A 115,343-nucleotide genomic window follows, 5' to 3' on the forward strand; every position below is an offset into this window, starting at 1 on the left:
AGGGAAGACAGCGCCTGACCTGCTCATACAGCGGCATTTCCGCTCACTCTCCGGCGCGGACCCCCAGGGAACAAGGGACAGCGGTGCGTGTGACGGGTCCGGCTCCGTGACGAGCCGGGCAACCAGGTCGTCGAACGGCAACGCCGCATGCGCGAAGGCAGCGCGGTCGGCGTCCCGGATCCGCGCGAGGTGGCCGGAGAAGGAAGACGCTCCGTCCACGTGCGAGCGCAGGACGGCCTTGTTGAAGAACGTGCCACTTTCCGGGTCGTCGGAGTCGATCGGGTCCCGGCCGACGATAGGCGTCCCGATCACGACGTCGTCGGTGTCCCCGAGTCGTCCCACAAGTATCGCGAGCGCCGCGTGCACGGCGACGAAGGGTCCCGTGCCGGCGTCTCGTGCCAGTTCGTGCACCCGTCGCTGCACCTCGGCATCGACGGAGAAGTCGACCACGTCGCCGGCACCGTCCCGCTCCGCCGGTCGCGGCCGATCGAGCGGAAGTGCGGTCACCTCGGGCAGCGCCGCCAGTTCACGCGACCAGAAATCGAGCTGGGACTGCCGTTCCAGAACCCGCGCCGCCAGCCGGGCACTCTCGGCGTGAATGGCAGCCGTCCGGGTCTGCGGATCAGCGGTGATGAACTTCTCGATCAGCTCAGCGAACCGGCGATGATGCGCCCGCAATTCCTCGGGTCCGTACCGGTTGGGGTTGCCGCGGAAGTCGAGGAGGGTCTCCCCATCGCCGCCCTGATAGATGTTGACCAACAAATCGTCCACCGGGCCCGAGGTGACGATGTGATACTCCCCCACCACCGAGCCCAGTGTGAACGTCTGGTGGAACAGCATCACATTGACCATCGGGCCTGCCAAACCCTCGGCGGTCCCGGACAATCCCGCGTCCCGGCGGATGTCCTCGAGGCTGCACCGCTGATGGCGCAGCGCACCCATCAGTTCCAGCTGCACACGCTGCACGAGTTCCGCCACGGTGTCCTCGGGACGAACGGTGATGCGCAGCGGCGCGACGTTGACGAGCATGCCGCCGGACCGCTGGAGGGGGGCCGTGGTGCGCGCCGACACCGGCAGATTGATCAGGACGTCCCGTCGACCCGTCATCCGTGACAGATAGCAGGCGAACCCGGCGACCATCACGGCCGCCGAAGTCGCGCCCACCCGCTGATCCGAGACATCGAGGAATTCGAGGGCCGCCTCGGACAGCGTGGCGCTCTCGAGCCGGCTCTGCGCCGCGGCCGGTGCGTCGTGGGTTGCCAGGGTGCTGCCGTGCTCGATGCCGACGATTCGCTCGGCCCAGTACTTGCGGTCGTTCTCGAACCTGCTGGAGGAGCGGTACTTCTGATCGAGGTCGTAGAGTTCGCGCAGATCGAGCGCCCGATTCGGTTCGGGCTCGGTGCCCTCGACGAGGGATGTGTAGAGTGCCGCAACACGATTGGCCATGGTCATGCCGCTGTAGCCGTCGAGCGCGACGTGGTGAATCCTTGTGTACCACAAGTAGTGCTGTTCGCCGATCTGCAGCACCGTCATCTCGACGAGCCGATCGCGGGTCAGGCGCAGCGGAGTGGCGCAGTCCTCATCCATCCACGCCTTCGCGGTGGCCAGCGGGTCGGCCTCACCGCGGAAGTCGCGGAACCCGATCGACGGGTCGATGGTGGGATCCACCATCTGATACGGCTCACCGTCGACATCGAGCAACCGCAGGAACGGCGACTGGAATTCGTGGGCGGCGCGCACGGCGGCCTCACTCAGCAGGTCCAGGTCGATGTGGCCCCGCAGTTCGACGTACTGGGCGATGAACTTGGGAACCGTGGGGCTCAGCTGTTGCGCGAACCACATGCTCCTCTGCACCGAGGACAGTGGGAACGCCCCATCGGGCACGTTCCCCTCGGCGGCGCGCTCGTTCGGCTGCGGCGAAGTCAAACTCGTCATCTCGTTCCCCCAGCTGGTGTGAAACCTGTGGATGCGCAGACCCAGCGCGTGGGACGAACCGACCGTCGCCGGTCCGCCACGCTGTACTGATCGTGCTTCACGCGTGGGTCCGGTGTGCGTCGATTCGTGATGTTCGTGCCGGAATGGCCATCGATCTGCGACGGCGACCCGGATGGGGCCGGTCGAGCAGGATGCGCAGCACTTCTCGCTGCCCGTGGCCGGGTGTCAGCGGAAGCGTTCGGCCTCACGTGCAAGGTGCAGGAGGTCGGCGCACAACGACTCCAGCTCATGGGCCGCCGCGCCTTCGGCAACGGCTGTCGCCACGTCCTCGGCCGCACAACGAACCTGGAAGATCCGGTCGACCATGGCGGAGGCTTCCTCGGCGGTGAGCACCACGGCATCCGCGGGGATACTCGTGCCCTTGACCTGGGTACGCTGCTCGTACGCTCGCTGCCGGCACGATTGGCGGCAATACCGGCGGCGTCGCCCCATCCCGGACTCCGCGACTTCTCGGCCGCACCACACGCACGAGTCGGGTCTGCGGGATGCGCCGGTCATGGTCCACCACCTTACTGCGCGACCCCTCGATGCCCGCCCGGTAAGATGGCGAGGTTGCATCTGCGCGGCGTGCGGGAACCAATCGGGAAGCCGTGGCGTTGTAGATGAGTGTGAACGCTTGGCTGCTGTCCAGGCGTGCTCGCGCGGAGACGATCGAGGAGAGGACACAACCATGGCAGATCGCGTACTTCGAGGGAGTCGACTCGGAGCGGTGAGCTACGAGACCGACCGTGACCACGACCTCGCACCCCGCCGGATGGCCAAGTACCGGTGCGACAACGGTGAGGTGTTCGATATCCCGTTCGCGGACGACGCCGAGATCCCGGGCACGTGGCTCTGCCGCAACGGCCTGGAGGGCACCCTGGTCGAGGGCACCGCACCCGAGGCCAAGAAGGTCAAGCCGCCGCGTACCCACTGGGACATGCTGCTCGAGCGTCGTTCCAAGGAAGAACTGGAAGAGCTGCTCAAGGAGCGTCTCGACCTGCTCAAGGCCAAGCGACGCGGAGCCTGATACAGGCTGCCCCACGATACGAACGCCGTCCCGGCTCGACTGGGGCGGCGTTTGCTGTGCCTGTGCCGTCCTCGATGTGGGATCAGTGGCTGTTACCAGGGTGGGCATGGGTTGGCTGCTATAGGTCGTTGGCGTGGCGACAGTCGCGACAGGACTCATCCACGTACTCCGATCTGCTGGAACGCAGGCGCGTTACATTCCGGGCACACAAACCGAGAGTCACGCCCCGAACACGCAGTCGAAGAACACCACGTATGACCGGCCACCCGACTTGTGTCAGCTCGAGAGGTAGGTCACATGACCGCTCTCAATCTACTATTCGGTACGGCGGAGTCAAGGGTTTGGTTTCAATTTCAAGCAGGACGGGCCGGGCCGGATGGCCCCGGCGCCGCGCCGACAAAAGAATGAGGGTGCACCAGCCCGTTCCCGGCAACGCGCCGCCGCGTGTGGTATTCCCGTCGGCGCCTCGTTAAAACCTTTCGGTCTGTTCGGCGCATCGATCGATTCATCAGAGGTAGCCGGGCCCTTGCAGGCCTCAGCGGCTCACCGCGGTTTCCCGCTCGACGCGTGAGAGCTTCTCGGGATTGCGCACGATGTAGAGCCCGGTGATCATGCCGTCGTCCATCCGCACCGCCACGACGTCGTCGATCTCCCCGTCGAGCCGAACGATCAGAGCTGGGCAGCCATTGATCTGCACCGGCTCGACCGACACCTGGCCGTCGATCCGCGGCAGGCCGGCCGCCAGCAGGCGACCCACTTTGTCGGCCCCCACGATCGGTCGCGGCACAGCCTGCTTGACCCCGCCGCCGTCACCCAAGAGGACTACGTCGGGTGCGAGCAGGTCGAGCAGGCTCTGCAGATCACCCGTCTCGAGTGCCCGCTGGAACGCCTCGAGTGCGTCTCGGGATTCGGCCGGGGACACGACGCCGCGCGGTCGGCGCGCCGCGACATGGCCCCGCGCCCGGTGCGCGATCTGACGGACAGCATCCGGGCTCTTGCCGACGGCGGCTGCGATCTCGCCGTACTCCAGGTCGAACACCTCACGCAGCACGAACACCGCCCGCTCGGTCGGTGCGAGCGTCTCGAGCACCAGCAGCATCGCCATCGAGACGCTGTCGGCCAACTCGACATCCTCGGCCACATCGGGTGCGGTCAGCAGCGGCTCGGGCAACCATGGGCCGACGTAGGACTCCTTGCGCCGACTGAGCGTCCGCAGCCGGACGAGGGCCTGGCGGGTGGTGATCCGGACGAGATACGCACGCTGATTGCGCACCGTGGCGAGATCGACGCCTGACCAGCGCAGCCAGGTTTCCTGGAGGATGTCTTCCGCGTCGGTGGCCGAGCCGAGCATCTCGTAGGCGACGGTGAACAGCAAGTTGCGGTGGGCGACGAACGCGTCGGTAGCGGGGTCCGAACGATCGTCTCGGCTCCCGCCACTATCTGCGGGCGTGGTCTGCGACGTGCCGGCCATGGGTGGCTCCTCTTCTCTGTCGTTCTGGGTCACACACCAGACACCGGACGCCGCCGTTTTGTGACATCCGGAACTTGTGTCACAACGATCGGGTCGCCGGCATCTCATGTTCGTACAGATCAGCACGACACCACGAGTGAGGACGAAGCCATGGATGCCCGATTCGACCTGTTCGACAATGAGATTGCCATGAAGTTCGCCAAGCGGTTCGCGAACGCGGCCCTGGTGATCGATCAATCACCGCTGCCGAAGGCCACCCAGCACCTCGTCGAGATCCGGGCCAGCCAGATCAACGGCTGTGGATTCTGCACCGACATGCACACCAAGGATGCCGCGGCCGCGGGCGAGACCCCGATCCGGCTCAATCTGGTCGCCGCCTGGCGTGAGGCCACCGTGTTCACCGAGGCCGAGCGGGCCGCGCTGGCACTCGCAGAGGAAGGCACCCGGCTCGCCGACGCCCACCACGGCGTGTCCGACGAGACCTGGTCGCAGGTGCGCAAGTACTACGACGACGACCAGATCGCCGCGCTGGTGTCCCTGGTGGCCCTGATCAATGCCGCCAACCGGATCAACGTGATCGTGCGTAATCCCGCCGGGTCCTACGAACCCGGCATGTTCGCCAGTATGACGAGCTGACCGGCAGACCCAATGCCCGGTGAAGGATCGCCAGCCGCTCGGCGATCCTTCACCGGACCGGAAAAGCCAACTAGCGCGGTTCCTGGTAGCAGACGACCACATCCGAGTACCGTCGTGGCATGGGTGACGAGGCAATCGACCCCGAAGCGGCGTATGAAGCCCTTTCCGCCGGCGCGCGCCTCGCCCTGCTACGAAACCCGGAAGGCATAATGCCGCCACAGTTCATCGGTCAGGTGATGACCGTGTGCGGAAACTCGTGCGTCGCAGCTATCAGTGGTAAGGCTGATTCGGTACCGCAGATTGCGCTTCTGCAGGGACCACTCTCGGACTACCTCGCCCACTGCAGATGTGCACTCGACACGTGGTGGAACTCGTTGACGCCGCCACTGCGGGCCGGCATCCGGTGTCGCGAAGCGATACCCGAAACGCTGCCACTGCAACTACCCGACCACTCTCCCTGGGCCGACGTGTCCACACCCTGTTCTCCCCTGTTGGTGCGCGACTATCTGGAATTGCAGGCGACTGGCGGCGAACTGATGTAGTCCTAGGGGGCGGCCCCTGCCTATGGTCGGCAGGTGTCAGGAACTCGTGAGGATGACGAGTTGCCGGGTTGCCCGCGTCATGGCGACGTAGCGGTCGACGGCTCCTTCGATCCCCTCATCGAACGACGCCGGGTCGACCAGAATGACGAGGTCGAACTCGAGCCCCTTCGACAGCTCCGGTGTCAGCGACCGGATACGCGACGTCGACCGAAACGCGGGATCGCCTATGACGCATGCGATCCCGTCGGAGTTCGATTCGAGCCAGGCGTCGAGGATCGAGCCCAGCTCCGACCTCGATCGGTGTAAGACGGGGTTGCCGCTGCTGCGGATGGAGGTCGGCACGTTGGCGTCCGGGAGGAAGGTACGGATGACCGGTTCGGCTTCCGTCATGATCTCTTCCGGGGTCCGGTAGTTGATGCTCAGTGCGGCGAGGTCGATCCGATCGAACCCGATCCGCCCGAGCCGTTCGTGCCACGACTCGGTGAAGCCGTGCCGGGCCTGGGCCCGGTCCCCGACGATGGTGAAGCTGCGAGACGGGCAGCGCGGCAACAACATTTGCCACTCCGCATCCGTCAGTTCCTGAGCCTCGTCCACCACGATGTGCGCGAACGGGCCGGCGAGCAAGTCCGGGTCGGAGCTCGGCAGAGCGGTCTCGTCGACCAGGGACTGCTGCAGGTCCTGGCCACGCAGCATCGACATCACGAGCATTTCCGAGTCGTCGGCCGCGATCAGGTCGTCGACGACGTCACTCATGCGCGCGCGTTCGGCAGTTACGGAGGCGTCATACCGACGTCGGCGTCGTGACGCCTCCGGGTCCCCGAGTCGCTGCCGTGCCGCATCCAACAGTGGCAGGTCGGACACCGTCCAATTCTGGGCGTCCGCGCGTTGCAACTTCCGAATCTCGTCGTCGCTGAGCCAAGGTGCGCACTTGCGCAGGTAGGCGGGCACCGACCACAGGTCTGCGACGAGGTCGGCGGCTTCGACCAGGGTCCATGCGTTGTCGAGGGTTGCGCGCAATTCGTCGTTCAGCTGCAACGACTTCCGGAGTTGGGCTGCCGGAACGTCACCGTCGTACTTGTCGATCAGGATCGTGAGCAGCAGCTCCCAGATCTGCTCTCGCGCCTCGTTGTGCGGAGTGCCGGGTTCAGGCGCTTCGAATGCCTCGGCCCAGTCGTCGGCGCTCAGCCAGATGTCGGTCCAGTCGGTCGCGACCGTCATGCCCTCGGTGGGCGGGTCCTCGTAGAACTCGACGGCCGCGCCGATCGCCTTCACCAGATCCGCGGATGACTTCAGGCGCGCCACCTCCGGATCCTGCTCGACCCGGGCGGCGGCGCCCTCGGTGACGAGGTCGCGCAGGGTGCACAGCTGGACGCCCTCTTCGCCGAGGCTGGGCAAGACGTCGGCGACGTAGGCCAGGTAGGGCTCGTGTGGTCCGACGAACAGCACCCCGTGACGGAGTCGAGGGTCGGAGTAGAGCAGATACGCGGCGCGGTGCAGCGCGACGACGGTCTTACCTGTACCCGGCCCACCGTCGACGACGAGTGCGCCGCTCGATCCCGCGCGGATGATGGCGTCCTGGTCGGCCTGGATGGTGCCGAGCACGTCCCGCATCCGGGCAGTCCGGTTGCCGCCGAGGCTGGCGATGAACGCGGACTGGTCGTCGAGCGCCGCGTTCCCTTCGAACCCGTCCGGCGTGAACACCTCGTCCCAAAAATCGCTGATCCGCCCGCGGGTCCAGCGATACCTGCGACGGCGGGTCAGGCCCAGCGGGTTGGCGTGGGTGGCCCCGAAGAACGGCTCGGCCGCGGGCGAACGCCAGTCGACCAGCAGCTGATTGCCCGCGCTGTCCATGAGGCCGAGGCGTCCGACATACACGGGCTCGGGGTTGTCAGTTCTGACGATGTGTCCGAGGCACAGGTCCAAGCCGAAGCGGCGCAAGGCGCGCAGCTGAGCGTTCAGCTCGTGAACCATCATGTCCCGCTCCATCGCCTCCTGGCCCAGACGGCGGGGCGTCTTGCGTTCGGCATCGATGCGGCGGGACAGGTCGGCGATGGACTGTTCGAGGCTTGCTGCGATCGCGGCGAAGTGCCGCTCGTCCCCGGCGATCAGCGCCGGGTCGGCCTTCGCCGTGAGGTGGTCGGGAAGGTCGAATGCCGTGGTAGTCAAGGGGTTCACAGTCATCAGCTCCGATCCGTGGGCCGGTCGATCATGTCGAGCAGCAGCGTCGCGGCGACCGCTGCCCCGTCCGTGCGGATCGTGCCCGCCACGGTGGCCGCCCGTGCTCTGGTCTGAGGAGTCAGCGCCGCCGTGAGTGCTGCCGACAGCGACTCGAAGGTCGGAACCGGACCGTCGTGCGCTGCGCCGATACCCATAGCGGCCACTCGTCCGGCCCAGTACGGCTGGTCCACCACCTGCGGTACCACCACCTGTGGCGCGCCTGCCCGTGTGGCCGTCGTCGTCGTTCCCGCGCCGCCGTGGTGCACGACGGCGGCTACCCGGGTGAACAGTGCCTGCTGATTGACCTCGCCGACGGCGAAGCAGTCGTCGAGGTCGTCGATCAGGGCAAGGTCCGCCCAACCCCGCCCGACAAGTGCGCGGCGCCCCTGCGCGCGGATCGCCTCGATGGCCACCCTGGCGGCGTCCTTCGCCGCTCCCATGGGCATGCTGCCGAAGCCCACATACACCGGCGGTGTGCCGGCGTCCAGAAATACCACCAAGTCGGCAGGAAGTGGGCGGTCGTCGGGCGGGATCCACGCGCCGGTCTGGACGACGTCGAGGTCTGACGTCCCCCGCCACGGGTCCAGGATCGGGTCAGTCGCGAGCCACGGCCGGTCGCCGAAGACGTAGTCGCGAACGTGGCGTACCGGGGGCAGGCCGATCGACGCCCGGCTGGTGTCGAGCGCCTCACCGAAAAGCGCATCGATGCTCTGAGCGTCCAGGTCCCACAGTGTCCGGTTGTCCGTCACATCCGGCGGGAACGGCCGGCCCGGATACGCCAGCGGCGGGCGATGCGGTGACGGCAAGGTGAGCTGCTGAAAGGTCACGGACACCGACGGAATACCCAGTTTTTCGGCCACCGACAGCGCACCAGCCGCCGCAGGCATCACACCGGTCGCGACCAACCCGTCACATCCCTCGGCCGCAGCAGTGACCGCCTCGAACTGAGCGGTGATCAACTCAGCCGCGCGCCGGGGCAGGTCCGCCGAAGACGGTGCCGCGGTCGTCAGCGCACGCGCCGACTGCCCGACCGGCACCATCGATACGCCGACACCAGCCAGGCGCTGCGCGAAGTCCTCGTCCGGCGGCGCGCACACCCGCACCTCCGTGCCGAGGTCCTGCAACTGCACCACGAGTCCCACCAACGGTTCGACATCACCGCGCGACCCATACGTCGACAACAACACACGCACTTCATGTCCCCCATTTCCGCCGGTTCCGGCTCAGGCCGGTAAGTGTGCGGCACAACCCGGGCCTTGCCGCAAGACCCCGGGTGCGCTATACATTGAAAGTGGAAGAGAGTTCGTCTCCTTCCTTCGCGTCCGGTCGCGGACGCATTCCTCCCCCCAGAAATTGCTCGAACGCGACGCGTGCCAACGGGAACGGCCGGTGCAGACCACTCCAACGACCGTTGCAGCGAGGTCGGCGATCAACGTGTGGGCGCCACGCTGCTGCGGCTCCCCTGAGTCAACTTCGCAACTTTGGTCAGGCGAGAATGTCTGCCGCACAGGCGATTCGTTTGCCTCGCCCCCGAACCGTCAAGGCGGTAAGCATGAACCTCGGGCATACCCGATCCGTCCTGCAGCTATCGGACAGCAGATATCGCCCGCGGTGATGCGGACTCGCTGCTGGCCGCCAAGGCCGAGTGCCCGGCCGATGACTTGTTCAGCGAGCTCGTCGCCGCCCGACGAGCCGACCGGCTCTGGGAGTCCGAAGCGGTGGGCACCGCCTCACTGATGGTGGTCGCGGGGTACGAAACGACGGTCGGATTCCTCAGCACCAGCGCCGTCACCCTATTGATGGCTCCGCGGCTGCGACAGTTGCTGATGCAGCGACCGGAGTTGCTCCAGCCCAAACCCGGACTCGGCGCAATCGTTGCAACCGGACTTCCAACTTGCGACCAATCAGGACTCCGATTCAACCGACACATCGGCAGAACTCGACGAGGCCCTCGGGTGTGACCCACTCAACCTTTGACTTCAAGTACTTGAAGTTCTTAGCGTTTATGTCGTGAGTGCACGAACCACCCCACGCGACTACACGATCAAGGACGCGGCCGCACTGACCGGACTTCCGGCCAGCACGCTGCGTTACTACGAGTCGGTCGGTGTGATCGCGCCGATCAGCCGTGGGGAGAGCAGTAGACACAGGGTCTACGACGAGAACGACTTGGGACAGCTGTTGGCAATCGCGTGCCTGGCGGCAACCGGGATGTCGGTCAGCGACATGAAAGAGTACGTCGCCAACGCACAACTCGGGGCCGGGGCCGCCCCCGCGCAGATCGAATTGCTGACCCAACGCCGGCAACAACTTGCAGTCGAGGCCCGGCAGATGGCACTCCGTCAACGCTACGTCGACCTGAAGATCGACTACTGGCACGCGATCGACGCGGGCGACGAGGCCCGTGCCGCGCTCCTCGCGGCCGAGGCGAGCGCACTGGCTGACGACCTCAAGAACATCAAGAAGCGATAGTCCACACCCCGCACGCCCGGTGCTCGCCCGTCGACGGATGCGCCACCGGTGACGCCACCCTGCCTATCACTACCGAAGTGACCACCAGAGAAGAAGGAAGATTTGCCATGCGCGTCAACGCGTACGCCGCTCCCGCCGCGGGCCAGCCGTTGGTCCCCACCACCATCGAGCGCCGCGACGTCAGCTCCCACGACGTCCTCATCGAAATTCAGTACGCAGGCATCTGCCACTCCGACATCCACACCGTCAACGGCGACTGGGGTCCGCAACCCTTCCCGGTCGTGCCCGGGCACGAAATCGTCGGCATCGTCGCCGAGGTCGGCGCCGACGTCACACGCCACAAGGTCGGTGACCGTGTGGGCGTCGGCTGCATGGTCAACTCCTGCGGCCAGTGCATCAACTGCCGGGGCGGCGACGAGCAGTACTGCACCGACGGCATGGTCCCCACCTACGCCGGCGTCGACCGTGACGGCACCACCACCCAGGGTGGCTACTCCACCCACGTCGTCGTTGATGCCGACTACGTCCTGTCCGTCCCGGAAAGCTTGGACCCGGCTGCCGCAGCTCCCCTGCTGTGCGCCGGGATCACCACCTACGCCCCGCTGCGCCGCTGGGGCGCCGGTCCCGGCAAGAAGGTTGCCATCGTCGGCCTCGGCGGGCTCGGGCACATGGCCGTCAAGATCGCCCACGCCCTCGGCGCCGAGGTCACCGTCCTGTCCCAGTCGCTGAAGAAGCAGGAGGACGGACTGCGCCTCGGCGCAGACGCGTACTACGCCACCTCCGACCCCAGCACTTTCGAGCAGCTCGCCGGCCGGTTCGACCTCATCATCAACACGGTCAGCGCCGCAATCGACCTCAACGCCTACCTCGAACTCCTCGCCGTCGACGGTTCCCTGGTCAATGTCGGTGCTCCAGCCGAGCCGCTCGGCCTGAACGTGATGTCGCTGATCGGCGGCCGCCGCAACTTCGCCGGGTCGATGATCGGCGGCATCGCCCTGACCCAGGAGATGCTCGACTTCTGCGCCGACCATGGCATCGGATCCGAAATCGAAGTGATCTCCGCCGACCGGATCAACCAGGCATACGAGCGGGTCCTCACCTCCGACGTCCGATACCGATTTGTCGTCGACACCGCCACCCTCAACTGACCCACCGTGAACGCCCGCCGGACAAGGCGGGCGTTCACCCACACACAAACCCCCGTAGGTGTTGAGGCCCCGCCGACTATGCTTGTCCGCTATTGCTGCACCGCACTACCTTTGCCGTTGAGGACCTTTTCTCACATTCTTGGGCAGCGTTGCGCACGACAGTCGCCGAACGTCCGGACGAGGACTTCACATAGCCTTCCGGCTGCACCGACTGCCCGTGCGGGACTTGGTGTGCCACCTGGCCATTGACGCTCGGGGCGTCGTCCTGATCACTCTCGCGACCCCACCGACTCGGGACCAACCCGCAACTTCGATACCTACGGGTTCGGCGTTGCAGAAAGCGACTTCGGTATTCGAGCTGCGGCCGTTGGTGGACGGCGCCGAGCTGGCAGGCGACCCTCTGGGCTCGTTCTCGGTGCTCTATCACCCGATGTGGAAGCAGCTGCTGGTCGCGGATCCATCGGCGGTGCTCTCGCACCGCACCGTCGTGCGCTGCCCGCCAGGTGGCGGATTTGGTGGCGGGTGGTGGGGCATGATCCGGCCGAGCGCTGCGCGGGTCGAGGACCGGGTGACCTTCGCGCGTCCCACAACGACCTCGGTTCCGGCCGCAAAGCCCAGACGTTTTCGGATCCGGCGTCCTACGATGCGGACATGCTCACCCGCCGCATCTTCCTCGGGACCCTCGCCTTCAGCGCGGCGGTCGTCACCGGCTGCACCACCGACACCACTCCGGGAGAAACCGCGAACCTGCCGGACGCGGCCAGGCTGCTCGGTGAGTCGGCGTCCGCCGTCCGCGATGTCAGGAGCGCCCACTTCACGATGACCGTCAACGGCTCGATTCCCGGCATCAGCGTACAGACCGCCGAGGGCGACCTGACCAGGGAGGGCGGTCCGGCCGGTGGCGCGAAGGGCACCGTGAAGCTCACCCTGGCCGGCCAGCTGATCGAAGGTGAATTCGTGCTGGTCGACGACTCGCTGTATTTGAAGGGCCCGACCGGCACCTTTCAGCGGTATCCGTCCTCGCTCACCTCCGAGTACTACGACCCGTCCGCCATCCTCGACCCGGACCGGGGTTTCGCGAAGGTGCTGACCAGCATCACCGGCGCGACGACCGAGGCAAGGGAAAAGGTTGACGGGACATCGGCGTACAAGATCACCGGACGTGCGGGTAAGGACGCCGTGGGCAACATCGTTCCCGGGGTCGAGTCCGAGGTGGACATCACGGTCTGGCTTGACGAGGACGGCATGCACCTCCCGATCAGAACGCTGGTTACCTTCCCGAAGCCGGACGGCGAAGACGCCCCGACCGTCGACGTGGTGGTGTCCGACTTGGACAAGCCCGTGACGGTGACACCCCCGGCGTGAGTATCGAGCTGAGCCCGCGGCGGAGCCGGGCCGTCGCCATCGGCGCCGCGGCGCTCGCCGTGCTGCTCGGCGCGCTGGACACCTACGTGGTGGTGAGCATGTTCCGGCAGATCATGGACGACCTGCTGATCCCGGTGAACCGGCTGGAGCGGGTGACCCCGATCGTCACCGGGTACCTGCTCGGCTATATCGCCGCGATGCCGCTGCTCGGCCAGGCATCGGACCGGTTCGGTCGCAAGCTGTTGCTGCAGGGGTGTCTCGCCGGGTTCCTGATCGGCTCGGTGGTCACCGCGCTCGCCGACGACCTGCCCATGCTCGTTGCCGGGCGGGTGGTCCAGGGTGTCGCCAGTGGAGCGTTGCTGCCGGTGACCATGGCGCTTGCCGCTGATCTGTGGGCAACCCACACGCGGTCGAACGTGCTCGGAACGGTGGGTGCCGCGCAGGAGCTGGGCAGCGTGCTCGGCCCGCTGTACGGGGTGGCGATCGCAGGTCTTGCAGTGTGGCCAGGCGCGTTCGGCATCGCCGGCTGGCGCGGCGTGTTCTGGATGAACGTTCCGCTCGGCGCACTCGCCATGATCGCGGTGCAGGTTTCGGTGCCGCGCCGCGATCGCGCGCGTGCGCCCGTCCGGGTGGACGTGGCCGGGGGGCTGCTGCTCGCGGTCGCACTCGGCCTGGCCGTCGTCGCGCTGTACAACCCGGACCCACGTACGGCCGTGCTGCCACCGTGGGGCGGGCCGATGCTGGCTGGGGTCGGTGTCGCGACCATCGCCTTCGTCGGCTGGGAGCTGCACGCCAAGACCCGGCTGATCGACCCGGTTAACGTCCGGATGGGCGCATTCCTAGCCGCGCTCGGAGTGTCCTCAGCGGCAGGCGTCGCGCTGATGGTGACCCTGGTGGACGTCGACCTGTTCGCCCAGTCGCTACTCGACCGGGACGACCGAGGAGCGGTCATACTGCTGCTGCGGTTCCTTGTCGCGCTACCGGTCGGCGCGCTGCTCGGCGGGCTGCTCACAGCACGACTGGGCGACCGCGTGGTCGCGGCGGCCGGCATGCTGGCGGCCGCGGTGGGTTACCTCCAGATGGCCGGGTGGCCGATGGACGTACTGTCCGCGTCGTATCAGCTCGGGCCGATTGCCATGCCCCGGCTGGACACCGACCTTGCCATCGCGGGGCTAGGTCTCGGCCTGGTGATCGCGCCGCTCTCCGTTGCGGTGCTCCGCGCCGTGCCGTCGACCCAGCACGGGATCGCCTCGGCCGGTGTGGTGGTCGCGCGGATGACCGGGATGCTCGTCGGAGTCGCCGCGTTATCCGCGTGGGGGCTGCACCGATTCCACAGCCTGACCGCGAACCTCCAGGTGCCGTTCCCCGTCGGCAAACCTCCCGAGCAGGCGGCACGGGAGCTAGCCGAGTACACCGCGGCAGTCGACCAGGCTCTGCTTACCCAGTACACGGAGATATTTCTGATCACGTCGGCGGTGTGCGTAGCGGGAGCGCTGCTGGCCCTGTTCCTCGGCCGCCGCCCAGCCCAGGCTCCGGACTCCGGCGAGAACAGCATCACCAAGCGGACATAGCCCGTCGAACGGCGACCTGACCGAGTACACGTTTCTGCAGTATTCAACTCCTGGAGCCGGGGTTCCCGTAGTAATCGCCCGAAAACAACGGATATGGCGTTGCCCAGGGGGCGGGATGACCGGCGCCGGCGCCGCGACGTGCCTGCGCCCTCCTGCGGTGACCGGCCGCTAGTTCCCCGACCTCTGGATTCACCCCGGTAGCGCCGCGCCCGATCCCACCAGTCCCGTGTGGTGCACCATCGTGATCACCGCTCCCCGACCCGATGGGTGTCTATCGGCGAGTGTCGCAAGTGCCTGCACCCAAAGGAAGAACGCAAGTGCCTGCACCCAAAGGAAGAACTTGTCACTACCCCGGTTCGCCACCGTCCTGATGTTGAACGCGGCTTCGAGGTGTTCGGCGTCGGACTCGCTCCCCCACCCGGCGTGCACGATTTCGGGGACGGCGAGTCGCTTGCCACCATCCCGACCTCAGGGCGGCGGCCACCGACGAGGTCAGCAATCAACAGGCCGGCCGCACTGGCAGAGCCGTTTTCGGCTGAGGGGTAACCCGTCCGGATACGGGTATCCGATGGGTGTGCGGCCGCGTCATCTCGGACGGCAACCCCGCCGCGACAGCCAGACCCTCCGCCGCCAGACCCCTTTCGGCCGGGAGGGTCACCACCGTACCGGGCCTGGCACCCACAAGCGGGCTGAGCGATCCGAAACTGCACCATGCTGCTCATCATGCTGTGCGACGCGAACGCCCACCCCGCGACGGATAGCAGGGGTGCCCCTCCACTGGAGACGGTCAGCGCGCCTTGGTCGTGAGGATCTGCACGAGATCATCGAGGGCGGACAGGGCGGCGTCGCTGTCCCCGTCGACCAGCCAGCGCAGCACCAGCCCGTTCATGAATGCGAGCACGAACCGGGCCACCTGCTCGACCGGAGTGATCCAGGTGACCCCGGCTCGCTTCGCGCACAGATCGAGGAACGCGACGGTTTCCACGTCCAGGGTGCGGTATTGCTGCTCGGCGATCGCCCCGGCCGACACGTTGCCGGCGCTGCGTTGCCGCAGCGCGTGGGCGGTGATCTCGTAGGTCAGCAGCTGATGGTTGGGTGTTGCTTCGATGATCGGCCACAATCCGCGAATTCCGGCACGCAGAAGGTCCGCGAGCGCCGGGATCCCGGTCAGGCCGGGTTGAGTGTACTGCCCGAACACCACCCGCATCCCGTCGTTGACCTGCAGGATTTGGGTTTCCCCGAGATGTGTGAGGAGGGTGTCCTTGTCGTCGAAATGGTAATGCAACACCCCGAGCGAAACCCCGGCCGCCTCGGCGAGCGGGCGCATGGTCAGCGCGGCGACACCCTGCTCGGCCGCGATCGTCAACGCCGCCTCGAGGATCTGCGCGCGCCGCTTGTCCGCCGGGAGTCTATTCGCCATCGATCGAGCGTAGTTGCTCGACAGTTTGCCCGGGGGGAGGACGGGCCCGAATACCGATCGAGTTGTCGTGTGGAGCTGGGGCGCCCGTGCTCGAACGACCCTTGTGCGGCTCCGATCCGCCGGTCCCACGCCGTGCTGACAAAGTGGTGCCGGCGCAACCGATCCTCATCCCACGATGATCAGCACGCCGACGAACGCGACCGCGATCGCGGAGGTGGCAACCCAGATCGTCCACGCCCATATCGCGGCCTTGTGCCAATCCCGATCTCGGCGACTGGTCTCGACGGTGCGCATCCGCGACTCCCGTTCGGAGGCAGCGCGATCGGCCACTTCCAGCACCTGTATGCGAGATCGTCGACACACCGTGTCGGCGGTGACCGCCGCGGCGAACGACACGGCAACCACGACCAGCGTGGCGGCCAGCACCTCAACCATCCAGAACATGCTCATACCGGCACTCGAACTTCCTTGTCAGCTGGGGCGTCCGCCGCTGACGATGATCCGCAGCCCCACCGGTCCCATCCGTCCTGCATCGCCGCGAGGGCGCACCGTGGATGACACCCTGCTGCTGCCGCCCCAGCACCTGGACGCGGGCCCGAAATCTGCCCATTCCCCTACCCCGGAAGCATTCCGAAAAATTCCCCCATATTGGTCGACCGTCCATTCATCATTTGATCGGTAGTCCAATTCGTCGATCGGTCGTCCACAGGACATGGCCTTTCGTTCGGTTCGGGCCGGTCAGTATCTTCTTGTGCCTTTCGGGGGAAACTCCGGGTACTGCTGTGCGATATTCGATAAACGGGATCGGTGGTCTCAATCAGTGACAACCGCCAGGTGGACCACCGGTCGGCCGACAGCGAGCGCCGGTGACGTCGCGGTGCCGGGAAGAGCATCTAGGTTGGACACGCGCCCAGGTAAGCACCTCGTCGTCGATAGGAGAACAATATTGTCATGCACCGGTTTTCGCCGTTCGCGCTCTCCGCTCTCGGGTTACTATGCGCACTGACCGCACTGCTGACGATCGATACCGGGCAGCCGGCCGTCGGATTCGCGGTTTTCGCCGTCGGTGGTGTCCTGGCCAGTGCCGCCGCCGAATTCGCCCGGGTCCGCCTGACAACCAATCGGCAACGCAACGAAGCGGTCCAGTGCACCGACGGGACAAGCGGCCGTCGACATCACTCCGGCCGCCGCCAACCAGAAATGACCAGCAGGCGCTCCAGATCCTTCGAGGGGCCGTCGACACCGCGAGAGGTGGGTACCCAGGCAGGCTTACGCGACCACCGGAAACCGGTGTGCCCCAGCACCGGGGGGTGATGCTGGGGCACAGGTGTCCAGGTCGGGGGGTGACACTGGACATCGGGGGTGTTCACCAGAACACAATCTGGGGGGAGGATGTCTGGGAACGCCACCGATCGTATCCACCGTGACATCCGCGCTGCGCCCGGCCTCCCTCGAGGGCTCTGCTATCGGATCGACTCCGAAGAGTCCTACCACTTGCACGACGGAGAGTCGATCGACGACTCGAGCGTCGGCGACGAGTCACACGCCGTCTCAATCCACTCCGCACAGCTCCGGGAATCGGCCGGGCTGACAACTCAGTGTGAGCGGCGCTTCTGACGTAGCTTGGTAACCAGTTCCCGGGCTTTGCGCTGGTTCTCCGGCTTGGACGCCTCACGTTTGACGACCTGGACGGCCTTGATCGCGACGCCGCTCTTGAAGGCCTTGTCGAGCATTCCCATCGGGCACCTTCCGTTGTTGCTACTGCGCAATTCGATACTCGAAACAGTACGGGGCGATCGGCGAGTGGGCGACCGGTCGGAGCCGTCGTCGAATGACAGGGTTGTGTCGTGATGGCGCAAAGCTGGAAACCCTTGTCCCATTCCACACCGACGGCACGTAGCCAGCGCCACCACCGCAACAGACCGTACGCGTAACTTCGCACGAATTCAGCGCTGTTGTGCTGTGCGACAAGTCAGTGAGGTATCCCCGGATCGGCTCGATCGGAGTCCCGCCCTCGTCGACCACAAGCAAGGGCACCAGCCCCCCGCGCGATCGACACGGCCCCATCGTGGCGACCTGATCGATCCGATATCCCGCTCCGTGTCGTCGAGCAACCACAACCACCTCTCCGTTCGAGGTGATGTCTACCGGGCGCTCGCAGTTCATCGAGGTAATCGACTCGAAGGATTCCGACCAGGCGTCGCCGGGCGGCTCGCTGTCGGGGGCAATGTAGTCGATGTCGTGACCTGCGGTCGAAGCCAACGGTCCGTCTTGCCCCCATCCCGTCATCCGCCCGTACACGAGCTGCGGGTTACGTGCGAGACACACGTCCGGTCCGTACGCGACCGATCATCGTGGTCCCTGATCGGAAGGGCACCGCGGTCGGCGCCCTAGGGTCTATCGGTCGTTGCAACACCCGCCAGTTCAGGGGCGATGGATTCGCGATACGGAAACAACGTGGTCTTCAAACGGGGCGAGGCACAACATCGGGAACGGCGCGCCAATGCTGATCTCGCGAACAAGCGTGTGAGCAGTCAACAAGCCTGCAGGATCGGTGGCCGGTATACGGGCGGGTCGGAGGAAGGGCGGACCGAACGAAATCCGCGCCTGTCAACGGACACGAGAAAGCCCGTCCGCGATCGTTGTTCGCGTTGTAGCGAAGTGGGAGGATGGGTAGATACCGGCTCGATCCGGGGCTGTCGGCTGTGCGCTGAACGGATGGATTGCGGGGGCACCCACAAGGGCTGCGCATGATGACCTAGCGAAACGATTCAGCGACGAGGAGTGAGGGACATGGCCTGGCGAATCTCGGCAAACTACTACGAAGCCTGCAACTGCGACCTGGGGTGCCCGTGCAACATGAGCGGCTTCCCCACCCACGGAAACTGTGACGGTGTGGTCGGATTCGAGGTCACCGGAGGTGAACGCGACGGCGTCGACCTGACGGGGGCGAAGGTCGCCAGCGCGGTGAAATGGCCCGGCGCCATCCACGAAGGCAACGGAACGATGGCCCTGTTCATAGACGCGAACCCCGCCCAGCAGGAGGCCCTCATTCCGATTCTCACCGCCGAGGATCCCGGTCTGCCCTGGGAGATCCTCGCCGCGACCGTCAGCGAGATCCATGGTCCCTACTTCGAGACGATCGAGATCGACGACCGGGACACAGATTCCCGAGTCCAGGTCGGCGACAAATTGGTAGTTCAGATGCAGAGCTTCACAAACCCGGTGACCGGGGAGAAGCACGAACCGCACATGGTGCTCGAGGACGGGTTCATCTTCCAGGACGGACAGATCGGCACTACCTCGGTGCTGCGACTCGACGCCGACGGAGTGACATTCGAGCACCCGGGCAACAACGCGTACTACTCACGCGTCGAGTGGTCCAGCGAGAACCGGATGGCGCCCGCCGGAGCGGCCGGCAAGTTCTGACAGGCAGCAGTGCACCGCGATACGGCGGTGGTGGTGCGGCCCAGCCCGGCAGGGCGAGGCGGTGGGGCGTAACGGAGGAGTGCCGATGAGTCAGCCCCCGAGGATCGACACTCCCCGGACGGCCTACAGCGCCCTCGAACGCCGAGCGACGCTCGCCACGGTGGGGATTCTGCTCACCCTTGCCGGGGTGGCGTGGTGGCGCACCATCAGTACTGCGGGCGGCATGGAATCGATGGTTCACGGTTTCGCGTGGGTCGGCACGGCCATGCCCTTCGACATGGGGGCCGCCGTCTTTCTCGCCATGTGGACGACGATGATGGTGGCGATGATGTTTCCGACGATCGCCCCGATCGTCCTGCTGCACCGCCTGGTCATGCGCCGGCAGGCCCGCGGACTCACCCCGACGGTCACCTTTACTGCGGGCTACCTGGCGGTGTGGTCGGCTGCCGGGGTCGTTCCGCTGGCGGTGCTGCTCGGCTTCCGCCGGATCTCACACGGCTCGACATGGGTCGAGGTCGCGGCCGGTGGTGTGCTGGTCATCGCCGGCGGATACCAGTTCACCCGGTGGAAACAGGCGTGTCTGCGGGCCTGCCGCACCCCGCTGACCTTCCTCGCCACCCACGACTTCGGAACCGGTCTGTGGGGCACCTTCCGCGCAGGAAGCGCGCACGGACTCTACTGCCTGGGCTGCTGCTGGGCGTTGATGGCGGTCCTGCTCGTCGTCGGGCTGATGAACCTGACCTGGATGGCGGCGATCGCCGTAATCTTTTTGGCCGAGAAGAACTCCCGCCATGGAGTCGCGCTTACCCGGGTGGTCGGGACCGCCGTGGTCCTGCTCGGGGTCGCCGTCCTCGTCCACCCGGCGCTGCTGCAGTCGCTGTCCCCCATGCCGGAGATGTCCTCGCCGATGTCGGGCATGTGACCAATGCACCGATCCCCGGCGCGATCACACCGGATGACTACGCCACCCGCATCAGCAACGAAGGCATCTACCTCCACGAACTCGAGGACACCATCTGGGCGCAGGGCAACACCCACGTCTCCCACGGCTGCCTGAACCTCAGCCGCACCCACGCCCAAAGGTTCTACGACTTCTCCGTCCCCGGCGACATCGTCGAAGTCCGCAACACCGGCGGCGCGGCGTTGATCCGAACCGACGAGCGGATCACCCCCAGCGACGGCTGCGCAGCACTGCTCAGATATGTGTGAGCGGCACTCGCCCCGGCGGTGTGTACCGTTCGGCCGAGCTCTTACTCCGGTGGGTCGGGCTGCCAGCCGCGAATCTGTGGATCGTCGTCCGCTGGCGGTTCTGGATTGTGCCACTCCTCAGTGTGGGAGGGTCGGTTGCCGCGGACCATTCCCTCGATTTCTTCTCGAGCTCCTCATCCTCGACCGGGCCGTGCTTGCTGCTTCCACGTTCGGGTTCCATGCCGCCGCTCCTACTCGATCGTCTGGGCGATCCTGCTTCCGGGTTCCACGAATCCCGGACCGCGACTCCCGGACCGCGAAACTGCGAGCCCCATTCGCTGACCCATGTGCGACCACCGTCGGATCCGCTCGCGTCGACAGCGTCGGCGACCATGTCGAGATTGATGTCGGTCACCCGATCCGGTCCATTTGGCACCGGGCAGTATCGGTGTCTCATAGCTGGTGCCATCACCTCAGCAAGGGTGATTCTGGAACGCGGTCGGTACCGACCTCGGCAGTCGGTGCCAATCGAGGCCGGTACCGCTTAGCGAGTAGCCGTCTCAGCGAGCGCGTCCCGAAGCTCGCTGACAACACGGTCCTCAAAGGGACCGACCGCTGCTCCCCGGTTGCAAGGTCCTTTACACCGGCAACGCCATCGCGGTCGCCGAGCACCAGGGCAATTCGGGCGTCGGATCGGTCGGCGGTCTTCATCGCGCCTTTGATGCCTCGTCCGCCGTATGCCAGGGGATGCGCTCCTACCTTTTCGTTGCCATCATTGCCGCGTGCTCGGTCCCGACCGACGTGAGTGCGTCGGGTCACGTCGAGCGGGGCGGGAACGGGGAGCCGGGACGCCGCACTGCCGCGGAGGGTGTGGATTGTGGTCATTCCCATCGGTTTTGCACTTCTGCACATCCTCGTCGCACAACAGATCTCCGCGGCCTTCCCAGTAGTCGATCCCGCAGGGTATGCCGCTAACCAAACACGGCGGACGGAAGCGACAACTCTTGGCTTGCATGGCGTGCTTGCCACCGCGTTTCTAAATGCCACCCTTACAGAGGAGGTGTGCTTCCGCAGCCTGCCGCTGATCGTGCAACGGTGATCGACGACTACGGCGTCACTGCAACCGACTTCGTCCCGTCGATGCTCTCCGTGTTTGCGGGGTCGGTGGATCGACAGCAGATCGCGTCCCTGCGGCATGTGTTCGTGATCGGTGGGGCTATTCCCGCCGCCACGGTCCGCGACTTCGCCGAGATTTCGGCGGCCCGCGTCCACAACTGTATGGGCCGACCGAGGCCGCGGTGTCGATCACCTACGCCGACCGCACCCTGCTGCCGGACCTGACCGAGATCGGCCGGCACACCCGTGAGGCCCTTAACGAACTCGACTCCGCCACAACCACATATGAGGGATCCGCATTACCCTGACGGCATCGTCGCCGTGCGCCAGATGATTGCTCGTCTGCGAGACTCTCGTTTCGTTCGCGTGTTTCGGTACCTCAAATCGGGTGTTGCAGATGAGAGGCTAAGTCGAAGATCCGAATAGGCACCCTAGGGTGGGCATATTGTCATCTTGACGCAGATTTCAATCGATCGAATACTTCTCGTACAGGATCGATCCGGCGACCAGCGCCGGGCTTCGCCGGTGTGATCGGAACCATTCATGCCGTCGATTACTCGTGAAGGGACCTGCGTCTCGTGTTGACCCCCGGCGTCGGAAGCGCGGTTTCGATGAACGCGTGTGCACCGGCCATCCGCCCCGCCGACCCCGCCTGTCCTAGCGGCGAGCCGGCGCGCCTTCTCCGAGACGGTCCGCACGGTCGCCGATCACGTTCCACGACGTGGGGATCGGTCGAGGATCAGTACTCGCCCGTCATCTCGGCGGATAGTGGACGGAGCTGAGGCGCGCGATGGCCGACGTCAACCGAGACGCAGCCCGGACCGTGGGCGGGATCGTAGCCGAGCTGGACGCTGCCGGGTTCGCAGGTGCCGAGGAGGTCGGCCGGGGCGGATTCGGTGTCGTATATCGCTGCCTGCAGCGTTCGCTGGGTCGAACCGTCGCGATCAAGGTACTGACGTCGGACCTGGACCCCGAGAACCGCGAGCGCTTCCTGCGCGAGGGGTACGCGATGGGTGGGCTCTCCGGTCACCCAAACATCGTCAATATTCTGCAGGTCGGCGTGACCGACGCCGGTCGGCCGTACATCGTCATGCACTATCACCCGCGCGATTCACTGGCGGTCCAGATCCGCCGAGAAGGTCCGCTGCCCTGGCCGGAGGCGATCAGCATCGGGGTGAAGTTGGCGGGAGCCTTGGAGACGGCGCACCGGACCGGCACACTCCATCGCGACATCAAACCCGCGAACATCCTTCTCACCGACTACGGCGAGCCGCAGCTCACCGATTTCGGCATCGCGCACATCGCCGGCGGGTACGAAACGGCCACCGGCGGGTTCACCGGGTCATTGGCGTTCACCGCGCCGGAAGTGCTCAACGGGGAATCGCCAACCGCGAGATCCGACGTCTACGGACTGGGTGCGACCATTTTTTCGCTGATCGCAGGTAGGGCGGCGTTCGAGCGGAGGACCGGTGAGGAGCTCGTTGCGCAGTTCGTGAGGATCAGCAGCCAGCCGGTGCCGGACCTGCGCGCACAAGGAATCCCGGACGGCGTGTGCGCCGCGATCGAGAGGGCGATGGCGACGAATCCAGCTGCCCGACCGGCGTCCGCCGAGGAGTTCGGACACGAACTTCAAGCTGCTCAGCGGCACATCGGTTTGCGCTCGGACGCGATGGCGCTGGCACCCCTGGAGACCGCTCAGACGACCGAGGCACACCGGTCGGCGTCGGGTACCGATGGATACCGCCGAATCCGGTACGACGGTCCGGGAATCGGTCAGCGTCAGTGGGTCGAACCGACCCAGCAGCTCCAGCCGGATCCTCACCCGTCGGGACCGCCGTTCTGGCCGCCGACAGGCCCGCCGCCCTGGCAGCCGACCGGAGGTCCGGGCATCGACGAGTCCCGCAAGGGTCGGCGCGCGGTCATGACCGTCCTCGCACTGGTCGTCGCGCTGGTGCTGGCCGGCGGCGGGTACCTCGTGTTCAGAGAAACCACCGGCCCCGGCACCGCAGGACCGACCGTCGAGGACGCCGGCGCATCTCCTGCCGTCGAGCCGACTGCAGCGTGGCGACCGGTCAAGGATGCCCGCGTTGCCCGCCAGCAGACGGCAACGACAGTCGCGGACGGGACGATCTGGGTCTTCGGAGGGTTGGACGACAACGGCGTCTCCGCCCGGCAGGAGGGCTACGACCCGGCCATCAACACCTGGAAGGCCGGCCCCGACCTTCCGATCCCGCTCAATCATGCGATGGCCGTCACCTACAACGACGAACCTGTACTGATCGGCGGCTGGAAAGCGGAGGGGCAGAACCTGACCGCTGTCGAATCCGATCGGGTCATGGCCATGCGCGACGGCCGGTGGGTTGACCTGCCCCCGCTGAACGATCCGCGGGTGGCTGGCGCCGCAACCGTTGTCGGCGACAAGATCGTGGTCGCCGGGGGTCAGGCGGACGGCGAACTGGTGGCGACGACCGAGGTGTTCGACGGCACGAAGTGGACGACCGTCTCGCATATCCCCACACCCCGGGAGCATCTGGCCGGGGTGTCGGATGGCACGTACTTCTATGCGATCGGCGGGCGGGACCTGGCATCGGACCAGAACACCGCCGCGGTCGAACGCTACGACCCCGCCTCGGACACGTGGACGACGTTGCCTGCCATGCCCACTCCTCGCGGCGGACTCGGCGCGGCGTTCATCGACGGCCGCATCGTCACGGTCGGTGGCGAACAACCGACCAGCGTGCTGTCGACGGTCGAGGCCTACGACGTGAGTGCGGGGACCTGGTCGCAATTGCCGGCTCTGCGCACACCGCGACACGGGATGGCGGTCGGCGCGGTCGGCAACACGGTGTATGCCGTCGGCGGCGGTATCAAACCGACACACGCCGAATCGACTGCTGTTTCCGAGGCCTTGCAGCTCGCGCCACGCAAGACCCAATGGGCGCCGGCGTGGCGTCCGCTGAAGGATGCGCCGATCGCCCGTCAGCAGACGGCGACGGCGGTCGCGGACGGCACGATCTGGGTGCTCGGCGGCCTCGACAATGCGGGGTCGACCCCGCAGGTCGAAGGGAACGACCCCGCCATCGACACCTGGAAGGCGGGCCCCGACCTTCCGGTCCCCCTCAATCACGCGATGGCCGTCGAGTACGGGGGCGAGTTGGTGGTCCTCGGAGGCTGGGTGCCGAAAGGTCCGAACCTCACAGGGACGACGTCGGACCGGGTGCTCGCGCTTCGGAATGGCAAGTGGGTGGATTTGGCGCCGATGAACGAGACGCGGGCGGCTGGAGCCGCAGCCGTGGTCGGCGACAAGATCGTGGTCGCCGGGGGTCAGGCGGACGGCGAACTGGTGGCGACGACCGAGGTGTTCGACGGCACGAAGTGGACGACCGTCTCGCATATCCCCACACCCCGGGAGCATCTGGCCGGGGTGTCGGATGGCACGTACTTCTATGCGATCGGCGGGCGGGACCTGGCATCGGACCAGAACACCGCCGCGGTCGAACGCTACGACCCCGCCTCGGACACGTGGACGACGTTGCCTGCCATGCCCACTCCTCGCGGCGGACTCGGCGCGGCGTTCATCGACGGCCGCATCGTCACGGTCGGTGGCGAACAACCGACCAAGGTGCTGTCGACGGTCGAGGCCTACGACGTGAGTGCGGGGACCTGGTCACCATTGCCGCCCATGCCCACGGGGGCTCACGGGATGTCCGTCGCGACGGTCGGTCACACCGTCTACGCCATCGCCGGTGCACTACGGCCCACCCACGCGGAGTCCACCGCGACTGCACAGGCACTGGATTTCTGGTGATGACATACGGTGCCCATATAACACACGCAAAGAGCGTTCTGCGGCACTGAGGTATCGATTTGCGACTACGTGTTCCCAACCGGTGATCCTCCGATCCGGAACGCGAGAAACGGCGGGCCGCAACGGTGAACACGCCCCCACAGGCACTTTCCCGAAGGGCGGGGTTCGATGATGATGATCGTTGTTGCACAACCGGAATTGCGAAGTTTCGCAATGGCCTTGAACCGATTTCCGGTTTCACCGATCAGTCGACTCACGAGAGTGCTGGCTGTAACGCCAACCTGCCCGCCACGCGCGTCGTCAGATCCGTCCCGGCGCTCGGGGGCACGCTCGCACACCGGTCGGGCAGGCGATTGCCATCCACGCACTGGCCGGCCGACAGCGGCCGAGTCATGACCGGCGATATCACCTAGGGGTAAGAATATGCAGCCCTGATGATGAATGTTCCCTCGACACCGAGACCAAACTTTTTAAGAAGTCCCCTGAACTGGTAGCAACGACCTCGCAGGAGGACCACTCACTATTGATCGAATCCACCGGGAGGTGCGATGCTCCACCGCAACGAGAACGCTCGGCCCGATTCGGTCCCCGGCAAGCCGTCGTCGCGACGGGTAACTGCCGTCAGCGGCGCCGACACTCCCTGCCTGCTGTACACGAACGGCGGGCGCCGAAGGCGTCTGGCGCTTTCGGTCGGCGAGCCGCGCGTGGTTCTCGGGCGCAGCCCACAGGCCGACGTGGCGATAACTTCGGATCCGTCGGTGTCGCGGGTGCATGCCGTCATCGAATGGACTGGCGGACATTGGACGATCATCGACGGCGGGCTGTCCCTCAACGGCACCTACGTCAATGGCCGACTTCTCGTCGGCCGGCGCAGGCTGCGGCCGGGCGACCCCATCCGGATCGGCACGTCGCTAGTGACCTACCACGCCGCCGACGAAATCGCGGAGGTCGACACCGGCGGACCGGCCGACCCACCACTGCATGCGGTGACAGACGCGGAGCGGAGCGTCCTCGACACACTGTGCCGCCCATACAAACGCCCCACTCCTCTCGCCGTTCCGCCGTCCAACTCGCAGATCGCCGCGGAGTTGCACCTCTCCGACGCCACGGTCAAAACCCATCTGCGCGCATTGTTCGCCAAATTCGGGGTCGAGGACCTTCCGCAGAATCAGAAACGGGCACGGCTGGCCGAGCTAGTCCTCCGCAGCCGTCTTGTCACCAAACGCACGCGCTGATTCGTCCACGACCCGACGCCTACAAGTTTGACGCTGTCCCAGTGATCTTGCAGGGGCTCCCGGTACAGGCGGGCGAACCCTTCTCTTCGACAACGCGGGCGAAGGCCCTATAGCTGGGCTTCACCTCCCGGCCGCAGATTGCGGCTTGGGTCGTCGAACACCGACGACACTGATCACGGGGACAACCTCGACACCCAGCAAACTGCATCCCCTACGTCAACCACAGCATCGTCGCCGACGCTGGCCTGAGCCGAATTCGGGCCTTACCAGGTCCACAACCGACCAACGCCATTCCGCGGTCACCGCGGGGGCTGGTCCCGCCACACTCGTTCACTGCAGACCGTGCACCTCACTTTTGAACCGGCAGAGTCAGAAGCTGATTACACACGCTCGCACGCGTCAAATAGCGGTGTGTCGCTTGCCAGGCGATGGGACCACCTCGTTGGGTGGCACTCGGCGACCATCGCCAACGCGACATCGCGACGGCGGCGCATCGGATTCTCGCCGGTGACGAGTTCGGCGACGATCGCCCAGTCGTAGAAGCTCGATACCGCGGCCAGCACTCGCGATCATGCGTGAGGTCGACCCAGAAACCGGCACCATGCCCAATGCCACGGCGTGGCTGATCTTCGAACCAGAACTACTGGACGAAATTCGGGATCTTCGGCATCACCCCGGGCCCCTGGCGAGGATCATCCGACCCGTGCTGAAAAGCCCGAAGTCGAGCGTGCTGGGGCCGATCGACACCGCGCCGTATTATGCGCTCGATGTCCAGGCCAGCGCCCTCGGCACCGTGGGCGGCCCGCAGACCGACGCACTCGGGCGCGCGCTGGACACCGAAGGCAACATCATTCCGGGCCTGTACGCCGCCGGCAACGCAGCCGCGCACCCACTAAAGGGGTTCTACGGAGGCGCCGGAGGGACGATCTCCCTCGGGCTGGTCTTCGGCTACCTGTCGGAAGCATCGGCCGACCCGCTCGAGCCCATGTGCGTGCGACGACCGCCGAAATTCAATACTTCCAAAGCAGAAGCAATTGGCTGACGGGCGCCGCAACCGGACCCGCTACCTACTTCGACCTGAAAAACGAGCGCCCCGGTGAGCATGATTCGGCCGTTGTCGGCCGGTCGGGATTGGGTTGGCCACTGACTCCCCCGATCGGTGCCTCTCACGCTGCCAGGGTGCTGATCTTGACCAGGTTGTGCGCCAGGACCCCGTGGCCGACCCAGATCTTGGCGCCTTCGGTGCCGTCGATGCGGGTGCGGTCCCAGCCGTATCCGCGGTTGAGGGCGCTGATTCTGCCTTCGACTCCGGTGCGCCACTTGATTGTTCGTCGGAACGCTGGGCGGTGTTCCTCGGCTCGCCGGCCAGCCGAGGGTTTGCCCTTGCGGGGGATCACCACGTTGCGCACACCGAGGTCGCGGAGGTCGTCCTCGATGGCATTCTCGCCGTAGCCGCGGTCGACGGTGACCGTGCGTGGTGGCCGGCCGGCGCGTGTGCGGACCCGATCCACAGCTGGGGCCAGCTGGGGTGCGTCGGCCGGGTTGCCGCGTTCGACGTTGTGGTCCACGGTCACGCCGTCGTCGCCTTCGACGAGCTGGGCCTTGTGGCCGAACTCGCCCGGTTTGCCGAGCCGTCCCTTGGCGATGGGCCGGGCGTCGAGGTCGTGCAGGCTGACCCGCCGGGTAGCTCCGTCCGGGGTCTGCCCGGCCAGCCGCTGTCGGGTCTGCGCGGTAGACGTTTCCGAAAGAGCCGGTCGGGTATTCCGTCCGAAGGACGAGGAGGTCTGAAGAAATGCCTGTTTGGGGATGGATCCTGATCGCGGTCATCGTCGTGATCGCCGTACTGGCGGTCATCGTTGCACGCTCGGTCAGCAGTCGTCAGCGGACGGAACGGCTGAGGGGACGGTTTGGTCCCGAATACGAGCGAACTGTGGGAGAGGTCGGCAACCTAGACGCCGCGGAAGACGAGCTCGCCGCGCGCGAACGAAAGCGGAAGAAGCTCGATATCGTCGCGTTGACGCCCGAGGCGCACGCGAAGTACGCCGACTCGTGGCGGACGGTGCAGATCGAGTTCGTCGACAATCCGTCGAGCGCGGTGGGCGCTGCGGACAAGCTCGTCATCCAGGTCATGCGCGAGCGCGGCTACCCGATCGACGACTTCGATCAGCGGGCGGCCGACATTTCGGTCGACCATCCGGAGGTCGTCGAAAACTACCGAACTGCGCACGGCATCTACTTAGCGCAGGAGCAGGGCGGCGTCGGTACCGAGGAACAGCGCGAGGCTTTTGTGCACTACCGGGCGCTCTTCGAGAAATTGCTCGAGACGGATGAGAACAAAGACAAGTCAAAGGAGGCGCGCGCATGACCACCCAGGATCAGCAACCCGAGGGCATCGGCTCGACCAGGGGGGTCGAATCATCGACCGAGACCGCCGGTTCGGGCGAGACTGTGTCCTCGACCGAGACCGCCGGTTCGGGCGAGACTGTGTCCTCGACCGGGGCAACCGGTTCGTCGACTGTGGGGACTTCCCCGTCGGCTGAGGGGACCCATTCATCGACCGAGGCAACCGAATCATCGTCCCGGCAATCGCTTTTCGATGAGGACGAGCTATCGGTCCTCCGCTCGCGTTGGGACGAGGTTCAGGCGGGCTTCGTCGATGATCCCAGAGAGTGCGTTCAGAAGGCCGATGGTCTCGTGTCGGACGTCGTCGACCGACTCACGACCGGCTTCTCGGAGGCCCGTTCGCGGCTCGACGAGCAGTGGGCGCGGGGCGAAGAGGGCTCTACGGAGGATCTTCGTATCGCACTCAAGCGCTACCGCGAATTCTTTCAGCGGCTGCTCGCGCTCTGAGGAGCAAAGAGCCGGGACAACGAGCTGCGGAGTGACCTCGAGACCACTTCAACCTGCCGCGGTCTGTCCAACTGCGTTTACTTGTGCTGGTCGTGTCCACCGGCGTGCGGGGCCGGGGCGCCGGAAAGGCCCCGACCACCTCGCCGAAGAAACCGCCGATAACGGAGATATGTCAACCGAAACCTTGAAGCGATTGCGCACCAGCACTTTTGAATCACGCCAATGTGCTGACGACGCCGGGCGCAGAGCCCGATCCCCGGCAAGTGCGACCTGATACGGCAAGTACGACCTGATACACAGTGGAGGCTGACCATGCAGACATTTCGGACAGCATTCGCAGGTTCGTGTCGTAGGGTCACGCAGATCATCCGGGCCGGCTCTGTCCGGCCTCGCTCGCCACATCTGGTTCGGCAGAGAGAATCTACGATCAGCAATCCACACCGCGTTGGAACATCACCGAGAACCGATAATCTTCGCCACGCAGCTGCTGGCACGGCCTGGGTACTTTCGTTCGCCTACTTGTTCGCGGAGATGTTCACCGCGGCGGCGTGGAGCACGCCTTACAGCTTCGCGCAGGACTCGATCAGCTCCCTGGGCGTGACGACCTGCGAAGTCGGATCCTGCTCACCGATGCACGACGTCATGAATTCGGCGTTCTTCGCGCTCGGGGTGCTCACCCTCCTCGGTGCACTGTTTCTTCATCGGCACATACGAAGTGGCCGGGAGAAGAAGTGGATACTCTCGCTTGCCGTGATCATCGCGGTCAGCACCGCTGCCACCGGTCTGTTTCCGGCGAACGATGGAACGATCATCCACTGGTCGGCCGTGTTGCCGGGCTTCGTGGCGCGCCACGTGGTGCTCGTGCTCATCGCCTGGCATATGTGGCACGAGAAGCGGCTGGTCGCCCTGTGGTCCGCACTGTGCGCACTCGTGGGCCTGGTCGGCGCCGGCCTCATGCTGGGACAGGCGCTGCATTTCGGCCTGGGGGAGCGTCTCGCTCTCTACCCGTTACCGATGTGGATGGCCGTGACCGGCATGGCGGTACTGATGGGGCTGGCACGCCGCACGGTGTTCCGCAATGTCGAGTTCTCGCTGCGCAGTTTCCGCCCGCGCACCGCCACCTCACGGCCGAGAAGGTCCGCGGTTACGGCACCTCGGTGCTCGATCGAATGGCAGCCACGAACCATTGGCGTGGACTCGTCCGAGACACGCGCGTAGCCGATCAGCATGCGTCGAAATACCTTTGTAGAGGTTTTTCGACATAATTTCTCGGGTCTTGAACAGGTTGCCGATCAGGCCCTGCGGTGTCCAGTTGATCATCGCGATGGTGCCGCCGGGCCCGCAGACCAGCATCTCGTCGACGGTCTGCCGATGGTGCGGCGCGAACATTGCTCCGACGACCGAGATGACGACGTCGAAGCTGTCGTCCTGGAACAGGGGCGGCGATCGCTCGCCCGGCGACGAAAAGCCCGACCACGGGCATGTCCGCAACATCACCGACGTCCCCCGACATCAAGCACGGATCGTCGTCACCCTCCGCGAGGGCGCACACCACCTGGTGTGACCGTCGAGGCGGCGGTCGTCGTTCTCTGGACCGCGGCGTCGGCTGACGCGCACACTTGTCATGGTGAGAAGCAAACGGCGCCTCCCCTCTGCTCGCCTCTTGCTGTCGGAGGGGGAGCCCTCACCTCGAGTGTCCGGCGCGGCGTTGACCGGGCTGCGAATTCTGGTGGGACTGGAATGGTTGTACAACGTCGCGTGGAAGACACCGCCGGACTTCGGCCGCGACAGTGGCGGCGGCTTGTACGGATTCACCGGCGCGGCCGTCGAGCATCCGGTGTTTCCGCCGTTCAGCTGGCTGGTCGAGCACGTGGTGCTTCCGAATTTCCTGGTGTTCGCGTGGCTGACGCTGGTGGTCGAAACCGTGCTCGCGGTGCTGTTGCTCACCGGGACACTGGTCCGTATCGCCGCGCTGCTGGGGATCGGGCAGTCCCTGGCCATCTGTTTCTCGGTTGCCGAGGCACCGAACGAATGGCCATGGAGCTATTTCATGCTCATCGGCATCCATGTCGTCCTGCTGTGCACGTGGTCGACCCGATATTTCGCCGTCGACGAGGTACGTGCCCAGTCCCCTCGAGGGAGCGGTCCCCGCGCCGCGGCATCGCTGCTGCGGACCTGGGGCATCGTCTTGGCGGTCCTCGGCGTCGCCGCCGTGATCGCCTCCTTCCAGACCGACCGGTGGGCCTCAATCGGCGGTCTGGTGGGTTACGAAGACCTGGAAGTAGGACTGGGCACCTACAACCTTGCGGGCGCGCTGGCGGTACTCGTGGTGGCGGCCTGCGCGCTCGCCGGCGCGATCCTCGTCCGCCGCGAGCTCGCCCTCGCCGGCGCCGTTCTGGCGTTCCTGGCCGCCGCCAGCATCTACATCCAGTCCGGCCGCACGGACGTGTGGCTGGGCGGCACGAACACCAGTGCCGCGGTGTTCCTGTGCGCCGCACTCGTCGGTGCCGCGACGGGGCGCCTGCTCGGTCGAACAGGTCCGCTCGGCCGATCCGCCCCGAAACTCCTGCGCCGCGGCCGATACTGAAAATGCCGCATCCCGGTGACTACTGATCGCCGATCCGAGCCCACGTCCCGATGGAGGACCCGATGATTCCCCACGAAGCGGTCAACCAGGTCACCGAAATCGCCAGCCGGAACGCCGAACGGGTGGACACCGAGGGTGTCTTTCCCACCGAGACGGTGGCCGCACTCCGCGACAGCGGACTCCTGGGATTGGTGTTGCCCGAGGACGTCGGCGGCTCGGGCTGCGGGCCGGTGGAGTTCACCGAGGTCCTCAGTGCGCTGGCCTCGGCATGCGGATCGACCGCCATGATCTATTTGATGCACGCCGCCGCCGCGGTCACCCTCGCGCAGGCACCACCACCGGGAATGCCCGACCTGCTCACCGGCATGGCGAAAGGGTCGGTGCTGGGCACCCTGGCGTTCAGCGAGAAGGGCTCCCGGTCCCATTTCTGGGCGCCGGTCTCGTCCGCCTCCGCGAACGGTGACACCGTCTCCGTGCAGGCCGACAAGAGCTGGGTCACCTCCGCCGGCTACGCCGATGTCTATGTGGTCTCGGCGGGCTCTGCTTCCGGAACCGCGGGCGAGGTCGACCTGTATGCGATGGGCAAGGACGCGCCGGGTCTGACGGTGGCCGGCCCGTGGATCGGGATGGGGCTGCGGGGCAACGCATCGGCACCGATGACAATCGACGCATCGTTCCCGGTTGCTCAGCGCCTCGGGGACCAGGGCGCCGGTTTCGGCATGATGATGAATACGGTGCTTCCCTGGTTCAACCTCGGCAACGCCGCTGTCTCGCTCGGCCTGTCCGCAGCAGCCAACACCGCCGCACTCTCGCATGTCGGCAGCGCTCGCCTCGAGCACCAGAACGAAGCACTCTCGGCGCTACCGACCATCCGCGCCCAGATCGCGAAGATGGGCATCAGCCTCGCGGCCCAGCAAGCCTTCCTCGCGCATGCAGCGCGCAGCGTCAGCGCCCCGGACGAGACGACGATGCTCAATGTTCTCGCCGTCAAGGCGTCGGCCAACGACGCCGCCTTGACGATCACCGACACGGCCATGCGGGTCTGCGGCGGTGCCGCCTTCTCCAAACACCTTCCGATCGAACGCGCCTTCCGCGACGCCCGCGCCGGGTCGGTGATGGCCCCCACCGCGGACGTGCTCTACGACTTCTACGGCAAGGCCGTCGCCGGCCTGCCGCTCTTCTGAGAGGGAGCGCAATGACCAGACCACTGATCGTCGGTGCCGTCGCCTACACCCCCAACGTGGTTCCCATCTGGGAGGGAATCCGCGACTACTTCCGCGACACCGACGCCGAAACGGATTTCGTGCTCTACTCCAACTACGGCCGCCAAGTCGAAGCACTGATCGCCGGCCACGTCGACATCGCCTGGAACACCAACCTCGCCTACGTGCGCACCATCATGCAGACCGACGGCCACGCCACACCGCTGGCGCAACGCGACACCGACACCACCTTCAGCACCGTGTTCGTGGCCCCACCCGGCAGTTCCATCACCGGACCCGGCGAGTTCGCCGGGACACGCCTGGCCCTGGGATCGGCCGACTCCGCACACGCGGCGATCCTGCCGCTGCACTACCTCGCCCAGGCTGGGGTCCCACCCACCGAGCTGTCGATCACCCGATTCGACAGCGACATCGGCAAACACGGCGATACCGGCCGCAGCGAACTCGACGCGGTCGCTGCGGTACTGGCCGGCGAAGCAGACGTCGCCGCGATCGGAATCGGCACCTGGAACGCGATGGGCACCGGCGATCTGATGCCCGGCGCCCTCGAGGCGGTCTGGCAGACACCCGAGTACTGCCACTGCATGTTCACCGCCATGGACACCCTGCCCGCCGACCGCTACACACCGTGGGTCGAGACACTCCTCGACATGGATTGGGACATCCCCGAACACCGCAAGATCCTCGAACTAGAGGGACTACACCACTGGGTGCGGCCACACCTGGACGGATACGAGACCCTGTTCGCGGCAGTGGAGGAACAAGGCGTCGATCCACGATGGTGATCCTGGACCTGATGCGACTGATGACCGGACTCCCCGACGGGGGCACCGGTGAGGTCGCGATCGGGTCCGCCGAGGATCTCGTCCTCGCCAGGCGATGGTGCGCACACAGTGGCAACACCATCGTCCGGGAGGACGTCGACGCCGCCGACACCGGGACGCTTCTCGTGCGGCGCGGGCACGCCCCCGACCCGCGCGAGGCGCTCGGTTCCGACCGAATGCCGGGCGCACGGCTGTGGCTGTACACCAACTTTCACTGCAACCTCGCCTGCGACTACTGCTGCGTCTCCTCGTCCCCGCACGCGCCCCGCCGTGAACTCGGTGTGGAGCGGATCGCCCGGCTGGTCGCCGAAGCAGCCGAGTGGGGTGTCGGCGAGATCTACCTGACCGGGGGTGAACCGTTTCTGCTCCCCGACATCGACAAGATCGTGCGAACCTGCATGGACGTGTTACCGACGACGGTGCTGACCAACGCGATGGTATTCAAGGGACGCGGGCTGCGAGCACTCGAATCGCTACCCCGCGAGGGTCTGGCCCTGCAGATCAGCCTCGACTCCGCCACACCCGACCTGCACGACTCGCACCGCGGAACCGGAAGCTGGGCCAAAGCGGTCGCCGGCATCCGGCTGGCCCGGAGCCTGGGTTTCCGGGTACGGATCGCGGCCACCATCGCCTCCCCTGGTCCGGGAACGATCACCGAGCTACACGACTTCTGCGATCAGCTCGGCATCGAACGCCACGACCAGCTGATCAGGCCGATCGCCCGCCAAGGTGCCGCGGTCAAAGGACTTGTCATGACCACAGAATCGCTCGTCCCCGAGGTCACCGTCACCGCCGACGGCATCTACTGGCACCCCGTCGCCGCGACCGACGACCACGCACTCGTCACCCGCCAGATCGAGCCGCTCCGCCCCGCCCTCGACGAGATCTACCAACGGTTCACCCGGCAATGGGCGGTCGCCGCCACCGCCGCCGCACTCTTCCCCTGCGCCTAGAACGGGCAGCGGTCCGTCGAAATTCGGTAGCAACCGCGCGAACCCGAAACGCAAATTGGCCCGGAACGGGTTGCCCAGATCAGATCACGGGTGCGCCGGTATTTCCTGGCCACGCAGCCACGAGATGTTCCGTGCTGGCGTGCAGCTGGTTGAATCCATCGACGACCAGGGCCAAGAAATCGCCCGGCCGCTGGGTCGGTGCGGTATCCCCGGCGTCTGCTTGACCGGTGCGCAGCAGCGTCTCCGTGGCCAGAGGCAGGTGTGTGTGGGTTACTGGATGGGTCGTCCCGGCCGCAAGTGTGTCCGTTTTGTCCGTTATCTACCGCGACAATAAGGATGCGCCGTAACCGGTGCCGGCGCGGGATTGGGCCCGGTGCCGAAACATCACCGGTCAAGCCTACAGTTCCGCAGTTCGCTCGAGATCGTATTCCTCGCGGAGCTTCTCGACCGACTGGACTGCCGCAGAGGCCCGCAACCGCTCTGCACGCTAACCGCTTCGACACGCTCAGTGCGCCGGCCGATGACCGGGCGGTGTTCACCGCGATCGTGTACGTGCTCACCGGCGGATGTGCGTGGCGGCACCTGCCGCCCTCGTTCGGGGTCACGGTTCCTACTGCGCACCGGCGATTCACCGGGTGGGTGGCAGCCGGGGTGTTCGAGAAACTGCATTGTGAGGTGCTCGACCAACTCGGTAGTGCGGGCGAACTCGACTGGACGGCAGCCATCCTGGACGCGGTGAGCGTCCGGGCAAAAAAGATATCCCAGGAGCTCGGGTGTCAAGCGGCGGCCTTCGCGACGTGATGCGACCACGCGGTGGTTTCGTCCTAGTGGGTGCGGGTCTCGAGGCACCCGTGCAGGATGCCGACGAGCCGGTTCGCCAGCTGCCGCAGGGCGGAACCGTGATCGAGACCGCGGTCTCGTTGTTTGTCGTAGTAGGCGCGGGCACCAGGTGACGCTTGCAGGGCCGAGAACGCCTGAGAGTTCAGCGCATCGACGAGCCGGTCGTTGTGCACGAACCGAGCTGCGACCACCTTCTTCTTGCCGGAGGCGCGGGTGATAGGACTGTGGCGGCATAGTTCTTGCGGGCCTTCGCGGTGGCATACCGTTTGGGGTCGTCGCCGAACTCGCCGAGGACCCGGGGGCCGAGCGACGGTCCCATCCCGGGTTGGGACAGGATGATCTCAGCGTCTTCGGTGTCGGCCAAAATGCGGATCGACCTGACCCTGCAGCGCCTTGATCTCCGTGTTCAGGGTGGTCAGTATCGCCACGGTAGAGCGGACGGTCGCCGCGTCTCAGTCGTGCCGCCGAAGCCGGGTCGGACCGGATAGTCGCGTCGACGATCCCGGGATGACCCCCATCCGGGGAGCCGACGCCGTTATCGGACCACGAGGCCGCAGAGAATTGTAGTTGTTCACACGACCGACCGAAGCCGAAACGCAGCTGTCATTTTCTGCACACCTTGCACATCGAACGGGCTCTGGCATAGTCACTTTGACGTTGACGACACACCGAAGGCAGACCAGGATCATGCGACAACCGGGCTGCGGCGCCCCGCGGCGCGACCCGACCAAGGTCGCTACTCGGCCGTCCTTACCCGCACATTTCCGAGGTACTCGCCGCAAGTAGTTTCGATACAAGGAGTCGCACGTGGGCGCTGCACAGATCGTGTTCTTAATCGGCCTTGCCTCTCTGATCGTGGCCATGGCGCTCCGCAAGAACGTCATGATCCCCGCGGTACTGGCGACATTTGCGACTGCACTGGCGTACAGCGGCAGCGTCCCGAATGCCGTCATGTCGGTGTTCCGGGCCACCATCACTTCCGGCACCGCACTGTTCGAGATCTTCATCGTCATCGCCTCGGTGACCTCGATGCTCGCAGCGATGCGGGCGATCGGTTCCGATGAGGTGATGGTGCGCCCGGTCAGCCGGTGGATGGTCAATGGTCGCGTCGCGTACATCGTGCTGTTCGTCTTCACCTATTTTCTGTCGCTGTTCTTCTGGCCGACCCCGGCTTTGGCCCTGATCGGTGCGGTCCTACTTCCTGCCGCGATCAAGGTGGGTCTGCCACCGCTCGGAGCTGCGGTGGTTCTCGCTATCTCCGGCCAGGGGATGTCGATCGCCTCCGATTACGTGATTGGTCTTGCGCCGTCGATTTCCGCGAGCGGCGCTGGCGTTCCCGCCGACGACATCGCCGACCGTGCCCTGGTGATCTCATTGATCGTCGGTATCACCGCGGCAGTGCTCGCCTACTTCCTGACCGTCCGCCGCAGGATGCGTACGGAGGCAGTGCCGGGCACCGACCCCATCGGTGGAACTGTGCGTCCCTCAGGTGGTGTCGGTGGCACGCCTACCGGTTTCACGCCGGGCCCGCACGTCGCGGTTTCGCCCACGGCCACGGACGTGCTCGATGAGGAACTGCCCGGCTTCGAGGACGACGGAACGAGAATCACCGATCTTCCGACACTGACCCGTGTGTGGGTGATCGGCGTGCCCGCCGCGTTCATCGCCGTCCTGGCGTACATGTTGATCGGTCGTTTCACCGACCTCGTCCCCTGGGAGGACGGCGCGGGCGCGTCCCTGGTGGGAGGCACGGCAATCATCCTGATGGCGCTCGTGACCGTCACCTCACGACGCTCCGAGGCTCTCGAATTCTGCGCCACCCACTTCATCGATGGTCTGTCGTACGCATTCAAGGCAATGGGAATCATCCTTCCCGTGGCGGGTTTCGTGTACATCGGCATTCCCGACTATTCGGGCGCCATTCTCGGACTCGCCGACGACACCGCCGGTCCAGCCTTCCTTTTCGACACCGTAGAACGGGTGCAGCCATACATCCCCGACAACGGCGTATTCGTCGCGCTCAGCATGCTCTTCATCGGTATGGCGGTCGGTCTCGACGGTTCGGGGTGGGCCGGCTTACCCCTCACCGGTGGACTGGCTGCCGCACTGGCCCCGCAGTCCGGGATGGACACCGCTACATTGGCGGCCATCGCCCAGAACGGCGCCACGTGGACGGGTGGGGGAACCCTCGTGATCTGGTCATCGCTGGTGGTGGTCGCCGGATTCTGCCGGATACCGGTTGCCGAACTGGTCCGCCACCTCGTCGTCCCGGTGATGGCCGGACTGCTGTTGGCTACCGGAGCCGCCGTCGTCATCTGGTAGCGGCTCGCCGAACAAGGTTTCCGTACACAATCCCTGACATGGAAGGACACTACGAATGAGCTCGGTCCCGTTCCGCTACGACCCCGCCCGGTGCGCACTGGTCGTCATCGACATGCAGAACGATTTCTGCTCTCCCGACGGATCGCTGGCACAGAAGGGCTTCGACGTGGCCGCCCCGGTGGCGATGGCTCCGCGACTGGACCACCTCGTCGCGTCCGCGCGCACGGCCGGGGTCCAGGTGATCTTCGTGCGTACCCTGCACGACGAAACCACCGATACACCCCAGTGGCTCGGCCGCGTGGGTGAGGGACCGGACGCGTCACGCACCGGAATCACCTGCCGCACAGGAACGCCTGGGGCAGATTACTACGCCGCTGCTCCGCGGGAAGGCGACGTGGTGATCACGAAGAATCGGTTCAGCGCATTCGTCGGCACCAACCTCGACCTCACCCTGCGTTCCCTCGGCATCGATTCCCTGCTTTTCACCGGCGTCGCCACCGAGGTGTGTGTCGAGTCGAGTCTGCGTAGCGCGTTGTTTCACGAATACTGGGTCTCGCTCGTCGAAGACTGCGCTGCCACCTACAGCCGAACAGCCCACGACGCTTCGGTGTCCGTCGTCGCACAGAACTTCGGCACCGTGATCACCGCCGAGAAGCTCGAGTCGTTCTGGACCGCACTACCAGCATCGTGAAGTGCTCCGGCGGCGACCCGCGATGTCGGCCGGCACGACACCCGCAGCGACGGCTGCCCCGACTCTCGAACCTCTCACGCAGCCCCATCGCTCGACAGGCTCGGAATTGAAGCGGGTCAGGGGGTCCGGTGCGGGGCGTCGAAACGGATCGACCACAACCTCGTGACCGTCGATCGTCAAGGTCAGTCGTTAGGGAAGCTCCGCACTCGCACTCGGGCACAGGGCCCAGGGCCCAGGGCCCAGGCTGACGATTAGTGGCTCGATCCCATCGGCAGCGTTGCGGTCACCACGGCGGCCGAACCGGAAATGGTCAACACCGTGCTACCTGTTGGTTGCGGCGATCCCGTCGCGGAGTTGGCGCGATCTCAACCTACGAAACGAAGGATTTGCCTAGCTGCGCGAATCTCGGCCCCGGTCAGCCCTTTCGGGCGACTGGGGCCGTTCCAACTTATGTGGAGCCAGATGTTTTGCTCTCAGCCCATCGAACGAGATCGATTCGGCCACCTGAGAATTACGTGTTTCGTGGTCGTATACATGGTGCTCCCAGGGCGTGGGCTGACAGACAGCCGATGTTGGTGATCCGCACCGGCATCTACGCATGGTCAATGAATCAGACTTCGCGGGGGTCTTCGCATGAGTCAGCAGGAGAAGCAACGGCGACTGTGAGCTCAATCTCGACGGGCGCTCCGGACGGCAGAGCGTACACACCGATCGCACTGCGAACCGGCAGCGCGTCGAGTTCCAGGTAGTCGACCAGCACGTCGGAAGCACCGTCGGCCACCGCGGACAACTCGCGGAAGTCCGGGGCACACGCGACGAAGACGCTCATGCGAAGGCATCGCGAGATCGCTGCCGTGCCGCCTACCGCCGCGGCGACGGCGTCGATCGCGTTTCTCGCCGCCAACGCGGCCGCCTCCCGGGCCAGCGGGATGTCCAGGTCTCGTCCGACGACACCGGTAACCGTGAGCACACCGTCGCGGCGTGGTGTCATCCCGGCGCTGTAGGCGATCCCGTCGTGCACGACGGCGGAAATATAGCGGCCCTGGGGTCGTGGGGCTGTGGGGACGGATTCCAGCTCAGACACCGAGTGCGATTCCTTCCTGGCGGGGATCGGCGGCGCCGGAGAGCAGGCCGCGCGCCGCGTCGAGGGAGATGATCTGCGCGCTCCCACCGGCGGCCCACGGACCCTGCAGTGCGACGTCGTGACCCAGGTGCTCCAACTCCGTGCGCACTTCCTCCGGAATGCGGGATTCGCACCGCAGTTCCGCGGGGCGACCGACCACATCGGCGTCGCTGCCGGGGAAGACCGTGAAGCGAGGTGCCGCGACGGCCTCCGCCGGGTCGAGTCCGTGATCGAGCAGGTGTGAGATCAGTTGCATGTTCCATTGCACCTGCCCGTCCCCGCCCGGGGTGTTTCCGACGTGCAGGAGATTCCCGGACGTATCGGTGATCACCCACGCGTTGAGGGTGTGCAGCGGTTTACGCCGCGGCGCCGCGGCATTGGGATGCCCCGGGATCAGATAGGCCCCGCGGCCGAATCGGTTGTTCAGCACCACTCCGCTGCCGGGGACGGTCATCTTGGCGCCGAACGTGAAGGCGAGCGAGTGGATGAAACTGACCGCGCGGCCGTCGGAGTCCACCGCGACGGTCGAGGTGGTATCACCGGCGCTCACGCTGAAGGCGCCCGACGACGCCCGGCGGCCGTCCAGCCGGTCTCTCGCCGCCCCGATCGCGACCGGCTCGAGCACGGCCTTCCACCGGTCGTTGCCGGCGCCGCAGGTCGCGAACCGATCCTCGAAGGACATACGGGCCGCTCGCGCCATGCGATCGACGGCCGGAGCGGTGAGCCACGGGGAGAAGCCGACGACGCCGTCGTTCAGCGCCGCCTGCTGCAGCACCATCCATCCGGGGGTGGGCAGGGGCGTCTGGTGAACGACCGCGCCGGCGTAGTGCCCGCTGATCGCGGACTCCCGTCGCACGTCGGCGCCTGCCGACCACTCGTCACCGCCGAACGGCGCCCCACCGGCGCGGAGCGCGTCGACCGCCTGCTGAGCGAACGCGCCGGTGTAGAAACTGTGCACGTCGCGCGCCAGTGCCTCGATGGTCCGGGCCAGGTCGCGCTGCGGCAGCCGCTCCCCTACCTGCGGCAACCGGCCGTCCGGGAGGTACACCGCACGCAGTCCGGGGTCGGCGGCGATCGCGGTCTGCGCTTCTCTCACGTCGTCACGCGTCTTGGCCGAGCAGGGAAGCCCCTTCTCCGCCGCGCGCACCGCCGGTGCCCAGAGGTCCGTCAGCGAGCGGGTGGCACCACCCGCGTGCAACGCGCCGAGGGCCGCCGGCGCTCCGGGAACCGCCACCGCCAGCGCCCCGTCAAGGGGAATTGACCGCAGACCACGTTCGGTGTAGAAGTCCACGTCACCGCCGTCGGGCCCGAAACCGCTGCCCCCGACCGTCCACACCGATCCGTCCGGTTCGCGGACGACGGCGAACGCGTCACCGCCGATCCCGCACTGTCCCGGCAACGTCAGCCAGGTCACCGCGGCCATGGCCAGCGTCGCGTCGATGGCGTTGCCGCCGTCGGCCAGAACGCGTGCACCTACCGTGCTCGCCGCGGGATGACTGGACGAGACCATGCCGTCGGCGGAGAGAGTGGACGGTCGGGGGTTCACTTCATGCACCCCCGCGCGGCCCGCCGGCGCGGGATGGAGCTGGTGTCGTCGGGGTCGATGCCGACGAAGATTTCGCCGTCACGTTCTTCGACCGGGTAGGTCTTGATGGCCACCGTCGCAGGCGGGCACACCGGTTCCCCGGTCTCGAGATCGAATACACTTCCGTGGCAGGAGCATCCGATGCCGTCGTCGACGAGTTTCCCGGACGAGAGCAGGCAGTCCAGGTGTGTGCAGTAGTTGGACGTGGCGTAGGCCTTCCCGTTCAGGCGGGCCACCGCGAATTCGTGTTCACCGGCGAAGAAGCGGCGCACGATGCCTTCGGAAACCTGTCCGGAGCGCGCAACGCGAGTGAATTCCATGGTCTTCTCCCTCTGTCGACAGGTAGGTCTCAGGCCGAAGGGCTGAGGTAGACGGTCTTTTCGGCTTGGTAGAACTGCATCATCGAGTCACCCGCCTGTTCCTTGTGGGTCTGCGTGCTCGAGGCCTTGAATCCGCCGAACGGGGCGTTCATGCTCATGCCGGTGGTGGGCTGGTTGATCTTCACCAGGCCCGATTCGGAACGGCCCGCGAACGCGAGTGCCTTGGTCACGTCGTTGGTGACGATTCCCGCGCTGAGCCCGAATTCGGTGTCGTTCGCGAGCGCGACTGCCTCGTCGAAGCCGGACGCCCGCAGGAAGACCAGCAGTGGTCCGAACACTTCTTCCGTGACCACCCGCATGTCAGGGCTGCCACCGGCGAACACGGTCGGGACGGCGAAATAGCCGTTCCCCCTGTCGAGACTTGCTCCGCCGCAGACCAGTTCGGCTCCTTCATCGCGGCCGATCTGCACGTACTCGAGGAACTTGGCGAGCTGCCCCGCGCTCGCGAGAGCCCCCATCCCCACACCCGGGTCGGAACCCGGACCGACGGTGATCCCTTTCGCAAGCTCCACTACGCGGTCCAGCAACCGGTCGTGGATCGCGTCCACCGCGATCACTCGGCTGGTGCCGGTGCACGCCTGCCCGGACAAACCGAAGGCGCCCTTGACGATCAACGCTGCCGCCTTGTCCACGTCGGCGTCGCCCAGGACCACGACGGGGTTCTTGCCGCCCATCTCGAGTTGGCTGCGGCGGGACGGACCCACTGCCGCGTGGATCGCGCGGCCCACCTGGGTGGAGCCCGTGAACGTCACCGCATCTACACGCTCGTCCGCCGCGACCGCGGCACCGGCACGACCGGAACCCTGGACCAGGGCGAGGGCCCCGGCCGGAAGTCCCCCGGCGAGGAGTGCCTCGACCAGCCGCTGTCCCATTAACGGCGTGAGCTCGGAAGGTTTGAACACCACGACATTTCCGGCGGCCAGCGCCGGTCCGAGTTTGCGCGACGGAATGTTGAGTGGGAAGTTCCAGGGGGTGATGGCCCCGACAATTCCGACGGGTTCGCGCAGGGTGATGACGAGTCCCTTCCCCGGGGTGGGGTACGTGCTGCCGGTGGTGCGTAGCGCCTCACCCGCGTAGAAGCGCAGGTTCATCGGCGTGCGACCGACTTCCATGGTCGCCTCCGCGCGGGTCTTGCCCTCCTCTCGGACGAGTTCGTCGACGAGTTCACTTGTGCGCGCCTCCAGGTGCGCGGCCGCGGCCTCCAGGATCGCCGCGCGGCGTTCCGGGGGCGTCGTGGCCCACTGCGGCGCCACCTTGGCCAGCGCGCTGACGGCGGCATCCACGTCGGCCGCGGTCGAATCCGGGAACACGCCGATCACGTCGTCGTGGTCGGCGGGGTTGCGCCGCTCGAACGTCACTCCGGAAGATGACGGGACCCACTGCCCGTCAATGAAATTGAGTCCCTCGATCATGACACCGTCACCAATTCCTCGTCGTCCTCGTCCATCAGGTCGAACAGATCGACGTCCTCGTCCGCCAGCCGGGCAGGCGCGATCGACCGGCCGATCAGTTCTCTGGCCGCGCTGATCTCTTCGCCGCGCTCGAGCGTGAAGGCGCCGCGTACGACACCGCTGTCCAGGTAAAAGGCGGTGAACTCGCCGCCGTCGGCGCTGCCCCGGATAACCAGGTCGGTGTAGCGGGCGGTGCCGGTGAACTGGATGTTTTTGCCGAACTGATCGGACCAGAACCAGTGTGCTGGGTCCACCACCCCGGCGCGGCCGAGCATCAGGTTCGCGGTCGCCGCTCCCTGCTTGCTCGCGTTGTCGAAGTGTTCGACGCGAACGTGTCTGCCTGCCATGTCGGAGAATCGCGCTGCCACGTCACCGGCGGCGTAGACGTGCGGAACGGATGTCCGCCCCTGTGCATCCACGAGAATTCCGCCGTCGACGGCCAGTCCGGAGGCCTGCGCGACCTCGACGTTGGGTACGATCCCGATGCCCACCACCACGACGTCGGCTTGAATCACTTCTCCACCGTCGAGCGCGATGAGCACGCCGTCGGGCCGGGTCCTCACGGTGTCGACGCGGACACCCGCGCGGACGGTGACTCCGTTCTCCCGCTGTAACCGGGTACAGACGTCGCCCATCTCGGGTCCGAGAATTCGGGCGAGTGGCACCGGGTCCGCTTCGAGGACGGTGACCTCGGCGCCCAAGGCTTTTGCGGTGGCGGCAATTTCGAGTCCGATGAAGCCTCCGCCGATCAGCACCAGACCGACGCCGGGACGAAGGTGGGCGGCGAGCCGTTCGGCGTCGTCGATCGTCCTCAGGTAGTGCACCCGTTCGCGCGCAGGCCCGTTCACGGGCATCGTGCGCGGTCTGCCGCCGGTCGCGATCAGTACCGCGTCGGCCGCGATGCTTCGCCCGTCGGACAGGTCGACCGATCCACCGCTCGCGTCGATCCGGGTCGCCGTCGTGCCGGTGAGGAGATCGACGTTCTGCTTGTCTCGCCACGTGTCGGGAAGCAGCATCAACGATTCGCGATCCTCCTGCCCGGCAAGAAATTCCTTGGACAGCGGTGGCCGCTGATACGGCGCGTGCGACTCGTCGCCGACGAGGAGGATCCTGCCGTCGAATCCTCGGCGTCGCAGGGTGCGCGCCGCGACGGCAGCGGTCTGGCCGGCGCCGATGGTGACGATGGTGTTCAACGTCATGGGGTCACTCGCTCTCTCAGTCGACTTCGGCCGGCGAAGTCGCGGTCTCGGCGTAATCGGGGCTGCGGGTGAGATCCACGTAGACGACGTCGTCCTCGACCTTCACCGCGTAGGTCGGCTGGCACAGGTCCTGGTCTTCCTCGTAGCCGGTGTCGAGGTCGAACGCCCATTGGTGACCTGGGCAGATGACCCGCCCGTGCAGCAGGGTGCCTTTCGCCAGTGACCGATCCTGATGGATGCACAGATCACGAAAGGCGTAGATCCGGTCGTCGGCCTGGAACAGGGCGACCGCGGTGTCCCCGACCTCGACGCGAAGCTTCCGGCGGCGGCCGAGCTCACGCACGGTGACCACCCGGGTCCAGTTCGTCTCCATCGTTCTCTCCTGTCGGGCGAGATGCCTGCGTCGGGAGGGGCCCGATGCGGGCCCCTCCCTGCGCACGGTCAGGCGGTCGCGAGCTCGAGGTCGGTTGCCACGTACGTGTCGTAGAGCCCCTTCGTGTACGAAAAGCGCATCTCGGCCCCCCACTGCACGAGTTGCAGGCAACGCTGTTGCAGCTGCGGGGTATCCGCATGGTCGAGCACGATCTGGTATCCGCGCTCACCGTGCACGACGTCCGACGTGATGTGCAGGTCGAAGAACTCGATTTCGTCCTCGGTGAACCCGTATACCTCGCGCAGAGGGATGATCTGCTTCTTGTAGATGCTCGGAACCTGCGACTCGAGTCCGACGACGAGCGCGGCGGTGGCCACGACGAAGTGTTCACGCTGCGATACCGCGTAGCACCAGGACTGCAGTCCGCGGGTGATCGCGTTCATGTTCGACGGATCCTCGACGCGTTCCTTCGTGGTGCCGCACGCCTCGGCGAACTTGATGAGGAGGTCGGTGTGCCGGATGTCGGCCAGTTCCTCCTCATACATGTTCTGGAGGGTGAAATCCTTTGCATTGGTGAAGTTGTCGGGGGTGTTCGAGTAGATGTTCGCGAGGTAGTCGGCGAAGGGGCCGACGTAGTGGTAGTGGTTCTCCGCCCACCGCGCGAAATGGTGCTTCTCGAGCTTGCCCTCGGCCCACGCCTTGCTGAACGACGCGTTCTTCGCTTCGCGGCCCTTGATGGCGTTCTCCAGAGCTGTGCGGAATTCGTCCCTGCCTAGAAGTTCGGTCATGATGTGCCTCGTCTTCCTCGAGTATGAGATTGGTTGGGGATGCTCCGACTGGAGTGAATTCGACGTTATCGACTCGCAGCCTGCCCGACCACGGTCGAAGTGACTGCGTTGGAGCGGTTTCGATGTGCACGTTGTCGGCACGTCGTGACCGTCAGCTGGTTACTGCGGCGAGGGCTTCGAACTCGGCCAGCATCGCTGCTCCGACCTCCTTGTCCTGCTTGCCGTTTCCGCCGCTGATACCGACGCCGCCGACGATCTGGCCGTCGAAGACGAGGGGAAATCCGCCGACGAACACCGCGAACTTGCCCGGCAGCATCTGGCTGATGCCGAATGCCTCGTTTCCGGGCAACGCGGGACCGTCGGGGGCCTCGTTGAAGAGGTGCGTAGCCCGCTCGTGACCGGCGGCGGTGAACGCTTTGGCGATCGCGATGTCGACGCCGGTCAGGCGCGCACCGGGCAGCCGGTGCAAGGCCAGCACGTTGCCGCCGTCGTCGCAGACGCACAGGGTCTGCTTGACGCCGATTTCCTCGGCCTTCGCGCGTCCCGCGGCGAGCAGTGGGAGTGCGTCGTCGAGGGTGATTCGGTGAACCTGATGCATTGTCTTCTCCGTTGCGTATTCGGGAGGAAGTGATGCACCGATTTCTATCACCGGCACAGCCGGAGGAACCATGGTCAAACTATCCGGCATTTTCGGCGAAATCAGGGCATAGTGCATAGGAAGTGCGGGCACGCGCTCCGCCATACTGCACTTTTCGACCACCCGAGGAGGGTCCGTAGTGGACGACACCACGACACCGAACGCGGAGGACGAGCGACTGTCGTTACGCGGCCTGCTGGAAGAACCCCTGCTCGCGTCGGCCCGGCTGCTGTCCGGCACGGACGCCCTGCGCGGCCCGGTGACGTGGTGCCTGCCGTGGGGTGAGGTGATGAGCCGGCCCGACTCGCTCGCCGAGGTCGCTGTGTACACCCGGCCCGAAACCCTCTCCGCGCACGGACGTGAACTCGAGTCGCTGGTGGCGCGGGGAGCCGGGGTCCTTCTCGTCGACGGGTCGGCGCCCGCGGGCACGGTCTGGCCGACCGGACTCACGGTCGTGGAGCTGGGTTTTCCCGTCGGGTTCACCGCGCTCAACCGGCTCCTCGCCGAGCGCGCTCTCACCCAGGAAGCGCACGTGATGCGCTATGCCCTCACCGTGCACCAGTCGCTCGCGGGGTTGCTGCACCGCGGAGCGGGTCTGCCGATGCTGATCCGTGAGGTCGCGACGCTGACCTCGGACGTCGCCGTCGCCCTGGACGTCCGGGGACGCCTCCTCGCGCACGCGGGACTTCCGGACGTCGAGGACGCGGGCACCGTCGCCCTGCTGGAGGCTCTCGCGGGCGCCCTGCCGCGCCTCGAGGAATCGCCACCGGCACGGATGCACAACGTGCACGTGTTCCGCCTGGAGCATCCGGAGGGACTGTTCGCGCCCACGACGGCAGTCGCCGGGGCCATGCAACTCGCCGGCCGCTACGAGGGCTGGATCGTGGTCGTCGTGCCCGGGGCGAACCCCCGCAGACACGACATCGCGCAGCACCGGGTGGTCGTCGAACAGGCCGGGACGATCATCGGCACCGAGATGCTCCGGCAGCGGAGCGTGGACGAGGCCGAGGAGCGGGCGCGCGGCGACTTCGTCCAGGCCCTTGTGCACGGCAACTTCGCCAACGACCACGACCTGCGCACCCGGGCCGCGCTGCACGAGATCGATCTGGACCTGCACTACATCGTGTTCGTCGCTCCCGGTCTCGTCGACCGCGCCTCGGGACGGCCCGGCGCGAGCATGGTCCGGCTGGCACGGTACGCCGCCGGCGTCCTGCCGCGTCCGGGCGTACGTTCGCACGTCACCGTCATCGGCGACGTGCTCGTGGTGATTCGATCGCTGAGTTCCGTCGACGCGCCCGGTGTCGAATCCGAGATCAGCGAGTACGCGCACGCCATGTCGCTCGATCTCGAAACCCGTTTGGGTCAGCGGATTCCGGTGGCCCACGGACGTCCCGCGGCGGGCGCCCGCGATATCGGGGAAAGCTACCGTGAGGCCCGGATCACCCTGGGCATCGCCCAGCGGCTCGGGTTGTCCGGTTCGGTGGCCTACAACGACCTTCGCGGGTTCAGTGTGCTCGCCCGCGCCACCGACACCGACGAGAGCCGACGGCTCATCCGTGACGTCCTCGGCCCCCTTCGGGCGTCGAATTCACACGCCGACACCGAGGAGTTGCTGTTCGCCTACCTCGAGGAGGGCGGCAACATCAATGCGGCCGCGCGGCGCCTCCGGATCCACCGGAACACGATGATCGCCAAGCTCGATCGCACGTCACGGCTCATCGGCATGGACATCCGGGAACCCGAGAACCAGTTCACGCTGTGGCTGGCTCTCCGTCTCGATCTGCTCTCCCAGGTGCAGGACACCGTCAACCACGAGATCGTGACCCGCTAGCCCTCAGACGACCCCCCCGGGTTCTCGCCTGCGAACGTCCCGGCCAATCCGGCGAGCACGACGAGTGCCGCCACGGCGAACAGCAGTCCGTACGGATCGGCCGCCAGGTGCGCCGCCACGCCCACCCAGGCGGCACCCACGGCGGAGCCACCGAAGCGGATGAGGTTGAACAGTCCCAGACCGGTTCCGACGGCCCCCGCCGGCGAACGGGTCGAACCGGCCGCGGCGGGCGTCTGGACCATGCCGATCCCCACTCCGGCGACGACGAGCACGGCGCCGACGGCGATCAGGTTCCGGATGTCGGCGGACAACGTGATCGACAATGCCACTTGACTACTGATCAAGACCGCCAGACCGGTTCGCATCACCACCCGGGCCCCGATCCTGTCGACGAGACGCCCGACGACGGGCGCCACGCACGTCATGACGACCGGTAGCACGAAGAGCATCAGCCCCGCCTGTGTGGTTGAACTGCCCGAACCCGTCAGGTAGAGCGGAAGCGCGAGCAGCAGGGCCCCCAGCGCGAACATCTGGGTGAATGCAGCGAGTGCACTACGCAGGAACCGCGATTCGAGCACCAGGTCGATGGGCACGAACGGGTTCGCCGCCCGCCGGCAATGGAGCACGAACCCGGCCATGACGACGACTCCGCCGCCGATGGTCGCGATGCTGACCCAGGCGGGCACCTGCTCCATCGAGACGGTCGTGAGGCCGAGGATCAGCAGGACCGCGCCGAGCGTGACGGTGGACGCTCCGATCACATCGAGTCGCATCTTCTTGCCGGGGTAGCACGGGATGTAGCGGAGGGTTGCGGCGAACCCGATCAGGGCAACCGGCACCAGTGGCACGAACGCCCACCGCCAGCCCCACAAGTCGCTGACGATTCCGCCCATGGACGGGCCGACGGCCTGCCCGATCCCGTTCACCGCAGCCCAGGCGCCGACGGCGCGCGCCCGCCGTGCGGGCCCGAACAGCCACGCGATCAAGCCCATGACCGCGGGCGCGAACGCTGCCGCGGCGATGCCGCCGAGCGACCGCCACATCACGAGCACGGGCAGGGACGGCGCGAGCGCCGCGCCGAGCGAGCAGACCGCGGTTCCCAGCAGGGCCGCGCAGTACACGCGCCTGCGCCCGAACCTGTCCCCGATCCACCCGGCCAGTGGCATCGTCGCCGCGAAGGTGAGGAGGAATCCGACGACGACGAAGATGCCGCTGCCGAGACCGGCGTCGAAGTCGGTGAGGATCGCGTTCAACGGGGCGTTGACGATGTTGTTGCTGACCGTGCCGACGAACGTTCCGGCGAGCAGCGCCGCCAGCGCGGGCGACGTGCCGGGTCCGCGTTCGTCACCCGCGGTTGCACTCTGAGCCTGACCGACCGCCGTGTTCATAGAGTCCACTTCCATCCGAGAATTCGCGTTTCGGCGATGCCAGTTCCCGCCGGATACCCATGCCGCATTGCGCCCGTCAATTTTGGATAGGCAAGCCTAATTATTAACACGGGATTCCGTGAAACGGCTTCTGCCGAGCATTCCTTTACTTACGCGTGACAACAAGCAATCCCGGAGAAAAATGCCGGGCACAATGCACAAATACGCTGGTTACCGATGTGCACTCTGGACGTTGACCCTGGAAAACGCCCCGCGCACTATCACTGCATTGTGACTAGTGCCACTAGTCTGTACCTATTTCGAAGGGGCGCACCGTGGATGTAAGTCTCACCGCCGCACATTGGGTGTATCTCGGAGGAATCATCGTCATCCTCGGGACGATGCTCATGCGGAAGAACATCGTCGTCCCCGCCGTCATCGGCACGTTCCTGACCGCCTTCGTTTTCTCCGACAGCCTCGTCACCGGTCTCGCGTCGATCTTCAATGCGAGCCTCGTCGCCGCCCGCGAGCTGTTCAACATCTTTCTCATCATCGCGTTGGTGACAGCGATGCTCGGCGCCCTCCGGCAGATGGGGGCCGACCGGCTGATGGTCGCCCCGTTCCGGCGCGTCATGCGCGGCGGCACCAGTAGCTTCATCGTCCTGGCCGTCGTCACCTACACGATCTCGCTGTTCTTCTGGCCCACCCCCGCGGTTCCGTTGATCGGAGCCGTCCTCATCCCCGTCGCCATCCGCGCGGGACTTCCGCCGATGGCGGTCGGCATGGCGATCGCCATCTGCGGGCAGGGCATGGCACTGTCCTCGGACTACATCATCAAGGTGGCGCCGGGCCTGTCGGCGAAGTCGGCAGGTGTCGATCCGGACGTCGTCGCGGACCGCGCCCTGGTGATGTCCCTGATCGTCGGTTTCACCGCTCTCCTCATCGCCTACTTCACGCAGCGCAGGCACATGCGCCGGCCCGCACCGGAACTGCTCACCGACTGGGAGTCACGCGCGGAGAGCGACTTCGGCAAGCCCGGCGACGACGCCCCCGACGGCGGTTCGGCACCCACCGGTGGTCGCGCGATCGGTCGCGTACCGGCCGAAGCGGCGACGAGTGCCACCGCCGGCACAGTCACGACCGCCACGCCCGCTCCCCCAACCTCGACTGCCGTGCTCGCCGAACCCGTCACGGCCTCCGCCCGCCAGGTCATCGACGACACGTTCCAGAGCATCCGCGCCGCAAAGACTTTCGCAGTAATCGTGCCCACCGCGTACCTGGCATTCATCGTCTACCTCATGGTCGGAAAGTTCACCGACCTGGTGCCCGACCTCAAGGGCGGCGACGCGGCGGCAATGGTCGGCGGTATCGCCGCGCTCATCCTGTTCGCCGCTGCCGCGACCAACGACAAGAAGGGCTTCCTCGAGACGACGTCCGAGCATCTGATCGACGGCCTGGTCTTCGCGTTCAAGGCGATGGGCATCGTGATCCCGATCGCCGGATTCTTCTTCATCGGCAACGGTGACTTCTCCGCCGCCATTCTCGGGCTTCCCGCGGACGTGACCGGTCCGACGCTGCTCTTCGACCTGGTGAACGCCGCGCAGTCCCACCTTCCGCAGAACGCGTTCGTGACGTCGTTCGGCATTCTCGCCATCGGAATGATCGCGGGTCTCGAGGGTTCCGGATTCACGGGGCTGCCGCTGACCGGGTCGCTCGCGGGCGCGCTCGGTCCTGCTGTCGGAATGGATCCCGCAACCCTGGCGGCGATCGGTCAGATGGGGAACATCTGGTCCGGCGGCGGCACGCTCGTCGCCTGGTCGTCGTTGATCGCGGTCGCCGGTTTCGCCCGGGTTCCCGTCCTCGAACTCGCCCGGAAATGTTTCGTGCCCGTGGTGTCGGGCCTGGTGCTGTCCACCGCGCTCTCCGTACTGATCTTCTGACGGCACGCCGGCCTCGGTGGGCGATTCCCACCGAGGTCACGCGCGCAGTCGATCCGCATTCTCGAGGATCGCGGCACGCAGCGCCTGCTCCGGTTCGCTGAGAACACTCCGGCGGGCCTCCAGCACGAATTCGACGTCAACCGTCGGCCCCCACTCGTCGCGAGAGCGCATCCGCACCGGCGTCAGCCCCGCGGGTGGCAGCGTCTCGGCATGAAACACGACGCCGAGACCCGCAAGACACGCGGCCCGCAACCCGTTCAAACTGTCCGTCACACAGGCCACCCGCGCACCGCGCCCGGATTTCTCCAGGACGTCGAGCGCCGCTTCCCTCGTGATCGACGGCGGCGGGTACGTCACCAACGGCACCGGACTCTCCGTGTCCGGAACGAAGTCGGGTGCGGCGAAGAACCCCAACCGGTCGGTCCACACCAATTCGCCGTGCCGGTCTCCTCTGCGACGCTTCCCGAAGACCAGGTCCAGCCGGCCTTCGTGCAGTTGCCGGAACAACACTTCGCTCAACGCCACCGTGAGTTCGAGATCCACGAGCGGATGGCTGCGGCGGAATTCGCCCAGAATTCGAGGTAGCTCGTGCAGAACCAGATCTTCGGATGCCCCGAACCGGACGCGTCCCCGCACACCGGATTGCGTGAAGTAGCGCTCGGCGTCCGAGTGCCGCTCGAGTATCGAGGTCGCGAAACCCACCATGACGGAGCCGTCCGCGGTCAGCTCGACCGAGTGCGTATCCCGCAGAAACAGGCGGCGCCCGGCCGCCAGTTCCAGCTTTCCCACATGCTGACTGACCGTGGACTGTCGCAGGCTCAGTCGCCGGGCCGCGGCGGTGAAACTTCGGGTGCGCGCGACAGCGAGAAAGCTCCGCAGATGAACCGGATCGAACATCTCCCATTGTTATCACGATTCAGCATTACAGTAAACGCACCTATCGTCTTTCGAAATATCCGTACGTTCCTTACGGTCAAACCATGCTGACGAAGATCCCCCTGCTCAGAAGACTCGACCCCTTCATTCTCGGCATCCTGATCACCGTCGGGATCGCCAGCCTGATACCCGCCGACGGTACGGCCTTGACCGCATTCACCTGGGCCACGAAAGTGGCCGTCGGAATCCTTTTCTTCCTTTACGGCACCAGACTGTCCACGCAGGAGGCGCTACACGGTCTGCGTCACTGGCGCCTCCACCTCACCATCCTCGCGGCGACGTTCGTCATCTTCCCGCTACTCGGAATCGCTGCGCGCGTGCTGGTCCCGACGATCCTGACCCAACCGCTGTACCTCGGCCTCCTCTACGTCTGTCTCCTGCCGTCGACGGTGCAGTCGTCCATCGCCTTCGTGTCGATCGCCCGAGGCAATGTGCCCGGCGCGATCGTCAGTGCCTCGTTCTCCAACATCCTCGGCATCTTCGTCACACCGCTCCTCGTGGCATTGCTGATGACGAGCGAGGGGGCTGGATTCGACGGGTCCTCCGCGATCGGCATCCTCGTCATGCTCCTGCTGCCGTTCATCGCCGGCCAGGCCGTGCGACGATGGATCGGCTCCTGGGTGACGAAGCACGGCGCACCGCTCAAGCTCGTCGACCGGGGATCGATCCTATTGGTCGTCTACGTCGCATTCAGTGAGGGAATGAACGAGGGTATTTGGGGCACGCTCTCCGTCGGCCGACTCCTCTGCCTGCTCGCGGCGTGTGCGACGCTGCTCGCGATCGTCTTGTCCGTCACCTGGTTCGGTTCGAAGCGCCTCGGTTTCGACCGGGCCGATCAGATCACGATCACGTTCTGCGGCTCGAAGAAGAGCCTCGCCACCGGTCTCCCGATGGCGACCATCTTGTTCGCCGGTCAGCCGATCGGACTGATCGTGCTGCCACTCATGCTGTTTCATCAACTGCAGTTACTGGTGTGCGCATGGATGGCAGGCCGACTGGCACGCCGCACTGCTGTCAACGAGAAAGAACTCGCGACCAGCTACTCTCGTGCTCCCAGGAACGGTCCCAAAAGTCCGGAAGCTGCAGTTTGACCGCGATAGCCTCGCCGCAGGTCGCATTCGGTCCTGCGGCGAGGCACCTCTCGGTGTAGCTGGACCTGTACCAATCCGACCAAGCAAGACGAAGGGAATCAACTTTCGGACCGTGGACCCCGACGACCACCCGACCGCGTCGGGCGAGCGCTCATCGCCGAGCACCGAAACCGCGCCCGAAACACCCAACCCGAATCCGCTCCGGCCGGCGCGTCCGAACATGCACGATCGAGACTAGCCGGCACCACCCAGCCGAGCGCCGACTCCCGCTACGATCTCTCGCCCGCCGAGCATCGCCGCTCCCAGCCGCCCGACGGGTGGGTGGCGGCATGGATGCAGTAGCGGCGGGGCCCGGGACGGACAGCAGCACCCATCCTCAGCGCAGGCGCTAACGGTCAAAGTCAGTGTTTCGGAGTGTCTGACAGGCCCGATGATATCCGGTGATCCCGTGGCTGTGTCTGGGCACCCGGAGGGGAATCACTGTCATGAGCACATCCGAGGACATCCCGCCGCCACCGGAGGTCGTCATCGCCCATTCAAACCTGTGCGGCTTCTTCGAGGCCGACGCGGCGCATCCGGCGGTCCGGCCTCGAAGATCGACTACTACCGCTCGCTCATCTTCTCGAGCATGTGGTCGAGGACCCGGCCGTGTTCCTCCTGTGGACTGAACAAGATGACCTCCGCGTCTTGACCGGCTCTGACCGTGTGGCCGGGCGGCCAGTAGAACAGGTCACCGCCGACGACAGGTTCCTGGGAGCCGTCTGCATAAGTAACCGTAAGCTCACCGGCCAACAGGGCGTGAAGTACGAGGCGGCGAAGGTGCGGGCGGTCGCCGAACAGGCGATCCAGGTGGCGGTGCAGACCAAGGACAACCCGGCCGACCTGATCAACGTGGCGCTCGAGGAGCTGGTCCGGGCCCGCTGCGAACTACCGGGTTACACGACGCTGGATGCGGTGGCCGCGACGATCCGCGCGGAGGTCAACGGCGAGTTCCTCGCGCAGGTGTCGGGACGCCCGGTGTGGGCCGAGCGGGCCCGGCTGGACCGGCTGCTGGTGGTGGACCCGGCGACGCGGCGCAGCGAGTTCGACCGGATCAAGACCCCGGCGCAGGCGGCGACGCTGGGCAAGTTCAAGGCGCGCCTGGCGCATGTGCAGGCCCTGGATGCGATCGGGCCGACCGAGGCGTGGCTCGACGGTGTTCCGCCGGGCAAGGTCGCCCACGTCGCCGGTGAGGCGCGGGTCGCGGGCGTCGATGACATGCGCAAGACCGGCGAGGCCAAGCGGGTGACGTTGCTGGTCAGCCTGGTGCACCAGCAGCGGGTGGAGGCCCGCGACGAGGTGGTGACCATGTTCTGCAAGCGCATGGCCGCCCTGCACAAGAAGGGCCGGGAGCGCCTGGAGGAGTTTGCGTGAGGCGCACCGTGCCGAGACGGAGCGGCTGATCGGCGTGCTCGGCGATGTTCTGGCCGGCGCCCGCGAGGCGACCACCCCACCCGAGCCGGACCCGGGCGACGGCCCGCCGTCCGCCGCAGCCCCCGGGGCGGAGGTCGACGTCGCCGAGCGGGCCGGACGGCTGCTGCTCAAGACGCTGGAGTCCGCCGGTGGGCTGGAGCAGCTGTCCGCGGCGCAGGAGGCGGTGTCGGCGTATCACGGCAACAATTACCTGTCGCTGCTGGAGGGGTTTTATCGCTCGCACCGCCCGGCGCTGTTCACGCTGGTCGCCGCTCTGGACATGGTGCCCACGACCGCGGACCGCAGCGTGCTGAACGCGATGGAGTTCATCCGCGCCAACCGGCACCGGCGCGGGGACTGGATCGAGGAGACGACCACCCACAGCCGCGACGGGCAGCAGCACCCGGTCGCGGTGGACGTCGACGCGTTCGCGAGCGTGATGTGGCGCAAGGTGCTGCGCGAGAAGAACCGGCCGGGGATGCTGTCGCGGCGGCACCTGGAGGTGTGCGTGTTCTCCCACCTGGCCGCCGAGTTGCGCTCTGGCGATGTCGCCGTGGTCGGGTCGGATTCCTACGCCGACCTGGGCGCGCAGCTGATGAGCTGGGACGAGTGCGCGCCGCTGGCGGCGCAGTTCTGCGATCTGGCTGGCATTCCGACCGAGGCCCCGGCGCTGGTCGAGTTCTACCGCCGCCAACTCACCGGCACCGCGGCCGCGGTCGACGCGGGCTACCCGGCCAACACCGATCTGGTCCTCGAGGATGGCAAGCCGATGCTCAAGCGCCGCAAGGGAGCCGACCGGCGCCCGTCCGCGCTGGCACTGGAGCAGGCGGTGCACCAGCGGCTGCCCGAGCGCAGCCTGCTCGACATCCTCACCCGCGCCGCCTATTTGACCGGGTGGCCGCGGCACCTGGGACCGGCGTCCGGGTCGGACCCGAAGATCCGCGGCGACGTCTTGGGCCGGTACGTGCTCACCGCCTACGCCTACGGCGCGAACCTCGGCGCGACCGAGGTGGCCCGGCACATGCGCGGCCAGGTCTCCGCCCACGAGCTCTACACCGCGGGCAACAAGCACTCCACCGCCGACAAGGTACACCGGTGCTCGGCCGACGTGATCAACGCGTTCACCACCCTGGACGTGGCCGGGATGCGGGGCGACGGGCAGATCGTCGCCGTCGACGGCTCGCAGATCGACACCTGGGAGAACAACCTGCTCGCCGAGTCCCACATCCGCTACGGCGGCTATGGCGGGCTGGCGATGCGGTTCGTGTCCGACTCCTACATCGCGCTGTTCAGTCATTTCGTGCCGTGCGGGGCGTGGGAAGCCGTCTACATCGTCGATGGGTTGCTGCGCAACGAGTCCGACGTCCAGCCGGACACCATCCACGCCGACACGCAGGGGCAGTCGCTGCCGGTGTTCGGGCTCGCCGCGCTGCTCGGGTTCGAGCTGCTGCCGCGCATCCGCAACTGGCACGACCTGAACTTCTACCGCCCCGACCCGGCCACCCGGTACTCCCATCGACTCCCTATTCGGCGACAACGCCATCGATTGGGGCCTGATCGAGCGGCACTGGACCGACCTGCTGCGCACCGCGATCTCGATCCGCGAAGGCCGAGTGTCCTCGGTGACGCTGCTGCGTCGCCTCGGCAACCACTCGCACAAGAACCGCCTGTACCGGGCGTTCCGCGAACTGGGCCGTGTCATCCGGACGGTGACGCTGCTGCGGTACCTCTCCGAACCCGGGCTGCGGGAGCAGATCACGGCGGTCACGAACAAGGCCGAGGCGTTCCACGGCTACTCGGAATGGCTGATGATCGGCGGCAGGCTGATCGGCCACAACGACCCCGACCACCAGGAACGGGTGGTCAAGTTCAACGAGTTGCTGGCCAACTGTGCGATCTATTCGACCGCATTGGACATCACCGACGTCGCCAACGGCCTCGCCGCCGAGGGCTATCCCGTCGATACCGACGATCTGGCCACCATCACCCCGTACATCCAGCACACCATCCGCCGCATGGGCGACCTCGTACTCAATCTGTCCCTACCCGAACAAGCGCCGGTCACCTGGCTGGACCTGGAACCGCGAGTGTTGTTCGCCCCAACCCCGTGATCGGCCCCAGCGTCGGTGTTCGGCACGGGCGAAGAGTGGTCGGACACGGCGCTGCACCTTGGAGCGCGGGCGTGTCGCCAGGTGGCCATCGAGGTAGAAGCGTCTGCGCAAGCGGATGGATCATCGGGAACTTCGAATCTCGAACTCGATGAAGTCGGATCCATCTGTCACACGCGTGCCGGGGCCGTCTCTTGCGCTTCACGGCAAGCGTGCCCGCAACGACCAGCCCGCGCCAGTTCCCGTCACGCCCATCTCGGTGACCGGGGCTAACGCACCTGCGATCGGCTGAACCCACAGAGAAACGTCCGCCCCAATAGTGGCGAGACCAGCCGACAACGCCCACCAGCCGGCGTCCGAGTCGAGGAAGCGATTCGTCACCAATCACCAAGATTGCTGCCCCGGCTCCGCAGCCTTCTAGAGCTAGATCCGCCGACCAGCCCCCCGGCGAGGGCGCCGAGGGTGGCGCTGCCATCCAGCCCACCTGGAACGTGGCCTGGATGGCCAGGATGCGGCGCCGAGACCAGGTCTGCGCCTCCGGTGCGGTGGTCAGTGCCCACGCCTCGTCGGTGAGGGTGAAGGTGCGCCGACGTGCGCTGACGCTCGGTAGTCGCGCCGGAAACGGCGGTGGTCGGTTTCGCTCATAACTGCCAGGTCCCTTCGAATGTGGGTTCGGTCTTGTCGAGAAACGCCCGCGATGCCAAGGGCTCGTCGGTCGCGAAGTTGATCAGCTGGGCACGGGACTCACCTTCCAAGGCCTCACGGAATGTCGAGCTGCTCGCTTGGTTGATCATCACCTTGGACTGTGCAAGCGCGATGGGAGGACCGCTGGCCAGCCGAGTAGCCAGGTCCAGGACGAAGTGGTCGAGCTCGTCCGGTGCCTTCACCCAGGTCGCAATTCCGATCCGCAGTGCCTCGTCGGCATCGATGATCTCGCCGAAGAAGGCCATCCGCTTCGCCTGCTGAAGCCCTACGACGCGAGGCAGGAGCCACGATCCGCCGAAATCGACGGACATACCGCGTCTGGGGAAGATCTCGGAGAAGCGTGCCGTGGTGGAGGCGACAACCAGATCGCATCCGAGCGCGAGATTGCACCCGGCTCCCACCGCGACACCTTCGACCCTGGCCACAGTCGGTTGCGGCAAGTGATGCAACGCCTCGGCGATGTCACCCATCCAGCGCATCCGGTTCAGAGGGTGTCGCGGCTCCTTCTCACCTGCAAGGTCGGCGCCGGAGCAGAAGTCTCCTCCGGCCCCTGTCAGCACGACAGCACGGACGGTCTCGTCGGCTCCTGCGTTTCGTATCTCGTCTCGAAGTCGGGTGAAAGCGGCCTCGTCGAGTGCATTCTTGCGATGGGGACGGTTGATCGTCAGGGTGAGTATCGCGCCGCTTCGCGTGACGAGCACGGAGTTCGTTGCGGATGCCCCGGAATCAGCGGCGCTGTCTCGTGTAGAACTCATCGGCTTGCGCTCCTTGTTCTCCGCGACCGGTGTCGATCGCTCACCGCCCCACGGCTGCGAAACACCTTGTTCGCAGCCGACGCGATCAGCGACCGACATACCGCGGCTCGCGCTTCTCGAGGAATGAGCGGACACCCTCACTGTGATCTTCGGTGGTGAACAACGACGTCCGTGTGGCGGTCACCCAGCGTCCGAATTCATGCCAGTCAGGATCCAGTGCGAGTCGAAGGCCGCGCTTGGTCGCGGCGACAGCCAACGGCGGGTTCGCCGCGATCTTCTCCGCCAGCTCGAGTGCGACCGGCATCACCTGCTCGTCGTCGACGACTCGGCTGACAAGTCCGATCTGCCGGGCCCTCTCCGAGTCGATCATCTCGCCAGTGAAAAGCAACTCTGCTGCCAGCTCGCGCCCGACGATCTGCGCGAGGCGGCCGAGCCCCGCTACGTCACTGCACAACCCCCGTTTGACGAACAGCTCGCCGAAACGCGCACTCCGTGCCGCGATGCGGATGTCGGCCAGCAGCGCAAGCTCCATCCCCCATCCCACGGCGGTGCCATTCACAGCCGCGATGACCGGAATATCTGTGGCCAACAGGGCCCCCGCGGCCGGAGTGATTTCTTCGTCAAACACCGGGCCCGGACCTGCGCCACCGCCCACCGCTCGGACATCGTCGCCCGAGCAGAAGGATCGTCCGGCACCGGTGATGACCAATACGCGAGCCGTCGCGTTGTGCACGAGTTCGGTCAGCTCGGCGTAGGTCTCGAGCCGTAACGCGTTGTGCACCTCGGGCCGCATCAGCGTGATCACCCCGACGTGGCCTACTTCTTGGTAGGAGATATCTTGCATTTCGCCGTGCAACCTTCCCGGCCGAATATCCAGACAGTCTGTTGAGAGCAACCGCCGGAGTCGACCAAACCGCTATGTCAGATGAGCCGTGAAATGGTCGCAGGCTGCCTGCGCGGCCTGGTCGAAGATCACGCCCATATAGGGATCGAAGTGCCTACCGTCCGTGACGACAAGCCGCTTCGGTTCGAGCGCTCGTTCGTGGCCCGCGAACGAAAACACCTCGGCGAAGTCGTCGAGATGCATTTCCTTCACGCCGGACAAGCCGTGCGCGATCACGACGGCCGGCGCGGGAGAATCAGTTCCTTGCGCTGTGTAGAACCAGCCGCGCAATGTCACGCCATCGGCGTCGAACTCCACGTCCTCACCGGACATCGGCACATCCTCTTCTCTCGCTTGCGGTCTTCATCGACCGTAAGGGCGCGCAGGGCGGCGCCACAGGGACGAACGCGCCCACCGTCGGGACATAACAGTCGATGAAGCCTCGACTGGGCCTCATCGTGCTGCGCGTTCTGCTGCCCGGCGGCGGAGCTCGTTTCTCGCCAGAGCGTTCTTGTGCACCTCGTCCGGCCCGTCGGCGAAGCGAAGAGTGCGGATCCCGGCATACATGTTCGCGAGGGGGAAGTCCTGTGACAGGCCTGCTGCGCCGTGAACTTGAATCGCCTTGTCGAGGATCCACTACACCGTTGTCGGTGTTGCGATCTTGATCGCCTGAATCTCGCTGTGCGCGCCCTTGTTTCCGACTACGTCCATCAGCCACCCGCTTGTGTACCGACCTGAGGCCCAAGTCCAAGCCTGGGCAGCCGAACAACAGCGAGAACACAAGAAGCCCGAGCCGGATCCCACACCTGATCCTGAAAACCGTATGCCAACAAGAACTCCCGTCACCGCGGCGAAGGTCACCCGCACTTTCCGTCGCTTGGAAGCCGACCCAGCCACGCTCGCCGACACCCTCGTCGACCACCTCGATGCCGACGGATTGCGAACACTGATCCAGGCACTCACCGATCGACGCTGATTCGGAATACGTCTTGGGCTGTCCACCACGGTGACAGCCCAATGCCGAGATGCTTGTTGGCAAGCATTAGGCCGTCCAAGCAAATGTGCGGACGGCCTAACGCTTGCGATAGCTGGGCGGCGACTGGCGCCGACACGGTGACCTCGCGATCTCGGAGCCAGCAGTTGCGCCTCGGTTAGCGGGCGCGCGAAGCCCAGTCACCGTGGAGGACCGCTTTCCCGGCCCTTCGTGGCTCCGGCTGAATGGGGGAGGGACGTAGGTGGAAGGCCTCGATACCTCCGCTGGCCCGAGTACCCGCATGTCGTGACCAGCTTCACGATGTTCCAGTCCCTTCCTGGAAGCTGATACTCGAACTGGATGGAGAAGGGCGCTTCCCTCCCCCCAGTGGGCACGGTTGTCCTACGTGTCGCCCTTCACTCATCCATACCTTGGTGGTGTCCCTGATCCAAGAATTGTCGCGTCCTTTGTCACCAGCCTTAACCGGTTTCCCAGCACTGTTCGACTCAGGAGCCCTCATGACCCATACAATCGCGCCCGACGCGGCGCGGCGCCGTTCGCCGCTGCGCTCCGTCGTAGTGAGCGGTGTCGGCAACGTACTCGAGTGGTACGAGTGGACCGCTTACGCTGTCTTTGCACCGTTCATCGCCGCGGCAGTGTTCAATGCCGACGATCCTGTCTCCTCCCTGCTCTCCACGCTGGCCGTCTTTGCTGTCGGCTTCCTGATGCGCCCGCTCGGAGGAGTCTTCTTCGGTCGGCTCGCCGATCGCCGCGGACGTAAGTTCGTGCTCATCGCGACGATGCTGATGATGGCCTGCGGAAGCCTGGCGATCGGACTGATGCCGACCTACGACTCCATCGGCACCTGGGCGTCGGTGCTTCTGCTGGCACTGCGACTGATCCAGGGCTTCGCGCACGGTGGCGAATCCGCGACCGTGGCCGTCTACATCACGGAAATGTCCACTCCGCAGCGCCGCGGTATGTGGGGCAGCTTCACCTTCGTCGCCGTCTTCGGTGGAGCCGTGATCGCCTACCTGACCGGCGCGACGGTCACCGGCGCCCTCGACGCTACCGCCGTCTCGAACTGGGCCTGGCGCATTCCGTTCCTGCTCGGCGGCGCCTTCGCGGTTGTCGTCTTGATCCTCCGCCGCCAAATGGATGAGAGTGAGGTGTTCGAAGAGCATGCCGCAGGCGTGTTTTCGGGCACGACCACTGCGCCGCCGGTCTCCCGCAGGCAGCTGATCCGCGGCATCCTGCTCTGCTTCGCCCTGATGTCCGGTATCAGCGCCGCGCACTACACCTGGCTGTCCTACGCATCGACCTACGCCATCGTGCAGAAGGGCATGGACGCCAACTCGGCATTCTGGATGTCACTAATTGCCACCGTCATCGCCACTGTCGCCGTGCCCTGGTTCGGCCTGCTGTCGGACAAGATCGGCCGACGTCCCATGCTCATCACCTTCGGCGTCGGCATCGTCGTCCTTCAGTTCCCGCTGATGACCCTGATCAGCGATCGGCCGTGGACGCTCTTGGTCGCCGCCACTGTCGGCCTGATGATTGTCTGCGCAGGAAGTTGTGTCTCCGCCGCCATGCCCGAGATTCTCCCGACGCCGATCCGGGCGATGGCACTCGGTATCGGTTTCTCGAGTGCCTCGGCGATCTTCGGCGGAAGTGCCCCCTACGTGAACCAGCTGCTCAACAGCCTCGACGTCCCCTGGGCCGCGAACTTCTACATCATGTCGCTCGCCCTGCTCACCGCGTTCACGGCCTGGCGCCTGATCCCCGAGACCAAGGGCATCGACCTGGCCGCGGCGGGACGCGATGACACCGCCGCCCGTCAGCGGGGGGTTGCGGTAGTACTCGCCGAGAATCGGGCGGATATGCCTGGGTAGGCCCTTCGAGCTGGGGATCTTCGGGTTCTCCTGGGGCTAAGGACAACCGGGCGAGCTGGACAGAGCCGCCGACGTGGTTGAGGAGGCATGCGAACAGTGCAAGCAGGCCGGCGAGCGTTGGCTGTTGTCCTACGCCATGTGGGCGAAGGGGTTCTCGAGGCTCCTCCAGGGCGAGCTCGAGCAGGCCGAAGCCGATCTGTGCGAGGCGCTCCAACTCAAGCGGTTCACCCAGGACAGTCTGGGCCTGGCGTTCATCCTGGACGTTCTCGCCTGGACCGCCGCGGCGAGCGGCGACTGCGAGCGGGCCGCCGTACTCCTCGGCGCATCGGACCAGGCCTGGCAGACCATTGGCGTCCCACTGCTCGGAGCGAAACACCTGCTCGCGCGGCGCGAACAGTTCGAGAACATGGCTCGGCAGGCGATGGGCAACCCCGGCTTCGACACCGCGTTTGCGCGTGGAGGCCAGCTCACCGTTGAGGACATGCTGACCTTCGCGCTCCGAGAGCACCGAGTCTCCCCCGTCGAGCCCCGACAGGCCGACAGCTTGTTGACACCTCGAGAGCGCGAGGTCGCGGACCTGGTGGCGCAGGGAATGTCGAGCAAGGACGTGGCGGCCAAGCTGGTCATCTCCCGACGCACCGTCGACGTACACGTGGAGCACATCTTCGAAAAACTTGGGTTCAACTCCCGCACTCAGATCGCGACCTGGGTGGCACAACGGCGCGCGCCGGAATCGCCAAATCGGTGATAGCTGGGCGGCGACTGTCGCCGACACGGTGACCTCGCGATCTCGGCGCCAGCAGTTGCGCCTCGGTTAGCGGGCGCGCGAAGCCCAGTCACCGTGGAGGACCGCTTTCCCGGCCCTTCGCGGTTCCGGCTGAATGGGGGACGAGGGGTTGCGGTAGTACTCGCCGAGACTCGGGTATTCAAGGAGCGACCCGCGCGCGACCACAAGCCGCGGCTCGAGACGGCACCGCGCCAACCGTCCATCTTCGGTTATGCGCTTTTGAACTGTCCGGTAGTAGCCTCCGCCGTCATGTCGATCATGGGGTGGTGGGTGCACTTCACCCGGCGCGAGCCGGTGCGTCCGCGTGAGGACACCGCGTTGATGCGGGCGTTTCCCGAGCTGTTCTCGCGCTTACCGGAGGACTCGGCCGAGCGGGGCGCACCGGAGGACCAGCCGTTCCAACTGGGGCCGCGCGGTGAGTATGACGTGTGTTGACGGTCGCTCTGTATGCAGACGAATCAGGGGTGTTCCGTCAACGAGCTTTCCGAAGAGCTCTTCGGTTGAGTTCACTTCCTCTGCACCGTCAGTGTGCAGACGACGGAGGCGTCCCGGCTCACCGCCAGATACCGCGATCCGCCCGTCGGCACGGTGACGGCGTGGTTCGTCGTCTGCATCGAAGGTGACGGCGGCGGTGCAAGTCTCACCGCCCAACACCAATTGGCCGCTGGTGCTCCGGCCCTGTGCTAGTCAAGACTGAAGAACTATGAATGGAGCCTTCCCCTGTGATCGTCGTTCTGCGCGCCGAAGACGCCGAGGAGCACCTGGCATCCGGTGCGATGGCGTGCCCTGAATGCGGCGACGTCCTGCGCAAATGGGGATTCGGCCGCATCCGCACCGTCCGCGGGCTCGGCACCAGCACCGTGACCGCCCGTCCTGCCCGGGTACGTTGCGCCGGCTGCAGCAAGACCCAGGTGCTGTTGCCGACAGCGCTGCAGGTGCGCCGTGCCGACACCACCGAGGTCATCGGAACGGCGTTTGTGCACAAGGCGAATGGGCTCGGATACCCTGCGCATCGCGGAACGTCTGGACCGGCCTGAATCGACCGTTCGCCGATGGCTGCGACGAGTCCCGCCCGAGCATCTGCACTGGATGTACACCCAAGGCTGTGAGCGCCTCGCCACGTACGCGGCCGACGCGTTCAGCCGCATCCGCAACACCCGCAATCCGCTGCATCACGCACTGACAATGCTGGCCGCCGCGGCCTTCCACGCCCGTGAACGGTTCGGGTTCGAGGACCCGCCATGGACTCTTATCGGGATGTACACCCGTGGACGTCTCCTCGCACCACCCCGCGGCGGCTGAAAACCGGTCCCGCGGGGTATCCGCATGCCCGCAGCCAGCCGTCAACGTGCAGACCACGCCGTCAGCGTGACGACGACGCCGTCACCATGCCGACGAAAACCTCGAAAACCCTCCGAAACCGTCTGCATTTACAGCGACGCGATCATCTGCATCTTCAGTGACGGGCAACAGACGTGGCGCTGAACCGGTATTTCTCGGTGTGGTTGGCGCATTCGCCGTGGAACACGCAGGTCGCGCACGCGAGGGATCTGCGGACGTTCTTCTCGTTCCTGTGGTCGGCGAGGGACGGCCGAGGGTGGCGGGACGCAACGGAGGACGACCGGGCGGCCTACGAGTGGTGGCGGCGCCGGGATGAGCGCGGGCCACGAGTGCAGGACTCTACGTGGGATCGCGAGGTCGCCACGGTCAATCAGTTCTACGTGTGGGCCTTCGAGCAGGATCTGGTGCGGGCGAACCCGATTCGGCAGCGCGAGGCCGCGCTGTGGTCGCCGTGGCCGGGCCGGGGAGAAGGCGGCGGGGCGCGGCAGGTGCCGGCCGGGATCGTTCGGTCTCTCGAGCTGCACTGACCTCACGGGCGCGCCGATGGTCGGGCCTTCACGGGTCCGGCCATCGCCATGTCGACGGGTTGGTGCTGTTCGTGCAACGTGCACAAACGCGGCGGTGAACTTCGTCCGTCATCCCTATAGGTACGGGCTTCACGCATAACTAGTGTCCTGAGTCACACCACAAAAGGTGGTGCCCGTCACCACGACTCGATGTAGGAATCATCACGTGACCATCGCGTATCTCCCTTGGCTGCAGCCGGTCGACCGCGCCGAAAGGCCGTGCCTGCGTGACTCCCGCAGTGAGCTGACCTTCGCGGAGGTTGCGGCACGGGTCGATGCCTTGGCCGTCCAGCTCGCCGGTGCCGGCGTCACCCGGGGTGACGTGGTTGCGATCATGCTGCCCAACCGCATCGAGCTTCTTCTCGCCATGATGGCGGCCTGGCGTCTCGGAGCAGCGGCAACCCCGATCAATCCGGTCTTCACCGCACGTGAGGTCAACTACCAGGTCAGCGACTCTGGCGCGGTCCTCATCGTCGTCGCGTCGCCGGACTCTCCGACAGGCGGAGTGCCCGCCATGCTCGTGGATGACATAGATCCTTCCGCAGCCGGCCCTCTCGAGGAGCCTGTCACGGCAGAGGACGACCTCGCCCTGTTGATCTACACCAGCGGATCGACCGGTCAGCCGAAGGGCGTGATGATCGAGCACGGCAACCTGCTGGCCATGTCGTCGCAGATCTCCGAGCGGCTACTCATCACTGCGGCCGACCGGTGCCTGCTCGTTCTACCCCTGTTCCATGCCAACGCGATCTGCGTGAGCTTCCTGCCCGCGATGCTGAACGGTGGTGAGCTGACGATCCTCGAGCGCTTTGAGCCGTACGAGTTCCTGGCCGCGATCGAGACCTACCGTCCGACGTACTTCGCGGCCGTTCCCACGATCTACGCGCGACTGGCCGAGCTTCCTGACGATGTCGACCCGGACACCTCATCGTTGAGGTTCGTCAACTGTGGTGCTGCGCCGGTCTCCCGACAGCTGTTGGAGCGTGTCTCCGAACGCTACGGCTTCTCGCTGGTCGAGGGCTATGGCCTGACCGAGGGCACCTGCGCCTCGGCCTGCAACCCGCTGGACGGGGTTCGCAAACTCGGCTCGGTCGGGACTGCGTTGCCGGGCCAGGAGATAGCGATCGTCGCGCCCGACGGCACGCGTCGACCGACGGGCGAGTCCGGTGAAGTCGTCGTCAAGGGCCCCAACGTCATGGGTGGCTACCTCAACCGGCCGGCCGAGACGGCGTTGACCGTGGTCGACGGGTGGCTGCACACGGGTGACGTGGGCGTGCTCGACGACGAGGGGTACCTGACGCTGGTCGACCGCATCAAGGACATGATCATCCGCGGTGGAGAGAACCTCTACCCCAAGGAGATCGAGTCGGTGCTGGTCAGCCATCCCGATGTTCTCGAGGCCGCGGTCGTCGGACAGCCCGACGACCGCTACGGCGAGATCCCGATCGCGTTTGTCACGACTTACCCCGGCTCGAGTCTGTCGGTCGCAGATCTCCTCGAGCTGTGCCGGCAGGACCTGACGAAGGTCAAGATCCCCGCCGGCATCACGATCCTTGGCGAACTGCCCCGCAACCCCGTGGGAAAGATCGACAAGCCGTCCCTCAGAGCATCGCTGCAACCGCAGTAGGACCACCGCACCACTCGTCAGAACCCGGAGTGTCTCCGGGCGATCGACCGCGCCTGTGACCAACCGTCCGGGACCGGCCAACCAAAAGAAGCAAGGAGAGCACGATGGGACTGAAGACAGGGAACTTCCCGCCGGTCGATCCGGCGACGTTCATGGACATGCCATACCGAGATCGACTCAAGGTGATGTCGACGCACTGGGTGGAGTACGGCTTCGGCGGCGCCGTCATCGTCCCGCTCCTGTACGTCGCACGCCTGTTCTTCCCGTTCATCATCGGCGGCATCGCTATCGCGACGCTGACCTCCGGCATGAACCCGTTCCACGTCAATGACTGGTGGAACGAGCCGATCTTCTACCAGAAGGCGATCCTGTGGACCCTGTTGCTCGAGTCGATCGGCTTCGGCGGTTCCTGGGGTCCGCTGTCCGGCCACTTCACGCCCAAGACAGGCGGATGCCGCTACTGGGCAAGACCGAAGACGATTCGGCTTCCTCCGTGGCCGGGAAAGGTGCCCTTCACCAGTGGTGACTCGCGCACGGTGGGCGATGCGGCTCTGTACGTCGTCTACATCGTTTCGATCGTCGTCGCGCTCGTGTCACCGGGGCACACCAGCTCGACTCTGGACAGGGCCATCGGTAGCGACAATCACGGTTTGGTCCTCCCGGTGCTCGCCATCGTCGTCGGCGCTCTGCTCATCCTTGTGGGCCTGCGAGACAAGGTCATCTTCTTGGCCTCCCGCGGTGAGCAGTACCTGCCGGCGCTGATCTTCTTCGCCTTCTTCCCGTTCGTCGACATGATCGTCGCGGCCAAGCTGCTCATCGTCGCGGTGTGGGTTGGTGCAGGAGTGTCGAAGTGGAGCCGTCACTTCGCGATGGTGATCCCGCCGATGATCAGCAACACGCCGTGGATCACGTCCAAGGCCGTCAAGCGCGCCCACTACCGCAGCTTCCCCGACGACCTGCGTCCCTCGCACATCGGCACCGGGGTGGCCCACATCGGCGGAACGCTCGTCGAGTGCGTCACGCCCTTCGTTCTGCTGTTCTCGACCAACGTGCTCGTGACGGCGATCGCGGTCGGGCTGATGCTGCTGTTCCACCTCGTCATCACCTCGACATTCCCGCTCGCGACGCCGCTGGAGTGGAACGTGCTCTTCATGTTCCTCACGGTGTTCCTGTTCCTGGGCTACCCGGCGCGTGACGGCTACGGTGTCGGTGACATGCACCCAGGTCTGCTGATCGCGACCCTCGTCGGTGTCCTGTTCTTCCCGGTGCTCGGAAATCTGCGCCCGGACCTGGTCTCCTTCCTGCCTTCAATGCGTCAGTACGCCGGCAACTGGGCGACCGGCATGTGGGCCATGGCTCCCGGTGTCGAGGACAAGCTGGAGGAGCGCATCATCAAGTCGTCCCCGATGACCTTCCACCAGCTCTCGGCGATCTACGGGCCCGAGGTCTCCGAGGTCGTGCTCGAGCAGATCCTGGGCTGGCGTTCGCTGCACAGCCACGGGCGCGGCCTCAACTCGGTCATGATGAAGCAGCTCGGCGACGACATCGACCACTACATCTTGCGCGAGGCGGAGTACAGCTTCAACGCGATCGCGGCCTTCAACTTCGGTGACGGCCACCTGCACGACCCCGTGTTCATCGAGGCCCTGCAGCGGCGTGCCCAGCTCGACCCGGGTGAGCTCATCGTGGTGTGGATCGAGTCCGAGCCGATCTTCAACGGTCGGCAGCAGTACAAGGTTGTCGATGCGGCGCTCGGTGTCGTCGAGCGGGGCAGCTATGCGGTCAAGGACGCCGTTGCCGAGCAGCCGTGGCTGCCGAACGGCGCCATCGAGACCGTGGTCGACTGGCGGATGCCCGGCTACGAGCGGGTGAGCCACCCGAAGCTCGCCAAGCCCGAGCTGACCGTGTCGGCACCTGATGCGGTGGACGCGTGACCGATGCTGTCGTGGTCGGCAGCGGGCCCAACGGGCTCGCTGCCGCCCTCACCCTCGCCGCCGAGGGGGTGTCGGTCCGTGTGCTCGAGGCGGCCGACACCCCGGGCGGCGGGACCCGTAGCAGTGAGCTGACGCTCCCCGGCCTGATCCACGACGAGTGCTCGGGCTTCCATCCCCTGGCCGTGGACACGCCGTTCTCCCGGGCGTTCGACCTCGAGTCGTACGGCCTGAGCTGGCTCTGGCCGGAGATCCAGTACGCCCACCCCCTCAACGACGGGCGTGGGGCCGCTGCCTGGCAGTCGGTCGAGCGTACGGCCGCCGGGCTCGGGGCCGACGGGAAACGGTGGCGGTCGATGTTCGGGCCGCTGACCGAGCGCTTCGACGACATCGCCGTCGACTTCCTGCGACCGATCCTGCACGCGCCGGCGCACCCCATCAAGCTGGCCCGATTCGGGGCGTACTCCGCGATGCCGGCCAGCCTGTTGGCGCGGCGGTGGTCGAGCGAGGAGGCGCAGGCGCTGTTCGCAGGTGTCGCCGCCCACGCCTTCCGTCCCTTGGGGTCGCCGGTCTCCTCGGCGATCGGCGTGGCGCTCGGGACGGCTGCCCACCGCTACGGCTGGCCCGTCGCACAAGGAGGCTCCGGGGCGATCAGTCGTGCCATGGTGTCGATGCTCGAAAGCCTTGGCGGCAAGGTCGAGACCGGTGTCGAGGTAACCTCGCTCGACGAGCTCGGCTCACCCGACCTCGTGATGCTCGATCTGGCGCCCGCCGCCGCAGCCCGCGTCGCCGGCGACCGGATGCCGAAGCGCGTCTCCCGGGCGCTCAACCGCTACCGCCACGGCCCGGGAGCCTTCAAGGTCGAGTTCGCGATCGAGGACGAGGTGCCGTGGACATACGAGCCCGCGCGTCGTGCCGGCACGATCCACGTCGGCGGCACGCTCGACGAGATCGCGGCCAGCGAGAAGCAGATTTCCCGCGGCACGATGCCCGAGCGGCCCTACATCCTGGCCGGCCAGCAGTACGTCGCGGATCCCTCGCGGTCGAAGGACGGCGTCAACCCGTTCTACGCCTACGCCCATGTGCCCACCGGCTGGACCGGCGACGCAACCGAGGCGATCGAGTCGCAGATCGAACGGTTCGCGCCGGGCTTCCGCGACCGGATCCTTGCCCGCCACGTCCGGGACGTCCCAGCGATGGAGGTGCACAACGCCAACTACGTCGGTGGGGACGTCGTGACCGGCGCCAACGACCCGTTGCAACTGGTCTTCCGCCCGCGCGCGACCCTCGACCCGTACTCAACCGGCATCGACGGGGTGTCGCTGTGCTCGGCGGCGACACCGCCGGGAGCCGGCGCCCACGGGATGTGCGGCTACAACGCTGCGAACCTCGCGCTCGGACGTCTTCGGACATGACCACCCACCACCAGGAGGAGAGCCCATGAGCTTCCAGATGATCGGCATGTACCGCACCCCGGAGGACGTGGCGACGTTCGACCACCACTACGCGACGGTCCACGCCCCGCTCGCGGCGACTCTCCCAGGTCTTCGCAGGTTCACGATGACCCACCCGGCACCGGGCCCGAAGGGCAAGCCGTCGGAGTATCACCTGGTCTCGACGTTGACATTCGACGACGAGGCGTCCTTCGCTGCTGCGCTGGGCGGCGAGGTCGGCCAGCAGGCCGTCGCCGACCTGTCGAACTTCGCCGCGGCCGGAGTCACGATCCTAGCCGGTCCTGTCACCACCCTCCTATGAGCAGCTGCGAATCCGGGAAATGAGGGATATAGTACGAACCTTGCGTGAGGAGCGCCGTATGACCACGCAACCCGAGCCGGAAGGCACAACTGGACCACTCGGCCGCCAGGTGCCCGACAGCCGGATCATCGCGCTGGTGTCCGAGGCGGCAAGCCGCATGGATGCGCGCCAGCCGTGGATCGCGCGAGGCATGAGTGACCTGATCGCTCGCGAGGTGAAGTACCTCGACGCTGACGACCAGATCCTCGAGCTCATGCACGCGAGCACCGACGCCAACGTCAAGACCGTCATCCACGTCCTGATCAACAACATCCCCATCGAGCACCTCCAGCCGACGACCGCCGCCGTTGAGTACGCGGTGCGGCTCGCGCAGCGCGACATCCCGTCCAACTCACTCGTGCGCGCCTATCACGTCGGCAAGGACGACTTCATCGAGCAGATCTTTCCGGACGTCCAGTCGCTGGACTGCACGTCGGAGGACAAGTTCAAGGTCCTCCACCACATGTCGATGGTCGCGGGCTACTACGTCGACTGGATTTCGCAGTACGTCTTCGATGTCTACGAGCAGGAGCGGCTGCGCTGGATCAGCGCCCGTGGCAACGTCCACGCCTCCTTCGTCCACGAGATGCTCAACAGCAAGTCGTCGGACGGCCTCGGCTTCGAGGCGGAGACGGGGTATCGTCTCGAGCCGTTCCACGTCGGCGTCGTGATCTGGACGGTCAGCAGCAAGTCGGTGCCCGACGAGCTGCGACTGCTGCAGCAGGTGGTGCGCAAGATGGCGACGGCCGCCAACTGTGTTGCGCCACCACTGACCACCGCCGTCGACCGCGGGACCGCGTGGGCGTGGCTGCCGTTCGCGGCCAGGCCCTCATCAGGCCAGATGGCCGAGCTGTGCCGCGTCGTAGCCGAGAGCGGCGGATGTCGGGTTTCCCTCGGACTTCCCGCCCGGGGGATCGTCGGTTTCCGACGCACGCATTCGCAGGCGCAGGCCTCGCGCTCGGTCGCGGCGGTGCCGGGCAAGAGCGCGTCGCCAGTCGTCAGCTTCGGCGACGACGGCGTCGCCGTGACGTCGTTGCTCGCCAGGGACATCGAGTCGACGCGGCTCTGGATCGCCGAGGTGCTGGGACGCCTCGCGGTCGACGATGACCGTTCGGCAACCCTGCGTGAGACGCTCCGCGTCTTCTACCTGACCGGCGAGAACTACACCGGGACTGCCGAGCTGATGAATCTCCACCGCAACACGGTCAAGTACAGGGTCGAGAAGGCGTTGGAGGAGCGAGACAGTTCCGTCACGTCGAATCGCGTCGACATCGCGGTTGCTCTGAACGTGTGCCACTTCCTCGGCTCGACGGTTCTGGTGAGGAAGCCCAGACGCTGAATCGGATACGTTCTCCGATTCAACGATGTAACTACGTCTTTCCGCCGCGATCAGGACTCACCAAGGTTTCCCGAGCACAATCCGCCAAGTGTTTTCGATGGCAGCGGCACGAGGGCCCCGATGCCAGTCCCCGAACCCGGGCTGCGGGAGCAGATCACGGCGGTCACGAACAAGGCCGAGGCGTTCCACGGCTACTCGGAATGGCTGATGATCGGCGGCAGGCTGATCGGCCACAACGACCCCGACCACCAGGAACGGGTGGTCAGGTTCAACGAGCTGCTGGCCAACTGTGCGATCTATTCGACCGCATTGGACATCACCGACGTCGCCAACGGCCTCGCCGCCGAGGGCTATCCCGTCGACGCCGACGATCTGGCCACCATTACCCCGTACATCCAACACACCATCCGCCGCATGGGCGACCTCGTGCTCAACCTGTCCCCACCCGAACAAGCGCCGGTCACCCGGCTGGACCTGGAACCGCGAGTGCTGTTCGGATCACGCGCGTGAGCGCCCGACTCCGCGGACGCGACGCAGATCCCGGCGGTATCAAGGCGGACCCGCCGTGCTGAGAACACCTCGCCGGGCTCGTGTTCGCCCAGGTCGTCATTCTCAAAACTCCTCTCACAACTCGCCACTTCTGAGAGGGAGTTCTGCGACACTTCGGGGATGGATCTGACCCCGGAACAGGCCGCCGCCGCGGTCGAGCGCCACCGGTGTCCCAAGTGCGAGGTGCCGGCGGGCAGCGCCTGCCGGACGCGGGCGGGCAAAGTCGCCGCGAAGTACCACACCGCCCGGTTCATCCTCGTGCCCGCGCTGCGCGAGTCCCTGGCCGCCCCCGTCCCCACCAACCGCAGCCCCGGGGCGCCGTGGACGCCCCGCCCGCCCGTCGAGGCGGCCGAACCGGCACCGGCCGGAGCCCCGATCCGAATCGGGTACGCCCGCTGCAGCACAGCCCAGCAAGATCTGCAGATCCAGCTCGACGCGCTCGAACGCGCCCGGTGCACGCGGATCTTCTCCGAGAAGATCAGCAGCCGGATCACGGTCCGGCCCGAGTACGACAAGGCCCTCGCCCTCGCCCGGGACATCAAGCAGGCCGCGCCCGACCAACCGGTGATCCTGTGCGCGCACGAGATGAAGCGCCTCGCCCGCAATGCCGCCGAACTCATGGCGCTCTCGGCGACCCTGGACGTCGGCGATATCCAGCTCGAACTGCTCACCGGCCCGCTGACCGGGATCTACGACCCGAACGGCATGGGCGCCATGCTCTTCGCCGTGCTGGCCGTGGCCGCACAACTGGACCGCAACTACATCCGGGAAAAACCCTCGAAGGCCAGCAGGCCGCCGCCGCGAAGGGCCACCACGGCGGGCAGCCGAAGGTTATCGACGAGGACATGCTCACCTTCGCGCTCGCGCTCAAGGCCAAGGGCACCCCGGTGCCACAGATCGCCACGAAGCTGACCATCAAGACCGGCAAGAACGCGGGCAGACACCCCTCGGTCGCCTCCCTCTACCGGGCGCTGGCGGAGGCCGAGTCGACGCGCGCAACACCCCACCCGGACGGGCCCCTACCCCAACCTTCGCCCGCAGCATCAAGACCGACGACGGACGGTGCCCCCGAGGCAGCGCCGACTCCGACCGATCCGGCACCCCTCGCGGCGCCGTCCCCGCGCGCCTGCCCGACCTGCGGACACGAGCCGACCACCCGCGCCCAGGCCATCCACCAACGCGCCGACCTCGACGTCACTTGGCTCGAACCCGACCGCGAGCGGCCGGACCAGATCGCCACCGGACGGCACTGACGCAGCTGTCATCCCACCGGACCAACCCTCGACATCTCGTGCGCCGTCTGCGGCGACGGCCCGATCCTCACCGCGTCCCTCGCCAACGTCTCCGACCCCGCCCACCTGCCCGACATCGTCCAGCGCTGGCTCACCAACGCCGGATGGCAGATCAGCCCGACGCTCCTTTGCCCAGACCACTCATAGTCGCCCGCGGCCCCGACCTCGAAGTCGACCAAGGTCGATTTCAACACCAACGGCTGTTCCGCTGTTCCCCGAGGGCGGATCAAGACCGGAAAGAACGCCGGTCCTTCACCCCTCGGTCGACTCGCTCCAACGCGAATGAACTCCCCGACAGCGGCGGCTGACCAGCATCTGCACCCGCCTGCGGCCCCTTTCCGGCGTATTCGGTTCCTACCCCTTCGAGAGTCGTGTACCGGCCCGAGAAGTCCCAACCGTCGTATCAGCTGCGACGTCACGGTACTCGAGGGGAATCAAATCACGCCGCAACGACAGCGGCCGCAATCCAGGACGCTCTCCCTGCGTCTGCTGTCCAAGTCATCAATGACTGCAGCATTCAGGGCCGGGCCGCGGCTATCCTGACGTCCGAAGGCAATCGGCGATGGCGACTGAGCTCGGCTTCCCGCGTAGAAGATGCCCTAGGCGTGATCGCCGCCGACGCTATCAGCATCATCGCAGGCGAACGAGACGGAAAATTGGCCTTGTGCGCATCGCCAACCTGCCAAGCCGCCTTCTTCGACACCAGCCGAAGTCGCACCCGCAAGTGGTGTGACATGAACACGTGCGGGAATCGTCAGAAGAAAGCGCGCTTCAATGCCAACCAGCGCAAGAACTTCCACTCGGCAAAGTAACCGTCACCCTCGGCACATCCAGATGGGCCCCACGTCTGCGACACATCTAGTGGACATGGACAGAGGGAGCCGATTCTCGGGCGGTCCGGCGGTATTCCATGAATCGATCGATCACCGGGTGGTCACAGGCTGCGGTGGCGACGCGAAGGTGTCGACGCCCGTGGCGGGGACGCTTGTCCGCCGTTGCCGCACCGCACTACCTTTGCCGTTGTGGACCTCTTCTCACATTCTTGGGCAGCGTTGCGCACGGCAGTCGCCGAACTTCCGGACGAGGACTTCGCACATCCTTCCGGCTGCACCGGCTGGCTCGTGCGGGACTTGGTGTGCCACCTGATCATTGACGCTCAGGACGTCCTGATCACCCTCGCGACTCCCAGCGACTCGGAACCTACCCGCAACGCGGTGACCTACTGGGACCTCGCCCAAACACCGCCAAGCGGCGACGACCCACTCGACTCCTTGATCGTCCGGCTCGCCGCCGCGTACCAGGAGCCGCGGCTGCTGCAGTTCCACCTCGACGATGTTGGCTCCGCCGCCGGCCGCGCCGCCGAACTCGCCGACCCAGACCTGCGGGTCAGCACCCGCGATCAGGTCCTCCTCGCCGGCGACTACCTCACCGCGTACGTCCTGGAGTGGACGCTGCACCACCTCGACCTCATCGCACACCTCCCGGACGCTGCGCAGCCGCCCATCGAGGGACTTGCCCAATCCCGCCACATGTTGGAGAAAATCGCCGGCACCACCTTCCCCACGTCGTTCTCCGACAGGGACGCGCTGCTGGTCGGCACCGGACGGCGGGCCCCGACCGACGCGGAGAAGGCCGAACTGGGCGAGCTCACCGCGACACTGCCGCTAGTCCTCCGATAATTGCCTACCAGCGCGGCGGCGCGGTCGGTCCAGGGCACTCGTCAGGCTTGCCCGGCGCGACGACGACACTCGTGCCTTTTTGCACGTCCCTGACCGCGACCTCACAGGAACGGCACCAGAAGCGGTCAACGATTCCCCACCGGACGGATCAGAGCCTCATAGATGCCGCAGACTGTATTGATGCAGACGTCATTCTTCGATGCCCTCGACAGTCTCGTCTCCTCGGCCGAGGTGCGGATAGATCGACCGAAAGGCACTGCTCACCCGAGGTATCCTGCCGTCACCTACCCACTGGACTATGGCTACCTGATCGGCACCACAGCAGCCGATGGCGCGGGCGTCGATATTTTCCGTGGTACGGATTCGACCACCGGCATCACCGCGGTCGCGCTCACCGTTGACGCGATGAAACGCGACGTAGAAGTGAAAATACTGGTGAGCTGCTCGCTCACCGAGATCGACCGAGTCGCCGAGTTTCTCACCGGCAGCCTTCGTCTCGGTGCCACGATCGTCCACCGGTAGCTCGCGCCGATCAGGGTTCAGCGGTGCGCCCCGCGTGGTCCGAATCCGTGTCGATAGATGTGCGAGTGCACCACAAGTGCGGGAAGCTCGTCGATCACCGCGTCGCGAGGGTTTGCCGAAGGCCGCCGAGCTTCGTTGCATCGAACAGGCCGGATAGAGGGATGCGCCAGGCCGTGAGCCACACGGGCGGCCAGATCGCTCAAGTGCCCGGTGTCCGTAGCAAGCGGGCTGACGGTCGACATCCCTCTATCCGGTGGAATCGCTTACCCCGGACTCGATATGGTCGGCCGACCGGCTACTGGCTGTGCCAATGTGCGGGAGCAGAAATACCGGTCGGCAAACGCGTTTCGCCGCTACCTCGGGCGGCGTTGATTTGGGGTTGGGTGACGTACAACGCGGCCGACAAATCGGCGCCCTCCAACCTGGCATCACGAAGATCCGCTCCGAGCAGATCAACCGCGGTGAGGTCGCTTTCCCTCAGGTCTGCGGCAATCAGACAGGCTCCGCGTAGGTCCGCGCCGCACAATCTGCGTGCGCGCAAATTCTTACCGACAAGGTCCGCCCCGGGGCCGAGGCCCTTGTCCAGGTGTCCATTTTCGGCGAAGTAGGAAGCTCGAACTTCCTCACTGGTGTCGACGAGGACTGCTTTGACATCGGAATGCAGAGCATCCATGTCGACCGTGAGTAGTTCGGGCAGTCCGCCACGAGTCAGTGCGGTGATGACTGAGGCGAGGTCGCGAGCTTCATGTGCAGCGTCCGGGTCATAGGTACGCCCCTGCGCCTCGAGCAGGTACCACAGCATCTCGTGCAGTTGCTTCATGACCTTGAAGGCGGCAAACATGCGTTGCTGCAAATCCGGACGCTCCCGCCAGCTGATCCCGGAGAACAATCGCTGGGATACGGCCTGGCCGGCGCCGAAGCAGTCGAAAACTGTACAGCCGCGGAACCCCCGTGAGCGGAGTCCCGCGTGGACAGTGCAGGAGAACTCCGAACCGAGGTGTCGGCATGGTGCGCCGGCTGGCTTGTCCTCGGCGAAATCGACCGACCGGGAGAACCCGAACGCGGTGCAGCACAAAGCGAAACAGCTTCCGCAGTCGGCGCGCAGATCCTGACGGCGCTGGGGCGCAGGATCGGCGGTCATCGCAGAATCTCCAGCTCAGCACGGCGGAGGACGAACGGGCACCGCCGACGCGGCATGGACATGGTTGTCGATGAAATGATCAAGTGAGCTCCAAGTGGCGATTCCAGTGCAGGACAGGAGTAGGGAACCCGCCAACGGGTTCCCTCTCGAGGCACACGGAATCACCACCGCACGAAGGCGCGGCACACGATCAACGCTAAGGGTCTGGGTCACAGACGAGTTATGGTAAGCACTGCACACAAAGTACCAGCTCGGCCGCGGCGACCCGCAACTCGTCCACACCGCGCTGACCCAGCCCGATCGCCCGAATCAGAACCTCGAGCTTCCGAGTGGTTTCCGAAAGCGGACCCCTTGCGGTGCCTCATGAGGTCACGTCGGCCTCTCCCTACTCTCGGGAAACGAGAGCTGCTCGTTGATCAGTCCTTCGCTTCGCGGACGTCCTTTCCCTGCTCGGCGAACGCTTTGAAGTCCTGCATGTGCTGTAGCGACTGCTTGCGGAAGGAGCCCGACATCAGCAGTCCCACCAGGCGCATCAGCAAGCCGCTGAACCGATATTCGCTCTCGCTCACCCAGAGCGTCATCTCCGGACCCGCTTCGGTCAGCCGTTCGCGCACGCCACTCCACATGCCCTCGCCGACGATCTCGCGGTCGAAGTGAACAACGCTCCCTTTCGGAATCTCGCGCAGATCTGACGGTTCCCGACGCGTGATGGTCTCGGTGCACTCGATCGTCTGCTTCCCCATCTGCATCACGACTCGCGATTTGGTACCGACTTGCCCGTGCACCCCACTCAGCGGCTCGTGCAGTACCAGACCCCGCAGCCACTTCGGCAGGTGTGCCGTATCGGCGAGCAGCTGTACCACTGTCTCCAGAGGCAGGGCGATCTCGATCGAGACGGTGTACTTCATGGCGGAGCGCTCCTGGTTCCCGAGTAAGGAAGCCGACGCTAGCACCCTCGCTTCACACTGTGAGGTCATGGCACGTCCAACGATCCCCCGGTCGCGTGGTCACGGTGGGCGTCGCCCTATCAGAGGAGGGCAAGGGCGTGTTGTGGCCGCGCCGCACACGTCGACGTGCGGCTCGCCGAAGCCGTTGTCCACCGCGAAGCGCGGACCCAGGAGGCGGCACAGTTGCTCACCACCGTGTCGTACGTCAGTTCCGTTCCCGCATCGCAAGCATGCCATCGCAACCGGTCAGGCCCGTCGCGGCAAGCAAGTGCTCACAGCAGCCCGTTCATCAATTGCCCCTCAGCGATCTCGAAAACACCAAGCCGGCCCCCACCGCGGTCTGACCGATCAGCAATGCTCCGGGCAGTGCGTGTAGCTCCCACCCAGTCGCCGATGGCAGCCACAGCGACGCAATACATGCGGCGAACAACGTGACTATAAACACCTGGCCAGCCGCGATGAGGCGTTGACCGACCGATGTAAGTCTGCGGCGTCCAATCAGGACCAACGAAGTCACAGCACCCATGATGCAGACGACAAACCCGACCACCCCTGGATAGATGAACAACGGCTCGAAGGCGGGGGAACCGCCGACATCGACATATCCCTTCGTCAACAGCTGGGGAAGCACCCACACTCCGATCAGTAAGGCGCACAACACACTGACGTAGGAACAGCCGACCAAGAACCTCATCTGCGCAGGCTAGCCGATTACGGGCTGTCAGTCCCCGACAAGCCCGGTTCCGGGCCGATCGACCACCTGGTCCGCGGTTGCCGGACACGTGACTGAAAAGAATGCGGTGGCGGTGGCGGGCATCTGTCACCGGCTCGACGGGTTGCCGTTACCAATCGAGCTGGCGGCGGCTCGGTTGGGGCGAAGTCTCCCGAGCAGATTCTCGAGCGGCTGACCGACCGCTACACCCGGCAGCACGGGTGCGCCGACACGGCAACAGACACTGCGGCTGTGCATCGACTGGAGCTTCGAATTGCGGACCACCCGTGAACAACTGGTGTGGGGGCGAGTGGCGGTCTTCGCGGGAAGCTTCGAACTCGATGCCGCGGAGAACGTGTGCGGCAAAGGCCTTACCACGGACGAGCTGCTGGACACACTGACATCGGATCGGCACTTGCCCACGTCGGTGACCGTGGTTCGCCTTCGACCGCCTCGGCTCGCAATCCGTGTCGGCACAGTATGCGGCTACTCAGCTCGCCAACGGGCTGAGTCGTTTTCGGGGCCTTCGTGCAGCGGACTCTCGGGCACCGCTCTCTAGCCAACCAGGGCTATTCATCACGCCGCCGACCCGATCGTGCCGATGGCATAGGGGTATTCAGAAGAGCATTCAGCGAGCACGCAACAAGCTCGTCGGGGAACTCGGCGTGTCGTGAAAGGTGCGGAATACGGACAAGATCGTTGAGTGCCGTGCGAACCGCATTCACCAGCGCGAGTGCGTCGGCCTCGGTGACTTCTGAACGCGAGATTCGTAGCCATTTGACCCATTCGGCGAGGTCGTCCTGGCGGACTCGCCGATTACGCTCGGCAGCACTAGCGGGGAGGTTGAGGGCTTCGGTAACCGAAACGGCGAGCAGATCCGTTGCTTCGGTTGCGATACGCACATAACCTCTCACGAGGCCTTCGATGACCTGTTCATCCGAGGCGCTGTGATGCATGGCCCTGGAGCTCTCCAGGGCCATCCATTCCTGTACTCGAATGATCAAGGCGGAGAGGATGTCTGCCTTGCTGTCGAAGTACCTGTAGACGGCAGGGCCTGCGATGCCGAACTCATCCAGGCTGACTCCACCGAAACCGCGCTCCCGGAACGCGCGCGCAGCTGCTGCGATGATCTGTTCGCGACGCGAGGTACCTGGCCGTTCATTTGCGACTGGAGCCTCCGCCGCTGGCGCATCGCCGGACTCGGGTGACGCTGACGCGCATTCGGGGGTATTGATGGCTGCCAACGCAGCCGACACCAGCAGTGGGGACAGGCGACGCTGTGACAGCGAACGGTCGTAGTGCCCTGGGCTGGTGATGATGCTCACTGCCATCCACGCGCGTACGTCGGCACCGAATCTACTCTTGGAGGGATCGGCCTTTTCAATGGCCCTTCGCACCGCGCCTCCGATGCGACGAGTACCCTCGCGCACTCGCTCGAAGTCGTCGGCGGTGAGGTGCCGTGCTTCTCGCTGCCATAGGGGGCCGAGTCGAAGGCTCTCCAGTGATGCCTCGACCATCAACGTCAACAACTGCTCCAAGCTGCAGACGCCGGATTCGGAGCTCTCGCCGGATTGGGCTGCCATGAGCAGTCGGTCCTGGTCTTCGAGGACAACCTGCGACAGTAGATCCTGCTTGTTGGCGAAGTGTCGGTAGATCGCCCGTGCGGTGACGTCGGTTGCCTCAGCGATGTCTTCCATCCGCACGGCGTGAAACCCGTATTTCGTGAACAACTCACTGGCGTTGTGGAGAATCTGCGCACGCCGGTCACGGGGTCGCCGGCGCGAGGCACTGGACGCCCTCACAGTTTGCGATGCGGTCACGACACCCTTTTCCTCCTCGACGCCCCTATGGGATGCACACGGTGTCCGGACTGGCGGCACAGCCGTCAAGACAGCCTTCCGACGATATACCGGCGGCGGACGGTCCACCGCAGTATCCCGCACTGCCCCCGTTCGAGAGCCGATCGGACACAATGCCTCCTTCCTAGGCGGGGCGACGCAGGCGCACTGCGTCCGAGCGTAGGTGAGGTCGCCACTACGGCCGCAGTCCGTACAGTACGCAAATCTTACGATAAGGGTCATGGACAAAATTGTTGAATGAGATGCTACCTGCTCGATTCAGCGGAAGATACGTTCACATGACATTTTCGGGCTTAACAAGCAGCGAGGCACACCTCGAGCTGCCGCTGTTCACTCGCGGAGAGTTAGCCCTCCTTGCTCGGATTTACAGCATCAACCAGGTCATATGTTTGCGAATGAACGAAAGTTCAAAAATGCATCACTGAACTTCCCGGCTCCGATCAGTTCCACAGTTTCAGATACGAGCTATTGACATATCTACGGATAGGGGCCTACTAATGTGAGTAGAAGCACACCAGTTTGTGAAGCAAGCCACTAGGGATCAAGGACATGGTGCCTCATGAGGTGACCATCCGCACCCGGCCAGTCTGAGCTTCTGCTTACACCCGTTCGAACAAAGGAACTTTGATGAAGGATCTGCAATTTCTGCAATGGAAGACCGATCAGAAGGTAGCTACAGTCTGGCTTACCCGCCCACCGGTCAACGCGGTCACCCGGGAGATGTACGCAGAGATCAAGTGGTTCTTCACCCACACGGAGGAGTATCTCCCCGAGGCTCGGGCGATCGTCTTGACCGGCGCCGGCAAGCACTTCTGCGGCGGCAACGATCTCACCGAATTCCAGACGATGACGCCGGAAAACGCCGGTGAGCGCATGCTTGCGGTCCGTGAAGCGTTCTGGTCGATCTACGATTGCCCGTTGCCGGTGATCGCGGCTGTCCACGGAGTGGCCGTGGGCACCGGATTGGCCCTCGCAGCGTCGTGTGATCTGGTCGTCGCAGCCAAGGGCGCCACCTTCACGCTTCCCGAGGTCAACGTCGGTGTGATGGGCGGCGCCAAACATGCCTCACGCCTGGTGCCGCAGCAGTTGGTCCGCTACCTGCACCTCACCGGCGAACCGCTGTCTGCCGAGGAACTCGCGCAGCAGGGCGGCGTCTTGAAAGTCGTCGATCCCGATCAGCTACTCGACGTAGCCTACGACGTGGCGGCCAAGATGGTTCGGCACTCCCCGGTCACGTTGCGGTTCGCCAAGCGCAGCCTCAATGCGATCGAATACCAGGACCTCAAGGGCGGCTACGAGTTCGAGCAGGGTCTTTCCGGCGAGTTGTCCGCTTACTCAGACGCCAAAGAGGCCGTAGCAGCATTCTTCGAGCATCGCGCACCGGCCTACACGGGAGCATGAGATGAATGCTGTTTCACCTGTGCCGGTCGAGCAGATCACCGAGATCGCCGATCTGCGGCGCCAGGCTCGGAGGTGGCTCGCCGAAGCAGAGATCCCCACCGTGCCGTTGGAGCTGGAGGAACGGTTCAACGTCCTTCGTCGATGGCAGCGCACACTATTCGATGCCGGCTGGATGGGACTGGGATGGTCACGGGAAGCCGGCGGACGTGGCCTCACCGCGTGCCACCAGCAAGTTTTCTCCGAGGAGCTGGCGCGCGCTCACGCACCCGCCCCGATCGGGTTGATCGGCCTCGATGTGGTCGGCCCCTCGATCCACCGGTACGGTTCGCCCGAGCAGCGCTCCCGTTTTCTGCCACCGCTGCTCGCTGGTGAAGACATCTGGTGTCAGGGGTTCTCCGAACCCTCCGCCGGCTCCGACCTCGCATCATTGCGGACCCGCGCTCTTCGCCACGGGGACAAGTACGTCGTCAACGGACAGAAGGTCTGGACCAGTTGGGGTAATCAGGCCAGTCGGTGCGCACTGCTATGCCGCACCGACCCCGACGCCGATCCCAAGCACGCCGGCATCTCCTACCTCATCGTCGACATGAGTTCTCCCGGAATCACCGTCCGTCCACTCGTCCAGATGACAGGCGATGCCGAATTCTGCGAAGTCTTCTTCGACAACGTCGAAGTCCCGGTCGGCAACCTGGTCGGCAAGGAAAACGACGGCTGGCGAATTGCCCTCGACACCCTGTCTCAGGAACGAGGCAACTATGCAATGCGCCGACAGGTGGAGATCGGCTGGGGTGTCGAGAAGACGATCGACGGACTACGAGGCACCTCCCCGGAATCGGCGACCAATCGTCGGATCAGCACCGCCATCGGAGAGTCACACGTGGCGCTGCGGGTGTTGGACGCTCAGATCCGCCGAACTGTGCAACGCCTGATCGACGAAGAGGGACCACATCCGCTCGACTCGATCGACAAGCTCGTCCTCAACGACGCAGAGCAGGTGGTCGGTCGCGCCCTCGCCGATCTTCTCGGACCGTTCCGCCTCGACACCGAATCACAACCTCTCGGCCTGAACGCCGAACAGTTGATTCACGATCACTACTTCTCGCGTGCCGCATCGATCTACGGCGGTACATCACAGATCCAACGCAACATCGTTGCCGAGCGGCTGCTCGGCCTACCCAGGAGCTGATGATGAGTCTCACCGCACCTGACGTGGACCTCGTCACCCCTATCCGCGAATTCTTCGACCGCCGTGTCACATCCGACTACCGTCATGCCCTGCTCAGCGGCGGCGGCTGGGACCCGGATCTGATGGCCGAACTCGACGACCTCGGCTGGTTCGAGCTGACCCGCCCCGAAAACTGCGGTGGTCTAGGGATCGACCTGACTGCGGTCGCCGGCCTGATCGCCTTGGTCGGTGATCGACTCGTACCCGGCCCCCTGGTCGAGCAACTGATCCTGCCGGCCTACCTAGACATTCCCGAAGGTTCGCTCGTCGCCTTCGCCGACCCTGCCGTCACCCTCGACTGGGCATCCTCGATCGGTTACGTGCACATGGAATCGGGGCAGATCCAGGGAACGATCGAACTCGTACGCTTTGGCGCCGAGGCCGACTCGCTGGTACTGGCAGTCGACGGCCCGGACGGACCGGCGCTGCTGCTCCTACCGGGCAGTGACCCGGCGCTGACGCTCACGCCGATCAGCAGTTCTGATCCCACATCGCATTACGTGCGCCTGGAGATCGCATCGCGAACTGTCGCCGACGCCGAGATCCTCGCTATCGGAATCGAAGCGGCCACACTCCTACGACAGATCCGGGCATGGTTCCGGCTTCTCACCGCCTGCGAAATCAGTGGTATCGCCCGCCGTATGCTCGAGAAAACCGTCGAGTACGTCGCGCAGCGCCAGCAATTCGGCAAGCCCGTCGGATCCTTCCAAGCCGTGAAACATATTGCGGCGTCGATGGCACAGGCGGCCATCTCGATAGAGGCGCTCTGCGAGGCAACGGTTTCCGATATTGCCTCTGCTGACGCTGATTTCGACATCGAGATGGCAACGTGGACGGCCAAGGCCTATGCCGCCGGCGCCGGACGGCAGGTGGTCGAGGATGCCTTGCAGTTGCATGGCGGGATCGGCTTCACCACCGAGTACGACCTACACTGGTACTACCGCCGCGTCCTCGCCCTGCGGAGCTGGTATGGGGACGAGCACGAACTCCACGCACTCATCGGTTCGCGGCGCCTGACCGACGGAGTCGACCGATGATCACCGCAACGTACACGGATTCCGCGCGCCGCGACCGCTACCTCACCAGCGGCGAGTGGAGCCACAGTACGATCGATTCTGCTTTGGCCGAGTATGCACACCATCACCCTGATCGGCTGGCGGTGGTCGATGGCGATCGTCAGGTCAGTTATGCCGAACTCGACGCCATGATCCGCCGGTTGGCCGGCGTGCTACTCGAGCGTGGGATTCGGCCGGGCGACTCGGTGGTCTGGCAGTTACCGAACTGGCTCGAAGCGATCGTCGTACATCACGGTGCGCTGCGGATCGGCGCGGTCTCCACCCCGATCATCCCGATCTATCGACATCGCGAAGTGCAGTTCATTCTGAAGCAATCGCGAGCGCGTGTCGCGTTTGTGCCCGGCATGTTCCGCGCCTTCGACCACCGCGGGATGTTCGACGATCTGGCGCCCACGCTCCCCGACCTCGAGCATGTGATCACCGTTCGCGGTTCCGACAACGAGTTCGACGAACTCCTTTCGGGCGCAACTTCACTCGACAATCCCGTCGAGCACGCCAGTACCGATATCGCATTGCTTCTGTACACATCCGGAACCACCTCCGATCCGAAGGGTGCTCTGCACACCCACGAAAGCCTGGATTACGAGAACCGGAGCATCATCGAACTCTTCGATCTGACCGGCGAGGACATCGTGTACATGCCCTCACCGGTCGGTCACATCACCGGCATTCTGTACGGACTGCAGTTGCCGTTCATGCTCGGCAGCCATGTCGTGTTCCAAGATATCTGGGACCCCGGCGCCGGCCTGGAGTTGCTCCAACGCCGACGCTGCACGTTCGTCGTCGGTGCCACACCCTTCTTGCACGGGCTGGTACACCACCCGGATCGCGCCGAGTACGACATCACCCTGCGGGTTTTTGGTTGCGGTGGCGCCGACGTACCTCCTGAACTGATCCGGCAGGCCGAGGAGCAGATGGGCTGCACCGCGACCCGCATCTACGGATCGACCGAATTCCCGACTCTGTCCGGCGGAAACGCGAGCGATCCGCTGGACAAGCGCGCCACCACCGACGGGCGTCCCATCGGGTCCGCAGAAGCGAGGACTGTCGATGAGCACGACACTCCGGTCCCCCCGGGCGCGGTCGGCGATCTGCAGGTTCGCGGCCCTGACCTGTTCACCGGATACCTCGATTCGACACTCAATGCGGATGCCTTCACCTCGGATGGCTGGTTTCGGACCGGTGATCTGGCGGTGATCGACGAGGACGGGTACATCCAGATCACCGGCCGGCGTAAGGACATCATTGTCCGGGGCGGGGAGAACATTTCCGCCAAGGAGATCGAAGACCTGCTCTTCGAATATCCCGGTATTGCCGATATCGCGGTGATCGGCATGCCCGACCCGATCATGGTCGAACGCATCTGCGCCTATGTGGTACCGATCGACCAGGCGCATCCACCTGCCCTGAACGAGCTCACGTCGTTCCTGCGCGAACATCGGATGGCTACCCAGAAGCTGCCCGAGCGGCTCGAAGTCGTCGAACAACTACCGCGGACGGCGACGGGCAAGATCCAAAAGTTCGTCCTGCGTGACCGAATCCGAGAGGCTCTGACCTCCGACAACGCTGTCTGATCGCACTCCCCCATCTCCCTCGTACCCCTTCCGAAAGGAAAATCCCGTGAACACCACACTCCTCGAGGAACTCGACGTCCTCGTCATCGGCGGCGGCTTCTCCGGCGTCTACCAGCTCGACCGGCTGCGCACCCTCGGCTACAACGTCAAGATCTACGAGGCCGGCACCGGACTCGGCGGCGTCTGGCATTGGAATTCCTATCCAGGTGCACGCGTCGATACCTGGGCGCCGGTCTACCAGTTCTCGCGTGAAGAGCTCTGGCGCGACTGGAACTGGAGCGAGATGTACCCCGGCCGTGACGAGCTGGTTCGCTACTTCGAATACGTCGACGAGAAGCTCGACCTGAGCAAAGACGTCCGCTACGAGACCCGTGTCCTGGCAGGCCGGTTCGATGAAGAAACCCATAAGTGGACATTGGTCTCCCGCAACGAGCGCACCGGTGAGGAATTCACCACCCAGGCGCGGTTCGTGATCATGTGCCTCGGTGCCGGCTCCAAGCCCCTCTTCCCCAACCTCCCTGGCCTCGAGAAGTTCGGGGGCGACTACTTCCACACAGCACGCTGGCCACTGGAGGGCTACGACCTTGCGGGCAAGCGGGTCGCCGTCATCGGCACCGGAGCCAGCGGCATCCAGGTAATCCAGGAGGCCTCGAAGGTCGCAGATCATCTGACGGTGTTCCAGCGCACCCCCAACACCGCGCTTCCGATGAATCAGCGAGCGCTCACTGAGGCGGACAATGCCGAGATGAAGAAGACCTACCCGGAGCGATTCGCCAACCGCAAGAACACCTGGGCCGGTTTCGATTATGACTTCCTCAAAGAGAACCTCCAGGATCTGAGCGAGGAACGTCGCAACGAAATACTCGAGGAACTCTGGACCAACGGTGGACTGCAGCCCTGGCTGGGTGGCTTTCTGAATGTTTTGTTCGACAAGGACGACAACGACATCCTGTACGCGTTCTGGCGGGACAAGACACGTCAACGTATCACCAGGCCGGAGCTGGTGGAACTGCTTGCACCGACCGAGCCGATCCATCCGTGGGGCGTCAAGCGTGTCTCCCTGGAGCAGAACTACTTCGAGAGCCTGTGCCGTGACGATGTCGAGCTCGTCGATTCCTCTGCCAATCCGATCCGGGAGGTCACCAGTGACGCCATCGTCACCGCGGACGGAACTCGACACGAAGTCGATGTCATCGTGCTGGCCACCGGCTTCGACTCGGTCACCGGAGGTTTGACTGCCATCGATATTCGCGGCACCAGCAATGAGACCTTCGAGGAGGTGTTCCGCGGCGGCAGCCGGACAGCACTGGGCAAGGCGACAGTAGGCTTCCCGAATCTTCTGTACGTCTACGGGCCCCAGAGCCCGAACGCATTCTGCAATGGTCCGACATGCGCCGAACTTGAAGGCGAACATCTGATCCAAATCGTCGAGCACATGCGGAACAACGGCTACACCCGAATCGAGGCCAAGCCGGAAGCCCAGCAATATTGGGGTGCGCATATCGCAGATCTCACCTCGGCCACCCTGTTCCCGCTGGCCAAGTCATGGTACATGGGCGCCAACGTACCCGGCAAAACCGTCGAAATGCTCATGTATCCCGGCGGTCTTTCGGTATACCTCGAAATCCTCGAGAAGGCTGCTGCCGGTGGATATCAGGAGCAGTTCGAACTTGTCTGATCTCACCTGACCAGCCACCCCGATCGGAACCCGAGGGTAAACATGCTCATACATGTTGTGACATTCGCCTTCAAGCCGTCCATTTAGACCAGTGAAATCGACGATTTCCGATGAGGATTTCGGATTTTTCGTCGAACGAGTTCCGTACGCGCGCAATGCCCGACACGGTTTCGACCTCGGAAAGCGACCGGACAACGCAGGCTACGCACTGGGTGGCCATTTCCAGGACGATGCCGACTTCCAGCAGTAGCTCGATCACCCTCTCCACAAGGAGCTGATCCACCACAATCGTGATCCTTGGCTCGAGATCCAATTCCTGACAGCCGAGTGAAAGTCACCCAGTACCTCAACCCGCACGGACTTAGGAGTTCACGCGATGGCTACCTACCAACCCACAGTATTCTCGACCGGGCATCAGTTTCTCGAGGCACCTCGCTGGCATGACGGAAAACTCTGGGCCAGCGACTTCTTCAGCGAACAGGTGCTCACCTTCGCTGAGGACGGCGCCGCAACGCCGATAGCCAAAGTGCCCGGACGACCGTCCGGTCTCGGTTTCCTTCCCGACGGGACACCTCTTGTCGTCTCGCAGAACGAGCGGTCGGTGTATCGCATCACCGCCGGCGGCAAGCTCGAGCAGTATGCCGACTTCAGCGCACTGGCTGGAGGGATCGGCAACGACCTGTACGTTTCACCGGCGGGCGACGCTTATGCAGGCAATTTCGGATTCACGCTCGGTGAAGAGGATCCGAAGCCGACTCACCTCGTCCACATCCGTGCCGACGGCAGTGTCTCGCAGGTTCCTGGAGATCTGATCTTCCCCAACGGATGCGCACGTACCCCCGATGGCACCCTGCTGGTCGCGGAAACCTTCCCGCACCGCATCAGCGCGTTCGACATGGCGGAAGATGGTGGTCTGACCAACCACCGAGTATGGGCGCAGCTCGACGAGTCGTTTCATCCCGATGGTATCGCCCTGGATAGTGACGGCGGCCTCTGGTTCGGGAACGCGTTGACCCTCGGTGCCGACAGTGGCTTCTATCGGGTCGTCGAAGGCGGCCAGATCACCGATAAGGTCGAGGTCACCGACACGTGGGCAGTGGCGTGCGCATTCGGCGGAGAAGACCTCGACACCCTCTACCTCTGCTGCAACACAACGACGCTCGAAGAGTTTCACGAAAGACGCTCGACCGCTCATGTGGCCGTCGCGCGGGTCGGGCGCACCGGAGTTCCGGCGTCCATCTGAACGTGAGGAGATAGGCGTCTGCCCACACCGTCACAGATTTCGGTGCGCGACCTGGTCGAGCCCGTCGTGGTGGGAAACCGCTTCACCGTGTTCCTGCTTGCCGGGGTCGGTCACGAGGACCTCGTGTCGAGGTTCCCTGAGCGGCTCCGGGTTCACCCGCAGGACGGCCCCGTATTCGGGGTCGTACCAGGGCCCGCGCCGCTGTGGGCGGGAGGTGGAGACCCGCCCGATTTCGATATCGCGTTGGCGCCGTCCGGATTCGCGAGAACATCCGGTGCGGCCTGCTGAGGCTCCGGACGAAGCGACAAATGGTTGGACCAGGTTCGTTCTCCACCTCGCAGGATTCTCAGCGAGCGGGTTCGAATCCGGCCAACATTTGCTCGAGTGCGGCCTGGTCGGGTCCGACGAAGGCATCGGCCTGCGGCGCGGTGGCGAGCATGTCGAGATACTCCGCAGTGCGCCCGTCCGCCGGGGGCAGGTGAGTGCTGAGTAGTCGTCGGGGATCGAGAGCGCTCAGGGTTGACACGGTGGCCAGGAATTTGTCCTGGTCCACCGTGTGAACCCAGGGGCTGTCGACGGTGGCCCACAGGTGCTGGGCAGCGCGCACCGTGGTCGGCGTGCAGTAGCCGATGTCGTCGGCGGTGGCGAGTTCGGCGGTCTCCATCGGCGCCCCTAAGCAATCCGAGGAGAAGTAGGCCTCGCTGCGGTCGTCGTAGAAGCCGACCGTGCTGGGATTGTCGAACAGCGGCGGACGCAACGCCGTCAGCGTCCGATCGCCGACGTCGAGGGATTGACCCGGATTGAGCAGATAGACCCGGTCCATCGGCACGGGCCGTGCGCACGACATGATGCCTACGCCCGCGAAGGTCGTGATCAGGCGGGCGCGCGGTGCCGCGTCGAGCAGGTCGAACAGCGCGCCGGTGTGATCGCGGTCCGGATGCGTCAGCCAGATCCACTCGACGTCCGCGGCGTCGAGCACCGATCCCAGGGCGTCCATGAACCCGCGTTCGGGCAGACTCAGTCCGGTGTCGACGACGACGGGTTCGGCGGCGTGCAGAACGTACGCGTTCACCGGCAGGTGTCCGATCCCCGGTACTTCCAGTTCGTCGCTGAGAGCAGTGACGTCACGTCGGATTCTGTTGATACGCATAAGAACTCTCCTCAGTCATCGTAGTCGACGCGGATCAGTGACCTGGCGATCGCGGCCAGTTCGGCTTCGGTCGGCTCGTATCCTCGCGGAACCTTCAGCCCAAGTTCGAACGGGGTGGCCCCGTCATCGAGAGCTGCCCGGAATGCGGCGCCTGCCTCGGCGGGGGTGGACTCGAGTAGCAGGGCCCGCCCCCCGGCGGACACGGCCCCGGTGGGTGACCGTCACGGGTGCACCGCCGGCGAAGTAGCGCCGCCACGGACGCTCGGTGAAGACGAGCGTCTGACCGTCGACGTCGTGGAGGCATACCGGCACCCGCAGGGTACGCCCGGTACGACGGCCGGTGAACTCGATCAGTCCTTGGCGCCGGATGCGCCGAACCGAGTGACCGGGTTGTGATGACCCGCCGGACCAACGGATTGACCAGCGGCATCAATTGGGGCGGCGGCGGGCTCAGCCGCACATTCGTGGTATCGGTTTTGGACATGTCACCGACGCTAGGCCCGACGCGGAGGGGGCACCATTCCACAATTCTGGTATATCCGATTGCCGATCCGCGCTCGTACGATTGACTCGTGAGCGTGGATTCCGTTCAGTGCGCGGTAGACAAGGTCGCACGATTGTGCGCCGCCCCAAGCGGGCTGGTCTCGCTGTGGCGGGACGCGTCGGACGTCGTCGCGGGGTCGTCCCGTACTACTGGACACCGTGCTGGTTCACCCTCGACCCCGTGTCCTTGCTGATGACCAGTCATTATCACTTCGGCATGGATGAGTTTCCCGGGGAATGGTTGGCCGCCGAGTATTACGAGGACCACGTTCAGTCCGTCCCCGACGAAATGCGTTCCGCGGATGGGGTTTCCACGTTGCACGAAGCGGCGCACGGTGATCCGTCGGGAAGTCCGCGCTGGCGCCGGAACCGGACGCTCGGCGGCGACCAGGAGCTGATCGCACGGTTACGCACGCGCTCGGGAGAAACGTGGGGAGCGCTGAGCCTCTATCGCGACGAAGAAATGCCGATGTTCTCCGAAACCGAGAAGTCGTTCGTGAAGGAGATCGCGCCGGTCCTCGCGGGTGGTGCCCGCCGCGCACTGCTGTACGGGCAGGCCTGGGAACCGGAGTATGCCGATTCGCCGGGTCTGCTCGTTCTCGACGGGAACTGGAACATCGAATCCGCGACGCCCGGGGTCGACCGGTGGATGGTGGATCTGCCGAGTGGGGATTGGGATCGGGACGAGTTGCCGGCCGCGGTGATCATGCTCGCCGGTCGTGTGTTGCGGTGTGTGGAAGACCGCGATCGGCTGGGTGACGTGGCCATCTCGCGGGTGCTGTCGCGGTCGGGTGCGTGGTTGGTGCTGCACGGTGCATGCCAGACGTCGACGGACAGGCGGCGGATCGCGGTGATCGTCGAGCCGGCGCACCCGAGTCGTCTGTATCCGCTGCTGATGTCGGCGTACGGGCTGACCGAGCGGGAGAAGGAGGTCACGTCGATGGTGTTGCAAGGGGCGTCGACTTCGCAGATCTCCGCCGAGCTTCACGTGTCGGCGCAGACCGTGCAGCAACATTTGAAGAGCATCTTCGACAAGACCGGCGTGCACAGCCGACGGGACCTGGTCGGCAAGGTGTTCTTCCATCACTACGAGCCGCGGTTCCGTGACAACGAGAAACGCACGCTCGACGACCGACCGCTCCGGGGTGGCCCCTGGCCCACGGATCGTCGGCGCCGCACAGATCAGTAGCCGAACCCTATCCATAAGCCACGAAAATCCCGTTCAGCATCCAAGGCTTTCCCCTCCGCGATCTCGAGAGCGGTGCTGCGGTGGATCTCCTCAATGGTCTGCCGCGCCGCACCGATCCGGCGCGACGCATCATTCGCGTGGCCGCTGCCAGGCGATTGATTTCTTACAAGAGCGACAGCTCACGACCCGCTAAATTTGGAGCACCAAAGCAGAGGAGAGCCCCATGGGCAAGGTGGTCATGTACAGCTCGGTGTCGGTGGACGGCTTCATCGCGGACGAGAACGACCAGCCCGGACCGCTGTTCGATTGGTTGTCTAGCGGTGACGTCCCGTTGGACGAGAGCGGCGAGATCAAGATGTCGCAGACGTCCTACGACTACACCCGGCCGTATTGGGACCAGATCGGGGCGACAATCGTCGGCCGCCACGTCTTCGACATGACGGACGGCTGGGACGGCAAGCCTCCGGGCGGAATCGACCACGTGATCGTCGTGACGCACCGGCCGAAGCCCGAGGGCTGGGACCCCGAGGCGCCGTTTCACTTCGTCGACGGCGTCGACGCAGCCGTGGCCAAGGCGCAGGAGCTCGCGGGTGACCGCATCGTCGAGGTCGCCGCTGGCGACGTCGGTGGCCAGGTGCTTGCCGCGGGTTTCGTCGACGAGGTGCGCATGGACGTCGCACCCGTGGTGTTCGGGTCCGGCAAGCGTTTCTTCGGGTCGGTCCACGCGCAGCACCTGTTGGAGGATCCTGACGTGGTGATTCAGGGCAATCGGGTGCTTCACCTGCGCTATCGGGTGCGCCGTTGACCGATCTGAGCGGGTACGGGAAGAAGTCCACCGCGAACGGTGACACAAGATCGAGCCTCCGGCTGCGTTTGCGCATCGCTGTCCCTGGTCGGGCAGCCGACGCCGATCCGCCCCAGCACCTCACCTGCGGCAAGTTCAACAACCCGAAGCGAACCGAGTTCACCCCTGTGCCCGCCGCGATTGACGACGCGCTGGCCGCCGATCCGAACGAGTGGGACGGCGAACGCGGAGCTCACGAGTCAGACTGGGTCACCTCGGGTCTGGTCAACGAACCAGGCCGCAATCTGTGCTCGTGAGGTGAACCCGAGCTTGGTCAGGATGTGTTCTACGTGGCCTTGGGCGGTACGGTCCGAGATGACGAGATTCTTTGCGATCGCCCTGTTGGTCAAACCCTTTGCTACCAGGTCGGCGACCTGCCATTCACGTTTGGTCAGGTTCGTCGCGATACCGGCGGGCCGCGTCGTGTCCCTGGGCTGTTCGTTCAGGGCATACACAATGGCATCGTGCGTTCCGAGCGCGCGCCCTTCCCGATGGGCGGCGTGAAAGGCGCGCTCACCGAGTGTGTGGCGAATCCGGCGCTTGTTCTCTTCATGGTGGACGAGGAGGTAGGGGAACATCACCGTCGAGCTGCCCACCGTGTTCCCCAATTCTTCGGCGGCGCCCATTAGTACCGCAGCACGCGTTGCACGGCTCTCGTCACAGAGCCACGCGAGGGATTCCAGACACACAGTGACGGTAATCTGGTCGTCCGCCAGTCGGCCGAGCCGCAAACTGTCTTCAAGCAAGCGGGCGGCACGCTTGGAGTCTCCCTGCTGCCAAACCGCAACACCCATGGACCACAACGAGTACGAACGATATATCGACTCGCCCAGATCCTCCGTCATCGCGATTACCCTCTCATGACTTGCCATCGCCCGCGGAATGTCTCCCCGCAGTCCGTATGCCGAACCCAGTAGATACTGAACTGCAACCTTCCGATGGTCATCGTTCAGTGTCGCGTATAGGGTGCGGGCTTCTTCCAGAAGTCCGCTCGCGCGCTGGAGGTCGCTGTTGTTGAGCGCGAGTAACCCTTCTGCTTGGGCGACGAGTGCACGCGTCATCGGGTCGTCGATCTGCTCAGCCAAGGATCGCCCCTCCTCGACCAGGGCAGTCGCAGCGGGGATGTCACCCTGAAGTTCGGACAGCACGCTGCCGTAGTACAGGGCTTTGACTCGTGTCACGGTGGGCTGCCGTGGATGGCAGGCGAGGGCTCGGTCGAGCCAGTATCGTCCCTCGGTGAGCTTGCCGCGGGTAAGCCAGAAGGGATACAGCGCAGCTGCGATCCGCAGCCCGGCTTCGGGGTCGGTATCGCCTACCTCGGATAGGCACAGCGTCATCGCCTCACGCAGATTCGACTCCTCGCGCCCGAGCCGTGCGATCCATTTCAACTGCTGGGAACTGACCCACTCCGCCTCCGCTGTCAATGCCAGCTTCTCGTACCAATCCCGGTGCCGCGAGCGCAACGCCTCGTAATCACCGGACTGCTCTGCTTTGTGTCGGCCGTAGTCACGTACCGTCTCGAGAAGGCGGAAGCGGACCACTCCGCCCGGAGCCTCCCTGATGAGGATCGACTTGTCGACCAACGCTGTGAGCACGTCGAGCAGATCCTCAGGAGCCTCCTCCCCCACGCAAATGCCTTCCGCCGCGTCCAATTCGAAGCTCCCGGCGAATACCGACACTCGTGCCCACAGCTGCTGTTCCGAGGAACTGCACAGGTCGTAACTCCAGTCCATCGACAACCACAGCGTCTGTTGGCGCCTCGGCGCACCGCGACGTCCCAGGGTCAGCAGTTTGTACCGGTCATTCAGTCGTTCGGCGATTTGGTCGGCGGACATCGCCCGCAACCGCGCGGCCGCCAACTCGATCGGCAGGGGTAGACCATCAAGTGCCCGGCAGATGTGCGCTACGGTGATCCGGTTTTCCTCGGTCAACTCGAACCCGGACACCGCAGCGGCGGCACGTTCCAAGAACAGCGTCACGGCGTCATACTGGGAAAACCCGCGCAGGGACGACTCATCGTCCGCGTCGGGAATCGTCAGCGGCGGTACGCGCAGCACCGCTTCCCCTTCGAGACCTAGGACCTCCCGGCTCGTGGCCAGAATCCGCAGCTCGGGACAGGTCCGAAGCAGTTTCCCGGCGAGCGTGGCGACAGCGTCCACCAAACGCTCGCAGTTGTCCAGAACAAGCAGAAGGTTGCGTGTGGCGAGGAACTCCGCAATGACGCGTTCAAGCGGTCGTGCCGAGCGATGATGTATTCCGACGGCCGCAGCGACCGCATCCACGAGCAGTGACCGCTCGTTCAGTTCGCCTAGCTCGACCAACCTCACACCGCCGCTGAACCCGCGCCGCGCCTCCGTCGCAACGCGTAGCGCAAGGCGCGTTTTGCCGACCCCGCCGATCCCGGTCAAGGTGACCAGACGGGAACTGGACAACTTCGCCTTGGCGTCGGTCAGCTCGCGACGGCGGCCTACGAAGCTGGTGAGATCCGACGGAAGATCTCCCGCCGATCCCCATGTTGACGGCGGGATCGCGTTATGGAGGAGGCCGGCGGTGGAGCGGCGACGGGCTCTTGGCTGGTCTTGTGCGGAGCGCTTCGCGCCACGTTCGGGGAGCAGGTCCATCTCTTCGACCGGTAAATCGTGAGCGAGCAGACTCCGGCGTAGTTCGTCACCGAACTGCGCCGCGCTGAGGGGACGCTCCCGAGGATTTGCTGACATAGCGTGTTCGATGGCCGCGCTGACATCATCCGGAATTCCCTGCTCGCGGAGATCTGGTACCGGTTGGGTAGTGATGCGAATGAACTGTGCGACTATTTGCTCGCCGCTGTGACGTTCAAAAGCTGCGTGCCCGGTCACGGCCGAGAACAAGGTCGCGCCGAGACTGTAGATGTCTGCGGCCGTGCTGGGCGGCTCCTCTCCCTCGAGGACCTCGGGGGCTGTGAAAGCCGGGGATCCGGTGAGAATGCCCGTCGAGGTCTCGAATCCCCCAGCAAAGTGAGCGATGCCGAAGTCGGTCAGGGCCGGCTCGTCGTAATCGGTGATCAGGATATTCCCCGGCTTGACGTCTCGATGGAGGATGCCGAGCCGGTGCGCGGTCTCGAGCGCGCCGGCCAACTTCACGCCGAATCGCAGAGCCTCGTCCAACGCGAGTCGGCCATGCCGACGGATTCGGGTGTCCAACGAACCGTGCGAGTGGTATTGCATCACGATGTAGGGCCGACCACTGGTTGTGGTTCCAATGTGGAGCACATTAGCGATGTTCGGGTGACCCGTAAGGCGGCCCATCGCCCGCTGCTCTCGAAAGAACCGGGCCCGGTTGTCTTCGTCCAGATTGGCGGTGAGGACCTTCACCGCGACAGTGCGGTCCAGCGAGGGTTGCCCACAACGGTAGACAAGACCGAAGCCGCCACGTCCGATTTCGTGGACCTCCGTAAACCCTGCCGTGGTCAACTCCGCAACGACGGCGGACGCCACGTCACGCTGAGTCTCGAGCGGATCACCATTTGCCATGCGCAGCTGGCGATTCACTCGATCCGGCGGTACCCCAAAGACACAGCATTTTTTGTCCCTCAATGATCTGAATTCAGGGTAACGCCACCTGCCACCGAGTCGGGGCAATTGGGTTGATCGAATCGTCGATACCGACCGTCTGGTCCCGTTGCAGTCGCCTGGGGAGTCCTCACCCACGATCGACGAAACGGCCAGAACGGCAGGGCGTAGACCCTGGCCAGCGATGTGAGAGAGGTGACCTGGGCACCAAGCGACGCATCCGATACTCGGCTGTCGGGCCGCAGAACTTCGCCGCCTTCTCCGGGGAGCGAGACGGGAATGAGAAGATTATGCTGTGCAGTTCCGGCAGCTCGAGTACCTCGTCGTTCTCTCGCGTGAGAAGCACTTCACTCGCGCAGCGGATGCATGTGCTGTCTCTCAACCGGCTTTGTCGGAGGCGATCCGCAAACTGGAGATCGAACTCGATCTGCCGCTGATCGTTCGAGGCCGCAAGTTCGAAGGCCTCACGGTGGAGGGCGAGCAGATCGTACGTTGGGCTCAGAGAATTCTTGCCAACCAGGAATCACTCCTACACGAGGCCGCCAGCCTACGGTCGGGCGTCACCGGCACCCTCCGAATCGGGGTCATTCCCACCGCATCCGCGACAGTCGCCGACCTGTCGAGCCCATTGTGTCTGCGGCATCCCCTCATCACGGTGCGTCTCGCCGAAGACCTGTCCTCGAGCGAAATCACAGCTCGGCTCGATCGCTTCGAGCTCGATGGCGGCATCACTTACCTCGACGACGACATCGCCCTGCGCTATCACACTTTCCCGCTCTATCGCGAGCGATACGCACTCTTGACCGCCGACGACCCGGCCCACCCGCGCCGCGCCGACATCTCCTGGAGCGAAGCGTCGACGTTGCCGATGTGCACTTTGCCGTCGATCATGCGCGGCAGGCGCATCCTCGACGACTATTTCGCCGACGACGGAGCAGTCCACACCGCACAAGTCGAAACCGATTCCATCGCTTCCCTCTATGCCCACGTCAAGACCGGGCAGTGGGCTGCAGTGGTGCCTCAGGTGTGGTTCAAAGTATTCGGTGAACCACCTGGCCTCCGGTCCACTCCACTCATCGAAGGTCGCACAGCTCCAGTGGTCGGGTTGATCACCCGCGCAGAAGGCCCGTCGTCCCTCCTCGTTCAGGCTCTCGAAGCGACGGCTTCGGTCCTCGACCAGACATCATCGGCAACGCCTATCGACCAGTAGGACGGGCATCTTGGACACCACCCATATCCGTGGTGCATCCTCGACCGACTGTCTGTAAACCTGGGGAAGGCTGCACTGCTGATGGCTCGTCGAGACGACTACGAATACGACGAGCACAGCATCGTCGTGACGAAGAACAAGCAGTACGCCGCAGGCGTACCGGCGGTGCTCGTATCACTTCAACGCGGCATGTCACAGATGGGTGCTACGCGCACCGCTGCCACTCTCGCCAAACTCAATCAGCGCAAAGGCTTCGACTGCCCCGGCTGCGCCTGGCCGGAAACACCCGGCCACCGCAAGCACGCCGAATTCTGCGAGAACGGCGCCAAGGCCGTCGCCGAAGAAGCCACCAAACGGACCGTCGGCCCAGCCTTCTTCGCCGCACACTCCATTGACGATCTCCTCGGCCGCACCGAATACTGGCTCGGACAGCAGGGACGCCTCACCCACCCCATGGTGCTACGCCCAGGCGCCTCACACTACGAACCAATCGAATGGGATGACGCGAACCGCATCATCGCAGACGAACTGAACGCGCTGGGTAGCCCACATGAGGCGATCTTCTACACCTCTGGCCGAACGTCCAATGAAGCAGCGTTCCTCTACCAGTTACTGATTCGCTCCTTCGGCACCAACAACATGCCCGACTGTTCGAACATGTGCCACGAATCGTCCGGCAGCGCACTGACCGCCTCGATCGGCATCGGCAAAGGATCGGTATCCGTTCCGGATATCGAGAACGCCGACCTCATCCTCATCGCCGGCCAGAACCCGGGCACCAACCATCCACGCATGCTGTCCACACTCGAAAAGGCCAGATCCAACGGCGCCCGGGTTATCGCCATCAACCCGCTTCCCGAAGCCGGACTGCTGCGGTTCAAAGACCCACAGAAGGTTCATGGTGTCATCGGCGACGGAGCCGCGATCTCCGACGACTTCCTGCAGATCCGCATCGGCGGCGACATGGCCCTCTTCCAGGGGCTGGCCAAACTGCTCGTCACCGCCGAGGACGCCGCACCAGGCACCGTCCTCGACCGACGCTTCATCGACCGCCACACCGCGGGGTTCGACGCTTGGCTCGATCACATCCGCAGAGTCGATCTCGGCACGGTCGTCGACGCCACCGGCCTGACAATCGAACAACTCCACGACACAGCGCAGGCCCTGATCGAGTCGAACGCCACCATCATCTGCTGGGCGATGGGACTGACCCAGCAAACACACGGTGTTGCCACGATCGAAGAAGCCGTGAACCTGCTGCTGATGCGCGGCATGATCGGTAAACCCGGAGCTGGGGTATGCCCCGTCCGCGGGCACTCCAACGTCCAAGGCGACCGCACCATGGGCATCTGGGAGAAGATGCCAGATTCGTTCCTCGCCGCCCTCGACACCGAATTCGGCATCACCTCACCACGAGAACACGGGCTCGACGCCGTCGACTCCATCCGCGCGATGCGCGAACGGCGAGCCTCGGTGTTCATGGCAATGGGCGGCAACTTCGTGTCCGCCACGCCCGACACCGACGTCACAGAGGCCGCCCTCCGGAACTGTTCGCTGACCGTCCAGGTGTCCACGAAACTCAACCGCAGCCATCTCGTTCACGGCCGCACCGCACTGATTCTGCCGTCGCTCGGCCGCACCGACAAGGACGTCCAGGCGACTGGCAAGCAGTTCGTGACCGTCGAGGATTCGATGTCGATGGTCCACCGTTCCCGCGGAAGTCTTACCCCGTCGAGCATCCACATGCGCTCCGAAGTCGCCATCGTCTGCGGCATCGCCGAGACGCTGTTCGGCCCCGGCCATCCCGTGCCGTGGACATCGTTCACCGCCGACTACGATCTCATCCGGGATGTGATCTCGCGCGTCGTGCCCGGCTTCGACGGCTTCAATACCAAGGTCCGACAGAAAGAGGGGTTCGGACTCCCCCACCCGCCGCGAGACTCACGCACGTTCCAGACGGAGACCGGTAAAGCGAACTTTGCCGTCAACGACCTCGTGTGGCTACCTGTCCCGCCTGGCCGACTCATGTTGCAGACCATGCGAAGTCACGACCAGTACAACACCACCATCTACGGTCTCGATGACCGCTACCGCGGCGTCAAAGGCGGCCGGCGAGTTCTGTTCGTCAACGCCCGCGACATCGAAAAACTCGGATACCGAGACGGCGACCACGTCGACTTGATTTCCGAATGGAAGAACCGGAGCGGGAACATCGAAGAACGACGAGCCGACAACTTCCGACTCGTCGCCTACCCCACGCCTGTCGGCAACGCCGCCGCCTACTACCCCGAAACCAATCCCCTCATTCCCCTCGACCACGTCGCAGACAAATCGAACACCCCCGTCAGCAAAGCCATCCTGATCCGGCTCGAGCACCGACCCTGATGGGACGCATCACTACCCGACGCCCCATCGTGCGCGTGCGTGGACCGAACTCCACAACTCGGCCCGACACACTCGTCGTCGAGGAACCACTCGAAATCCGTGTCGGAGGCGCCCCGCTCGCGGTCACCATGCGCACCCCCGGCCACGATGTCGAACTCGCGCACGGCTTTCTCCTCACCGAAGGAGTCATCAGCAGCGTTGACGACGTCGCTTCGGCCCGCTACTGCGACGGAGTGGACGACAACGGCCTCAACACCTACAACGTCCTCGACATCACCCTCACCGTGGGCATCCCCCCACCGCAACCCGGTGTCGAACGCAACTTCTACACAACCTCCTCATGTGGAGTATGCGGGAAAGCGTCACTCGACGCCGTTCGCCTCACGACGGTCCATTCCCCGGCCGAGGACACCACCACGGTGCATGTCGATGTTCTGGCGACACTGCCCGACCGACTACGCCAGTCGCAGAAAGTATTCGACAGCACCGGTGGCTTACATGCAGCCGCACTTTTCGATCAGGACGGGCAGCTACTCGCCCTCCGCGAAGACATCGGCCGACACAATGCCGTAGACAAGGTCGTCGGCTGGGCAATCGCTCAACACCGCATCCCCTGCCGGGGCAGCATCCTCATGGTCAGCGGTCGCGCCTCGTTCGAACTCGCCCAAAAAGCCGCAATGGCAGGCATACCCATACTTGCCGCAGTCTCCGCGCCGTCCTCACTCGCTGTCGACCTCGCAGACGAAACAGGACTAACACTCGTGGGGTTTCTTCGTGGCCAGAACATGAACCTCTACACCCACACCCATCGGGTAATGCGGGGCTGACCACGTGAAATGCGCGAGCCCGCGGTAGGCCCCAAGAATCGAACCGGTCATAGGTGTACTCGACCCAGGGGCCTTCCCGTCACACTCGACGACTTCGGCGACGCTGAACCCGTCCACTCGTCCTGCCAGCTCTTCGAGCACCGACAGCCCTGTGCTATCGGGTAAGCGGGCTGTAGAAGACCAAGCCGTTGCCGTTATTGTCGTAGACCACTGCACGGCGTTCGTGTCCGTGGTCATACGGGCCTCCCACAATGCCACCGCCGTTGGCTTCCACGGTCTTCGCCGCACTGTCGACGTCGGCGGTCCTTATGCCGACGACAACTTGCCCCGGCATGGGGTGGTCGACCGCAGTCGCCAACGCGACGGTGATAGTCCCTCCATCTAGGGCCGCGAAGTGGTCCCCGTCGCGGAACTTCAACGGCATTCCCAGGGTCTCGCAGTAAAACCGGACCGATTCGTCCAAGTTGTCGGTCGACAGGACGATCATTCGCACATCATGCTCGCTCAATTTGAGTCTCCCTGTAATGGCGTCACTGTTCCGTTCCACGTGCCGCATCGACGATCGCGTAGTCCGCAGTATTCGGCTGTGTAACAGTGTATTTGAAGATTCGAGGTCGAGACTGGTGCGACCGACACAGGCGGAAGTCGCCTTCGCTCGATCGTCGACGATCGAACGCCAAACCCCGTTCAATCAGGATATCCAATTGAAACGGGGTCTACTTACAGGCCAGTGCCGGCTGCTATCGCAACGTTCCGTAGGCGCCTGATCAATCCGGCAGGTCCGACCTCACTCGGCCCGAGGAGAGGTCAATGCCTGGACCGCCGCAGTTGACATTGTCTTGACAATCGACTCCTGGTCAAGACCTTTGTTGAGGGTGGGTACGGTATTCAACATCGAGAACACCGCCTGCGTAAGCAGGCGTACCTCCGGATCCGACAGCTCTGGCCGCAGCAGCGACACTGTCGAAATCCACTCCTCGGCGTACAGATTCATCGCTCGTCGAATGCGCCGGCGATCCGTTTCGGGAAACGCGTGCTCGTTCTTGAGGAAAATCAGCGTTGTCGGAGCGGCAGACAGGACCGACCTGATGTGGAATTCGACCATGGCGTCCAGCGCAGCACGCGGATCGGGCTCCGACTCCACCGTCGCCCGGGCGGACTGATGGAGAAACTCCAACGGATTCTCCACCACTGCGATGAGGAGGGCCTGCTTGTTCTGGAAGTGACGATAGAGCCCGGGAGCGGAGATTCCTGCCTTTGCGCAGATCATCTCGACCGTAACCGAGTCGTAAGGTTTGTGCAGGAACAGATCGGCGGCGACTTCCAGCAGCAGCTCCCGGCGTGACCGGCGAACCGTAGGCGCGGCCGACGGCATCTGGTCAGCCTTCATGGTTCACAACAGCAACGGGGCAGCCCGAGAAATCTGAAATCAGCACATGCCGAGTTGCACACCGCCTGCAAGCGTCGCTCGCATCTACCTTGATCAGCTCCATGCGACCAATAGTAACACGCATTAACACAATCGGACAGCAATCGGACACCTTTCGGTGTTAGGTGCGGGCCCACACTCCCCGCGCGACCGCACACTTTTGCGCCTGGCCAGGCATGTTGCGAGCCCTGGCGAGTGAAAGCGCCCAAATACCCGCCGAGTGTTGACAAGCTCACACTCTCGCTCTACGTTAATGCTCATTCACGTTAATGCGCATTCACACACGAAAGGTTGTGGCCATGCGATTCATCTTCATGAGCGAGGGCGAAACGCCCCCAGGGCATACCCATGAGCACCGTTACCGGGAGCTCGTCGACGAGGTCCTCCTCGCCGAAGAGGTGGGTTTTGATGCGTTCGGCACCTCTGAGCAGCACGTGGCGATTGGCACGGCGACGACGTCCGCGCCGGAGGTCCTCTATCCGTACCTGATGGCGCTGACCTCACGCATTCGGTTCGTGCACCTGGTGACCCTGTTGCCCACACGCATCAACCACGCGCTTCGGGTCGCCGAGAGGCTGGCCACCGAAGACATCCTGTCCGACGGCCGCGTGGAACTCGGTGTCGGCCGAGGCAACACCACCCTTGCACTGCGGGCCTTTGAGGTTTCACCGACGGAAAACAAGGCCCAGCAGATCGAGGGGCTCGAAGTCATTCGCCGCGCGCTGCACAACGACGTCTTCTCCTTTGTGGGCGAGCACTACAAGATCCCACCACGAAGTCTGGTACCCAGAGGAATTCAGACTCCCTATCCTCCGATCCACATGGCGACCGGGAGTCCCGAGTCTGTTCGAACTGCGGCGGAGCTCGGCGTCGGCGCGATCGTCGGAGGCTTCTACCTGGGCTTCGAATTCCTCGAGAATATGCTGCGGATCTACGATGACGCTCTCGACGGCGCGACGCACACCTACCCAGTTCAGGCACAAAAGCTCGTTGCAGTCGGCGGCGGTATGCATTGCGCAGAAACACGCGACGAAGCCGTCAAATGGGCGAGGAGCCTCACTGAATCGGTCGCGCTATCGACCGACGCGTACCAACGCCTCTCGAAACTCTCCGATGACTACCAGTACATGGGAGCCGTCAAGCATCTCGACTTCAACGATGAGCGCTACATGTTCGAGGACTCCTCCGGCTTCATCGTGGGCGATCCCGACGACTGTGTCGCCCAGGTACAGCGGTTCGCCGACTTGGGCGCCGACTCGCTCGTTATGCGCATCGACGGGCTCCCCCACAGGGAATTGATGAAGTCGATCGAACTTTTCGGCAAGTACGTAATCCCCAAGTTCAAGAACCCCCGCGCTGTGGTGCGCACCCCTGCCGCGGTTCTGGACGATATTCGCGCCGCCCGGCCGGCCCACTACGCCGAGGTCGAAGCGTTCGAAAGTGCACAGAAAGAAACAACCGGAAACAGTGTCGAGGTAGGAGAAGCACGATGAGTACATTGGCCACGGATGACATCTTCAGCCGATACCCGAAGGAGATCTTGATCGAGCGCAAGCCGAACGGGGTACTCCTCATCACCATCAATCGTCCCGAGCGACTCAACTCCCTGACGCTGCCGATGTTCAAGCATCTGTCCGAAATCTGGGTGGACGTCGACCGAGACCCCCAAACGCGTGTGGCTGTCATCACCGGCTCCGGTCGCGGTTTCTGCACGGGCATGGACGTACGCGAACCAGACCCCACTCTGGATGACGCGATCGAACTCATGGAGGATGAGCGGCGGCGAATTACGACCCTCCTGAACATGGACAAGCCTCTCATCTCCGCGATCAACGGACCAGCGGTGGGCTGGGGTTTGTCGATGGCACTGCTCGCGGATATCAGCGTAGCTGCTGAAGACGCCTTGCTTCTGGACGGCCATACCCGCATCGGGGTGGTCGCCGGCGACCATTCTTCCCTGATCTGGCCGCTGCTGGTCGGCATGGCCAAAACTAAGTACTACCAGCTGACGTCAGCAAGCCTGACCGGCGCGGAGGCCGAGCGGATCGGCTTGGTGAGCCTCACTGAACCGAAAGGCGCCGTGCTCGAACGCGCCTTGGCGATCGCGGATGACCTTGCCCAGGGCTCGCAGCAGGCAATCCGCTGGACGAAGCGTTCACTGAACTCGGGTTGGCTGACCAATGCCCTTCCGCAGCAGGAATTGTCGGCGGCATTGGAAACCCTCAATTTCGCCGGCGCAGACTACGCCGAAGCCCGACAAGCCTTCCGCGAAGGGCGACCGGCCCAATTTCCCTCCGCCCGCCGCGATGACCACCTCGTCGTTGGTTCCCCGGCGACGCAAGAAGTTGCCAGGTGAAGCATGAGAGGGCCTGAGACCACACAGACCGCCGGGTTCACCGCCGCGGACTATACGGGTGTCCTTGTCGTCACCTTGGACCGGCCGCCGGCAAACGCGCTGAACCGATCAGCCATTCGCAATCTCGCGGCGCTGTTTGCCGACCTCACCGAGATGCGTGAAGCACCCCCGGTCGTCCTCACAGGCGAGGGAGAACGATTCTTCTGCGCCGGAGGCGATATAACAGAACTCGAACAAGCACCCCAACAAGAGTTGGACGCCCGGATGCGGGAGTTTCACTCGCTACTTGTAGCAATGGACAGATACCCGCGACCGGTGATCGGCGCGATTAACGGTCACTGTGTGGGCGGTGGCATGGAAATTGCTCTGTTCGCCGATACCGTGCTGGCCGTCCACGGTGCGCGTTTTGGATTCCCAGAGATCAATCACGGCCTCCTACCGGCCGATAAGGGTATTCAGCGTGCCGCCCGACTACTCGGAGCACGTACCGCGAGGCGACTGCTGTTGTCGGGGGAACTATTCGACGCTGAAACCGCGCTGGAGATCGGTCTCGTCGATGTCCTCGCGGACCCCGCAGAGCTCGTCGCTGCGGCTGTCGCGTCGGCGCGTGAGGCCGGGGCCAAGGCACCGGTGCTCTACGGCGCATTGAAACGCAGTATCAACGATTCCGACGACTCCCGCGACGAGGTCTCCCTGCATCGCACACTCGGGTCTGCCGCCGAGTACTTCGATGACCCCGTCGCCCGTGGACTACGAGATAGCTGGAACGGCAGTCGCACTCGAGGAGGTCAGGGATGAGGGTGGAGTCATGTTAGCCGTCCTTGTTGCGGGCCTGGTCAGCGGTGCGGTTCTGCTGCTCGCGACCGTGGGCTTCGAATTGGTGCGCCGGGTGGAGGGCTTCCTGAATATCGCGCTGCCCCAGCTGATCGTGCTCAGTGGGTTCAGCGCGTACGGGTTCAATGTGCTGCTCGGGTTGCACTGGACAGTCTCATGTCTCGCGGCGATCGCGGTCACAACGGTGGCGGGCGTCGTATCAGCTCGGCTGATCTTCTGGCCGATGCGCGGACGTCCGCACTATATCCCCATGATCGCATCTGTCGGTCTCGCGTTCTTCATTCACGCAATGATCGAGGTCTTCACGGGGTACGGCGTGAAGACCCTCGACGTCCCTCTTCAAGAGACCTTCCGTATCGGTGGGATTGCCGTGGCCGGCATCGATCAGGTCGCTGTCATCGTCATTGCCGCTCTGGTGGTTATGGCACTGCACTTTTGGCTGTCGAAGTCCTACAGCGGACGGGCGTTGCGCGCGATGGCCAACAATCAGGCACTGGCTCAGATTCGCGGTGTCAACACCACTTATCTGCAATACATCACCTGGGCGGTAGCGAGTGCGCTGACTGCGCTGGCGGGAACGCTCATCGCCCTGACCGCACGCATTTACCCTGAGCTTGGCTGGGATCAGGTGTTGATCATCTCCGCCGCCGCAATCATCGGCGGGCTCGGCAGTATCTATGGCGTGATGCTCGCGGCAGTCCTCGTCGGTCTGACGTCAAGTCTCGCGACCCTTGTCATTCCGTCCGAATACACCCAGATGGTTGTGTTCGCGGTGATCGCCTTGGTCGTGTTCATCCGGCCTGAGGGCCTTTTCAGCGGGCCGAAGGAGCGTGTCGCATGAGCACTCTGCTGATTCTTGGCGGACTGATCACTCTAATGGGGATCTACGCCGTCGCAGCCTTGGCGCTGAACCTTCAGTTCGGCGTCGGCGGGATGGTGAATTTCGGTGTGGCGGCATTCTTCGGTGTCGGCGCCTATGCCTACGCACTCACCGTCCTGCCGGCACCGTCCGGATCGTACACATACCTTCTCGGGCTCGGTTTGCCGTGGTGGGCGGGCGCAATCATTGGTGGTCTTGTATCAGCTCTGCTCGCGTTCGTTGTCGGAAGCGGCCTGCTGAAGGTCGGTGGGGAGTACCTCGCCGTTGTCTCGCTTGCGCTTGCCGAGGTGATCCGCCAGTTGTTCATCAACCAGCCGGCGATCGCCAATGGGGCGCGCGGGCTGCTGAACGCGCCGGTGCCCAGCCTCGATATCGTCCCGGGTCGAGCGCAGGTGTTGTTCGTCGCTGCGATCGTTGTGGTTGTTCTAGGAATCAGCTTCTTGCTCTTCCGGCGGGTGACTCGGTCGGCGTTCGGCCGAAGTCTGCTCGCGATCAACCAGAACGAAGCAGTGGCCCGCTCGCTCGGTGTGAACGTCTACGCGGTAAAGCTCAAAGCGTTCGTCTTTGCGGCGTTCTTCATGGGTCTGGCCGGGGTGATGTATGTGTGGTATCTGTCGATCCTTACTCCGACTTTCTTCAACGTGAATATCACCTTCACGGTCTTCATTGCTCTGATTATCGGCGGGACAGGCAGCAATGTCGGCGCGATTCTTGGTGCGGTTGTTCTGTTGGGCCTGCGTGAGGGCCTCACATACATTCAAGTGGAATTTATTACACCGGAGCTGCTGGCGAGCCTTCAGGACGCACTGCAAGGTTTGGTCCTCATTGTGATACTCCTTTTCTGGCCGGGCGGCCTCTTCCGGCCGCGACTGTCCGTCTACCCGCCACCACGCTCCCCCTCCGTGACACCTGCCGTGTTGGCGACTTCTGTGGCAGGTGGTCGCTGATGACTGCACCGAATCCCTTGCTCGAAGTGAAGGGCGTTGTGAAGAGCTTCGGTCAGCTCCGGGCGCTCGACGGTGTCGATATGACCGTTAGCCGGGGCAAGGTTACAGGACTCATTGGGCCAAACGGCTCCGGCAAAACCACCCTGTTCAATGCAGTCTCCGGTTTCCTGAAGCCTGATGCAGGGACGGTCGTGTTCGACGGGCGTGTCGTGACAGGGGCTCCGACGCATCAACTTGCGCGGATGGGTCTGAAGCGCACGTTCCAGAACACTGCTGACTTCACCGACATGTCGGTCGTGCAGAATTTGCTCACCTCTGTGCGCACTGTGCCAGGCGAGCGCCTCTCACGCCTCTTCACGTCTCCGCGCGAGATCTCGGCGAGTGAGCGCAGCTTGGTCGACCGTGCATGGATTCTGCTCGATCGCCTGGGTTTGGTCGAATTGGCGAACGTCCGGGCGGGAGATCTGTCGATCGGCCAAGGCCGCCTACTGCAGATCGCCCGGCTGCTCATGGAACCGCCGTCGCTGTTGATGCTCGACGAGCCGTCCTCGGGCCTCAACCCCGACGATCAAGACCGCTTATCTGCGACAGTGCGTCAGCTGCGCGATGTCGAGGGTGTCACGGTGCTCGTCATCGAGCACAACATGTCCTTCATGAACGCAATCTCCGATGCGCTGTACGTCATGCACGACGGCCACGTCATTGCAAGCGGCCCGCCGGCGGACGTAATCCGCGACCCCCTAGTTATCGAAACCTATCTGGGAGTACGCCGTGCCACTGCTTAATGTCGAAAACCTCACCAGCGGCTACGGTCGAAACAACATCATCCGGGGCATTTCTCTTGCCGCAGAAGAAGGATCGATTACAGCCATCATTGGCCCTAACGGAGCCGGCAAGACAACCCTCGTGCAGACCATCGCCGGGGTAGTCGATGCACGCGGCGGGAGCGTCAGACTTGGTGGCGAGCCCCTCGATGGGATGTCCGCCCGCGAGCGCGCACGCCGTGGCCTCGGATATACACCTCAGCTGCGCAACGTTTTCGGTGCACTATCCGTCGAGGACAATCTGGAAGTTGTCACCCGCGCGATGCGATTGCCTCATGAGCGCGTGGACGAGGTTTTCGAACTGTTTCCGATCCTCGCAGAGCGCCGAAAGCAGCGATCCGGAACGCTGTCCGGCGGACAACGCCAGCAGCTCGCAATCGCTTCCTCGCTGCTCATGCGACCACGGCTGTTGATCCTCGACGAACCCACCACCGGTCTAGCGCCCCAGATTGTCGATTCGCTCATCGAGCAGATCTGCGTCATCGAGCGCAGCGGGACCGGCGTCTTATGGATTATCGAGGAGCATCCCAACCAGATCCTGCCACTGTGCGAACGCGTATTTCTCATGGAATCGGGCCAAATTCATCACGAGGCAAACGGGCCGCAACTGCTAGCGGATCCGGGCTTCGCCGAGATGTTCCTGGGCGCTCGAATCCCACAGGCCTGAGCAGCACGCATGCCTACCGCAATCGCGAAAAGAGAAGCAGGCTTCACTCTCCTCGCTTCTACCAGAGAAAGTTCGACCCCCAAAGCAGCACTTCACAGGAGATTTTGAGCGATGAAAGTACTCAGAACAACAGCAGGCAAGGTATCGGTCGCATGCGTCGTCATGGCGACGGGGGCAGTGCTCACAGGTTGCGGCGACGGTGGAGGGGCGTCGAGCGGAACCACGGTGATCGGTGTGGCCGCGCCGCTATCAGGCGAAGCGGCGGTCTTCGGCGGGCCTGTCGATTCGATCACCCGAGCAGTAGTGAACCATGTCAACAAGCGTGGCGGCATCAATGGGACGACCCTCGAGGTTGTGAGCGAGGACGAGAAGTTCAACGCCGAGGATGGAGTCCGCGCCGTCACCAAGCTCATCAATAAAGACGACGCGCAATTCATCGTGGGTCCGACGTCATCGACGTTCATGGCGACACTCAGCCAGGCAGAACGCAGCGAGGTTGCGATCGCGTCTCCGTACTCCGGCATCGTCGAGTACGACGACCAGGCCAATCCCTACACCTTCCGCACTGTTGGTCCGGACACGTTCGATGGCCTGGCGGTCGCTAAAAACCTCTGGGACAACGGCATCAAGACCCTGTCCATACTCTACGAAAACTCCGACTCAGCGCGAAGCACGTCGAGCTGGTTGGAGGATTATTACACGAAGCTCGGTGGCAAGGTGGTGGCGAAGGTCGCTTTCAACGGCGGACAGAGTTCCTATCTGCCGGAGGTGCGCAGCGCCTTTGAGCCTCAACCCGATATGGTGTTCCTCGCCGGCTCCGTGGAGCCCGCTGTACCGATCGTGCGCGAGTGGGCGCGGTCGGGGTTACCTGGCAAATGGGCATTTATCGCAGAGTTGACCTTCCCCGTGCTGCTCGACGAGGTCGGGGCCCAATACCTCGAAGGCGCGTACGGTCAGTCCGCGGTCGCGGCAGACTCGCCGTCCGTCGCGGGGATGCGCGATGTGCTGGTCGAGGAGTATGGCGTCGAGCAAGGTGCGGTCATCGCTCAGCAGCCCACGGCTGCCATGGCATACGATGCGATCGTTTCGGGACTGTTGGCGATGGCGGCCGGCGGCGAGGCGACGGGCACGGCGATTGCCGAGAACCTCCACAACGTGACTGATTCCGGCGGAACGCCGGTGTTCTCCCTGGATGAAGGCCTGGATCTCCTGGCGAGAGATGAAACGATCGACTATCACGGTGCCAGCGGTCCCGTCAATTTCAACTCGACGAACACTGCGGTGCCCGACTACGGGATTTATCAGGTAGTCGACGGGAAGTGGGAGGTAGTCAAGCGTTACACGGGCACCGAGATCAACGACTTAGCTGAGGAATTGCAGTGACCATGGAGATGGAGAACACTGTTTCAATGAGTTCGCGTGAGGGCGGCAGGGATGGAATACCGGTACTGCGCAGCGTCTCGGGATTCGAGGCCGTGGATCGCACCTTCGCGCAGATGTTGTGCGACCGCGCCGAGCGCGAACCGGACACGGTCGCATTCTGCAGCTGGGTTGACGGCGCTGCACGCCCGACCAGCTGGAGCGAGTATCTAGAGGACGTGCGGGCGACCGCACTGGGCCTCCATGATCTCGGGGTGGCGCCGGGCGACCGGGTGGCCATCATGTCTTCTACCCGCCGAGAGTGGGTTGTGGCGGCACTCGGGATCCTGAGTGTGGGTGGCGTTCCCGTGGGGGTATACCCCACAAGCTCGACCCCTGAGGTAGAGCACGCGCTCGAGAGCAGCGGCGCGACCGCGATCTTCGCCGAGGGCAGGTCCGATATCGCGAAAGTTGCTGCGGTCGCTCCCAAGTTGCCGCACTTACGGGCAACTGTCGGTTTCGATGCCGAACCGGCAGACCTGCCGGAAACCGTCAAAGCAGTACATTGGGAGTCCTTACGCGCCGTCGGGAGCGCTCGGGCTATGGCTGAGCCGGAACTGTTCTCGCTTCTTGTCGAATCGGGCGACATCGACCAGCTGGCGGCCCTGTTTTACACCTCAGGATCCACTGGAGCGCCGAAGGGCGTGAGACACACGCACCGCACACTCCAGTACTCGGTACTTGGTTTCGCAATGTCCTACCCCGAGATCGGCAGGGCCCGGCACGACCTCGTGGGATTCCTCGGACTTTCACACGTTGCGCCGGCTCTGATCGGAGTCTTCGCGCCGATAATGACCAGGCTCGTCGTCACCTACTGCACCATGGATCAACGGGTCGAAGCGCTCTGCGGGGTGCGGCCAACTGCTGTCCTGTGGCCGCCGAGGATGCACGAGAAGCTCGCCAGCGAAATACTGCAGGCGCTTGCCGAGTCCGGCAGAGCTTTCCGCTTCGGATACGCGATTGCAATGAAGGTCGCGCGCAGGGTCAGCGGTTTACGCTGGCGTGGGCAACAGGTGCCGAGGTACCTCGAAGTCCTCTACGGCGTGTGCCTGAAATACGTGTTCCTGCCGCTGCGGGCGAAAGTCGGCATGGATCGCATCGAGGTGAGCTGGACAGCCTCCGGGAGCATGGCCCCAGACGTGACCGCGCTCTGGCATATGTGGGGTCTCGATCTTCGCGAGCTTTTCGGTACAACGGAAACGTGTGGCTCCGTGATCGCCCAGTGGGATCGCGCCTTTCCAGCGCCAGGAACCATTGGAAAGGCCATGCCCGATCCCCGGTGGGTTGTCCGTGTATCCCCCGAAGGCGAGTTGCAGGTGCGCAGCCCATGTCTCTTCGACGGCTACTGGAACAATCCGGAGGCGACGGCCTCGGCGCTGGAAGAGGGGTGGTACCGCACAGGCGATCTTGTCGAGCAGAGCTCCGATGGCGAGGTGAAGATCATCGGGCGAATGAAGGATGTCCTCAAGACCAGTGGCGGCAAGAGCGTCAGCCCGCAGCCGATAGAGGTACGGCTCAAAGCGAGTCCGCTTATCGACGAGGCGATCGTTGTGGGCGAAGGCCGCAAGTACCTCACCGTACTGCTCAGCGTCAGCGACGAGGCGCAGGCAATGACTCGGGATGACCGCGATGCTGCTCTGACCCGATGGATCGACGAGGTCAACTCCGAACTCGCCCGACCGTTGCAATTGAAGAAGTTCCGGGTTCTGCCGCGGGCGCTGTCAGCGGCAGCGGGAGAGCTGACGGCCAAAGCCACTATCCGACGCTCTAACATCCTCGCCTCCTTCACCGATCTCGTCGACGAAATGTACGACGTAGGCGAGCAGGACGAGATTGCCCGTCAGGCCCGATTTGCCAGGCCGGATCGCAAGTAGGTGCCACAATGAACGAACTTCGGATCGAATACATGACGAGTGCCGAGATCGGTGACGCAATCGCAGGTGGGGCGCGCACCGCGATCCTGCCCCTCGGTGCAGTCGAACAGCACGGCCGGCATCTACCGCTGTCAATGGATGCTGACCACGCCGACGCGCTTGCAGTGCGGGTCGCGCACGACCTCGGAGGTGCGCTCGTCCTGCCGACCGTTCGTGTCGGGTACTCGCCGCATCACCTCGGATTCCCCGGCACACTGTCCCTCCGCGCATCGACTCTCGAGGCGATCTGCGAAGATTACAGCGCGCACCTGGCTGCGTCCGGTTTCGAGCGGATTGTCGTGTTCTCGGGCCACATCGGCAACTACCCGGTCATGCGCGACTTCGAGTTGCGCCTGGCGGACAAATTGGCACCACTGTCGGTCATCGTCTTCACCGACAGTGAAGCGATTCTGGACGCCTGGCGCTGTGCCGCCGAGGACGTGGCCTCCCTGGGCGGAAACGTCGGTGGGCATGCTGACGTCGCAGAAACCTCCGTAATGCTCGCACTTCATCCCGACAAGGTTCGCGTCGAGCGCTTTGCCCGTGGATACTCGGGCATGGTTGACAAGGGACTCCTCGATCGTGCCTTCCGGGAGGGCATTCATTCGATATCCCCCAACGGAATCCTGGGAGACCCTGCAGGCGCGTCGCCATCCATCGGGACGGTATGCCTCGACGCCGTCACCTCCCTCATTGTCCAGCATGCGCGCGCCAGGGGTGCGTGACATGCACGAGATGCGAGCAACCCCTACGCGGCCATCCGACGCCGATACATCCAATTCACTTCTCAGCCAGGGCGGTACGCCATGATGACTTTCGATCCAGTAAAGACAGGTGACTCGCAACGGGATACCACCAGGCTCCGCCGACTGTATGGGCAGTATCCGACTGGCGTCGCGGCAGTATGCGCGCTCCAAGAGGGACGACCGGTGGGAATCGTAGCCACCTCGTTCACACCAGTGTCCATGGACCCGGCGTTGGTATCGATCTGCGTGCAGCACACTTCGACGACGTGGCCGATTCTGTCGAAGGACGGCCATCTAGGTATTTCGGTCCTGGCATCGACGCACGAAGCGGCGAGTCGCCAGATCGCGGCCAAGAACGTCGACCGGTTCGCCGGGATCTCCTGGTTTGCAGGCGAATCCACTGCAGTATTCCTAGCCGACGCAGCAGCATGGCTCGATTGCAAGATCTCGACGTCGATCCCCGCAGGGGACCACGATGTCGTACTTCTGGAGGTCAACAGCACCGCGGTAAATGAGACAGCACAACCCCTTGTCTTTCATGACAGCCGTTTCCGCACCCTGGTGATCGGTGAGGGATCGTGATGACCGACGTCTGTGACGTGAAAAAGAAAATCGAATCCGCTACAAACGCGTTGACCACCGGAAGGCCGGCACTGATCGTCAGCGGAGCTGACGATCAGGAGGTCGCCGATGTGCTGATTCCTGCCGCCCTAGCCAGCCCACGGTGGACCGCCTGGGCAGTTCGATACACCTCCGGGCTGTTGTGTGCGGCGATGCGTTCGACCCGGGCAGACGAGCTGGAACTGCCCGCAATGGTGAGGGGCAACGGCTCCAGCACGACAACTCCGGCCTTCGGTGTAGGGGTCGACGCCGTTGCCGGCGTCGGAACCGGTATCAGTGCGACAGACCGGTCGCGGACCGCTCGGGTGCTCGCCAGCCCGCAGACCCGCCCAGTGGATCTGACGCGGCCGGGACACGTCCTGCCGTTGAGAACGGCTTCACGTGGAGTGCTCGAGCGCCGAAACAGTGCGGAAGCGGCGGTCGACCTGTGCGAAATCGCCGGACTTTCGCCGGTAGCGCTGACGGCCACGTTGCTGGGTGACGATGGAACCCTGCTGCAGGGCAAGGAACTCGCGGCCTTCGCCCAGGTTCACGGCGTTCCAGCGGTGCGGGTCCAGGATGTGGTGCACTACCGCCTACACCACGGCGACGGCAACGTTGGGCGGGTTCGCCAGACGGCCACACGAATTGTGGACGTTCCTGACAGGTGCATGCGTGTAGTCGACTTCGACGACGAACTGACCGGCGCACACCACACGGCTTTCCTGGGTTCGACAACGCCTGCGGCAGCTCCGACGGTGTACATCGTCTTCGAATGTTCGCACCGCGATCCACTCGCACCCGACTGCGGGTGCCGACAGGAGTTCGAAACCCGTCGTACCCGAATCGCCGCAGAAGGCGGGATCATCGTCTACTTGCGGTCGAACCCGCGGCCCGCCAACCAGTACACGGTTCAGGGACACGAACTCGCACAGGGATCCATCAGTTCCATCCTCACCCACCTTGGATTCACCACGGTCATCGTGTCCGGATGGCCGGGTGATCAGCACCCGACATCGGCCCGCGCGCTCGACCTGACGCCGACTGTCCGCAATCCGGCCTACAAGACCGCCGCCTCGCTCTGACTGCCTCCAACTGGGGCAGGGGGACCGAAACCGTGGGGGCCAACCTGACGCCGCTGAAACCCCACTTCCCCCCTCGGGTACCGACGTAGTCGGTGCCGCCAACTCGCAACCCGACCCGCCCAGCGCTTCGGATGAAGCGCTGCCTCAACTGGAGGATCCGTGACCGGTCTCGACGTTCCTTTGACACCCATTCGCTTCCTCGAACGTGCAGTCGAGGTCATGCCCGACAAAATCGCTATCATCGACGGCGAGCGTCGATGGACCTACCGTGAATTCGGTGCCTCAGTACAGGCCCTCGCGAAAGCGCTCCGAGCTTCCGGTGTCTCGGATGGCGAACGCGTCGCATATCTGGCCACCAACTCCGCCGAGCTGCTCATCGCCCATTACGCCGTCCCGCTCGCGCGCGGTGTACTCGTTGCGATCAACACACGCTTGTCAGCGGCCGAGATCGAATACATCTGCGGGCATTCTGGTGTGCACCTGCTCTTCGGTGAGATCGAGCTACTGAAGCCGCTGCTCGACGCCGGACTCGATTTCTCCACCGTCGACGAGTGGATCGAACTACCGTCGGTGGGAGGTCTTTTCACCGGATCTAACGAACTTCACAGCTATGACTCGCTGCTGACACGCGGCCAGGGTGAGGATCTACGCTGGGAGATTGACGACGAAAACCGTACGCTGGCAATAAACTACACATCCGGCACCACGGGCCGCCCTAAAGGAGTCATGTACTCCCATCGCGGCGCCTACCTCAATTCGCTCGGCGAAATTTTACATGCAGGCTTTGATAAGACCACCAAGTATCTGTGGACTCTGCCGATGTTCCATTGCAACGGATGGTGCACGACCTGGGCGGTCACTGCCGCGCTCGGTACACACGTCTGCTACCGGGCGGTGCGCGCCGACAGCATGTGGTCGCTGATCGACGAGCACCAGATTACCCACCTCAACGGAGCACCGACAGTTCTGACCCTCCTGGCCAACGCTGAGCAGGCCCATCCCCTCACGACACCGTTAACCATCAGCAGTGGAGGTGCACCGCCCAGCCCCACCATCATCGCCGGGATCCGCGCTCTCGGCGCATCGATAGTGCACATCTATGGCCTCACTGAAACCTACGGACCCTACTCGGTCTGTGAACCCAAGCCCGAGTGGGACGAGCTGGATGTCGAGGACCACGCGAAACTCATGGCGCGCCAGGGTGTCGGCATGATCACTGCCGAGCGGCTGCGGGTTGTGCGTCCCGGGCTTTCACCGGCGGGCGAGTTGACCGACGTGGCCGCAGA

At 64.8% G+C, this 115,343-nt stretch carries 101 protein-coding genes and 11 pseudogenes (1 of these 112 running past the window's edge); 75 read left to right on the forward strand and 37 right to left on the reverse strand.

The window, feature by feature from the left end; all coding sequences use genetic code 11:
- Both R4P95_RS23230 and R4P95_RS23235 read right to left on the reverse strand, forming a co-directional pair.
- The coding region (locus R4P95_RS23230; RefSeq protein ID WP_317840481.1) for a condensation domain-containing protein at positions 1-1,935 on the reverse strand (1,935 nt) is incomplete at its 3' end.
- Positions 1,936-2,160: 225 nt separating this feature from the next.
- Positions 2,161-2,493, reverse strand: a complete 333-nt coding sequence (locus tag R4P95_RS23235) for a hypothetical protein (protein ID WP_109329829.1) — start codon at positions 2,491-2,493, stop codon at positions 2,161-2,163.
- 172 nt (positions 2,494-2,665) lie between these two features.
- Here R4P95_RS23235 and R4P95_RS23240 point away from each other — a divergent pair, with 172 nt between their 5' ends.
- Complete coding sequence (locus tag R4P95_RS23240) at positions 2,666-3,004, forward strand: RNA polymerase-binding protein RbpA (RefSeq protein ID WP_005255751.1); 339 nt, start codon at positions 2,666-2,668, stop codon at positions 3,002-3,004.
- Positions 3,005-3,539: 535 nt separating this feature from the next.
- Here the strand turns inward: R4P95_RS23240 and R4P95_RS23245 are convergent.
- Positions 3,540-4,475: an RNA polymerase sigma-70 factor gene (locus tag R4P95_RS23245; protein WP_213572138.1), complete on the reverse strand. Its 936-nt coding sequence runs from the start codon at positions 4,473-4,475 to the stop codon at positions 3,540-3,542.
- Between the two features lie 150 nt (positions 4,476-4,625).
- On the opposite strand from R4P95_RS23245, the gene R4P95_RS23250 reads away from it, so the two are divergent.
- On the forward strand, positions 4,626-5,111 hold the full coding sequence (locus R4P95_RS23250) for a carboxymuconolactone decarboxylase family protein (RefSeq protein WP_109329809.1): 486 nt from the start codon (positions 4,626-4,628) through the stop codon (positions 5,109-5,111).
- A 119-nt stretch (positions 5,112-5,230) separates the two neighbouring features.
- Positions 5,231-5,653: a hypothetical protein gene (locus R4P95_RS23255; protein WP_213572140.1), complete on the forward strand. Its 423-nt coding sequence runs from the start codon at positions 5,231-5,233 to the stop codon at positions 5,651-5,653.
- A gap of 36 nt (positions 5,654-5,689) precedes the next feature.
- On the opposite strand, the gene helR is transcribed toward R4P95_RS23255, so the two are convergent.
- Together helR and R4P95_RS23265 are read right to left on the reverse strand one after the other, a co-directional pair.
- Positions 5,690-7,828 carry an RNA polymerase recycling motor ATPase HelR gene (helR, locus tag R4P95_RS23260; RefSeq protein WP_213578016.1) on the reverse strand — a complete coding sequence of 713 codons (2,139 nt, stop codon included), beginning with the start codon at positions 7,826-7,828 and terminating at the stop codon, positions 5,690-5,692.
- Positions 7,829-7,833: 5 nt separating this feature from the next.
- A complete protein-coding gene (locus tag R4P95_RS23265) occupies positions 7,834-9,063 on the reverse strand; it encodes a glycosyltransferase (protein WP_317744848.1) in 1,230 nt (409 codons plus the stop codon).
- Between the two features lie 817 nt (positions 9,064-9,880).
- Here R4P95_RS23265 and R4P95_RS23270 point away from each other — a divergent pair.
- From R4P95_RS23270 to R4P95_RS23285, 4 genes are all read left to right on the forward strand, one after another.
- Entirely contained in the window at positions 9,881-10,342 is a 462-nt protein-coding gene (locus R4P95_RS23270; protein ID WP_213572142.1) for a MerR family transcriptional regulator, read from the forward strand.
- 107 nt (positions 10,343-10,449) lie between these two features.
- Positions 10,450-11,490 (forward strand): NAD(P)-dependent alcohol dehydrogenase, encoded by a 1,041-nt coding sequence (locus R4P95_RS23275; protein ID WP_317744846.1) that lies wholly within the window; start codon positions 10,450-10,452, stop codon positions 11,488-11,490.
- 525 nt (positions 11,491-12,015) lie between these two features.
- Complete coding sequence (locus tag R4P95_RS23280; protein ID WP_317744844.1) at positions 12,016-12,855, forward strand: LppX_LprAFG lipoprotein; 840 nt, start codon at positions 12,016-12,018, stop codon at positions 12,853-12,855.
- The gene (locus R4P95_RS23285) at positions 12,852-14,426 is read left to right on the forward strand and encodes an MFS transporter (protein WP_317744843.1); all 1,575 of its coding nucleotides are present in this window, start codon (positions 12,852-12,854) and stop codon (positions 14,424-14,426) included. Before R4P95_RS23280 ends, R4P95_RS23285 begins: the two co-directional genes overlap by 4 nt.
- Positions 14,427-15,213: 787 nt before the next feature.
- On the opposite strand, the gene R4P95_RS23290 is transcribed toward R4P95_RS23285, so the two are convergent.
- The 4 genes and pseudogenes from R4P95_RS23290 to R4P95_RS23305 form a co-directional block, all read right to left on the reverse strand.
- A complete protein-coding gene (locus tag R4P95_RS23290; RefSeq protein ID WP_317744841.1) occupies positions 15,214-15,846 on the reverse strand; it encodes a TetR/AcrR family transcriptional regulator in 633 nt (210 codons plus the stop codon).
- Positions 15,847-16,011: 165 nt separating this feature from the next.
- Positions 16,012-16,296: a hypothetical protein gene (locus tag R4P95_RS23295; protein ID WP_317744840.1), complete on the reverse strand. Its 285-nt coding sequence runs from the start codon at positions 16,294-16,296 to the stop codon at positions 16,012-16,014.
- 1,145 nt (positions 16,297-17,441) lie between these two features.
- On the reverse strand, positions 17,442-17,585 hold the full coding sequence (locus tag R4P95_RS23300; RefSeq protein WP_213572147.1) for a hypothetical protein: 144 nt from the start codon (positions 17,583-17,585) through the stop codon (positions 17,442-17,444).
- 484 nt (positions 17,586-18,069) lie between these two features.
- A pseudogene (locus R4P95_RS23305) lies at positions 18,070-18,183 on the reverse strand (CoA transferase); the annotation flags it as partial.
- A gap of 456 nt (positions 18,184-18,639) precedes the next feature.
- Here R4P95_RS23305 and R4P95_RS23310 point away from each other — a divergent pair.
- From R4P95_RS23310 to R4P95_RS23320, 3 genes and pseudogenes are all read left to right on the forward strand, one after another.
- Entirely contained in the window at positions 18,640-19,275 is a 636-nt protein-coding gene (locus R4P95_RS23310) for a DUF1326 domain-containing protein (protein ID WP_317744839.1), read from the forward strand.
- An 85-nt stretch (positions 19,276-19,360) separates the two neighbouring features.
- Positions 19,361-20,197: a DUF2182 domain-containing protein gene (locus tag R4P95_RS23315; protein WP_317744838.1), complete on the forward strand. Its 837-nt coding sequence runs from the start codon at positions 19,361-19,363 to the stop codon at positions 20,195-20,197.
- A pseudogene (locus R4P95_RS23320) lies at positions 20,194-20,421 on the forward strand (L,D-transpeptidase family protein); the annotation flags it as partial. The gene R4P95_RS23315 and the pseudogene R4P95_RS23320, both read left to right, overlap by 4 nt.
- Before the next feature lie 627 nt (positions 20,422-21,048).
- Here R4P95_RS23320 and R4P95_RS23325 read toward each other — a convergent pair.
- Positions 21,049-21,207, reverse strand: a pseudogene (locus tag R4P95_RS23325) (histidine--tRNA ligase); the annotation flags it as partial.
- A 133-nt stretch (positions 21,208-21,340) separates the two neighbouring features.
- Here R4P95_RS23325 and R4P95_RS23330 point away from each other — a divergent pair.
- The 5 genes from R4P95_RS23330 (at position 21,341) to R4P95_RS23350 (ending at position 27,664) form a co-directional block, all read left to right on the forward strand.
- The gene (locus R4P95_RS23330) at positions 21,341-21,562 is read left to right on the forward strand and encodes a hypothetical protein (RefSeq protein WP_213572151.1); all 222 of its coding nucleotides are present in this window, start codon (positions 21,341-21,343) and stop codon (positions 21,560-21,562) included.
- 199 nt (positions 21,563-21,761) lie between these two features.
- Entirely contained in the window at positions 21,762-21,887 is a 126-nt protein-coding gene (locus R4P95_RS23335; protein WP_317744837.1) for a hypothetical protein, read from the forward strand.
- A 482-nt stretch (positions 21,888-22,369) separates the two neighbouring features.
- Positions 22,370-25,387, forward strand: a complete 3,018-nt coding sequence (locus R4P95_RS23340; RefSeq protein WP_317744836.1) for a protein kinase domain-containing protein — start codon at positions 22,370-22,372, stop codon at positions 25,385-25,387.
- 548 nt (positions 25,388-25,935) lie between these two features.
- A complete protein-coding gene (locus R4P95_RS23345) occupies positions 25,936-26,622 on the forward strand; it encodes an FHA domain-containing protein (RefSeq protein WP_317744835.1) in 687 nt (228 codons plus the stop codon).
- 571 nt (positions 26,623-27,193) lie between these two features.
- A complete protein-coding gene (locus R4P95_RS23350) occupies positions 27,194-27,664 on the forward strand; it encodes an FAD-binding protein (RefSeq protein WP_317744833.1) in 471 nt (156 codons plus the stop codon).
- Between the two features lie 124 nt (positions 27,665-27,788).
- Here R4P95_RS23350 and R4P95_RS23355 read toward each other — a convergent pair.
- A pseudogene (locus tag R4P95_RS23355) lies at positions 27,789-28,352 on the reverse strand (transposase); the annotation flags it as partial.
- Positions 28,353-28,414: 62 nt separating this feature from the next.
- Here R4P95_RS23355 and R4P95_RS23360 point away from each other — a divergent pair.
- The 3 genes from R4P95_RS23360 to R4P95_RS23370 all read left to right on the forward strand — a co-directional run bounded on the left by R4P95_RS23360 (position 28,415) and on the right by R4P95_RS23370 (position 30,690).
- Positions 28,415-28,987, forward strand: a complete 573-nt coding sequence (locus tag R4P95_RS23360; protein ID WP_317744832.1) for a hypothetical protein — start codon at positions 28,415-28,417, stop codon at positions 28,985-28,987.
- Entirely contained in the window at positions 28,984-29,472 is a 489-nt protein-coding gene (locus R4P95_RS23365) for a hypothetical protein (RefSeq protein WP_213572157.1), read from the forward strand. The genes R4P95_RS23360 and R4P95_RS23365 overlap by 4 nt, the downstream gene beginning before the upstream one ends.
- A gap of 531 nt (positions 29,473-30,003) precedes the next feature.
- Complete coding sequence (locus tag R4P95_RS23370) at positions 30,004-30,690, forward strand: DUF998 domain-containing protein (RefSeq protein WP_213572158.1); 687 nt, start codon at positions 30,004-30,006, stop codon at positions 30,688-30,690.
- 54 nt (positions 30,691-30,744) lie between these two features.
- Here R4P95_RS23370 and R4P95_RS23375 read toward each other — a convergent pair.
- Positions 30,745-30,906, reverse strand: a pseudogene (locus R4P95_RS23375) (class I SAM-dependent methyltransferase); the annotation flags it as partial.
- Positions 30,907-31,096: 190 nt separating this feature from the next.
- Between R4P95_RS23375 and R4P95_RS23380 the strand changes: the two are divergent.
- The 5 genes and pseudogenes from R4P95_RS23380 to R4P95_RS23400 all read left to right on the forward strand — a co-directional run.
- Positions 31,097-32,059 carry a hypothetical protein gene (locus R4P95_RS23380; protein WP_397517631.1) on the forward strand — a complete coding sequence of 321 codons (963 nt, stop codon included), beginning with the start codon at positions 31,097-31,099 and terminating at the stop codon, positions 32,057-32,059.
- Between the two features lie 62 nt (positions 32,060-32,121).
- Positions 32,122-33,243 carry an acyl-CoA dehydrogenase family protein gene (locus R4P95_RS23385; RefSeq protein ID WP_213572160.1) on the forward strand — a complete coding sequence of 374 codons (1,122 nt, stop codon included), beginning with the start codon at positions 32,122-32,124 and terminating at the stop codon, positions 33,241-33,243.
- Between the two features lie 11 nt (positions 33,244-33,254).
- Complete coding sequence (locus tag R4P95_RS23390; protein WP_213572161.1) at positions 33,255-34,067, forward strand: phosphate/phosphite/phosphonate ABC transporter substrate-binding protein; 813 nt, start codon at positions 33,255-33,257, stop codon at positions 34,065-34,067.
- Positions 34,061-35,059, forward strand: a complete 999-nt coding sequence (locus R4P95_RS23395; protein WP_317744831.1) for a radical SAM protein — start codon at positions 34,061-34,063, stop codon at positions 35,057-35,059. Before R4P95_RS23390 ends, R4P95_RS23395 begins: the two co-directional genes overlap by 7 nt.
- A 426-nt stretch (positions 35,060-35,485) precedes the next feature.
- A pseudogene (locus R4P95_RS23400) lies at positions 35,486-35,815 on the forward strand (transposase); the annotation flags it as partial.
- Positions 35,816-35,883: 68 nt separating this feature from the next.
- On the opposite strand, the gene R4P95_RS23405 reads toward R4P95_RS23400, so the two are convergent.
- Complete coding sequence (locus R4P95_RS23405) at positions 35,884-36,090, reverse strand: hypothetical protein (protein WP_317744830.1); 207 nt, start codon at positions 36,088-36,090, stop codon at positions 35,884-35,886.
- Between the two features lie 616 nt (positions 36,091-36,706).
- Between R4P95_RS23405 and R4P95_RS23410 the strand changes: the two genes are divergently transcribed.
- Together R4P95_RS23410 and R4P95_RS23415 are read left to right on the forward strand one after the other, a co-directional pair.
- Positions 36,707-38,221, forward strand: coding sequence for a permease (locus R4P95_RS23410; protein WP_317840482.1), 1,515 nt, complete (start codon positions 36,707-36,709; stop codon positions 38,219-38,221).
- Between the two features lie 55 nt (positions 38,222-38,276).
- On the forward strand, positions 38,277-38,912 hold the full coding sequence (locus R4P95_RS23415; protein ID WP_317744827.1) for a cysteine hydrolase: 636 nt from the start codon (positions 38,277-38,279) through the stop codon (positions 38,910-38,912).
- A 610-nt stretch (positions 38,913-39,522) separates the two neighbouring features.
- Here the strand turns inward: R4P95_RS23415 and R4P95_RS23420 are convergent.
- The 8 genes from R4P95_RS23420 to R4P95_RS23455 form a co-directional block, all read right to left on the reverse strand.
- Complete coding sequence (locus R4P95_RS23420; RefSeq protein WP_317744825.1) at positions 39,523-39,996, reverse strand: RidA family protein; 474 nt, start codon at positions 39,994-39,996, stop codon at positions 39,523-39,525.
- Positions 39,989-41,581 (reverse strand): gamma-glutamyltransferase family protein, encoded by a 1,593-nt coding sequence (locus tag R4P95_RS23425; protein ID WP_317744823.1) that lies wholly within the window; start codon positions 41,579-41,581, stop codon positions 39,989-39,991. The genes R4P95_RS23420 and R4P95_RS23425 overlap by 8 nt, the downstream gene beginning before the upstream one ends.
- Positions 41,578-41,940, reverse strand: a complete 363-nt coding sequence (locus tag R4P95_RS23430; protein ID WP_005245019.1) for a Rieske (2Fe-2S) protein — start codon at positions 41,938-41,940, stop codon at positions 41,578-41,580. Before R4P95_RS23430 ends, R4P95_RS23425 begins: the two co-directional genes overlap by 4 nt.
- Positions 41,941-41,969: 29 nt before the next feature.
- Positions 41,970-43,412, reverse strand: coding sequence for an aldehyde dehydrogenase family protein (locus tag R4P95_RS23435; protein ID WP_317744822.1), 1,443 nt, complete (start codon positions 43,410-43,412; stop codon positions 41,970-41,972).
- Positions 43,409-44,650, reverse strand: a complete 1,242-nt coding sequence (locus R4P95_RS23440; RefSeq protein ID WP_317744821.1) for an NAD(P)/FAD-dependent oxidoreductase — start codon at positions 44,648-44,650, stop codon at positions 43,409-43,411. Before R4P95_RS23440 ends, R4P95_RS23435 begins: the two co-directional genes overlap by 4 nt.
- 16 nt (positions 44,651-44,666) lie before the next feature.
- Entirely contained in the window at positions 44,667-45,023 is a 357-nt protein-coding gene (locus R4P95_RS23445) for a Rieske (2Fe-2S) protein (RefSeq protein ID WP_317744820.1), read from the reverse strand.
- A gap of 68 nt (positions 45,024-45,091) precedes the next feature.
- Positions 45,092-45,811, reverse strand: coding sequence for an iron-containing redox enzyme family protein (locus R4P95_RS23450; protein ID WP_317744818.1), 720 nt, complete (start codon positions 45,809-45,811; stop codon positions 45,092-45,094).
- Between the two features lie 151 nt (positions 45,812-45,962).
- Positions 45,963-46,409, reverse strand: a complete 447-nt coding sequence (locus R4P95_RS23455) for a GlcG/HbpS family heme-binding protein (RefSeq protein ID WP_213572171.1) — start codon at positions 46,407-46,409, stop codon at positions 45,963-45,965.
- A 178-nt stretch (positions 46,410-46,587) separates the two neighbouring features.
- Here R4P95_RS23455 and R4P95_RS23460 point away from each other — a divergent pair, with 178 nt between their 5' ends.
- Positions 46,588-48,279 (forward strand): PucR family transcriptional regulator, encoded by a 1,692-nt coding sequence (locus R4P95_RS23460; protein WP_213572172.1) that lies wholly within the window; start codon positions 46,588-46,590, stop codon positions 48,277-48,279.
- Here R4P95_RS23460 and R4P95_RS23465 read toward each other — a convergent pair.
- Positions 48,276-49,667, reverse strand: a complete 1,392-nt coding sequence (locus R4P95_RS23465) for an MFS transporter (protein WP_317744817.1) — start codon at positions 49,665-49,667, stop codon at positions 48,276-48,278. The two genes, R4P95_RS23460 and R4P95_RS23465, sit on opposite strands and share 4 nt — an antisense overlap.
- A 314-nt stretch (positions 49,668-49,981) precedes the next feature.
- Between R4P95_RS23465 and R4P95_RS23470 the strand changes: the two genes are divergently transcribed.
- Positions 49,982-51,586, forward strand: coding sequence for a hypothetical protein (locus R4P95_RS23470; RefSeq protein ID WP_317744815.1), 1,605 nt, complete (start codon positions 49,982-49,984; stop codon positions 51,584-51,586).
- 36 nt (positions 51,587-51,622) lie between these two features.
- On the opposite strand, the gene R4P95_RS23475 is transcribed toward R4P95_RS23470, so the two are convergent.
- On the reverse strand, positions 51,623-52,483 hold the full coding sequence (locus R4P95_RS23475; RefSeq protein WP_317744812.1) for a LysR family transcriptional regulator: 861 nt from the start codon (positions 52,481-52,483) through the stop codon (positions 51,623-51,625).
- An 83-nt stretch (positions 52,484-52,566) separates the two neighbouring features.
- On the opposite strand from R4P95_RS23475, the gene R4P95_RS23480 reads away from it, so the two are divergent.
- From R4P95_RS23480 to R4P95_RS23490, 3 genes and pseudogenes are all read left to right on the forward strand, one after another.
- Entirely contained in the window at positions 52,567-53,613 is a 1,047-nt protein-coding gene (locus tag R4P95_RS23480) for a bile acid:sodium symporter family protein (protein WP_317744810.1), read from the forward strand.
- 630 nt (positions 53,614-54,243) lie between these two features.
- Positions 54,244-55,026, forward strand: a complete 783-nt coding sequence (locus R4P95_RS23485) for a DUF4158 domain-containing protein (RefSeq protein WP_317744808.1) — start codon at positions 54,244-54,246, stop codon at positions 55,024-55,026.
- 808 nt (positions 55,027-55,834) lie between these two features.
- Positions 55,835-57,176, forward strand: a pseudogene (locus R4P95_RS23490) (transposase).
- Between the two features lie 198 nt (positions 57,177-57,374).
- Here the strand turns inward: R4P95_RS23490 and R4P95_RS23495 are convergent.
- The 5 genes and pseudogenes from R4P95_RS23495 to R4P95_RS23515 all read right to left on the reverse strand — a co-directional run.
- Positions 57,375-57,554, reverse strand: coding sequence for a hypothetical protein (locus R4P95_RS23495; RefSeq protein WP_317744807.1), 180 nt, complete (start codon positions 57,552-57,554; stop codon positions 57,375-57,377).
- Positions 57,555-57,814: 260 nt separating this feature from the next.
- Positions 57,815-58,633 (reverse strand): enoyl-CoA hydratase/isomerase family protein, encoded by an 819-nt coding sequence (locus R4P95_RS23500; protein ID WP_317744806.1) that lies wholly within the window; start codon positions 58,631-58,633, stop codon positions 57,815-57,817.
- Positions 58,634-58,718: 85 nt separating this feature from the next.
- Positions 58,719-59,477, reverse strand: coding sequence for an enoyl-CoA hydratase/isomerase family protein (locus tag R4P95_RS23505; protein WP_317744804.1), 759 nt, complete (start codon positions 59,475-59,477; stop codon positions 58,719-58,721).
- Positions 59,478-59,549: 72 nt separating this feature from the next.
- Positions 59,550-59,834, reverse strand: a complete 285-nt coding sequence (locus tag R4P95_RS23510) for a hypothetical protein (RefSeq protein WP_317744803.1) — start codon at positions 59,832-59,834, stop codon at positions 59,550-59,552.
- 135 nt (positions 59,835-59,969) lie between these two features.
- Positions 59,970-60,239: pseudogene (locus R4P95_RS23515) on the reverse strand (acyl-CoA dehydrogenase family protein); the annotation flags it as partial.
- Between the two features lie 100 nt (positions 60,240-60,339).
- On the opposite strand from R4P95_RS23515, the gene R4P95_RS23520 reads away from it, so the two are divergent.
- The 18 genes and pseudogenes from R4P95_RS23520 to R4P95_RS23605 all read left to right on the forward strand — a co-directional run bounded on the left by R4P95_RS23520 (position 60,340) and on the right by R4P95_RS23605 (position 75,805).
- Positions 60,340-60,492, forward strand: coding sequence for a hypothetical protein (locus tag R4P95_RS23520; RefSeq protein WP_317744801.1), 153 nt, complete (start codon positions 60,340-60,342; stop codon positions 60,490-60,492).
- A gap of 515 nt (positions 60,493-61,007) precedes the next feature.
- Positions 61,008-62,381, forward strand: a complete 1,374-nt coding sequence (locus R4P95_RS23525; RefSeq protein ID WP_317744800.1) for an MFS transporter — start codon at positions 61,008-61,010, stop codon at positions 62,379-62,381.
- A gap of 73 nt (positions 62,382-62,454) precedes the next feature.
- Positions 62,455-63,129, forward strand: coding sequence for a helix-turn-helix transcriptional regulator (locus R4P95_RS23530; protein WP_317744798.1), 675 nt, complete (start codon positions 62,455-62,457; stop codon positions 63,127-63,129).
- Positions 63,130-63,417: 288 nt separating this feature from the next.
- The gene (locus tag R4P95_RS23535) at positions 63,418-63,603 is read left to right on the forward strand and encodes a hypothetical protein (protein WP_317744797.1); all 186 of its coding nucleotides are present in this window, start codon (positions 63,418-63,420) and stop codon (positions 63,601-63,603) included.
- Positions 63,604-63,875: 272 nt separating this feature from the next.
- Entirely contained in the window at positions 63,876-64,205 is a 330-nt protein-coding gene (locus R4P95_RS23540) for a hypothetical protein (protein ID WP_317744795.1), read from the forward strand.
- Between the two features lie 52 nt (positions 64,206-64,257).
- Positions 64,258-64,470, forward strand: a complete 213-nt coding sequence (locus R4P95_RS23545) for a hypothetical protein (protein WP_317756809.1) — start codon at positions 64,258-64,260, stop codon at positions 64,468-64,470.
- A gap of 173 nt (positions 64,471-64,643) precedes the next feature.
- The gene (locus R4P95_RS23550; RefSeq protein ID WP_317744793.1) at positions 64,644-65,036 is read left to right on the forward strand and encodes a site-specific integrase; all 393 of its coding nucleotides are present in this window, start codon (positions 64,644-64,646) and stop codon (positions 65,034-65,036) included.
- Between the two features lie 205 nt (positions 65,037-65,241).
- Positions 65,242-66,699, forward strand: coding sequence for a class I adenylate-forming enzyme family protein (locus R4P95_RS23555; protein ID WP_317744792.1), 1,458 nt, complete (start codon positions 65,242-65,244; stop codon positions 66,697-66,699).
- Positions 66,700-66,803: 104 nt separating this feature from the next.
- On the forward strand, positions 66,804-68,633 hold the full coding sequence (locus R4P95_RS23560) for a DUF3556 domain-containing protein (protein WP_317744791.1): 1,830 nt from the start codon (positions 66,804-66,806) through the stop codon (positions 68,631-68,633).
- Positions 68,630-70,045, forward strand: coding sequence for an NAD(P)/FAD-dependent oxidoreductase (locus R4P95_RS23565; RefSeq protein ID WP_317744790.1), 1,416 nt, complete (start codon positions 68,630-68,632; stop codon positions 70,043-70,045). The genes R4P95_RS23560 and R4P95_RS23565 overlap by 4 nt, the downstream gene beginning before the upstream one ends.
- A 25-nt stretch (positions 70,046-70,070) precedes the next feature.
- Positions 70,071-70,385: an EthD family reductase gene (locus R4P95_RS23570; protein WP_317744788.1), complete on the forward strand. Its 315-nt coding sequence runs from the start codon at positions 70,071-70,073 to the stop codon at positions 70,383-70,385.
- Between the two features lie 58 nt (positions 70,386-70,443).
- On the forward strand, positions 70,444-71,763 hold the full coding sequence (locus R4P95_RS23575; RefSeq protein WP_317744787.1) for a PucR family transcriptional regulator: 1,320 nt from the start codon (positions 70,444-70,446) through the stop codon (positions 71,761-71,763).
- 120 nt (positions 71,764-71,883) lie between these two features.
- The gene (locus R4P95_RS23580) at positions 71,884-72,273 is read left to right on the forward strand and encodes a Tn3 family transposase (protein WP_317744786.1); all 390 of its coding nucleotides are present in this window, start codon (positions 71,884-71,886) and stop codon (positions 72,271-72,273) included.
- Between the two features lie 159 nt (positions 72,274-72,432).
- Positions 72,433-73,224 carry a recombinase family protein gene (locus R4P95_RS23585; RefSeq protein ID WP_317744785.1) on the forward strand — a complete coding sequence of 264 codons (792 nt, stop codon included), beginning with the start codon at positions 72,433-72,435 and terminating at the stop codon, positions 73,222-73,224.
- Entirely contained in the window at positions 73,158-73,565 is a 408-nt protein-coding gene (locus R4P95_RS23590) for a hypothetical protein (protein WP_317744784.1), read from the forward strand. Before R4P95_RS23585 ends, R4P95_RS23590 begins: the two co-directional genes overlap by 67 nt.
- A gap of 470 nt (positions 73,566-74,035) precedes the next feature.
- A pseudogene (locus tag R4P95_RS23595) lies at positions 74,036-74,416 on the forward strand (CGNR zinc finger domain-containing protein); the annotation flags it as partial.
- Positions 74,417-74,626: 210 nt separating this feature from the next.
- Positions 74,627-75,283, forward strand: a complete 657-nt coding sequence (locus R4P95_RS23600; protein WP_213572178.1) for a maleylpyruvate isomerase N-terminal domain-containing protein — start codon at positions 74,627-74,629, stop codon at positions 75,281-75,283.
- A 180-nt stretch (positions 75,284-75,463) separates the two neighbouring features.
- On the forward strand, positions 75,464-75,805 hold the full coding sequence (locus R4P95_RS23605) for an inorganic pyrophosphatase (RefSeq protein ID WP_249353770.1): 342 nt from the start codon (positions 75,464-75,466) through the stop codon (positions 75,803-75,805).
- 295 nt (positions 75,806-76,100) lie between these two features.
- Here R4P95_RS23605 and R4P95_RS23610 read toward each other — a convergent pair whose 3' ends face one another.
- Positions 76,101-76,946: a pentapeptide repeat-containing protein gene (locus R4P95_RS23610; protein ID WP_213572180.1), complete on the reverse strand. Its 846-nt coding sequence runs from the start codon at positions 76,944-76,946 to the stop codon at positions 76,101-76,103.
- Positions 76,947-77,362: 416 nt separating this feature from the next.
- Positions 77,363-77,854 carry an SRPBCC family protein gene (locus R4P95_RS23615; protein WP_317744782.1) on the reverse strand — a complete coding sequence of 164 codons (492 nt, stop codon included), beginning with the start codon at positions 77,852-77,854 and terminating at the stop codon, positions 77,363-77,365.
- 803 nt (positions 77,855-78,657) lie between these two features.
- Here R4P95_RS23615 and R4P95_RS23620 point away from each other — a divergent pair.
- Positions 78,658-79,011, forward strand: a pseudogene (locus R4P95_RS23620) (protein kinase); the annotation flags it as partial.
- A 163-nt stretch (positions 79,012-79,174) separates the two neighbouring features.
- Here the strand turns inward: R4P95_RS23620 and R4P95_RS23625 are convergent.
- Positions 79,175-80,485, reverse strand: coding sequence for a TetR/AcrR family transcriptional regulator (locus tag R4P95_RS23625; protein ID WP_317756812.1), 1,311 nt, complete (start codon positions 80,483-80,485; stop codon positions 79,175-79,177).
- A gap of 606 nt (positions 80,486-81,091) precedes the next feature.
- Here R4P95_RS23625 and R4P95_RS23630 point away from each other — a divergent pair.
- The 5 genes from R4P95_RS23630 to R4P95_RS23650 are packed head-to-tail and all read left to right on the forward strand — an operon-like array spanning position 81,092 to position 87,418.
- Complete coding sequence (locus R4P95_RS23630) at positions 81,092-81,865, forward strand: enoyl-CoA hydratase-related protein (RefSeq protein ID WP_213572184.1); 774 nt, start codon at positions 81,092-81,094, stop codon at positions 81,863-81,865.
- 19 nt (positions 81,866-81,884) lie between these two features.
- Complete coding sequence (locus R4P95_RS23635; protein ID WP_213578029.1) at positions 81,885-83,051, forward strand: acyl-CoA dehydrogenase family protein; 1,167 nt, start codon at positions 81,885-81,887, stop codon at positions 83,049-83,051.
- Positions 83,051-84,127: an acyl-CoA dehydrogenase family protein gene (locus tag R4P95_RS23640; RefSeq protein ID WP_213572185.1), complete on the forward strand. Its 1,077-nt coding sequence runs from the start codon at positions 83,051-83,053 to the stop codon at positions 84,125-84,127. Before R4P95_RS23635 ends, R4P95_RS23640 begins: the two co-directional genes overlap by 1 nt.
- Entirely contained in the window at positions 84,124-85,740 is a 1,617-nt protein-coding gene (locus tag R4P95_RS23645; protein WP_213572186.1) for an AMP-binding protein, read from the forward strand. The genes R4P95_RS23640 and R4P95_RS23645 overlap by 4 nt, the downstream gene beginning before the upstream one ends.
- Before the next feature lie 46 nt (positions 85,741-85,786).
- Positions 85,787-87,418: a flavin-containing monooxygenase gene (locus tag R4P95_RS23650; RefSeq protein WP_213572187.1), complete on the forward strand. Its 1,632-nt coding sequence runs from the start codon at positions 85,787-85,789 to the stop codon at positions 87,416-87,418.
- Between the two features lie 70 nt (positions 87,419-87,488).
- Here R4P95_RS23650 and R4P95_RS23655 read toward each other — a convergent pair whose 3' ends face one another.
- Complete coding sequence (locus R4P95_RS23655; protein ID WP_249353776.1) at positions 87,489-87,704, reverse strand: hypothetical protein; 216 nt, start codon at positions 87,702-87,704, stop codon at positions 87,489-87,491.
- A gap of 90 nt (positions 87,705-87,794) precedes the next feature.
- Between R4P95_RS23655 and R4P95_RS23660 the strand changes: the two genes are divergently transcribed.
- Together R4P95_RS23660 and R4P95_RS23665 are read left to right on the forward strand one after the other, a co-directional pair.
- A complete protein-coding gene (locus R4P95_RS23660) occupies positions 87,795-88,661 on the forward strand; it encodes an SMP-30/gluconolactonase/LRE family protein (RefSeq protein WP_213572188.1) in 867 nt (288 codons plus the stop codon).
- A gap of 42 nt (positions 88,662-88,703) precedes the next feature.
- Entirely contained in the window at positions 88,704-88,949 is a 246-nt protein-coding gene (locus R4P95_RS23665; RefSeq protein WP_213572189.1) for a hypothetical protein, read from the forward strand.
- A gap of 58 nt (positions 88,950-89,007) precedes the next feature.
- Here R4P95_RS23665 and R4P95_RS23670 read toward each other — a convergent pair whose 3' ends face one another.
- Positions 89,008-89,811, reverse strand: a complete 804-nt coding sequence (locus R4P95_RS23670) for an MBL fold metallo-hydrolase (protein WP_317744780.1) — start codon at positions 89,809-89,811, stop codon at positions 89,008-89,010.
- Between the two features lie 11 nt (positions 89,812-89,822).
- Positions 89,823-90,014, reverse strand: coding sequence for a hypothetical protein (locus tag R4P95_RS23675; protein ID WP_249353778.1), 192 nt, complete (start codon positions 90,012-90,014; stop codon positions 89,823-89,825).
- A 7-nt stretch (positions 90,015-90,021) separates the two neighbouring features.
- Between R4P95_RS23675 and R4P95_RS23680 the strand changes: the two genes are divergently transcribed.
- From R4P95_RS23680 to R4P95_RS23690, 3 genes and pseudogenes are all read left to right on the forward strand, one after another.
- Positions 90,022-90,207 carry a hypothetical protein gene (locus R4P95_RS23680; protein ID WP_249353780.1) on the forward strand — a complete coding sequence of 62 codons (186 nt, stop codon included), beginning with the start codon at positions 90,022-90,024 and terminating at the stop codon, positions 90,205-90,207.
- Between the two features lie 176 nt (positions 90,208-90,383).
- Positions 90,384-91,543, forward strand: a pseudogene (locus tag R4P95_RS23685) (helix-turn-helix transcriptional regulator).
- Between the two features lie 223 nt (positions 91,544-91,766).
- Positions 91,767-92,348, forward strand: a complete 582-nt coding sequence (locus R4P95_RS23690; protein ID WP_317744779.1) for a dihydrofolate reductase family protein — start codon at positions 91,767-91,769, stop codon at positions 92,346-92,348.
- Positions 92,349-92,587: 239 nt separating this feature from the next.
- Here R4P95_RS23690 and R4P95_RS23695 read toward each other — a convergent pair whose 3' ends face one another.
- Positions 92,588-95,896, reverse strand: coding sequence for a protein kinase domain-containing protein (locus R4P95_RS23695; protein ID WP_317744778.1), 3,309 nt, complete (start codon positions 95,894-95,896; stop codon positions 92,588-92,590).
- A 334-nt stretch (positions 95,897-96,230) separates the two neighbouring features.
- Between R4P95_RS23695 and R4P95_RS23700 the strand changes: the two genes are divergently transcribed.
- The 3 genes from R4P95_RS23700 (at position 96,231) to fdhD (ending at position 100,357) form a co-directional block, all read left to right on the forward strand.
- On the forward strand, positions 96,231-97,145 hold the full coding sequence (locus tag R4P95_RS23700; RefSeq protein ID WP_213572193.1) for a LysR family transcriptional regulator: 915 nt from the start codon (positions 96,231-96,233) through the stop codon (positions 97,143-97,145).
- A gap of 81 nt (positions 97,146-97,226) precedes the next feature.
- On the forward strand, positions 97,227-99,530 hold the full coding sequence (locus R4P95_RS23705; RefSeq protein ID WP_317744777.1) for an FdhF/YdeP family oxidoreductase: 2,304 nt from the start codon (positions 97,227-97,229) through the stop codon (positions 99,528-99,530).
- Positions 99,530-100,357 (forward strand): formate dehydrogenase accessory sulfurtransferase FdhD, encoded by an 828-nt coding sequence (gene fdhD, locus R4P95_RS23710; RefSeq protein WP_317744775.1) that lies wholly within the window; start codon positions 99,530-99,532, stop codon positions 100,355-100,357. Before R4P95_RS23705 ends, fdhD begins: the two co-directional genes overlap by 1 nt.
- Positions 100,358-100,511: 154 nt before the next feature.
- Here fdhD and R4P95_RS23715 read toward each other — a convergent pair whose 3' ends face one another.
- Both R4P95_RS23715 and R4P95_RS23720 read right to left on the reverse strand, forming a co-directional pair.
- On the reverse strand, positions 100,512-100,865 hold the full coding sequence (locus tag R4P95_RS23715) for a VOC family protein (protein ID WP_317744774.1): 354 nt from the start codon (positions 100,863-100,865) through the stop codon (positions 100,512-100,514).
- A gap of 279 nt (positions 100,866-101,144) precedes the next feature.
- On the reverse strand, positions 101,145-101,732 hold the full coding sequence (locus R4P95_RS23720) for a TetR/AcrR family transcriptional regulator (RefSeq protein ID WP_317744773.1): 588 nt from the start codon (positions 101,730-101,732) through the stop codon (positions 101,145-101,147).
- 353 nt (positions 101,733-102,085) lie between these two features.
- Here R4P95_RS23720 and R4P95_RS23725 point away from each other — a divergent pair, with 353 nt between their 5' ends.
- The 13 genes from R4P95_RS23725 to R4P95_RS23785 all read left to right on the forward strand — a co-directional run.
- Positions 102,086-103,279 (forward strand): LLM class flavin-dependent oxidoreductase, encoded by a 1,194-nt coding sequence (locus R4P95_RS23725; protein ID WP_317744772.1) that lies wholly within the window; start codon positions 102,086-102,088, stop codon positions 103,277-103,279.
- A complete protein-coding gene (locus tag R4P95_RS23730; protein WP_213572199.1) occupies positions 103,276-104,142 on the forward strand; it encodes an enoyl-CoA hydratase/isomerase family protein in 867 nt (288 codons plus the stop codon). Before R4P95_RS23725 ends, R4P95_RS23730 begins: the two co-directional genes overlap by 4 nt.
- Positions 104,143-104,145: 3 nt before the next feature.
- Positions 104,146-104,940: an enoyl-CoA hydratase/isomerase family protein gene (locus R4P95_RS23735; RefSeq protein ID WP_317744771.1), complete on the forward strand. Its 795-nt coding sequence runs from the start codon at positions 104,146-104,148 to the stop codon at positions 104,938-104,940.
- Positions 104,941-104,950: 10 nt separating this feature from the next.
- The gene (locus R4P95_RS23740) at positions 104,951-105,817 is read left to right on the forward strand and encodes a branched-chain amino acid ABC transporter permease (protein ID WP_213572201.1); all 867 of its coding nucleotides are present in this window, start codon (positions 104,951-104,953) and stop codon (positions 105,815-105,817) included.
- Positions 105,814-106,803 carry a branched-chain amino acid ABC transporter permease gene (locus tag R4P95_RS23745; protein WP_213572202.1) on the forward strand — a complete coding sequence of 330 codons (990 nt, stop codon included), beginning with the start codon at positions 105,814-105,816 and terminating at the stop codon, positions 106,801-106,803. The genes R4P95_RS23740 and R4P95_RS23745 overlap by 4 nt, the downstream gene beginning before the upstream one ends.
- A complete protein-coding gene (locus R4P95_RS23750; protein ID WP_213578033.1) occupies positions 106,803-107,588 on the forward strand; it encodes an ABC transporter ATP-binding protein in 786 nt (261 codons plus the stop codon). The genes R4P95_RS23745 and R4P95_RS23750 overlap by 1 nt, the downstream gene beginning before the upstream one ends.
- The gene (locus tag R4P95_RS23755; RefSeq protein WP_317744767.1) at positions 107,575-108,294 is read left to right on the forward strand and encodes an ABC transporter ATP-binding protein; all 720 of its coding nucleotides are present in this window, start codon (positions 107,575-107,577) and stop codon (positions 108,292-108,294) included. Before R4P95_RS23750 ends, R4P95_RS23755 begins: the two co-directional genes overlap by 14 nt.
- A gap of 111 nt (positions 108,295-108,405) precedes the next feature.
- Positions 108,406-109,677: an ABC transporter substrate-binding protein gene (locus R4P95_RS23760; RefSeq protein WP_317744766.1), complete on the forward strand. Its 1,272-nt coding sequence runs from the start codon at positions 108,406-108,408 to the stop codon at positions 109,675-109,677.
- 26 nt (positions 109,678-109,703) lie between these two features.
- On the forward strand, positions 109,704-111,587 hold the full coding sequence (locus R4P95_RS23765; protein ID WP_317744764.1) for an AMP-dependent synthetase/ligase: 1,884 nt from the start codon (positions 109,704-109,706) through the stop codon (positions 111,585-111,587).
- A gap of 8 nt (positions 111,588-111,595) precedes the next feature.
- Positions 111,596-112,351 carry a creatininase family protein gene (locus tag R4P95_RS23770; RefSeq protein ID WP_317744763.1) on the forward strand — a complete coding sequence of 252 codons (756 nt, stop codon included), beginning with the start codon at positions 111,596-111,598 and terminating at the stop codon, positions 112,349-112,351.
- Positions 112,352-112,432: 81 nt separating this feature from the next.
- Positions 112,433-112,954 (forward strand): flavin reductase family protein, encoded by a 522-nt coding sequence (locus tag R4P95_RS23775; RefSeq protein ID WP_317744762.1) that lies wholly within the window; start codon positions 112,433-112,435, stop codon positions 112,952-112,954.
- Entirely contained in the window at positions 112,954-114,057 is a 1,104-nt protein-coding gene (locus R4P95_RS23780) for a 3,4-dihydroxy-2-butanone-4-phosphate synthase (protein ID WP_213572206.1), read from the forward strand. The genes R4P95_RS23775 and R4P95_RS23780 overlap by 1 nt, the downstream gene beginning before the upstream one ends.
- A 159-nt stretch (positions 114,058-114,216) precedes the next feature.
- Positions 114,217-115,343, forward strand: partial view of an AMP-binding protein gene (locus R4P95_RS23785; protein WP_317744761.1) — the 5' portion only. It continues 496 nt past the right edge of the window; only the first 1,127 of its 1,623 coding nucleotides appear in the window; the start codon lies at positions 114,217-114,219; its stop codon lies beyond the right edge, outside the window.

The organism is Rhodococcus sp. IEGM 27 (assembly GCF_033142305.1).
Classification (GTDB): Bacteria; Actinomycetota; Actinomycetes; order Mycobacteriales; family Mycobacteriaceae; genus Rhodococcus_F; species Rhodococcus_F oxybenzonivorans.

Bases quoted from the DNA above. Each gene is read 5' to 3' on its own strand.
- R4P95_RS23235 (WP_109329829.1), bottom strand. From the start codon at position 2,493: ATGACCGGCGCATCCCGCAGACCCGACTCGTGCGTGTGGTGCGGCCGA.
- R4P95_RS23240 (WP_005255751.1), top strand. From the start codon at position 2,666: ATGGCAGATCGCGTACTTCGAGGGAGTCGACTCGGAGCGGTGAGCTAC.
- R4P95_RS23245 (WP_213572138.1), bottom strand. From the start codon at position 4,475: ATGGCCGGCACGTCGCAGACCACGCCCGCAGATAGTGGCGGGAGCCGA.
- R4P95_RS23250 (WP_109329809.1), top strand. From the start codon at position 4,626: ATGGATGCCCGATTCGACCTGTTCGACAATGAGATTGCCATGAAGTTC.
- R4P95_RS23255 (WP_213572140.1), top strand. From the start codon at position 5,231: ATGGGTGACGAGGCAATCGACCCCGAAGCGGCGTATGAAGCCCTTTCC.
- R4P95_RS23275 (WP_317744846.1), top strand. From the start codon at position 10,450: ATGCGCGTCAACGCGTACGCCGCTCCCGCCGCGGGCCAGCCGTTGGTC.
- R4P95_RS23290 (WP_317744841.1), bottom strand. From the start codon at position 15,846: ATGGCGAATAGACTCCCGGCGGACAAGCGGCGCGCGCAGATCCTCGAG.
- R4P95_RS23295 (WP_317744840.1), bottom strand. From the start codon at position 16,296: ATGAGCATGTTCTGGATGGTTGAGGTGCTGGCCGCCACGCTGGTCGTG.
- R4P95_RS23300 (WP_213572147.1), bottom strand. From the start codon at position 17,585: ATGGGAATGCTCGACAAGGCCTTCAAGAGCGGCGTCGCGATCAAGGCC.
- R4P95_RS23310 (WP_317744839.1), top strand. From the start codon at position 18,640: ATGGCCTGGCGAATCTCGGCAAACTACTACGAAGCCTGCAACTGCGAC.
- R4P95_RS23315 (WP_317744838.1), top strand. From the start codon at position 19,361: ATGAGTCAGCCCCCGAGGATCGACACTCCCCGGACGGCCTACAGCGCC.
- R4P95_RS23340 (WP_317744836.1), top strand. From the start codon at position 22,370: ATGGCCGACGTCAACCGAGACGCAGCCCGGACCGTGGGCGGGATCGTA.
- R4P95_RS23345 (WP_317744835.1), top strand. From the start codon at position 25,936: ATGCTCCACCGCAACGAGAACGCTCGGCCCGATTCGGTCCCCGGCAAG.
- R4P95_RS23350 (WP_317744833.1), top strand. From the start codon at position 27,194: ATGCGTGAGGTCGACCCAGAAACCGGCACCATGCCCAATGCCACGGCG.
- R4P95_RS23360 (WP_317744832.1), top strand. From the start codon at position 28,415: ATGCCTGTTTGGGGATGGATCCTGATCGCGGTCATCGTCGTGATCGCC.
- R4P95_RS23365 (WP_213572157.1), top strand. From the start codon at position 28,984: ATGACCACCCAGGATCAGCAACCCGAGGGCATCGGCTCGACCAGGGGG.
- R4P95_RS23370 (WP_213572158.1), top strand. From the start codon at position 30,004: ATGTTCACCGCGGCGGCGTGGAGCACGCCTTACAGCTTCGCGCAGGAC.
- R4P95_RS23380 (WP_397517631.1), top strand. From the start codon at position 31,097: ATGGTGAGAAGCAAACGGCGCCTCCCCTCTGCTCGCCTCTTGCTGTCG.
- R4P95_RS23385 (WP_213572160.1), top strand. From the start codon at position 32,122: ATGATTCCCCACGAAGCGGTCAACCAGGTCACCGAAATCGCCAGCCGG.
- R4P95_RS23390 (WP_213572161.1), top strand. From the start codon at position 33,255: ATGACCAGACCACTGATCGTCGGTGCCGTCGCCTACACCCCCAACGTG.
- R4P95_RS23395 (WP_317744831.1), top strand. From the start codon at position 34,061: ATGGTGATCCTGGACCTGATGCGACTGATGACCGGACTCCCCGACGGG.
- R4P95_RS23415 (WP_317744827.1), top strand. From the start codon at position 38,277: ATGAGCTCGGTCCCGTTCCGCTACGACCCCGCCCGGTGCGCACTGGTC.
- R4P95_RS23430 (WP_005245019.1), bottom strand. From the start codon at position 41,940: ATGGAATTCACTCGCGTTGCGCGCTCCGGACAGGTTTCCGAAGGCATC.
- R4P95_RS23435 (WP_317744822.1), bottom strand. From the start codon at position 43,412: ATGATCGAGGGACTCAATTTCATTGACGGGCAGTGGGTCCCGTCATCT.
- R4P95_RS23440 (WP_317744821.1), bottom strand. From the start codon at position 44,650: ATGACGTTGAACACCATCGTCACCATCGGCGCCGGCCAGACCGCTGCC.
- R4P95_RS23445 (WP_317744820.1), bottom strand. From the start codon at position 45,023: ATGGAGACGAACTGGACCCGGGTGGTCACCGTGCGTGAGCTCGGCCGC.
- R4P95_RS23450 (WP_317744818.1), bottom strand. From the start codon at position 45,811: ATGACCGAACTTCTAGGCAGGGACGAATTCCGCACAGCTCTGGAGAAC.
- R4P95_RS23455 (WP_213572171.1), bottom strand. From the start codon at position 46,409: ATGCATCAGGTTCACCGAATCACCCTCGACGACGCACTCCCACTGCTC.
- R4P95_RS23465 (WP_317744817.1), bottom strand. From the start codon at position 49,667: ATGAACACGGCGGTCGGTCAGGCTCAGAGTGCAACCGCGGGTGACGAA.
- R4P95_RS23475 (WP_317744812.1), bottom strand. From the start codon at position 52,483: ATGTTCGATCCGGTTCATCTGCGGAGCTTTCTCGCTGTCGCGCGCACC.
- R4P95_RS23480 (WP_317744810.1), top strand. From the start codon at position 52,567: ATGCTGACGAAGATCCCCCTGCTCAGAAGACTCGACCCCTTCATTCTC.
- R4P95_RS23500 (WP_317744806.1), bottom strand. From the start codon at position 58,633: ATGAGTTCTACACGAGACAGCGCCGCTGATTCCGGGGCATCCGCAACG.
- R4P95_RS23505 (WP_317744804.1), bottom strand. From the start codon at position 59,477: ATGCAAGATATCTCCTACCAAGAAGTAGGCCACGTCGGGGTGATCACG.
- R4P95_RS23520 (WP_317744801.1), top strand. From the start codon at position 60,340: ATGCCAACAAGAACTCCCGTCACCGCGGCGAAGGTCACCCGCACTTTC.
- R4P95_RS23525 (WP_317744800.1), top strand. From the start codon at position 61,008: ATGACCCATACAATCGCGCCCGACGCGGCGCGGCGCCGTTCGCCGCTG.
- R4P95_RS23535 (WP_317744797.1), top strand. From the start codon at position 63,418: ATGTCGATCATGGGGTGGTGGGTGCACTTCACCCGGCGCGAGCCGGTG.
- R4P95_RS23540 (WP_317744795.1), top strand. From the start codon at position 63,876: ATGGAGCCTTCCCCTGTGATCGTCGTTCTGCGCGCCGAAGACGCCGAG.
- R4P95_RS23545 (WP_317756809.1), top strand. From the start codon at position 64,258: ATGTACACCCAAGGCTGTGAGCGCCTCGCCACGTACGCGGCCGACGCG.
- R4P95_RS23560 (WP_317744791.1), top strand. From the start codon at position 66,804: ATGGGACTGAAGACAGGGAACTTCCCGCCGGTCGATCCGGCGACGTTC.
- R4P95_RS23570 (WP_317744788.1), top strand. From the start codon at position 70,071: ATGAGCTTCCAGATGATCGGCATGTACCGCACCCCGGAGGACGTGGCG.
- R4P95_RS23575 (WP_317744787.1), top strand. From the start codon at position 70,444: ATGACCACGCAACCCGAGCCGGAAGGCACAACTGGACCACTCGGCCGC.
- R4P95_RS23580 (WP_317744786.1), top strand. From the start codon at position 71,884: ATGCCAGTCCCCGAACCCGGGCTGCGGGAGCAGATCACGGCGGTCACG.
- R4P95_RS23585 (WP_317744785.1), top strand. From the start codon at position 72,433: ATGGATCTGACCCCGGAACAGGCCGCCGCCGCGGTCGAGCGCCACCGG.
- R4P95_RS23590 (WP_317744784.1), top strand. From the start codon at position 73,158: ATGCTCACCTTCGCGCTCGCGCTCAAGGCCAAGGGCACCCCGGTGCCA.
- R4P95_RS23605 (WP_249353770.1), top strand. From the start codon at position 75,464: ATGCAGACGTCATTCTTCGATGCCCTCGACAGTCTCGTCTCCTCGGCC.
- R4P95_RS23610 (WP_213572180.1), bottom strand. From the start codon at position 76,946: ATGACCGCCGATCCTGCGCCCCAGCGCCGTCAGGATCTGCGCGCCGAC.
- R4P95_RS23615 (WP_317744782.1), bottom strand. From the start codon at position 77,854: ATGAAGTACACCGTCTCGATCGAGATCGCCCTGCCTCTGGAGACAGTG.
- R4P95_RS23630 (WP_213572184.1), top strand. From the start codon at position 81,092: ATGAAGGATCTGCAATTTCTGCAATGGAAGACCGATCAGAAGGTAGCT.
- R4P95_RS23640 (WP_213572185.1), top strand. From the start codon at position 83,051: ATGATGAGTCTCACCGCACCTGACGTGGACCTCGTCACCCCTATCCGC.
- R4P95_RS23645 (WP_213572186.1), top strand. From the start codon at position 84,124: ATGATCACCGCAACGTACACGGATTCCGCGCGCCGCGACCGCTACCTC.
- R4P95_RS23660 (WP_213572188.1), top strand. From the start codon at position 87,795: ATGGCTACCTACCAACCCACAGTATTCTCGACCGGGCATCAGTTTCTC.
- R4P95_RS23670 (WP_317744780.1), bottom strand. From the start codon at position 89,811: ATGCGTATCAACAGAATCCGACGTGACGTCACTGCTCTCAGCGACGAA.
- R4P95_RS23690 (WP_317744779.1), top strand. From the start codon at position 91,767: ATGGGCAAGGTGGTCATGTACAGCTCGGTGTCGGTGGACGGCTTCATC.
- R4P95_RS23695 (WP_317744778.1), bottom strand. From the start codon at position 95,896: ATGGCAAATGGTGATCCGCTCGAGACTCAGCGTGACGTGGCGTCCGCC.
- R4P95_RS23705 (WP_317744777.1), top strand. From the start codon at position 97,227: ATGGCTCGTCGAGACGACTACGAATACGACGAGCACAGCATCGTCGTG.
- fdhD (WP_317744775.1), top strand. From the start codon at position 99,530: ATGGGACGCATCACTACCCGACGCCCCATCGTGCGCGTGCGTGGACCG.
- R4P95_RS23720 (WP_317744773.1), bottom strand. From the start codon at position 101,732: ATGCCGTCGGCCGCGCCTACGGTTCGCCGGTCACGCCGGGAGCTGCTG.
- R4P95_RS23725 (WP_317744772.1), top strand. From the start codon at position 102,086: ATGCGATTCATCTTCATGAGCGAGGGCGAAACGCCCCCAGGGCATACC.
- R4P95_RS23730 (WP_213572199.1), top strand. From the start codon at position 103,276: ATGAGTACATTGGCCACGGATGACATCTTCAGCCGATACCCGAAGGAG.
- R4P95_RS23735 (WP_317744771.1), top strand. From the start codon at position 104,146: ATGAGAGGGCCTGAGACCACACAGACCGCCGGGTTCACCGCCGCGGAC.
- R4P95_RS23740 (WP_213572201.1), top strand. From the start codon at position 104,951: ATGTTAGCCGTCCTTGTTGCGGGCCTGGTCAGCGGTGCGGTTCTGCTG.
- R4P95_RS23745 (WP_213572202.1), top strand. From the start codon at position 105,814: ATGAGCACTCTGCTGATTCTTGGCGGACTGATCACTCTAATGGGGATC.
- R4P95_RS23750 (WP_213578033.1), top strand. From the start codon at position 106,803: ATGACTGCACCGAATCCCTTGCTCGAAGTGAAGGGCGTTGTGAAGAGC.
- R4P95_RS23760 (WP_317744766.1), top strand. From the start codon at position 108,406: ATGAAAGTACTCAGAACAACAGCAGGCAAGGTATCGGTCGCATGCGTC.
- R4P95_RS23765 (WP_317744764.1), top strand. From the start codon at position 109,704: ATGAGTTCGCGTGAGGGCGGCAGGGATGGAATACCGGTACTGCGCAGC.
- R4P95_RS23770 (WP_317744763.1), top strand. From the start codon at position 111,596: ATGAACGAACTTCGGATCGAATACATGACGAGTGCCGAGATCGGTGAC.
- R4P95_RS23775 (WP_317744762.1), top strand. From the start codon at position 112,433: ATGATGACTTTCGATCCAGTAAAGACAGGTGACTCGCAACGGGATACC.
- R4P95_RS23780 (WP_213572206.1), top strand. From the start codon at position 112,954: ATGACCGACGTCTGTGACGTGAAAAAGAAAATCGAATCCGCTACAAAC.